The following is a 113,074-nucleotide window of genomic DNA, read 5'->3' as shown; positions in this document are numbered from 1 at the left end:
CGGCCCCCGCGCCAGTGCCGGTCGGCGCTTCCGCCAGCACCGCAGTCGACACGATGGCCGTCGCGTCGCTCGCCGCGCCGGTGGTCCCCGAGGTCTCGGGCACCGCGTACCGCACCGGCGAACACCGGTTCTTCCTTGACCCCGCGGACGCGCTCGGCGACGGCTTCGTGCTGCGCTAAGGTCTCAAATCGGCGAAACCCCTGGACAGGCGCCGTTCCGAGTGCAACAGTTGACCCCCAAAGAGGGGTGATGGCATGCACACTTACACGTTTGTTCGTATTCGCGCGCTGCGCAGCCGCGAGGGCCTCACGCTCGAGCGCGACCACCGCGAGGTGATCCGCGAGCACGCCACACGAGGATGGGTATTCACGCAGGCAATTCCCTTCACTTCGGATCCCGAGCCCCACTGGGAGCTCGTGTTCGTCAAGGGAGAGTGAGCATGAAACATCCACTTCGCATTCTGCAGGCATTCACGCTGTTCTCGGCCGGCCTGTTCGGGCTCTTCGTGTTCATGGGCAACCTCATGGACTACGACTCGAACTACCAGTTCGTGAAGCACGTCCTCTCAATGGACGACACATTCGAGGGCAACGCACTCATGTGGCGGGCCATCGATATGCCCTGGGCGTGGACGGTCGGTTACATCGGAATCATCCTCGCGGAGGGCGTCTTCGCGTTCCTGGCGTTGGTCGGCGCGGTCAAACTCTTTCTGCGACGCAACGACGACATCCAGAGCTACAACGCGGCCCGCAGCTGGGGCTACGCGGCGTATGGTCTCGGCTTTGCAATCTGGTTCCTCGGGTTCATTGTCGTGGGCTCGGAGTGGTTCGCGATGTGGCAGTCGAGCACCTGGAACGGCAAGGACACCGCAATGGGCATCGTGACGCTGTGGACCGGCTTCGCCGTGCTCCTGGCCATGAACGAGCCCGAGCGGGCGCCCGCGCACGCCTCGGCAGAGTAGCGGCAAGACACAGCAACGCAGCGGCGTCGGCGGCGGGGTGGGCTTCGGTCCACACCCTCCGCCGACGCCATTGCATTGCTCGCCATCACCCTGCTACAGTGTGCAATGTCACACGTCATACACGCGGCCCGGATCGCCGGCCACTCGAAAGGATTCACACCGATGACCGAAAAGAAGCCATGGCACGGCGTCATCGTCGCCTCCGCGCTCCCCTTCACCGAGGACCTGGCGGTCGACTACGACCGCTTCGCGGATCACGTCCGTTTCCTCGGTGAAAACGGCTGCGACGGCATCGCCCCGAACGGCTCGCTCGGCGAGTACCAGAACCTCACCGCCGAGGAGCGCGCGAAGGTCATCGAGGTTGCCGTCGACGCGGCACCAGAGGGCTTCTCGGTGATGGCAGGCTGCGGCGCGTACGGTGCGCTCGAATCGCTGCGCTGGGCCGAACAAGCCGCGGAGGCCGGAGCGGACTGCGTCATGCTGCTCCCGCCGAACACCTACCGCGCAAACCGCGAGCAGGTGAAGCACCACTACGCAACGGTCGCGCAGGCTGGTCTCCCCATCGTGGGCTACAACAACCCGATCGACACCAAGGTCGACCTCGTGCCCGACCTCATCGCGGAGATCCACGACGCCGGCCACATGGTGGGCGTCAAGGAGTTCACTGGCGATCCGCGCCGGATCTACCAGATCCAGGAACTTGCACCGAACATCGACATCCTCATCGGCACGGACGACAGTGTGCTTGAGGTCGGCATCGCGGGAGCGGTCGGCTGGGTGGCCGGCTACCCGAACGCGATCCCGCAGTCGACGGTTGAGCTCTACCGTCTGTCCACCTCGGGCAATGTGCAGGATCTCGAGCGCGCCAAGGTCATCTACCGCGACCTGCACAAGCTGCTGCGCTGGGACACGAAGACCGAGTTCGTTGAGTCGATCAAGCTCTCGATGGACGTGCTCGGCCTCTACGGCGGCCCGAGCCGCCCGCCCCGCCTCCCGCTGCCGCAGCAGGTGGCGGATCAGATCATCGCAGACACCCGCGAGGCCGCAGCGAAGGGCTACGACAAGTAGCCTGAGCCCAGCGGGTGTGGCCGGTCGCCTCACACGGGCGACCGGCCACACCCGACGTTCCTCACCCCGATCCAGCCGCAAGCCAAGGAGCCACATGCGTACCTCCCGCGTGTACCACGCCGTCGATTCGCACACCGAGGGCATGCCCACCCGCGTCATCACGGGCGGCGTCGGAGTGTTCCCCGGGGCCACCATGGCGGAGCGCCGCACCTGGTTCATGGAGCACAACGACGAGCTTCGCCAGCTGCTCATGTTCGAACCGCGCGGCCACGCGGCGATGAGCGGCGTGATCCTGCAACCGCCCACGCGGCCCGACGCCGATTGGGGCGTGCTCTACATCGAGGTGTCCGGCTGCCTGCCGATGTGCGGTCACGGCACGATCGGCGTGGCCACCGTACTCGTCGAAACAGGCATGGTGGAGGTGCAGGAGCCGATCACCACGATTCGACTCGACACCCCCGCGGGGCTTGTCATCGCGGAGGTGGCCGTCTCCGACGGGCACGCCGAGCGCGTCACCATCACGAACGTCCCCTCCTTCGTCGAACGGCTCGACGCGAGCGTCGAGGTGCCGGGGCTCGGCACGGTGCGCTACGATCTCGCCTTCGGCGGGAACTTCTACGCAATCGTGAAACTCGCAGAGCTTGGGATCGAGTTCCGCGCCGACCGCGCAAACAAAGATGAGCTGCTCACCGCGGGGCTTGCCATCATGGACGCCGTCAATGCCGCGGACGAGCCCGTCCACCCGGAGCGCGGCGACATCCGCGGCTGCCACCACGTGTACCTCGAAGCGCCGGGCTCAACTGCGGCCCACTCGCGGCACGCCATGGCGATCCACCCCGGCTGGTTCGATCGCTCCCCCTGCGGCACGGGAACGAGCGCGCGCATGGCCCAGCTGCACGCGCGGGGCGAGCTCCCGCTGCACCAGGACTTCATCAACGAGTCGTACATCGGCTCGCAGTTCACCGGCCGCCTGGTCGCCGACGCGGAGGTCGTCGGCCGCACCGCGGTCGTGCCGACCATCACCGGTCGCGCCTGGGTCACCGGCACCGCCCAATACTTCCTCGATCCGAGCGATCCGTTCCCGAAGGGGTTCCTGCTGTGACCACTCTTCCGTACTTCGACGCCGCAACGGTGCGGCGGGCCCTGCCCTTCGAACGCGCGATGACCGCGATCGCCGACGGCCTGCGTGACGGCATCGATCCCGAGCTGGATGGGCCGCGGTTGTTCAGCCCCGCCCCCGACGGCGAGTTTCTGCTCATGCCCGCGCAGGGCGCCGAGTTCAGCGGACTCAAGGCGCTCACGGTCGCGCCGCAGAACCCCGACCGCGGGCTCGAAAAGATCCAGGGGCTCTACATCCTCTACTCCTCGGACACGCTGTCGCCCGTTGCGGTGCTGGAGGGCGCGAGTCTCACCGCGATCCGTACCCCGGCAGTCACGCTGATGGCGGTGCGGCACCTCGCCGAGATCGCCCCCGCCCCCTTCCCCGCCGAGCCCCACGTGCTCGTCTTTGGCGCCGGCATCCAGGCCATCGGGCACATCCAGGCCACGCTCGCCGCGTTCCCCGGGGCGAGCGTCGACGTGATCGGCCGGCGCCCCGAGCGCATCGCAGCCGTGCAGAGCGAGTTCCCGCAGCTCGGGATCCGGGATCGCGGCGATGACGCCGACGCCGCCGTCCGCGAGGCCGACATCATTCTGTGCGTCACGAGCGCCAGCACCCCGCTCTTCGACGGCGCGCTCGTGCGCGACTCCGCGATCGTCGCCGCAGTGGGCACGCACGGCCGGGAGCTCCGCGAGGTGGACGACGCGCTCGTGACCCGCGCGGACATCGTGGTGGAGGGTCGCGCCTCGGCAGAGCGCGAGAACGGCAACCTCGCCACCGCGCTCGACGCGGCTGCGTGGGCTGCCGAGACCGCGCCGCGCAATCTGCAGGAGCTCGTGCGCGGTGAGGTGACACGCACCCCCGGTCGGCCAGCCTTCTACAGCGGAGTCGGCATGTCGTGGGAGGATCTGATCTGCGCCTCCACTGTCTTCTCTGACGCCCGGTAGCGCACGATTCGCTGAGGAGTTCACATGTCACCGCTTCCCACCGCCCCCGAGCAGCCGTCGCCGTGGACGCCGCTCGAGCGGCCCATGAACCTGCGCGAGACCGTGCTCGAGCAGCTGCGCACCGCCATCATCACCGGGCGGCTCGCGGAGGGCGAGGTCGTTTCCGCGCCGTCGCTCGGCCAGGCACTCGGGGTCTCGGCCACCCCGGTGCGCGAGGCGATGATGGATCTCGCGCGTGAGGGCCTTGTCGAGACGATCAAGAACAAGGGTTTCCGAATCACCAAGATGAGCCCGGAGGATCTGCGAGATCTCACCCAGATCCGGCTGCTGCTCGAGCCACCGGCCATGCACTTCGTGGTGGGCAACATCCCCGCGGAGGTGCGGAGCGAGCTCGACCGGCTCGCCGCCGAGTGCCTGAGCGCGGCGGAGAGCGAGGACCTTGAGGGGTATCTGCGTAGCGACCGCGAGTTCCACGCGCTGCTCCTCACACGCACCGGGAACCCGCAGCTCGTTGATCTGGCCACATCGCTGCGCACCCGCACACGTCTCTACGGCATCGCGACGCTGGCCCGCGAGGGGCGTCTTGCGGACTCCGCACGCGAGCACCAGGAGCTGCTCGAAATCCTCGGGCGCGACGACGCTGCGGGCGCCGAGCGGCTCATGTGCCAGCACATTGGTCACGCCCGCTCCATCTGGGCCACCGGCGGCACCGACGACAGCGCCACGGCGCACCCCGCGGACGCGGCGACCAAGCCACCCCGATCAGAAGCCGAGCCCGAATGAATCGCACCTCAGACGTCCTGATCATCGGCGCCGGCATCATCGGCGCCGCCACCGCCTACTTCGCCACACGGGCGGGCCTCTCGGTCACGGTGCTCGAGCGGGATCTGCCCGCGGGCGGCACCACCTCGCGCTGCGAGGGCAACATCCTCGTCTCCGACAAGGAGCTGGGCCCCGAGCTCGCGCTGACGCAATACTCCCTCGGCATCTGGAAGGGCGAGCTCGCCGAACACCGCGACCTCTGGGAGTTCGAGTCGAAGGGCGGCATCATCGTCGCCTCCCGCGAGTCGAGCCTCGCCTCGCTCGAACGATTCTCCGCAGCGCAGCGGGGATTCGGGATCGCCTCCGAGCGCCTCGACGCCGCGGGACTCCGAGAGCTCGAGCCGCACGTCACGGACCGCGCGCTGGGCGCCGCGTTCTACCCCGAGGACAGCCAGGTACAGCCGATCCTCGCTGCCTCGCATCTCCTCCGCCTCGCACGCGAGGCCGGCGCGACTCTCGTCACACGTGCCCCGGTCACCGCGCTGCTGCGTTCGGGCGAGCGCGTCACGGGAGCCCGCACGCCGCGCGGCGATTTCTCCGCGTCCCACACGGTGAACGCTACGGGCACCTGGGCGGGTGAGATCGGAGCGCTCGCTGGCGTGAACGTGCCGGTGCTGCCGCGCCGCGGTTTCGTGCTCGTCTCCGAACCACTCCCCAAAATGGTGCACCACAAGGTGTACGCCGCCGAGTACGTCGACAATGTCGGCAGCTCCGACGGGGGGCTCCAAGCCTCCCCCGTGGTCGAGGGCACGCCGGCAGGCACGATCCTCATCGGCTCGAGCCGCGAGCGAGTCGGCTTCGACCCCACAGTCAGCCCCGCGGCCCTCCGCACCATCGCGCGGAACGCCATCGAGCTCTTCCCGTTCCTCGAGCGCACCCGGATCCTGCGCCACTACCACGGCTTCCGCCCGTACTGCCCGGACCACCTCCCCGTGATCGGGCACGACCCGCGCGCGCCCGGCCTGTGGCATGCAGCGGGTCACGAGGGCGCCGGCATCGGGCTCTCCGCCGGCACGGGAAAGCTCCTCGCTCAGGCCCTGTCTGGGGCCACCCCCGATCTTGATCTCACACCATTTCGCCCCGAGCGCTTCACCGAGGAGGCCGCAGCATGACCGACAGCTCAGCCACACGGCCTCGCGTGCTGCGCGCCACCTTCGACGGTGAGCCGCTCGAGGCGCCTGCGGGAGCGAGCGTCGCCGCCGCGCTCCTCGCGTCCGGGCGCACCGCCTGGCGCACCACGCGCACGGGGGCCCCGCGGGGCCTGTTCTGCGGCATTGGCGTGTGCTTTGACTGCATCGTCGACATCAACGGGGAGTCCGGCCAGCGCGCGTGCATGATCCCGCTCGAGGAGGGGATGGACGTGGCACCCGCCGGAAGCTGTGCCGCACACGCGAATGCGTCCGCCGAGCAGGCCGCGGGCCTGCGAGACGCTGACCTGCGAGATACAGACCTGCGAGACGCAGACCTCCGAGGTGCGCAGGCGGACCGCGCATGAGCGGGCAGCTGCGCCCCACCGGCGCCGCACCGCGCTTCGACGTGGTCATCGTGGGTGCGGGGCCTGCCGGCCTCGCCGCTGCGGCGAGCGCGCTTGAGGGCGGTGCGCGCGTGTGCCTCATCGACTCGAGTACGCAGGCGGGCGGCCAGTACTGGCGGCACGCGTCGGAGGCCGCGGGCGTGGTCGACGACGGGGCGCTGCACCATGATTGGCGCAGCTACCTCGAACTGCGCGCCGACTGCGATGCGGGTATCGCGGCGGGGCAGCTCACCGCGCACTTCGCGACGAGTGTGTGGTCGGCACGCCGCGACGCCGAAGGCTTCGCGCTGGCGCTTACTCCCGCGTCCGGCGCACACTCCAGCGGGGACTCCGAGGGCGGGGATGCAGAGGGTGCCGCACCCGCGCTCGTGCGCGGGGCACGCCTCGTGCTCGCAACCGGCGGCTACGATCGCCAGCTCCCGGTTCCCGGCTGGGAACTGCCCGGGGTGATGGCCGCGGGCGGCATTCAGGCGTTCTTGAAGCAGAACCGAATGCTGCCCGGCGCCCGCTTCGTCATCGCGGGCACCGGTCCCTTCCTCCTTCCCGTGGCGGCGGGCATCGCGCAGTGGGGCGGCGAGGTCGCTGCCGTATGCGAGTCCACCAACCTCACCGGGTGGCTGCCGCGCGCACACCGGGCGCTCGGAGTTCCGGCGAAGGGAATCGAAGGCGCGGAGTACATCGCCGCCTTCGTGAAGCACCGCATTCCCTACCGGGTACGCACGGTCGTCACCGAGATTCTCGGGGAGGATCGGGTCGAGGCCGTGCGCACCGCACGTGTCGACCGCGCCGGGCGCGAAATCGCCGGCAGCGCGCACGTGATCGACGACGTCGACGCGGTGGGCCTCGGCTGGGGCTTCACCCCGCAACTTGAGCTGCCCGTGCAGCTGGGCGTCGCCACTCGCGTCGATGTGGACGGTTCGCTCATCGCCGAGGTTGACGCGGCACAGCGCTCGTCTGTCCCCGGGCTGCTCCTTGCGGGCGAGCTCACGGGCGTGGGCGGCGCGGCGCTCGCCGTGCTGGAGGGGCGGATCGCCGGCCGCGTGGCCGCAGCCGAGGCCCGAAATGAGCGCAGGCTCGCAGCGAGCAGCGCAGAGCTTCGCGCGGTGCGCCGTCAGCGCGCGTTCGCCGAGGCTATGCACCTCGCGCACCCGGTTCCCGCTGGCTGGGCGGAGCGCGTCACCGACGACACGCTCGTCTGCCGCTGCGAGGAGGTGCCCGCGGGCGAGCTCCGGCATGCGCGCGGCACGCTCGCGAGCGACGATTCGCGCAGCCAGAAGGGCGTCACGCGCGCGGGGATGGGCTGGTGCCAGGGACGCGTGTGCGGCTTCGCGGTGTCCTGCCTGGCCGCGGACGGCGCGGCATCGGCCGATTCGCTTGCCCAAAACGCGAAGCGCCCCGTTGCGCAGCCGCTCTCGCTCGGTGAGATCGCTGATCTTGCCGACGCAGATCTCGCCGACAGCTGAGCCCAGCCGTCGGCGAGATCACTCGCGGTGCCCTACGCGCCGAGATACGCCTCGATGACGCGCGGATCGCTGGCGAGCTCGGCCGCAGCGCCCGACATCGTCACCCGCCCCGACTCCAGCACATACGCACGGTGCGCGATCTTGAGCGCAGCGCGCGCGTTCTGCTCGACGAGCAGCACGGTCGTGCCCTCGGCGTTCACCGCGCGAATGATGTCCATCACCTGCTGCACGATGAGTGGGGCGAGCCCCATCGAGGGTTCGTCGAGCAACAACAGCTTCGGGCCGCCCACGAGCGCGCGCCCGAGCGCGAGCATCTGCTGCTCGCCGCCCGAGAGCGTTCCGCCTTGCTGATCTCGACGCTCGGCAAGGCGAGGCATGAGCTCGTAGGCGTGTGCCGCACGCTCGGCGATGAGCTTCTGATCCTTCACGAGATACCCACCGAGCAGCAGGTTCTCGTGCACGGTCATCGTTGAGAAGATGCGTCGCCCCTCCGGAATATGGAGCAGCCCCGCTCCCACGATGTTCCAGGGGTGTAACTTGGTGAGGTCGTGCCCGCCCCAGGCCACGGCACCGCTCTTCGCCCGGACCAAGCCTGAGATGAGGGAGAGCGTCGAGGTCTTCCCCGCACCGTTGTTGCCGAGCAGCGAGACGATCTCGCCCTCGCGCACCTCGATGCTGAGATCCCGCAGCGCATGCACCCGGTTGTAGTACAGCTCGACGTGTTCCAGCGTCAGCGTGCTCATGCGTCTTCCTCCCCGAGATAGGCGGCGATGACGAGCGGGTCTTGCTTGACCTGCTCGGGCGTACCGTCCGCGATTTCCTTGCCGTAGTTCAACACCACGATCCGCTCCGACACCTGCATCACGAGCCCCATGTCATGTTCGATGAGCACGATGCTCACCCCGAGATCCCGAATACGGCGGATGAGCGCCATGAGCTCGTTCTTCTCGGAGTGGTTGAGCCCCGCGCCCGGCTCGTCGAGCAACAACAGCTTCGGCTGCGTCGCGAGCGCGCGTGCGATCTCGACGCGGCGCTGCTCCCCGTACGGCAACTGGGTGACGAGCAGCTCATCGTCCGCCCGGAATCCCACGTAATCGAGCCAGCCCCGCGCATCCTCTGCGCACTGCGCCTCACTGCGGCGGAAGCGCGGCGTGTGCAGCATCGCGTCGAACACGTTCTGCCCAAGGTGGGCGTGCATGCCGGTCTTCACGTTCTCGAGCACCGTCATGTCCGTGAAGAGCCGCACGTTCTGGAACGTGCGGGCCATGCCGCGCGCGGTGATCGCCGACGGCTTCTTGCGTGTCACGTCCTCACCGTCGAACTCGACCATTCCGCGGTTCGGTCGGTAGAAGCCCGAGATGCAGTTGAACGCGCTCGTCTTCCCCGCGCCGTTCGGCCCGATCACGGAGACAATCTCGCCCTCGTGGACGTCGAAACTCAGCCCGTCAACGGCTTTGATCCCACCGAACGCCACCGCAAGATCGCGCACGCTCAGGATCACCGGTTGCTCGGGTGCCGACCGTGCCGTGCCGGCCGGGTCGGCGGAGACAGCGTTCGCGCTCATCGGGGATCCCCCTCTTCAGTCAGTTCGCCGATCACCGGCGCGGCCGCGGTGGGCGGCACCTGTGGAATCTCGCGCTTCTTCAGGAACGGCAACACCGCGTTCGCGGGCCAAATCCCCTTCGGGCGGAAGATCATCGCGATCACGAGCAGCACACCGAAGAGCAGGAAGCGCCACTCGGAGAACTCGCGCAGCAGCTCGGGCGCGAGGGACACGAAGAGCGCGCCAATGATCACGCCCGGCGTCGATCCCATGCCGCCGAGCACCACGGCCATGAGCACGAGTGCCGAGTAGAGAAATTCAAAACTGTTCGGTGAGATGGCGCTCAGGTGGCTCGCCATGAGCGTGCCGGCGAAGCCGCCCCACACCGCACCGATGATGTACGCCGCGAGCTTGGTCTTGTAGCCGTTGATGCCCATCGCCTCGCTGACGTCCTCGTCGTCACGCACGGATTTCCAGGCTCGGCCGAGCTTGCCGCGTCCGAGCCGGGCAACCGCCACAACCGCGATCCCAATCCCCACAAACAGTACGAAGTAGTAGAAGAGAATCTTTGGCCCGAAATGGATGCCGGCGATGTCGAGCCCATCGGCGAACGACCAGCCGAAGAACGACCAGGTGGGGATCCCGTGGATGCCCGACGGGCCACCCGTGATCTGGAGGTTGTTCGCAGTGATCCGAATAATCTCGCCGAAGCCGAGCGTCACGATCGCGAGGTAGTCGCTGCGCAGTCGCAGCGTCGGCCCGCCGATGATCACGCCGGCGATGATGCACGCGACGATCACGAGCGGGATCGTCTCGAGCATCGAGAAGCCGAACTGCGTGGTGAGAATGCCGCTCGTGTAGGCACCCACGGCCATGAACGCGATGTACCCGAGATCGAGGAGGCCGGCGTAGCCGACCACGACGTTCAGGCCCATCGCAAGGATGATGTAGATCATCGCCGAGGTGAGAATCGAGATCAAGTACGGCGTCGCGGTGATGAACGGAAGCACCGCTGCCGCGACGAAGAGCACAAGGCCCACGAGTTTCATGAAGCGCTCGGGCGCCAGCACCCCGCTCACCGCGGGCGGCCGCTCAATGAAGGGCTTGGGCACCTGGAGTCGGTGCTGTTTGGACTGTGCCATGATCAGACCCTTTCCACTACGCGCTCGCCGAGAATCCCGGTGGGTTTGAACACCAAGAAGAGGATCAAGAAGCCGAACGCAAAGACGTCACGCCACTGGCCGCCGAGCCACTGTGTGCCAAACGATTCGAGGAGGCCCAGCACGAGGCCGCCGAGCATGGCGCCGTAGAGGTTGCCGATGCCGCCGATCACTGCCGCGGTGAATGCCTTGAGCCCGATGACGAAGCCCATCAGGAAGTCGATCGTGCCGTAGTACGCGGCGGCCATCACTCCCGCGGCGCCAGCGAGCGCGGAGCCGATGAAAAAGGTGCGCGAGATCACGCGGTTGACGTTCACTCCCATGAGCAGCGACGCCTTCTGGTCGAGGGCGATCGCGCGCATGGCCCGGCCCTCTCGGGAGTGCATCACATAGCGCTGCAGGAAGAACATGAGGAGCGCGGCAACCAGCATGAGCACCAGCTGCGGCATGGTGATGCGGGCGCCGAACACATCGATCGGGGTACCCGCGAGTCGTATCGGGAACACGAGCGGGCTGGCCCCGAAGACCTGGCGCACCGAGTACTCCAGGGTGAAGGAGACGCCCACCGCGGTGATGAGCGCCGCAAGCCGCGGGCTCGTGCGAAGCGGACGATAGGCGACGCGCTCGATCATCACGCCGATGCCGCCGGTGAGCAACATCGTGATGAGCAACACCAGCAGCAAGATTGGGATCGAGCCCAGGCCAAACAGCCCGGTAACGCCGCCAAGGATGACGAATGCCAGGAACGATCCGAGCATATAGAGGTCGCCGTGCGCGAAGTTCAGCAGTTTGATGATGCCGTAGACCATGCTGTAGCCGAGCGCGACGAGGGCGTAGAAGGAACCGACGAAGAGGCCGTTCCAGATCAGTTGAAACACGTTTCCGCCTTTGCAGTTTCGTGGGAGCGGGGTGGGCGGCGGCGCTGCGGAGAAATCGCGCGCCGCCGCTCAGCGGGTTCGCCCAGTGAGCGCTGGGCGATCCCGGTCCGCATTAGTCCTGCAGGCTGTCCTTCATCACGAACGCACCGCCATCGCCCGTGGGCTCGACGATCACGAAGCCGCCGCTGCCCTCAAGCGTTCCCTCCTTCGTGAAGGTGGCGGGGCCCGAGAAGAGCGGGAAGCCGTCGAGGCCAGCGATCGCCTTCGAGACCGCGTCGCCGTCCGTCGAGCCGGCCTGGGTCAGCGCCGCCGCAGCGACGCGCACCGCGTCATAGCTCTGGGTCGAGTACGGGCCCGGTGCCGCGTTGAAGCTTGACTGGTAGTTCGCGAGCCACTTGTCCGCGCCCTCGAGCATGTCGGGAGTCTGCGTGAAGGATCCCACCACGCCGTCGGTGTACTCCGCGCCGGCAATCGCAGCGAGCTGCGCGTCGACGGACCCGTCGCCCACCATGATGGTGCCCTCGTAGCCCGCTTCGCGGAGCTGACGGATCAGCAGACCGCCGGCCTGGTAGTAGCCGGTCCACACGATGAAGTCGGGCTTCGCGCTGAGCACGTTGTTCACGTTGGCCGCGAAGTCCTTCTCATCGGGGTTCACAGAGTCGGTCTTCACGACCTCGAAGTCGCCGTCGCTCTTCGCCTGCTTGATCACCGAGTTTGCGAGATCCTTCGAGTAGTCAGTGTTGTCGTCAATCACCGCGGCCTGTTTCGCGCCGACCTTGTTCGCGTACTTCACGATGGCTGCCGCCTGCTGAGACCCCGTTCCGTTGATGAGGAACGCGCCCTGCCCCACGAGGGCGTTCGAATTTGCGGCGGGGATGATCATCGGAACGCCTGCCTCGGCAAAGATCGGCAGCGTGGGCAGCGTGGCGCCCGAGCAGTAGCCTCCGACCGACACGGAGATGCCCGCGGTCACGAGCTTTTGCGCAGCAGCAACCGAGGCGGTCGCGTCGCAAGCGTCGTCTTCCACAACCAGTTCGAGGTCACGGCCGTCGACGCCGCCGTCGGCGTTGATCTCGTCGATCGCCATCTGGGCGCCGTTCTTCATGTAATCGCCGAAGGCCGCTTCCGAGCCGGAGAAGGGCGCGAGCATGCCGAGCTTGATGGGGCCGTCCGAGGAGCTCGCGTCTCCGCCGCCCGCGAGGCCGCCGGAGCACCCGCTCAGCGCGAGGGCTGCGGTGACAGCGAGAGCGCCGGTGGCGGCGATACGACGGGACCACGATGTGTGGGGTGCAGACATGGGGTCTTCCTTTCCTGATGCTTCGTTGAATCACACGGAAGAGTGATGCGTGCGGCGCGGTCATTGCGCCATGTGCAATATTACACAGCACGCTCACAGATGGAACCCCTCTTGTCAACAACCTCCACCATCTGGGATTTCACCGAAGCAGCTTTCCTTATTGGTCGACCGCCCAGTAATATGAGGTATCCCCTCCCCGATTCAAAGGAGTTTCGAATGACCACCTGGCGCATGCCGATCGAAGGACACGAGCAGGAGCGCCTGTGGCTCGCCTGGCCCACCAGCGGGTACACGCTCGGCGAGACCGAGGCAGAGGTCGAGGAGGCCCGCAGCACGTGGGCAGCCGTGGCAAACGCAGCGAGCGAGCACGAGGCCGTCACTGTCGTGGTGAACCCCGGCGATGAGGCCGTCGCCTCCCGCTACCTGTCCGGCCAGATCGACCAGCTGATCGCCCCACTCGACGATGCCTGGATGCGCGATATCGGCCCGAGCTTCGTCATCGGGGATGACGGGCAGCTCGGCGCCGTGAACTTTGTGTTCAACGGCTGGGGTGCGCAGGACTGGGCCAGCTGGCAGAACGATCAGCACATCGGCAAGATTGTCGCCGAGGCCGCCGGGGCCCAGCGGATCGACTCGAAGATGGTCAACGAGGGCGGCGGCATCCAGGTTGATGGCGCCGGCCGAGTCATCATCACGAAGACGGTTCAGCTCGATCCGGGCCGCAACCCGGGATGGTCGGCCGAGCAGGTCGAGGCCGAGCTGCTCCGCACCATTGGCGCCGAGAGCGTGCTCTGGCTCCCCCGCGGGCTCACGCGCGATCACGACACCTTTGGTACGCGCGGGCACTCCGACATCCTCGCGGCGTTCACGACCCCCGACGTGTTGCTGATGCACCGTCAGGACGCAGCATCACACCCCGATCACCCCATCGCGCAGGCCAACCGGGCGGCTGCGGACGAGTACCGGAGCGCCACCTCGGCAGGGTTCGAGATCCTGGATCTCCCCGCACCCGAGACGCTGCGCGACGCTGAGGGATACGTTGACTACAGCTACATCAATCACGTCGTCATCAACGGGGCGGTCCTGGCCTGCTCGTTCGATGACCCGGCCGACGACCGCGCGCTTGCAACGCTGCGCGAGGTCTACCCGGGCCGCGAGGTGATCGGCATCGACGCACGGCCGCTCTTCGCCCGCGGCGGCGGCATCCACTGCATCACCCAGCAGCAGCCGAAGGTCGCGTAGCTCCTCACACCTGTGCGCTGCGGGTTCCTACGCGGAACCCGCAGCGCATTCTTGTGCCACGCCCCACTTTCACCCTCTTCTTGAGGATGAGGTGACTTTCCAGAGTGGGATCAGGGCTTCCTCGGATTCCCTTGTTTTGCCGCGTGTTTCCGCGGTTTTCTGGGGTCTGAATGTCAGTGGTCACTGCTTGAATGAGCACATGACCACCACCCGAGGTTCTCCCCCTGCTGGCTCACCGATCGCGCCCCGCCGGGCTTCCCGGGTGCGCTTCACGAAGGCCCCCAGCCCGTCCGCTCCAAACCCCGCCGCCGCCCCGGAGTTCGACCCCACCGAGCTCATCACCAAAGCGTTCGCGTCCGCCGCCCCGGGTGTCATCCCACCCGTGTTCTCTGTGCGGGTGGTGGATGACGTGGTCGGCATGCTGGAACAGTTCGATCGTTTCCAGAACATCCTCACCGCCGCACGCCTGAACGTTCTTTCCTTCGCGATGGAGACCGCGGTGCACCGTGCCCCTTCCGGCAGTGGCGACATCCCGTACCGTTCCCTGCGTGCCGAGATCGCGACCGCCCTTCATCAGAGCGAACACATCGTGGAGCGCGATCTGAACCTTGCGAGCGCGCTCACGATGCGTTTCCCTGCGACTCTGCCGCGCATGCTCACCGGGCAGGTTTCTCCCGAGCATGTGCGGGCACTTGTGGAATCCGCGGACGCGCTGGGGCTTGGGCAGGACCCGGATTCGGTGCGTGTGCGGGGCAGGTACGAGGCGGAGGTATTGCGGCGTGCTGAGTCCCAGACTCCGCAGCGTTTGCGGCCGATCGCGCGGAAGCTTGCCCGTGAACTCGCGAGAACCCTCCCGAAGCCGGCCCCGTTCCCGGGCGTTGACTCCACGATCGATGACCCATCCACTACTGACCCATCCAGCCCCGGCCCAACGAGCACCGATCCCGACGGCACCGACCCGAACGGCCTCGACCCCAACAGCCCCGGCCAGACCGGCGGCGCCCCTGTTCCTTCGCCGGAGTGTGAGCGAAAAGTGTGGGTGCGTGATCACGAGAACGGGATGGCGGAGCTGGTGGCGTTCATGCCGTCACCTGTGGCGTATGCGATTCATGATCGTTTGACGCGGCTCGCGAAGTCCGCGGAAGTCACCGAGCACCAACTCGCCCGCACCCTCACGGACAGCGGCACCGGTCCCGCAGACACGAGCACGGGTGAAGCGTCACCCACGCACCCCACGCGCAAGCCACGGGGTGTGAGAGCACAGAGTGTCGCAGAACGCCGGCGCATGCTCCGGGAACTCCGTCCGGGCATGAAAGGCGGGCGTCCCGGGGTGCGAGAGATCCGGGCCGGGATCCCCAAGCGCAGTCGCGCTCAGACTCGCACGGATGTGTTCCGGGACTTGCTCCTTGCTGGGGATCCGATGCGGCTGGTTGCGGGGTCTTCGGAGGAGGCGGTGCGGGCGCACATCCAGGTCGTGGTGACCACCACAGCACCCCCACCAAACGACAGCGCTGCTCCCGTGCCTGGTGCCCAGGCCGCGAAGCCCACAGCCACCGACCAGACCGCGACTGGCACAGCACCGTCCTCGCCGCCGGAGTTCACGGACGCCGAACTCATCGGGTCCGGACCCATCGACCCCGAACAGATTCGCGGCTACGCAGGCCACGCCGACTTCTGGGAGAAGGTCACCGTGTCCGGTGAGACCGGGGATGTGCTGAGTGTGGATCGGTATCGGCCCAGTGCACAGATGCGCGGTTTCCTCGGGGCCCGCGACCTGCACTGCAGGTTCCCCGGTTGCCGGGTGCCGGTGAACCGCTGCGATATCGACCACACGATCCCCGCAGCAGATGGCGGCACCACATCCACAGACAACCTTGCACACCTGTGCCGGGGCCACCACACCATGAAGCACAACTCTGACTGGGACCACCGGTTGTTGCCGGACGGGACGATGCGCTGGCGATCCCCAACCGGACGCGTGTACGACGATGAGCCGCCGAGCCGGGTGAGGTTCCTGAAACACGACAACACCGGAACACCACCACCATCACCGCAACCACCGGCGCGTTCATCGGCACCGCAGGCTGCAGCACCGACATCACCGATGTCACCGCCGGCCGCAGCACGGGTCCGGCCGCCCGCGCGAACAGCCCGGCCCCTCGTGCCGCCGGGGCCAGTCGCCAAAGACGACGACCCCGACGACCACCCGTTCTGAGTCAGACGGAATGGCAGAGTTCACGCCAGCCCAATACGGCTCAGCCCACGTTCTCGCTGCGTCGAGCGGTGCGTGCACGAGCGATCAGCACGGCTCCGCCACCCGCAACCCCCAGCACACCAAGCGCAGCCACAGCCCAGAACGCTGCGCCGTCACCACCGGTATGCGCAAGCGGCTCCGCGGAATTCGCACCGGCCCGAGGGTTGGGCGCCACCTCCGGGGTGACCTCGGGGGTCACGCCGGGCTCCGGCTTGGGCTCGGGCTTCGGCTCAGGCTTGGGTTCCGGCTTCGGCTCAGGCTTGGGTTCCGGCTTGGGTTCCGGCTTCGGCTCCGGAGTGACGGTCGGTGCCGGCGAGGTCACCTCGAGAATGCGTACGGCCGGGTCGGCATCGCTGAAGAGCGCCGGGGCGCCTGCAGCGAATACCACGCGATCCCCGGCACGATTCGCCGTGAGGTCCGCAAACGAACGTCCCAGACGAGTATCAGCGTGGCTCCCGACGATGAGCGCTGCCCCCGTCTGCTCCGAGTCCTTCGAAAGCAGCGAGGACGCATCGAAGACTCCGGCCTGCGAGACACCAGCGCGTCCGTCGACAAGGGCACGCGAGTCAAGCGCCACCACGTAGCCCGAGCCCTCGCGATCCGGGTCCGGAGATCCGTCCATTCCGCCCATGAGCAGCATGGCCCAGCCCTCCATCGGCACCGCTCCGACCGCGTGCCCGAAGTGGTCGCCCGACGCGATGCCGTTCACCCACCAGCCACGCTGCTCATCGGTGCCCGCGGCGCGCACTGCCGGTCGATCAGCGTCGAGCGGATCGGTGTGCACGTTCACGCCGTCGGGCCCGCCCGTCACGACGACAGCGCTCCCGGTCTTCGGATCGTCCGATTCCCCACCAATGAGCAGATCGTCGAAGCCGTCCCCCGTGATATCACCAAGCCCCACGGTGGAGGTACCGAGCAAGTCATAACCTCGCGGCGGACCATCGATGCGGAAGCCGGGCACCGGATCCGCACCAACCGTCACATCCGCACTGAGATCAGTCAGCACCCAGATCGCTCCGGTCGCGAAGCTTCCCGCGCCGGGCGCACGCCAGGAAGCCGCCCCGACCGCGAGATCGTCCCGACCGTCACCGTTCATGTCCCCGGCACGGCTCACGGAAACGAGGTCGATCCCCGCCCCAGAGACTCGAGGGCCCGCGGTCTCGGCAAGCGCCACCTCGGCGCCGAGCGTCTCCGCGTTCAAGATTGTAACCACCCCGCTCGTGTCGGTCACTGCGACCTCGTCGCGGCCATCTCCGTCAATATCGCCCACTCCGTTTGCGCGGGTGATGCTTCCGAGCACCACATGGCCACGATCTCCGAGTTCATCGAGGCGCACCTCCCCGAAGTCGCGGGCCCCGTACACGATGAATGCACCCGCCGCCTGGGCCACGGCGACCAGGTCGTCGATCCCGTCACCATTCACGTCACCGGCGCAGCGCACGTCAAGGCCGCCCATCATGTTGCGCGACGTGTCGATCACATGAATCGGCTCGACATCCTCGACCCCCGCCGAGCCGCCAGTGTGATCGGCTCCCAACATCACGTAGGCCCCGGTTGCGCCGGGGGTCATGTCAAAGGTCGCGTAGGTGCCAACCGCAAGGTCTGGCACTCCGTCCCCGTTCACGTCGCATCGGGCCTGCGACGCCGTCGAACCAAACGCAGATCCATTGGGCCCGGTGATCGTCCGGTCCCCAGTGACCGAAATCACGGAGCCTTGCGTCTCGGCGGGCAGCGATGCGGTCGACGGTGCGGCCAACGCGGGAGTCGCCGTGAACGCAATACCGGGCACCGCGAGAGCAAGCGCAAGCGCCGTGAGTGGGCGAGCGCGGCGGCTCGTCCGCAGTTGATGATTCACAAGGGTCCTTTCGGGCAGAAGTAGAAACACCGCGCGAGCGGCGATTCAGCATACCCTTACCTTGATCTGATGATTCAACTCACGTCAAGACCGGCGAGTCGCGGGCGGCACACAGTCGCACTTCCGCACACTCGCCCGCACTTGCACTGTTCGGAACTGGCAGCCCCACCATTGCCAGCGCGTGAGACACTGGGCGCGGCCGCGTCTCGCCTGGAGTGGGAACCCTGGCCACTGCCGCTTCGCGCGCTATACAATTGCACATGGCATTATTCTCAGGTGGCGCGATGCCGCACCACCGCACCACTTGCGAAAAGGAAGCTCATGACCGAGACCCTCTCCCCTGAACTCGAGGCTGTTGTCGCGCGCGCAGCCGCAGCCGCGCCCGCTTTTGCCGCAACGCGCCCCGAGGAGCGCGCACGCGCGATCGTCGCAGTCGCTGATTCGCTCGAGGCACACCGTGACGAGCTCGTGGCCATCGCAATGCGCGAGACCGGCCTCACCGAGGTCCGTCTCGCCGGCGAGGTCACCCGCACCGCGGTCCAGCTGCGCCTCTTCGCTGACACCCTGGTCGACGGCGGATACCTCGGTGCTCGCATCGACCACGCCGACACCGATTTCGCGTTGGGAGTGCGTCCCGACATTCGCCGGACGCACCTGCCCGTTGGCCCGGTCATCAACTTCTCCGCGTCAAACTTCCCATTCGCGTTCTCCGTGATGGGCGGCGACTCGGCCGCCGTGCTTGCCGCGGGTTGCCCGCTGATTGTGAAGGCGCACTCAGGTCACCCTGAGCTGTCCGACGCCACTGCAGCCGTTGCCACCGAGGCTCTCGCCGCCGCGGGGATGCCCGAGGGCACGTTCCAGCTCATCCACGGCCGCGAGGCGGGTGTGAGCGTTCTGAAGGATCCGCGCATCAAGGCGGGCGCGTTCACGGGCTCGATCGCGGTTGGCCGTCTGCTCGCAGACATCGCCGCTAGTCGACCGGCCCCCATTCCGTTCTTTGGCGAGCTCGGCTCAGTGAACCCCGTGTTCGTCACCGCTGACGCAATCGCGGAGCGTGCCGCAGAGATCGCCGAGGGCTTCCTCACAAGCGTCTCAGGCTCCGCAGGGCAGCTCTGCACGAAGCCTGGTTTTGTGTTCGCCCCTGCCGGTTCCGCGCTGCCCGCAGCAATCCAGACCGCCGCAAGCGATTTCCCCGAGCACCGCCTGCTCGACCCCCGCATCGCCCGCAGCTTCGACGAGCGGCGCAACGCGATCCTGGGCTCCGAGGGTGTCACCGCGGTGCTGCCCGGAGGAATCCGTTTCGACGAGGCCGGGCACGGCTGGGCCACCCCGACCATTGTCTCGGTGCCGCTCGACGGTTTCCGCGCGAGCGCGGAGGCTCTCGCCGAGGAGGCCTTCGGACCGCTCTCGATCGTGGTCGAGGTGCCCGAGGGAACCGACCTTGCGGCGATCATGCCCGAGTTTTTTGAGGGGAATCTCACCGGCACCCTCCACCTCAGCAGCGCAGAGGCGAGCGGCGAGACCGCGAACGCGGGCGAGCTGCGCGCACTCGTCGCAGCGCTCAGCCTCCAGGTCGGACGCGTGCTCTTCAATGGCTGGTCGACCGGCGTCGCGGTGACCCCCGCCCAGCAGCACGGCGGTCCCTGGCCCGCTACGACAAACGACGCAAGCACCTCGGTCGGCACCGCCGCGATCACGCGCTTCATGCGCCCCGTGGCCTACCAGAACGCGCCCGCCGCGTTCCTGCCCGAGGCCCTCCGCGATGAGAACCCCGCGGGAGTTCCGCAGGCAATCGCCCCCGCGGGTGAGTCGAAGAGCTGGGGTGCTCGCTGGCGATAGTCACGCGTTTCAGCGCGGCCCGCTGAAGGCCGCCAAGCGCACCCGCGGAGGGGCGTGGGAATCCTACGGGTTCCCCGCCCCTTCGCGTATTTCTGCGGCGACGAGACAACCTGAACGCAGCATTCACGGTACACATCTGAGCTGTCTGCGAAGCGTCACTGAAACCCGCGTGAATTCTCCAGGTGGTGCCTTACACTGGCGGCATGAAGACTCAGTTCGTGCGCACGGGCGCACTTCTCGCGGCAACCACCGCCGCACTGCTCCTCGCCGCATGTTCGTCGCCCGCTGCGTCAGTGTCGGGCGCCTGGGGTGAGCCTGACACCCAAGGGAAGCCGTCGATTGAGTTCACCCCGGCGGACGGCAAGACCGGCGGCGAGTATGTCGGGAACGATGGCTGCAACATTATCGGCGGAAGCTACACCGAGAAGGACGGCACCATCGAGCTCGGCGTGATGCGTGCAACGATGATGTTCTGCGAGGGCGTCGATACCTGGCTGTCGCAGGGCCACACGGCAAAGCTCGACGGCGATACGCTCGCGGTGTTCGACGAGTCGGGCGACCAGGTAGGTTCGCTCCCCCGCGCGGGTAAGTAGTCCGCCCGGGGCCGACCGCTCTTCACCCCCGAACATGCACGAAGGGGGCGTGGAATCCTGATGATCCCACGCCCCCTTCGTGCGTTGCTGCGTGGTGCCTAGTGCCAGAGCACCGCCAGCGCCACGTTCAGCAGCGACATCCCGGCGATCGCGCCGAGCACGCCAGCCGGAACGTTCTCCTTCTTACGGTTCATCAGGATGACCACGATGAGCCCGATCAGCACCAGCGTCTTCACGCCGATCTTCATGTTGTTCGGCGTGCCGCCCATCATGTACACGGATGCAACGAGCAGCAGACCCGTAGCAAACAGCAGCGTCGCGCCGTGCAGGATGCCGGGCGTGATGCGCGCACGTGCTTCCTTCACCATGGACAGCTGCGCAAGCGTGCTGCCGAAGACCGCGCCGAAGCCAACGAGGTGCAGCACCACGAGGATTCCCTTTACGATTTCCATCTTCTGTTCCGTTCTCCCCACGCAGGGGTCGGGGTTTTCGAGTGTGCGCGGTCGCGGGTGCGGTCGCGCGAACGATTAGTGGAAGAAGTGACGCTCGCCCGTGAAGTACATCGTCACACCGGCGGCCTCAGCCGCGGCGATCACCTCAGCGTCGCGCACCGAACCGCCAGGCTGCACCACAGCCGTGACGCCGGCGTCGAGGAGCACCTGCAGTCCGTCGGCGAACGGGAAGAACGCATCGGACGCCGCGACCGCACCGCGTGCGCGATCCCCCGCCCGCTCGACCGCGAGTCGGCAGGAGTCGACACGGTTGACCTGCCCCATGCCGACGCCAACAGAGGCACCACCGGCCGTGAGGATGATGCCGTTCGACTTGACCGCGCGGCACGCACGCCACGCGAACTCGAGCTCGGCGAGCGCGGCAGCATCGACAGGCTCGCCCGTTGCGAGGGTCCACTCGGCAGCGGGCGCGAAGCTCCGGTCGGCGTCCTGCAGCAGGAAGCCGCCGGATACCTGGCGCAGCTCGACCGGGTTGGGGGTGAAGTCCTCCGGCAGCACCAGCAGTCGAATGTTCTTCTTCTGGCTCAGGATCGCGAGCGCCTCGGGCTCAAAGCCGGGTGCAACAACCACCTCGGTGAAGATCTCAGCGACCGTCTCCGCCATCGCCTTCGTCACGATGCGGTTCGCCGCAATGACACCGCCAAACGCCGAGACCGGGTCGCATGCGTGCGCAAGCTCGTGCGCGGCCGCGATCGGATCAGCCGCGCCCTCGGGCGCAACCGCGATGCCACAGGGGTTTGCGTGCTTGATGATCGCAACCGCGGGGCGCTCGTGATCGAACGCAGCGCGCAGGGCGGCATCGGCATCAACGTAGTTGTTGTACGACATTTCCTTGCCGTGCAGCTGCGAGGCCTGTGCAATACCCGCGCCCTCGTTCTCCGTGAAGAGCGCGGCACGCTGGTGGCTGTTCTCGCCGTAGCGCAACACAGCCTCGCGCAGCCCGAACACCTCGTAGCCGACGTAGCCGTCGGTCGCCTCGAAGATGCTGTCGATATCGTCGCCTGCTCCGGGGAGCTCCGGCGCGGGTGCATCTCCCCATTCCAGGTCCTCCTGATCGAGGAACCAGTTCGCGACCGCGGCGTCGTACTGCGCGGTGTGCACGAACGCCTCGGTGGCGAGCGAACGACGCAGAGCGAGCGTGGTGCCCCCCTCAGCAATCGCGGCGATCACCTCGTCATAGCGACCCGGCGATACGACAATCGCGGCATTTGCGTGGTTCTTCGCGGTTGCGCGCACCATCGCGGGGCCACCGATGTCGACGTTCTCGATCACGTCGGCTGCGGGCTTGCCCGACGCGACGGTCTCTTCGAAGGGGTACAGGTTCACCACGACGAGCTCGAACGGCGCAAAACCAAGCTGCTCGAGCTGCGCACGGTGGTCCGCAAGTCGCAGGTCGGCAAGTAGACCGGAGTGCACTGCGGGGTGCAGCGTCTTCACGCGGCCGTCGAGGGCCTCAGCGAAGCCGGTGACCTCTGCCACATCGGTCACCGCGTGACCCGCCTCGCGGATCGTCGCGGCCGTGGAGCCGGTCGAAACGATCTCTACCCCAGCCCCCGCGAGCGCGGCGGCGAGGTCAAGCAGCCGGGTCTTGTCACTCACAGAGATGAGCGCCCGGCGTACCGGAATCAGGTCGCGGTGCTCGTACAGGCTGGGATCGTGGCTCTGGACTGCCATCAGGCTCCTTGGTTGGGTTGCGAAACTAGGGTCGTTCGGTTGCGGCGGCAAGCGAGAGCGTGCCCTCCGCGATCTCGCGCACGGTCGCAACGAGGAGCGGGCGCTCCTCCTGCTTGATGCGCTCGTGGAGCTCGTCCTCCGTGTCGCCGGGGCGAACGGGAACGGCGGACTGACGCAGCACCGGCCCCGTATCGACACCCTCGTCGATCACGTGCACGGTCACTCCGGTTTCGGTAGCGCCTGCGGCGAGCGCATCGCGCACCGCGTGTGCGCCGGGGTACAGGGGCAGCAGCGCGGGGTGCGTGTTAATGAGGTTCGGGGAGAACCAGCGAACAAACCCGGCCGGCAGAATGCGCATGAGGCCGGCCGAGACGACGAGCCCCGGGGCCGGCCCGGTGCCCACGCCGTGCTCCTGGATCGCCGCGGCGAGCACCTGGCCCCACTCCTCGCGATCGTCGTAGTCCTGCGGGCGCACCACGAATGTGGGGATCCCGGCGGCCGTCGCATGCGCGAGACCGGGGGCGTCGGTGTCCGAGCCCACGCACGCGATCTGCGCGGGAAACGCGGGGTCGGCCGCGGCGTCGATCAGCGCTTTGAGGTTACTCCCGCTGCCGGAGATCAGAACTGCGAGTTTCAGCACCCGCTCAGTCTACCCGTCGCGGGAATGTCTGGGCGGTGCGGTAGCGCTGATCAGCCGCGCAGCACCTCGTTGACCAGGTCCCAGGGCGCGTGCGCCGCATAGTGGCGGTCCTCCTGGTCTGCCCAGCGCTGCCAGTGCGGAGCGAAGGTCTCCCCGTCGCGCGCGAGCGCCCGCGTTCGCCGTTCTTCTCCCGGAAGCTCAAGCCACACCGACCAAATGCGAGGCTCGGCAGGCGCCGCGTCGGCCCGACGAGTCCAGTCGTTCACGGCGCGCAGGTTCTCGCTCGTCACGGCTCCGCACCCCTCGACGATTAACGGCAGCTTGGGATCGATGCGCACCGGTTCGCCAAAACGCTCCGCAGTCCAGTCGAAGCGGCGGTAGGCGCCGGTGTCGAGTGCCGCGGCGACCGCCGCAGAACCCTGGGCGAGCCCGTCCCAGCCCGGGTACAGATCTTCCACACGCAACACCTGGGCGTCGCGCCCGACTCCCGCGAAGCGTCGAATCAGGAGGTCCGCGAGTGACGTCTTGCCCGATCCCGAGCGTCCGTCGATCACTATCGCGTCCAGTGCGTCCATGCCCAAGCGCATACTCCCCTATACCGCTGCCCAACCGGCGGCGGCGCCGCCGGATGTCCGGGCGAAGCGGTCTATGCGAAGCCGCTCGGCGATTAGCATAGCGGTGGCAGTGAGCACTCCGAGTGTAACCGCGCCCGCGAGTCCTGCTCCGTATGCTCCGGGAGCCTGGTGCCCAATGAGTTCTGCGACGATGACGGGTAGCGTCGGTTCGCCCGGCCGCACGAGGAATGAAGTCGCGCCAAACTCGCCAAGCGACGCCGCAAACGCGAAGCCGAGCGCGAGCCCGGCAGAGCGACCGAGCAGCGGCAGGTCGATCGTTCCGAGCACCACGGGCGGGCGGGCGCCCAGCACCTGCGCGGCGAAGCGGAGACTCGGATCGATGCCGCGCAGCACAGGCAGCAGCACGCGCACGACAAGTGGCAGCGCGACGAGCGCCTGCGCGATTGGAATGAGCGCCGCCGAGGTGCGCAGGTCGAGGCCGATCCCGAGCGGCTTGTGCATGGTGAGCAGGAGGCCGAAACCGAGTGTCACCGCGGATACGCCGAGGGGCAGCATTACCAGGCCGTCGAACAGGCTCTGGCCGCGCCGAAGTGCCGTGCTGTGGGGGCGGCGCGACAGAACGAGGGCGATGAGCACGCCGAGCACCATCGCGATCAACGCGGCGATGAGTGCGGTGCGGCTCGAGCGCCCGATCGCGGCGAGCACCGAACCGGAGATGGGAAAGTCCGCGGGCGGGCGGGCGAGTGCCGCATAGTTGGCAAGGCTCCACTCGCCCGTTCCGGTGTGCAAGGAACGCAGCACGAGCGTCACGAGCGGTGCGGCGTGGAGCAGCGCAAGTGTTGCAACGAACACCGCGATGACGGGTGCATCGCTCAGCTGAGGCCGCCGCTCCCCCGTGCCCTCCGCGGCGAGCTCAACCGCGCGCTCCCCCGAGCGGCGCAGACGCGTCGATACGATGAGCACGAGGCCGACGAGCACGAACTGGGCGAGCGACAGCACCGCCGCACTGCGCAGATCGAGGAACTGCACGGTGAGCCGGTAGATCTCGGTCTCGACGTTCGCGAACTCACGCCCGCCGAGGATGAGCACGATGCCAAACGACGTGGAGCAAAACAGGAACACCAGGGCTGCCGCCGAGGCGAGCGCCGGTGCAAGCGCCGGCACGGTGACCGTGCAGAAGGCCCGCGCACGCGTGGCGCCGAGCACACGCGCGGCCTGCACCCCACGTTCATCGAGTCGCGCCCAGAACGAACCAACGGTGCGCGCCACCACTGTGACGTTGAAGAACGCGAGCGCCGCGACGATCGACACGAGGCTGCGCTCAAGGCCGAGATGTTCGAGCGGACCGCCCGGGCCAAGCAGCGCGGAGAATGCGCCGCCCACCACGACTGTGGGCAGCACGAATGGAACGGTCATGAGTCCCTGGAGCAGGGTGCGGCCGGGGAACTTCAATTTGTAAAGCACGAAGGCCGCGGGGACCCCCAGCGCGACCGATACCGCGGTCGCGAGCCCCGCCTGCGCGAGCGTTTGCCCAATGACGCGCCAGGTGCGCGAGGCACCAAACACCTCGGCGATGCCCCCGAGGTCGATGCGCCCATCGCTCGTGAGGCCGGTCGCAACGAGCGCGATGACCGGCCACAGGAAGAAGAGCGCGAGGAACGCGAGCGGCACCGCCACGGCAAGCACCCAGGCAGTGATGCCCCAGGGTGTTGCGCCCGCGGAGTTGCCGCGGGGTGCCGCTTCGCCCACGCTAGAGGCCGATCTGCTCGCTCAGCGTCTTCAGCCAGCCCTCGCGGCCAAGCTCAATCTCGGCGCTCGGCAGGTCATTCAGCTGTGCCTCGCTCGGGATCGGAGCAAACTCCGCCCACGACTCGGGCAAGCTCACCTCGGTGTCGACCGGGTACATGTACATGCTGTCGGGGATCGTCGCCTGGAACTCACCGGAGGCGAGGTAGTCGAGCACCGCACGCGCACCGGCGGGGTTCGCCGCGCCGGCGAGCACACCCGCGTACTCCACCTGGTTCGAGCAGGTGTCGAGGAGCGCCTTCGTCGTGGTGGCGGAACCATCCTCCGTCACGGTGAAGGCGGGTGACGAACCGTACGACACCACGATCGGCTTGGTACCTTCGCCGCCGCCCTGCGTGAACTGGCCGTTGTACGCGTCGCTCCAGCCCTGCTCCACGCGCGCACCATTGTCGATGAGGCTCTGCCAGTACTTGGCGAAGCCGTCTTCGCCAAACTTCGCGACGGTGCCAACGAGGAAGGATGCGCCCGTCGATGAGGCGGTCGGGTCGAGCAGCACGGTGAGGTCGCGGTACTCGGGCTTCGCGAGGTCCTCGTAGTTCTTCGGCTCGGCAATGCTGTGCTCAGCAAACCAGGCCGGGTCGATGTTGATGCAGGTTGCACCCTGGTCGATCGGGGTGAGCGCGTAGTCCGCGTCGCCCGAGACCGCACCCCCGTCCGCTCCAATTGCGAGGTACGTGAACGCGTCAGACAGGCCCTGCGGGCGGTAGGGCTCCACCACGTCGTTCGTCACGAGTCGTGACGCAAAGATCGTGTCGACGCCGAAGAACGCGTCGGCGATCGGCGCACCCTTCGTGAGCACGAGCTTGTTGGTCAGTTCACCGCCATCGCCGGCCGAGACGACGGACACCTCGTAGCCGGTGGCCTCGCTCGCTGCGGCGGCAAACTCCTCATTGGGGAACGAGGAGTGCACCACCAGGGTTACCTCGCGTGAATCGGCTGCCTCGGGCGTCGCCGGGGCGCAGCCCGCGAGACCGAGACCGAGCAGTGCGGTGAGGCCGAGCAGACCAGCGCGCGCGCCGATCCGAATCGTGAGCCGGGAGTGTGCAGGCGTCATCGAAGAGTTCCTTCCTCCGCTGGTATGAACCAGATCAGGTTGAACGGTCGGAGCTCGCGTGCTCCCTCTCAGCCCCGCGCGTCGGGACTCCCGTGGATTGCGCCTCTACCCTAGCGCCCCGGGCCCCGCAGACGCCAACCGGGCCGGCGCCCCGTCTCCGGCGGCGTCACCTCGCCCGTCGCGTTCTCGTCCCAGGCATACGCGGCGAGTGCGGCCTCCTCGACGTTCGCATCGTCTTCCGGGCCCCCCGAAACGGAGTGGTCTTCCTCCTCGGGCTCTCCAGCGGCTTCCTGGTCGTAGGGATCCCCCAGCTCCACAGGCTCCACAGGCTCCACAGGCTCCACAGGCACGGTCTCGTGTTCGTACGTGAGTTCGTGCTCAGGAGTGGAATCCTCGGCGGAGTCAGCCGGCACTCCAGCGGCGGGATCGAGATGAGCAAGCGCGAGATCCGGATCCGCGGGGGCGAGCTCCAAGCCGCCCTCGTCCGCGGGCCACACGCCCACTCGCGGCAGCTCCGACACCTCGGCGTGCACCTCGTCGGGTTCAGGCGCCGCATCAGCCAGATCCGTTGCCGTGCTCACCGGCGCAAGCCCCTCCAGCGGCACCGTCTCCTGCGCATCGGCGGTGTGCCCCTCGCGCTCGCCACCCCAGGCTGCGGGCAGTCCCTCTGGCAGGAGCTCACGCACCCGCGCAGCGTCGACGCGAGACGCCGCCGTGCCGAGCAGCAGCCCAGCGCCGAGCTCCGCCGCGGCAAGGCCGCCGACCAACCAGGGCGCAGGGCCCGCCTCCGCAAGTCGATCGGGGCCGATGGAGCCCGTCGCGAGCGCAGCAAGCCCGGTCACAACAAGTCCCGCGAGCACTGCGGCACCCGCTGCGCTGCCGAGCGCGACGGCCCACGACGAGCGACGCGTCTCGGCGCGCTGGCCCAGCAGCACCGCAACCGCAATCCCGACAAGCACCACGAGCGTTGGCGCGAGCGCACCGAACGCTCCCCAACCCTGCGGGATCGCGCCGAACAATGGCAACGCAGGAAGGGGGCCGAGCAGGGTCTCGAACGGGGTCACCGAGGTGCCCGCCCCCACCGCGAAGCCCGCGCCGGTGAGCCAGGCGAGCCCCCACAAGAGCGCCACCGGCAGGAGTACCAGCTGTGCGCCGAACAGCAGGAGCGAGCCGAGCGGATCGAGCTGCAGATGCTGCGTGAGCGCGGTGATCTCGCCGTACCCGCCGAAGAGTGCGATGGCGAGTGCAAGGCCACTCAATCCGAGGAGCCCCGCCAGTGCTCCTGCCGCGAGCCGCAGCACCTCGGCGGCGCGACCCGGGAGTGCAGCAACGCCGGGCGCGCCCACCTGCTCGAGTGCCCGCTGCAACGCGCGCACGGTGCTCCGCCACCAGGGGTGCTCATCGCGAGCCGCGCGCACCAGGTAGCTGAGACCAGCAGGCACGCCGTACACGAGGCCGGCCACCACGCCGGCGAGCACGGGGGGCCACACCAGCAGCTGCGCGATCACCGCGGCGACAACTCCCGCCGCCGCACCAAAGCCCAACGCGCCGCCCAGCACGCCCGCGGCCCCCACGCCGCCGCGCGTGCCCAGGCGCCACCCGGCGCGCACCGCGAGCAAGGCGGTGAGGAGCGTCAGCCCGAGCGGGGCGAGGCTGAGCACCACCGTGAACGCCTCGGCGGGGAGCCCGAAGCTGAGCGCGAGCTCGGGGGTCAGCGTGAACGTGAGCGGCGCGAAGTGGCCCAGGGACCACACCGCGGCGCCGCCCGCAAAGACCGCGCTCGGCTCGGCTGCGAGCCCAAAGGTGACCGCCCACAGTACGAGCGCAGGCACGACCGCGATCGCCAGGCCGAGGGCTGCGGCAGCCGCCGCCTCGATCGCCGCGATCACCGCTGTCACCAAGGATCTCATTGGCGAAAGCTTACTCTGCTCGGCCCTGAGCGCGGTGGGCGGCGCGCTCAGTCGAAACCCGCAGGGCCACCGCACACCGCGGACCGCGGGCTACGCGGACTCGCCGCCGTGGATGAGCGCGAGGATCTCGTCGCTCAGCTCACGGAACGCTGGGGTGCGCTCAGAAGCTAGCGTGCGCGGGCGCGGGATCGGCACATCGACGATACGCTGCACGCGGCCGGGCCGCGGACTCATCACGACCACGCGATCACTCGTGACAACCGCTTCGTCGATGTCGTGCGTGACAAGCAGCACGGTCAGCTTGTGCTGCTCCCATACCTCAAGCAACAGCTCCTGCATCGTGCGCCGCGTCAGCGCGTCGAGCGCACCGAACGGCTCATCCATCAGCAGGATGTCGGGCCCGTAGCTGAGGGAGCGCGCGAGCGCCGCGCGCTGCTGCATACCGCCGGAGAGCTGCGCGGGGTGCGCATCTTCAAACCCAGCGAGGCCAACCAAGCCGAGGAACTCGCGTGCGCGGTCTGCGCGGACGGCGCGCGAGAGCTCACGCTCTCCCCGCAGAGCGAACTCCACGTTCTGCTGCACCGTGAGCCAGGGCATCAGTGTGGCCTGCTGGAACACCACGCCGCGGTCTCGCCCCGGGCCCGTGATGGGCATCCCGGCGGTCTCAAGCGTGCCGGCGCTCGGCTCCTCAAGCCCCGCGATGAGTGAGAGCAGCGTCGACTTGCCGCAACCTGAGGCGCCGACGATCGAGACGAACTCGTTCTCACCGACCTCGAGGTCAACGCCATCGAGCGCGGTGACCGCACCAAAGTGCTTCGTGAGGCCGGACACGCGAATGCGGGGCTGCGTCGCTGCGGGGCTCATGCGCGTCCCTCCTGGTAGGCGAACATGCGGCGCCCGGCGGCGCGCATCAACTGGTCAAGGATGAGGCCGAGCACACCGAGTACGAAGACGTAGCCGATGATGAGGTCGGTTTCGAAGAAACGCTGCGCCACCGTAATGCGGAAGCCCATACCGCTGGACGCTGCGACAAGCTCAGCGACCACCAGCCAGGTCCAAGCCCATCCGAGGGTCACGCGCAAAGCATCCCAGATGCGCGGCATCGCGGAGGGCACCACGATGCGGGTGAGCAGCTGTGTCCAGCTGAGCCCGAGCGTTTCACCGAGGCTCACCAGGGTCTTCGGGGTGCGGCGCACCGCATCCGCCACCATAAGCACCTGCTGGAAGAAGGTGCCCATCCAGATGATGAGGAACTTCTGCCCCTCGTCAATCCCCGCCCACACGATCGTGAGCGGCACGAATGCCACGACCGGCATATACCGAATGAAGTCCATGAGCGGCTCGAGGGCGGCCTCGACGCGGGCGTTGACGCCCATCAGCGTGCCGATCGGCACGGCCATCACCGTGGCGAGCGAGAATCCGATGAGAATCCGGAGGGAGCTCACTCCAATGTCAGCCCACAGCTCACCGCTCGCTGCCTGCTGCGCGAGCGCGCCCAGTACAGCATCCGGCCCGGGCAGGAACATCGGGTCCGCGAAGCCCAGCGCGCTGACCAGCCACCACACGGCGATGAGCACGACAAACGTGGCCACCGCCGTCGCAAGGTACGCGGGCCGCGACAGGCGCGCCCCGATGCGCAGCCGTCGCCGCGGGCGGCGCTGCATCGATCCGGATCCGGTACTCACGCTGTGTGCTACTTGCCGAGGAACTCGGCGCGGACCGCGGTCTTCGCGTCAACCGTCTCGCTGAGCAGGCCGATGCGCTCGGCGACGCTCACGAGCGCCGGCAGCGTCTCCGTGGCGTAGCTGCCCGTCAGGAGGTCGCGGTTCTCGGCGAGCGAGTAGTAGTGCACGCCGTCGAACGCGGTCTCGAGATCGCTCACGTCAGAGCCAACGCCGGCGGCGATGATTGCACGCGCCTCGTCGGTGTTCGCCTCCGTGTAGCTCACCGCGTCGTCCCACGATGCGAGCACCTCGCGCACCTCGTCGGGGCGCTCATCAAGGACCTCGTTGCGCACAACGAGCACGTCGGTGATGAGCCCGGGGAATTCACCGGCCGTCGCGACCGCAGAGATCCCCTTGCCCGCGCCGAGCGCCTCACTCACGTAGGGCTCGTAGGTGACGCCAGCATCTACCCGGCCGGCGAGCAACATGGGTGCGACCTTGTCCGCGGAGGCCTCGACGACGCTCACATCGTCAAAGCTGAGGCCCGCCTCGTCGAGCGCCTCGGCGAGCAGAATCTCGCTCGTGGCGCCGCGCTCGAAGGCCACCTTCTTCCCCGCGAGATCAGTGACGTCGCTGATCCCGTCGCCCGCGAGGATGGCGTCGGCCTCGGTTGCCGAGTCGAGCATCAGCACGATCGACACGTCGAGGCCCTGCTCGATGAACTGGAGGGCGGCCTGCGCCCCCACGTTCGCCATGTCCAGTCGGTTTGCGGCGAGCGCCGCGTTCACGTCGGCGTCCGCGTTGAAGCTCGAGAGCGCAACGTCCACGCCGCGGTCCGCGAAGAAGCCCTGATCCTCCGCGACATACCACTGGCCGTAGCCGAGCCACGGCTGCGTGCCCATACGAATAGTCTCACCTGCGGCGTCTCCCGTCGCGGCGTCGGAGCCTGCGGGCTGCGCGGAGCACCCGGCGAGGCCGAGCGCAAGCGCGGCGGTGGCGGTCGCGGAGAGCGCGATTGAGCGGAGGAGGCGACTGGTCACGGCGGTCCTTTCACGGCGGTGCCGACGCGGTTCTCCGTCGGCGCAACCCTCCTATCCTACGTGAGGCCGTGTACCGCCCCCGACCGAGCGCAGCAGCGCGACCGCGTGCGTGCGGCTCTCTGCGCCGAGCTTCACCAGGATGCTCGAGACATGCGTCTTCACGGTGGGCACGGAGATCCCGAGCGCCGCCCCGATCCGCGCGTTTGCCCACCCCTCGGCGATCCCGTCGAGCACCTGGCGCTCGCGGTCGGTGAGCGCGTCGAGCCCGGGCAGTGTGGCTGCGCCAGACTGTCCCCGCTGCGCACCGTCGCCCGTGAGGCCAGCGGCGGGCCCCGCGAGCGCGGCGAGAGCGCGGCGCGTGACGCGCGGATCGAGGATTCCCTCCCCCGCGGCAATGCGACGCACCGCGTCTGCAAGCGGCGCCGCCTCAACTGTTTTCAGAAGGAATCCAACAGCGCCGGCCCGGATTGCGTCGAACACCAGCTCGTCCTCATCGAAACTCGTGAGTGCCAGCACGGCGGCGGTCTCCTCCGTCACGATCTGCGCGGTTGCGGCGATCCCGTCGGTGCCGGGCATGCGCAGATCCATGAGCACCACATCCGGTCGCAGGGCACGCGCATTGCCAATCGCTGCGGCGCCGTCTGCGGCCTCGCCCACCACGTCGATGCCCTGCCGCTCGAGGATCATACGCAGGCCCTCGCGGATCATGGCGTGATCGTCAGCAATGAGCACCCGCGGTGCGCCCGCCTGCGGAAGCGTCATCTGGTTCTCCTCCGTCTCGGTCATGCGGGTCCGGTCTTCGTGGGGAGCCAGGCGGAGACGAGCCACCCCGAGGGGTTGGGTCCTGCCCTGAACTCTCCGCCGCTCGCGCGCACCCGTTCGTCCAGCAGGCGAAGGCCCAACTGGCTCCCGCGCAGCTCCGGGTGGGCGAGCGGGGATCCGCCCCGGGTGATGATCTCCACGCGAACCCCCGGCTGCTGCGTCGGCCCGTCTGCGGCGTCGACATTCACCTGCACGCTGCCGCCCGCGTCGTGTCGTGCGGCATTCGCGAGCGCCTCGCGCACCACCTGTCCCAGGGTCAGGTCGGCCGTGGGAGTGAGTGCTCCCGCGCCCGTATCGTCGACCGCGACGCGCAGTCCCGAGCGCTCGGCCTCTGCCGCAAGCTGCGGCAGCGACGCACGCCCGGGCTCTGCGGTGTGTCGCTGCGCTGCGGTATCGGTGCGCAGCACCCCGATCAGGTCACGCAGCGCCTCGTGCGCGGCAAGGCTCGAATCACGCACCGCGCGAAGCGTCGCCCGATCGGCGCCCGTCCCGGCCGCTGCCGAGTTCGCCCCATCGCCTGCGCTCAGGGCAGCCTCGCTGCGAATCGCTACGGCGGCCACGTGGCCAGCCACCACATCGTGCAGCTCGCGTGCCACGCGGTCACGCTCCGTGCGCACCGCGTGATCCCGATCGAGCTCGGCCAGCCGCTCGAGCCCGGCCGCACGCTGCCGGTAGAGCGCAACGAGCTCGCTCGACTGCGCCACCGAGTTTGCGTACCAATACGTCATGCCAAGCAGCGCACCGAGCTGCAGCCCGACGAGCACTGTGGCACCGGGGTCGCCGGTCACGAGGAGCGTGGCAGCAGCACCGGCGATCGTCACGGCCACGATGCCCCTCAGCACCAGTCGACGGCGGGGCGCGCTCAAGGCAATGATCCCAGAGTGGAGCATTTCTAGCACCGCGAACAGGGGAACGAGGCCGCCGACCGTCAGCACGTCCACAGCGGCGATCCCGATCGCGAGGAGCAGCCCCCACCAGGGTGCGCGGCGCTTCATCAGCACGGTGGCCGCAGCCGGAACGGCCGTCGCGAGCGTCCACCACCGCGCTGGGCGCTCCGGCAGCAGCGAGAGGTCATTCCAAATGCCGCCAAGGCCGATCGCCGCGAGCGCCACGGCGATGCCCACGTACACGAGCGCCACGCGCCACGGCGCAAGCGGCGGGCGCGTAGCGCCCATGCCGACGTTGCTTGGTTCCGCAGTGGTCATGCGCTCTATCCAAGCACCCCTCGACGCGCGGCACCTCCGACCAAGGGATGAGGGCCGCTCATTCCTCTCGCCGATGCGCGGGGCCGGGCTCTCCGGGAGGCTCGGGGCATGGATTTTATTGACTCGGCGCCCCTCCCCGCGGCGCTCGCCGTGCTCGCGCTGATTGACGGCCTCAGCGTAGGCACGCTGCTCATTCCCCTATTCTTCTTGATCGCGCCAGGCCGGGTGCGCACCGGGCGCATTCTCGCCTACTTGGTGACGATCACCGGGTTCTATCTCGCGATCGGCGTACTCTTCATGCTCGGGCTTGTGAACGTGATCGACGCGGCGAGCGACCTTCTTGCGAGTGAGCTCGGCCAGTGGCTCCTCCTCACCGTGGGCGCCGGGCTCTTCGTCGCGGGGCTCCTGGTGTGGGCCGCGGACTCTCGCAGGAAGCGGCTCGCGGCGGCGGGGACCCCGCTCCCCGAGAGCGGCCGTATCCTCCGGTGGCGCGCACGGGTACTCGATGAACGCGCGAGCGGCGGCGCCGTGATGGGCGTCGCGATCGCCGCCGGGCTCGTCGAGATCGCCGGAATGCTCCCCTACCTGATCGGCATGACCATGCTCGCGGGGGCGCCCCTCAGTGCATCCGCGCGATTCGCGTACCTCGCCGGCTACTGCGTGGTGATGGTGCTCCCCGCGCTTGTGCTCCTTGTCACGCGAATCGTCGCGGCACCCCTCGTGGCGGCGCCGCTCGAGCGCCTGACGGCGTGGTTTCAGCGCACCGGCGCCGAAAACACCTCGTGGATCCTCTGCATCATCGGGTTTCTCGTCGCGCGCACGGCAACGAAGTCATTGGGGATCCCGTTGCCCATCATCGGCTAGCGGGGTCTCCGGCGGCCGAGGGCCACGGCCGCCGGGGCTCGGCTACGCCCAGGCGGTCGCAACCGCGCGGTGCGCCTCGAATAGCGGCACGGTCGTCCCCTCGGGCGAGCGCCCGAAGCCGCACTCCGTCGCCACGCCGAACGGCCGCGTCACGTGCTCGCGCGCCGCAGCAATACGCCGCTCGGCGCCCGCCGCGCCGTCTTCCCGGTGCACGAGGCCAAGATAGAGCTCGGTCTCCGCGGGCAGCGCAAGCGAGGCGAGCGGCGCGAAGTAGGCCGCGTCCTCTCGCTCGATCGGCACGGGGAGGTGCAGCCAGCTGAGTTCTCGCTCGGTCTGCTCACTCACGAGGTTCGCGAAGCGCACGAGGTTCGCGGCGTCACCGGGCTCAACGAAGTGCTGTTCCGCGACGTCGCCGTAGCAGAGGTGCACGCCAACCTCGACGTCCGCCGGTACGCGGTCGATCTGCCGCGCGAGCCGCTTGGTGGTTTCCTGCCACACGTCGGAGAACCACTCGTGCGGCACCCCGCGCGTGCTCACGCCCTCGAGGATCGCGAACTCGAGCGCAGCATCCCACTGGACGGCGAGCTGCTCGTGCGGAATCGCTGCGAGAATCTCGTCGAGCTCCGCGGCGAGCGCGGCCTCATAGACGGGCTCGAACTCGGCACGGTTCGCGGGGTGCACGAAGCTGCCCACCACGCCGAGTGGCGTCGGAAGGGACACCTGGAAGCGGGTCGTCGCTGGGATGACCCCTTCTTCCTGCAGCCGGGCGAACACGGCGTACGATTCGAGCGCGGCCTCCGCGTAGCCGAGCGGGGCAAGGGTGAGGTCCGCGGCGCGCACGCCGGGTGCGAGCTGCACGGGGCGCGCATCGAGCGTGCGGATCGGGATCGGGGTGTCCCCTACCCGCTCGATCCCAGGTGTCTGGCCCAAGCGGTCGGCCTGGAACACGATCCAGTGGAAGCGCTCGCCCACCTCGCCGTCAGGGATGCGCTTCAGGTGCGCGCCCAGCTCGGCGGCCGCCGTGCGCATTGTCGTCTCGGCGTCATCGAAGTTGATGCTGCCCACAAGATGGGCGCCCTGCGGCGTGTTCTGCGACTGCTGGGACTGGGTCATGGTGCGCTCCCTGAACGTCCGGTTGCCCGGTGGCCGCCGCGTCTCGGCGCCTCCCTCAGTATCGCGCACCACGCCCGCCCGCCGCGGCTGCATTGCGCCGCGTGACACCCACCAAACACACGATCGGGGTCACTCTGGCAGGGTGTTGCGTGCCGCGGCTGCGCGACACCCTGCCAGAGTGACCCCGATTCGGGAGTGAGGCTTAGAGCGCGGCGAACGCCTCGCGCAGCAGCTCGGCGGTCTCAGTGGGGGTCTTCCCCACCTTGACGCCTGCAGCCTCGAGGGCTTCCTTCTTCGCCTGCGCGGTGCCCGCGGAGCCAGAAACGATCGCGCCAGCGTGGCCCATCGTCTTGCCCTCGGGCGCCGTGAAGCCGGCGACGTAGCCCACGACGGGCTTCGTGACGTTTGCCTTGATGAACTCGGCTGCGCGCTCCTCAGCGTCGCCACCGATCTCACCGATCATCACGATGGCCTTCGTCTCGGGATCCGCCTCGAACGCCGCGAGTGCGTCGATGTGCGTGGTGCCGATGATGGGGTCGCCACCGATACCGATCGCGGTGGAGAACCCGAGATCGCGCAGCTCGTACATCATCTGGTACGTCAGCGTGCCCGACTTCGAGACGAGACCGATCGGGCCCTTGCCCGTGATCGTTGCGGGGGTGATGCCCGCGAGCGCCTCGCCCGGCGTGATGATGCCGGGGCAGTTCGGGCCGATGATGCGGGTCGCACCACCGGTTGCCTTCGCGTGTGCCCAGAGTTCAGCCGAGTCCTTGACCGGCACGCCCTCGGTGATGATCACGAGCAGGCCGATGCCGGCGTCGATAGCCTCGATCGCCGCGTCCTTCGTGAAGGCCGGGGGCACGAACGCCACCGAAACGTCGGCGCCGGTTGCGGCCATCGCCTCAGCGACGGTCGCAAAGACGGGCAGCTCGACCGTCGCGCCCGAGGCATCGACGTGCGACACCGTGGTGCCGGCCTTGCGCGCGTTCACGCCGCCGACGATCTGGGTGCCCGCGGCAAGCATGCGTGCGGTGTGCTTCGTGCCCTCGCCGCCGGTGATGCCCTGGACGATGACCTTGGAATCCTTGTTCAGGAAGATCGACATTCTGTTGCTTCTTTCCGTGAGTCTCGGCGTCGGGTTATCGGGCGTTGGCGAGCTCGGCGGCCTTGTCAGCGCCCTCGTCCATCGTCGCGGCCTGGGTCACGAGCGGGTGCGCCGCCTCGTTCAGGATCCGGCGGCCCTCTTCAACGTTGTTGCCGTCGAGGCGCACCACGAGCGGCTTGTTTGCCGCGTCGCCGAGCTTCGCGAGCGCGCCCACGATGCCGTTGGCAACCGCGTCGCAGGCGGTGATTCCGCCGAACACGTTCACGAAGACGGACTTGACCTGCGGATCCCCGAGGATCACGTCGAGGCCGGCGGCCATCACCTCGGCCGATGCACCACCACCGATGTCGAGGAAGTTCGCGGGCTTCACGCCCCCGTGGTTCTCGCCCGCGTAGGCGACGACATCGAGCGTCGACATGACGAGGCCCGCGCCGTTGCCGATCACGCCGACCTCACCGTCAAGCTTCACGTAGTTGAGATCCTGCGCCTTAGCCTTCGCCTCGAGCGGGTCCTCGGCGCCCTTGTCAGCGAGCGCGTCGTGCTTCGGCTGACGGAACTCAGCGTTCTCATCAAGCGATACCTTGCCGTCGAGCGCGATGATGTCGCCCTCACCCGTGAGCACGAGCGGGTTAACCTCAACGAGCGTGGCGTCCTCGCCCACGTACACCTGGTACAGCTTCTCGAAGACCGCTGCGACCTTGGCGACGAGCTCCTCCGGGAACTTCGCTGCACGAGCGATCTCTTCGGCCTTCGCCGCGTCGATGCCGGTCAGCGGGTTCACCTCGATGCGCGCGAGCGCCTCAGGCTTCTCCACCGCCAGCACCTCAATCTCCATGCCGCCCTCAACGGAGCAGAGGGAGAGGTAGGAGCGGTTTGCGCGGTCGAGCAGCACGGAGAAGTAGAACTCCTGCTTGATGTCGGCGCCTGCGGCGACCATCACTCGCTTGACCTCATGGCCCTTAATGTCCAGCCCGAGAATTGCCTCGGCTGCTGCGTATGCCTCATCGGCGTTCTTGGCGACCTTCACGCCGCCGGCCTTACCACGGCCGCCCACCTTCACCTGAGCCTTGACAACGACAACGCCGCCAATCTTCTCAGCTGCGGCGCGCGCCTCGTCCGGGGTATCGGCGACGATGCCGGCAAGCACCGGCACTCCGTATTCTTCGAAGATGTCTCGTGCCTGGTACTCGTACAGATCCACGTACTGTCCTTTGTTTTTTCGTCAGAGGAAGCGAGGCAGAAAATGTCTCGATGTCGAGATAACTCGACCAGGCCCGAGTCTAGCACTGCAGAACGCGCCGACCCTCCGCGCCCACCCAGCTAGCGGCCGCCCTTTGCCCGGTAGAGCTCAGCGTCCGCGCGCTGAATCGCTGCGTCGAGATCCTCCGCTGCACCCACCGCTACGAGGCCGAAGGACCAGGCGTGTCCGGCGCGCTTTCGCATCTCACACAGCTGTGTCGCGGCATCGGCGCGGCTCGCGCGCAGCACCACGACGAACTCGTCACCGCCGAGGCGCGCCACGAGGCCCCCCGAACGCCCCGTGATCCCGCGCATGCCGACCGCGCGCATCCAGTGCTCGGCGTTTTCGCGCAGAGCCTCGTCGCCCGCCACGTGGCCGCCCTCCTCATTCAAGAGACGGAAGTCGTCGAAGTCGATGAGCGCGACGGCCACCGGTTCTCCTGCTTGCCGGGCGCGTTGCCGGAACTCTTCGGCCGCAATCAGCAGGCCGCGGCGGTTCAGCGCACCGGTCAGCGAATCAGTGCGCGCTTGCACCTGGCCCTGCCGTCGCACGGCCCGCGCACCCTCAAAGCAGAACAGCGCAATGAAGACGGAGTACGCAATCATGATGGTCGGCGAGCCGAGGCCGTGACCGAGGTCAGGGTTCCAAATCAGTGACAAACCGACTCGCAGGACACTCAGCCCCATGAACATCCTGGCGACGACACCCGAGTAGAACCACCCGACATAGAGTGCGATCACGGGCAGCTCGAGCAGCGCGTTGATCTCGGCGTGCGGGTGCTGCACGAACACGAGGAAAAACGACGACCACACCTCGATCAGCGCAACCATGAGAATGCCTGCCCAGCGCGGGTAGCGGTGCCCAAACACGAGGGGAATGACTCCCGCAACGAGGTAGACGAGCAACCACAAAGTTACGGCGGATGCGTCGAGCCGAGGGTGCGGGAACAGCAGGTCCGAGAGGAAGACGAGCGCAAGCAAGAGCGGGATCAGCGCGCTCACGATTGAGAACGGCGTCTGCCACCGAGCAAAGCGTTCCCACTGCGCCTGCGCGAGGAGTCGCGCACGCTCGAGCGCGGAGACGTCTCCGCCAATCGGGAGCGTGATCCGGCCTGACTCGCTCATCGGGGTCCGCCGATCTCACGCTGTCGGTCCTCGCGAGCACGACGCACACGCTTCCAAGCAAACAGCTTCGCGTCCGCGCGGGCGAGGAGTTCGTCGGCAGTCTCGCCGGGCAGCGCCTGCGCGATGCCCCAGGACCACGGGTGCTCTGACACCTCCCGGAGGCGGTCGACGATGGTCTGCGCCTCACGCTCAGTCGCGCGGGGCAAGATCAACGCGAATTCGTCGCCGCCGAGCCGCGTCACCGAGTCGCCCGAGCGAATCGCGTCTTTCCAGGCGGTCACCGTTCGACTCAGCACCAGATCCCCCGCGGCGTGGCCCCGAGTGTCGTTCAATTCCTTGAACCGGTCGAAGTCCACCGCGACCACGCTGAGCGGTGCGCGGGAGAACGCGCGGCGGCGTAACTGGTACTCCAAGCGATCGCTCAGGCCGGTGCGGTTTCGTGCACCGGTGAGTGAGTCTGTCGACGCGATGCGCACCTGTCGCCGCCAGAGGTAGGTTCCGGACGCGTAGCAAAACTGCATCACGAGGAGCGCGTGCACGGCGACGGGAACGCCGATGGCGCCGTCTTGCGCGAAGAGGGGGTTGCGGGACATCACGACCCCGAACACGACGAGACTCACCGCCATGAGCAACATTGCGAACCGCGGCCGCACAAACCAGCCCAGGTAGAACGCCACCACGGGAAGCTGCTGCACGGAAGCGATCACCGAGGCCGAATCGTCCGCAAGCCCGAGAAAATATGTCTGCGCCACGAGGAAGAGCAGCACCGCGGCCGTACCCACCCAGCGCGGCACGCGGCGACCGAGTACCAACGTGACGAGCGAGCCGCTCCCGCACAGGAGCAGCAGCAGCCAGACGAACCAGCGATTGTCCATCGTTCGATGAAAGGCGAGGTCGGCAACGAGCGTCAGGCTCAGGAGCAGCGCTGCGAACATCAGGTAGGCCGAGTGAGCGTCTTGCCGACGCAGAAATGGACGTATCCCGGCCACTCCTTACCCCCCTCGCGCACGCCAAATTGCGCCCCACGCGCAATTGCCCACAGGTAGCGTACACACTTTGCCTTGCTTTCCACAGGGTTTTCCCTGTGTTCGCTGTTCCTGAGTTTCCCAGTCCTCCTCGCTAGACTCGAACGCAGCCGAACCCGCCCGCTCAGGGATGAGCGCTCCGCAACCCCGGGCTCGGCCGGAGATGAAGCCGAGTTGATGAGTTCCGCAGCACCCAAGCCCGAAGGCCTCCGCGCACGGAAGCGGCGAGCCACGGAGAACGCGATCGAGACGTCCGCGGTGATGCTCGCCCTCGAACTCGGGGTCGAGAATGTCACAGTCGAGGCAATCTGCGAGCGGGCCGACATCTCCCGCAGCACGTTCTTCAACTACTTCCCGTCACGCGACTACGCGATCGTCGGCCGCGCGGTGAGCCTCCCGGAAGGGACCGAGGCGTTCAGCATTCTGGACAGCTGCCCAGAGGACCTGACCCTTGGGGTATTCCGTCTGCTGTTTGCCGCGATCGGCCACAACTATGTGAACTCCGATGTGGCGCGGCTGCGCACGCAGCTCATCATGGAGCAGCCACTCGCCGGTCGTATGACGGCGTCATCGCTCCTTGAATCTGCCTACTCGCTCACGGTCACCGCGGCAGCCTGGCTCGAGGCGAATCCCAAGTACGCGAAGCTCGATTCCCCCACCCGGGAGGCGTCGCTCGCGGTCACGCTCATGCACGGAGTCATCACCACACAAATGACCGAGTGGATGCTGTCCTCCGGCGACACCACCGCAGAAGAAGGCGACTTCGATCGAGTGATGGCGGAGTATCGCAAGCTCCTCGGCACCGACTAGCCCGGGCGGGGCGCAGCTGTACCCGGGCGCTGCGCTCCTCCGCACCTCAGCGCTGCGCCTCTCCACGCCCGGGCGCTGGGCGCTACTCCACCTTCGAGATGGGCGCGAGCTTCACGAGCAGCTTCCGCTCCCCGACCGAATCGAACACCACGTGCGCGATTCGCTTCGTGCCCGCCCCGGTGACCCCGGTAACCCGACCCTCGCCATAGTCGTCGTGCCGAATCCGGTCGCCAGTCGCAAGTTCAAGATCGCCGTTGTCGCGCACGCCAGCGCCGATGGTGTTCGGGAACCCGCCGCCGGCCGCCTGGGCCGCCTTCGCTGCGCGCTTCCGCTCACGCCACTGATCCAGAGCTGATTGCATGTTTCCGCTCGCGGGCTCCGAGACCGCCGCCGCACCGGATCCGCCGCGCGAGCCACTCCCCGAGCCGAAAGACACCGAGGAGTCCGCGTTCCGGCTGGACCACGAACGTGAGCCACTCGCGCCCGGCCGCGACGGCGCATTGAGGGCGCGCGACGCCGTGCCACCGCGGCTCGTCACCTCGCCGGGCGACTGCCGCCAGTCGATGAGCCCCTCGGGAATCTCCTGCAGGAAGCGCGAGGGCATTGCCACCGACACGTCTCCAAAGGTCGCGCGCGTGGACGCGAGCGTGAGGTAGAGCCGCTCCCGGGCGCGCGTGATCCCCACGTACATGAGACGACGCTCCTCGTTCACGCCGCCGACCTCGTCCACCGACATCTGATGTGGGATCAGCCCCTCCTCGACGCCGGTGAGGAAGACCGCGCGGTACTCAAGCCCCTTCGCTGTGTGCATCGTCATGAGTGACACGGTGCCGCTCGTATCGTCGAGGTCGTCTGCCGCGGCGACGAGGCTCACCTCCGTGAGGAAGGCGAGCAGGCCGGCCCCCGGCTGCTTCGCGTCGAACTCGCGCGCCACCGCAACGAGTTCCTCAAGGTTTTCCGCGCGCGCATCGTCCTGCGGGTCCCTGCGAGCCCGGAGTTTCTCGACCATCTCGGTCTCGTCAAGGATCAGCTTCATCAGGTCGCCGACGGGCGCCGGCTGCTTCTCCTCAGCTTCCTCGCCGGGTGCCGCCGTGACGTCTGTTGCGCCGCCGCCCACCGCCATCCGCGATGCGCGGGTGAGGAGCTCAGCCAGCTGCCGCACGGTGCCACGCAGCTTCGGGCCGATCTGCGGCACCTCGTCGACTCGCAGCATGGCCTCGTGGAGCGAGATACCCTGGGCTTCCTGGAAGTTCGCGAGGTGGGCCTCCGCCATCGGACCAATGCCGCGCTTGGGCGCACCCAACAGGCGCGACCATGCGATCGGATCGTACGGGTTCGCAATGCTGGTGAGGTACGCCATCGCGTCCTTCACCTCGGCGCGCTCGTAGAACTTCGTTCCGCCGAGCACCCGGTACGGGATCGCCGAGCGAATGAGCAGCTCTTCCAGCGCTCGCGTCTGCGAGTTGGTGCGGTAGAACACCGCCATGTCGTTGTAGTCGAAGCCCTCGCGGTGCAGGTCTTCAATCTCCTCAGCGACGAAGCGCGCCTCGTCGTGCTGCGAATAGCCGGTGAAGCCGACGATCTTCGCACCATCGCCCTCCGAGGTCCAGAGGTTCTTCTCTTGACGGTCGAAGTTGTTGCCGATCACGGCATTCGCGGCCGACAGAATGTTCTGCGTCGAGCGGTAGTTCTGCTCGAGCTTCACGACCTCTGCGCCGGCGAAGTCGCGCTCAAACTCCACGATGTTGCGGATGTCTGCGCCACGGAAGGCGTAGATCGACTGATCCGAGTCACCGACCACCGTGAGGCTCGCCCCGGGGATGCGCCCGTTCGCGTCGAGTTCGCGCGCACGCACGGGTGGCACGAGCCGATCCACCTGCTCCGTGGGGATCGGTCGCGTGAGCTCGCGAATCAGCGAGTACTGCGCGTGGTTGGTGTCCTGGTACTCGTCGACCAGAATGTGACGGAAGCGGCGCTGATACACGGCAGCCACGTCGGGATGCGCGCGGAACAGGTGCACGGTCTGACCGATGAGATCGTCGAAGTCGAACGCGTTCGCGCGACGCAGCTCCTGCTCGTACATCCGGAAGATCTCGACAAAGAGTCGATCCCGCGGATCGCTCTCGTTCATCGTCGCCGCATAGCCGCTCGCGTCGGTGAGCTCGTTCTTCAGCCGCGAAATCTTCGAACCCGAGTTCGCGGGAGTGAAGCCGTAGCTATCCGCGTCGAGTTCCTTGATGATGCGTTTCAGCAGCGCACGCGAGTCCGCCGAATCGTAGATCGTAAAGCCGGAAACGTAGCCGAAGCGCTCCGCCTCGCGCCGCAGAATGCGCACGCACGCCGAGTGGAAGGTGGAGATCCACATGCCCTCGGCCGCATCCCCGAGGAGGCCACCGATCCGCTCGCGCATCTCGGCCGCCGCCTTGTTCGTGAACGTAATGGCGAGGATCTGGCTGGGCCAGGCCTCCTTCTCGCGGATCAGGTGCGCGATGCGGTGCGTCAGCACACGGGTCTTCCCCGAACCTGCACCGGCGACGATGAGCAGCGCCGGGCCGCGCGCGATCACCGCGCGCTCCTGTGCGGGGTTCAAGCCGTCGAGCAGCGGGTCGACGCCGCCCGTTTCAGCGGTGAACGGGCCGCCTGCGGGGGCGCCGGGATCCAGAAGTTCGAAGTCGCTCATTGTGAGGTCCAGTCTAGGCTGCACCACCGACACCCGCGCCCCCGCGTCCCGCTTTCCCGGTCGCCATCAGGATCGGCCACAATGGAGGGATGTCAGCTCTCCCCTCCGGCACCCCTTCCGTGCTCGTCTTCGCGACGGGCGGCACGATTGGCATGCGCGAGACCGACCACGGCCTCGCCCCCGATCCCGATTTCCCGGAGGTCCTCGAGCGACTCGTCGCGAGCATCTGCGGCCCGCTCGGGATCAGCGCGCGGATCAACCACTTGTTGCCGCCCATCGACAGCGCGAACGCCGACGCGGAGACGGCGCCAAAGATCGCCCGCGCCATTCGCGCCCGCGTGCGCACGCACCGCCCGCGCGGCGTCGTCATCACGCACGGCACCGACACGCTCGCCTACACCGCAGCGCGCCTCGCCTTCGAACTTGGCGATCTGGGCGTGCCCGTGGTCGTGACCGGGAGTCAGCTCGCCCACGGCGCCCCAGACACCGACGCTCGCGCGAACCTCTCACTCGCGATCCGCGCATCAGTCAAGGCGGCCCCGGGCTCGCCCGTGACGGTCGCGTTCGGCGGCGCGCTCCTCCCCGCCGTGCGCACCACGAAGCACGACAGCCGCGCGCTCACAGCGTTCCGCGCGGAGTCGAAGCTCGCCCCGCGCCCGCTCGGGCTCCCGCGCCTCTCCGCGCAGGAGCACGCCGGCCTCGCGCGGGTGCTCACACTTCGTTTCGTGCCCGGCATGACGGTCGCGGATGTGCGCGCGGCAGTGGGCGGCCGCCCCGACGCGCTCGTGCTCGAGTGCTACGGCAGCGGCAACGGCCCCATGGCGCGACCCGGAATGACGGCCGTGCTCCGGGAAATCAGCGCGGAGATCCCAGTCGTGGCGATTTCGCAGTGCGCCATGGGTGGCGTGGACTTCTCTCGCTACGCCGTCGGCCAGGAGCTCGCGGGGTCCGGCGTCATCGACGGCACTGATCTCACGCTCGAGGCCGCCATCGCAAAGCTCGGGTACCTGCTCGACTGCGGTGTGCAGGGTTCGGATCTGCGCGCGCTCATGGAGCGCAACCTCGTTGGCGAGTGCGCGGGAGTCGCGCACTAGTCTCGATCGGGATCGGGGCTCGGCCTACTCCCACGCTTCGCGGAGCGCGACCGCGAGGTCGGGGTGGTCGAGGAACACGCCGTCCACTCCGGAGGCGATGATGAGTTCGAACTCGCTCTGCCAGTCGCCCCACTCCGCGCCACGCAGAGATGACTGGTGCTTGACGTTGAGGAAACGGTTCTCGGGGCGGAGCGTCCAGGTGAACACGAGCAGGCCGCGCGCGTGCGCGCGGTGCACGAGGTCGGTGGGTCCGGTGGCCCGACCGAGCGCGTTCACTCGGATGAGGTTGCCTTTCGCGACGCTGATCCCGTCCACGCGTTGCGCGAGGAAATCGAGCCCGGCGTCGCTCCGGTACCAGCCGTAGCTCCGCGCGGCGCGGCCGGGTCGGGGCTCGTCTGGCGGCGTGCCAAATCGTTCGGTCAGGAACACGAGCGTGCCGCGGACCCGGGCCCGGCTCAGCTGCTCGAGGACCCCCAGCTCGAACGACTCGACGACGAGCTGCTCGGGCTTCGCGTCCCAGCCGGTATCCGCGAGCTCCTGGAGCAGCAATACCCCGATGTCGTGACCCTGCTCGGCGAGGAAGTGCGCGTGCTTGACCTCCACCACCGTGCCAAGCTTTCGGCCGCGGGCAGCGCTCTCCTCGTCGACGATGGCGAGTACGTCGCGGAGGCGCAGAATCGGCTCGGTGCCGTCGTAGTCACGGTTGTCTGGCCGCACCTTCGCGAGCCGTTCGCGGCAGCGCAACGTTGAGAGTTCCGCCCAGGTGAAGTCTTCTGCGAACCACCCCGTGTGCTTCTTGCCGTCGACGATTTTCGTGGTGCGGCGGGAGGCGAACTCGGGGTGACGTGCGACATCCGTGGTGCCCGAGATTTCGTTCTCGTGCCGCACCACGAGCACACCATCGCGAGACACCACGATGTCGGGCTCAACCGCGTCAGCGCCGAGTTCAAACGCGAGGCGGTACGCCGAGGCGCTGTGCTCCGGGCGGTAGCCAGGAGCTCCCCGGTGGCCGATGATGAGCGGCCCGCCGGCCGCACGTGATGACATGCCTTAAGCGTAGGGCACGCGCCGCGCGCAATCACTCGCGTACGCCGTGCACGAACAGCGAAAAAATCCCAGCGGTTCCAAAGCCGCCCTCACTAGGCTAGAACCACTCGCATACGCCTGGAAAGGAATCCCGACGCATGAGCAACCCGGCTCTCAGCAACAACCCGGCTCTGAATGGCAAGACCCTCAGCGCTGATGAGCTGCGCCGTATCTACGATCAGCCCGCTGCACAGACGCAGCGCCCCGGCATCGACACTCCGACGGAAGCTGGTTTCGGCGGCGAGCAGCCGCCCGTCATCGCCCCGTCCGACAAGCCGATGACCTACGAGAACACCATCTCGAAGACGGTGCTTCTCTTCCTTACCGTGCTCGCCTTCGGCGCCGTGGGCTGGTTCATGCCCGTCCTCGCGATCCCCGGCGCAATCGCCGGCCTCGTGCTGGGCCTCGTGAACTCCTTCAAGAAGGAGCCGAGCGTTCCGCTCATCGTGCTGTACGCGGTGGCGCAGGGACTCTTCCTCGGCGGCATTTCTGGCTTCTACGAGGCGCAGTGGCCGGGCATCGTCTCGCAGGCCGTGATCGGCACGCTGTCGGTCTTCGGTGTCACGCTGCTCCTCTTCCGCAGCGGAAAGGTCCGCACGAGCCCGCGCATGACCAAGATCGTGCTCATCGCGATGGTCGGCTACCTGGTCTTCTCGCTCGTCAACTTCGTGCTGATGCTCACTGGCGTCACCCCCGGCATGTTCGGCGCGCGCAGCATCGAGATCTTCGGTATGCCGCTCGGGGTCGTCATCGGTCTCCTCGCGGTGTTCCTCGCGGCGTACTCCCTCGTGATGGACTTTGAGCTCATTCAGAACGGCGTGCGCAACCGCGTCCCCGAGAAGTGGGCGTGGTCGGCGGCCTTCGGCCTCATGGTCACGCTGATCTGGCTCTACGTCGAGATCCTGCGTCTGCTCGCGATCTTCCGCGGCAACGACTAGTCGCTCGACGCGCTGCGGCAGCGGGGGTTCGGCTTTGGCCGGACCCCCGCTGCCGTTTGTATGTGCGCCATCTCTTCGCGCATGAGAACTCCCGCGGCGCGGAACATACAGCGCACCCAGCCCCCGCGTCCCACACTTCTCCAAGGACTCGGGGGCGAAGTTTTGGCGACTCAGTGGCAGACTGCATGCATGAGCACCGAGGTCACCGACTACATTGCCGAGCTCCCCGAGCCCGAGCGCGCCCGGATCGCCGGGCTCTACGCACGCGTGCGCGAGCTCGTTCCTGACGCCGACGAGGGCCGCTCCTACAACATGCCAGCGCTCCTGTACCGGGGAAAAGGTCTCTTCTCCGCGATGCTCACCAAGCACCACATTGGCGTGTACCCGTATGGCAGCCTCGGGGAACTCGCCGAGGAGGTGACCGCCGCGGGCCTCGGCAGTACCAAGGGTTCGATCCACCTCCGCGCGGGCGAGACGCTTCCGGACGAGCTCCTCGCCCGCTTCGTTGCGCGACGGGTGGCGCAGATCGAAGCGGCCGCCGCGCGCTAGCCGTACACCCTTCGAGCGAGCTAGCGAAGCTCCGCGAGCGCCGCCACCAGTCGATCCACGTCCTGCTCATTTGAATAGGCGTGGAAGGAAAGGCGCAGGCGGCTTCCTCGCGGTGAAGTGCCGATTCGGTGCTCTGCAAGTCGCGCCGCGAGTGCGTCAGGCTCATCTGTGACGAGTGCGACCTGAGGCCCACGATGCACAGCGTCTTCAGGAAAATCAATCGCATACCCCTGAGAACTCAGCTCCTCTGCGAGGCGATCGCGCAATGAAACGACATGCGACCACGCCTGCTGGGCATCGATCTGCTCAAGCATCTCAAACCCAGCGACACCGGCGTACGCTGAGGGGATCGGGTGCGTCCCCATCTCGAAGCGGCGAGCATTCTCTGGGTAGTCAACCCCCGCTGCATCAAACGCGAACGGGTTGACACGCCCAAACCATCCTGTGAGGCCGGCCGATCGTTCGACGTTCTTGCAATCACGCACATACAGCATGGCGATGCCAGGAAGACCCAGCATGTATTTCAAGTTGCCTGAGACGAGGAAGTCACAGTCGAGTTGCGTTGCCGAGAATGGCAAGATCCCAGCGGCTTGGTACGCATCGACGAAGACGAGTGCCCCCACCGAGCGGGCGTGCGCGATAATGCGTTCGGTCTCTGGGCGGGTGCCGTTGATGTAGCTCACCAGCGGAATCGAGACGAGCTTGGTCCGCTCATCGATCAGCGGGATCCAGGAGTCAGCGTGCAAAGCCGCTTCAATGCCCGCAACGTTCACCACATCGATGCCCTGGCTCTGTGCACGCCAGACATTCCCCACAGATGGGAACTCAAGGTCAGACGTGACGAGCCGATTCCGCGAGGTTGACCAGTCAAGAGACGACACAACTTGGAAAGCCGCTTCTGAAGCACAGGAGAGCACCGCAATGTTTTCACTATCCACATCGAAGAAACGACCGGCGTGGCTCCGGTACTCCTCGACCTTGCCAACCCAGGCCCCCCAAGGAGCCTGCGCATCAATGAGTGAGGCGGTCATTCGTTGCATGGTGTGAGCAAGATGGTCAGAGAGTGCTCCCTGACTGCAGCTCGCGAAGTGCGGGGCCTCGTCGAGTACTGGGAAGGCTCGGCGAAACTGAGCGGGGGTGAGTGGAGCGAGAGATGTATGCATGAGAAATCCTTCGTGGGTAGTGAGAGGAAGTTATGAGGTGAAGGCTTCAGCGGCAGAGTCGACCGGGACGGCGTGGTCCTCCGGTTGCGCGTTCAGAACCATCGCTGCTTTCGCTGGGTCCTTCTCGACAGCGCCATTCTGACCTTCATAGCGCCGCCCCCAACCAGTGATGACCGCGACAAGGATGACGCAGGTGAGCACGAGCGGATAGAACGCCCCGGTGAAGATGGACATTGGGTCGAGAGCCGGAGCGTCGCCTTGATCCACGGTGAGGAGGCTTGCGATGAACAGGAAGGAGCTCACAACGGGCACCACGCTCCCGAGGCCAAGGGCAAAGCAGTCCATGACATTGGCCCGCCGGTAGGGGTGCAGTCCCACTTGAGCCCCGAGCCGGTCGGCGATGGGACCAAATACCAGCATCGAAGGCCCGTTCACCCCCGCAAAGAGTGTCGTGGTTGTGAGAATTCCGGCACCAATAGCGAGTTCAGCCCGCCGCGGGGTTGTGACCCACCCGCTCGACACGACCGCGGCGACCAGACGATCGAGAACGCCAGCGCTTTCCAGTACGCCAAGCATCGCGAAGATACCTACGTTGAGTCCGATGATGGGCAGAATGTTTGCGACGCCGCCAACAAGGAAGCCAGTAATGGCTTCATCTTCGACGCCGATAATCCCAGACGGTTCAAGCACCCCGCTGAGCAGCCCGACGACAATGCCGGCCGCAAGGCCCGCGGTGACTGCCTTGAAGATATTTCGGGTCACAATCGCGGTGCCCAACAGCACCACCACTGCGATCAGCATCCACAAGCCCTGGGCCGAGAAATCATCCGCAGAAACGTTCGATACCGCAGCACTGCCCGGTGAGACAAGCGTTCCAATGCCCAGAAACAGGGCAAACGCGATCACAGCTGCCGTCAGCGAGTACCGGAGCCGGCTACCCACGACGCCTGGGATCTCTGCGGTTCCCTCTTTGGTTCGGTAGCGCTGTGTGGTCGAGGAGATCACAGTCGAGTCTGAGATCGGCGCAAGGTTGTCCCCGAAAAGCGCGCCAGAGAGAATTGCTCCGGCAAGGAGAACCGGGTCGGCTCCGAGCACAACTCCGGCGGGATAGAAGATAGGGAAGGCCGTGAACATCGTCCCGAGCGAGGAGGCTGTGGCCATCGCAATCGCGCACACTGCGGCAAAAGCGATCGCGATAAACAGCCCGCCATGAACGCCCAGCGAGAGCGATAACCAGATGAACCCTTGAGAGATTCCAGTCGACTTGATGAGCGAAGATGTGAGCCCAATAGCGAAAAGCAGCAGGATGAGCGTTACTGAGGTCTTCGAAGAAACTCCCCGCACAACAGCTTCCCAGAAGGACTCGTAGCCTTTTGCGAACGGCGCCGCAATGAAGAGTCCTGCAAGGGCGGCAGCGGTGAGCGCGTTCATGTCGAATGCGCGGAACACGACAAAGAACATGATGGTGGAGACAACAAACACGATTGGCGCGATAAACGCACCGAACAGGCCGATTCTGAATACAAGGGGCGTCTGCGCCCGGTCCTGGCTCATAGGTCACCTTTGATCTAAGTGGACTCCCCGCTCTCCGGCAGAGGATGTGCAACAACGCACACGAGCAAGTTTACTCAAAGTGAAGAAAACTTCAATCAAATTGAATTAAGTAGTTATGGTAATTCCACACATACCCGGGCGAGAGGAGTTCGTGGACCCGCTGAAGGCAGATCAACACGTCTTGTCAGTAGCTCGGAGGCGTCACTGAAATCGTAAAGAACACCGAACTGTTCGTGTGGTTCAAAAAACGATGAGGGTGCACTGAAGCGAAGGTCGCACTGTCGCCCGCAGCAAGCTCAAACAGTTCGCCGTCCACCTCAAGGGTGAGAATGCCCGCGGAAACGAGAACGCACTCCTCGCTCGGTGGGTGCGACCAGGGCTCATCACTCGAAGCAGCACCGGGCTCAAGGTGCCCGGCGAGGACCTCCAGCTGACCGCTCCCCGGCGAAACTCTCGAGTAGGACAGCCCCCCATGCGGCGACCGGACAATCATCCGGTCACTTTCTCGGACCACGCGCACGGCAGCATCACCACGCTCAGCAAACAGATCGAATAGCGGTGTACTCAGTGCCCGAGCGATCCGTCGCAGCGTCTTCAAGCTGGGATCGGTCTTTCCATGCTCGATTTGACTGACCTGCGCGGGCGAAAGCTCGGCGGCCCTGGCGAGTTGCTGCGCACTGAGGCCAAGCTCTTGCCGCCGACGCCGAATTCTCTCCCCAAGCACGCAGCTATTCTGGCACATTCAGTGCAGAGTAACGTTCGCCCCGGAGTAGACACGTTGCACCGAGCAGCACCGAGCGGCCTCACAACGAACGCAGAAACGCCGGGGCGCACCCGCATGGTGCACCCCGGCGTTTCCGGTTTAGCCGAGCGACGCGAACGCCGGAAGGCTTACTCCCACTCGATGGTCCCCGGCGGCTTCGACGTCACGTCGAGCACCACACGGTTGACCTCGGGCACCTGGTTGGTGATCTTGTTCGAGATGCGGGCGAGCACGTCGTACGGCACGCGCGTCCAGTCAGCCGTCATCGCGTCCTCGGAGGACACGGGGCGCAGCACGATGGGGTGGCCATAGGTACGGCCATCTCCCTGCACGCCCACAGAGCGCACATCGGCGAGCAGCACGACGGGGCACTGCCAGATCTCCTGGTCCAGACCTGCCGCGGTCAGCTCGGCGCGAGCGATCGCGTCGGCCTCGCGCAGCGTCTCCAGACGATCACGGGTGACCTCGCCCACGATGCGGATCCCCAGGCCGGGGCCGGGGAACGGCTGACGCCCAACGATCTCTTCGGGAATGCCGAGCTCGCGGCCGATGGCGCGCACCTCATCCTTGAAGAGGGCACGCAGCGGCTCGATGAGCTCGAAGTCGAGATCTTCGGGGAGCCCACCGACGTTGTGGTGGCTCTTGATGTTCGCGGTGCCGGCGCCCCCGCCCGACTCAACAACGTCGGGGTAGAGCGTGCCCTGCACGAGGAACTTGATCGGCTCACCCTCAGCCTTGGCCTCGGCGACCAGGTCGAGCTGCACCTTCTCAAACGCGCGAATGAACTCGCGCCCAATGATCTTGCGCTTCTCTTCGGGGTCGGTGACTCCGGCGAGGTGGCCCAGGAAGATGTCCTCGGCCTCAACCGTGATGAGACGCACACCGGTCGATGCGACGTAGTCGCGCTCCACCTGCTCGCGCTCCCCCTTGCGGAGCAGCCCGTGGTCCACGAACACTGCGGTCAGCTGATCGCCGATCGCCTTGTGCACGAGGGCGGTCGAGACAGCCGAGTCCACGCCGCCCGAGAGTGCGGAGATGACGCGGGCGTTGCCCACCTGCTCGCGGATGCGCGCCACCTGCTCGGCGATCACGTTGCCCGCGTTCCAGTCGGCCGGGATCCCCGCGACGTGGTGGAGGAAGTTCTCGAGGATGCGCTGCCCGTGGTCCGAGTGCTTCACCTCGGGGTGCCACTGCACGCCGTACATCTTGCGCTCGGCGGAGCCGAAGGCTGCGACGGGCGTCACCGCGGTCTTTGCGAGCACGTCGAAGCCCGCGGGTGCGGCCTGCACGGCGTCGCCGTGGCTCATCCATACGTTCTGCGTGTCGGGCTGGCCGCCCAGGATCGCGCCGCCATCGCCGACCACGGTCGCCTCGGTGGCGCCGTACTCGCGGTCACCGGTGTTGCCGACCTCGCCGCCGAGCGCGCGAGCCATCACCTGGAAGCCGTAGCAGATCCCCAGCACGGGGATCCCCAGATCGAAGATCGCGTCGTCAAACGAGGGCGCGCCCTCTTCGTAGACGGACGAGGGGCCGCCGGACAGCACGATGCCGAGGGGCTGCTTGGCCGCGACCTCAGCCGCGGTCACGGTGTGCGGAACGAGCTCGGAGTACACCCCGGCCTCGCGCACGCGGCGGGCGATCAGCTGCGCGTACTGCGCGCCAAAATCGACCACGAGGACGGGGCGGTGCCCGGTGTCCGTCTGTTGTTCCTGATTCGCCATGTTCGAGTGCTTCGGCCTTTCAGCTGTGGGGAGGGAGATAAGGGAAGATTCTACCGCCTGAGCGGGGGCTGCGCGCCCAGCTTGGGATCGAGGCTCGGCGCACTCCGCTGCGGACGGTGAGCGCGGCTAGGCCGAGGCCGATCCCGCGCTGCTGTCGACTGCGGCGCTCGCCGGCGCGGAGCAGCCGTCGACGCTCGCGAGGAAGCCGTTGACCTGGCGCACAATACGGGCCTCCAGGAAGAACGACATGAACGGAATGACGCCGCCGAGCGCGATGAGCAGGAACTTTCCGAAGTGCCAGCGCATGGGGCTCCACAGCATGAAGTCGGAGATCAGGTAGATCACGTAGAACCAGCCGTGGGCGATGAGGATCGCCTTGAACAGATCGAAGCCCTGCGGCACGAAGTCGCTGTCAACGCCCTCGGGGGCGAGCGGCACGAACTCGGCGAACGCGTCGGGAGTGAACAGGAACAGCTGCACCTGGAACGCGTACTTCATGACCATGACGGCGACGAGCAGCAGCAGCATCACGCCCGTGATCACCGAGGTGACCTTGTAGAAGCTCAGCGCCTTCCGAATCCGCGGGTAGTCGGAGGGCTTCGGCTGGAGTTTCATGGTGTCCATTCTATTCGGGGCGGGAATCTGCGAGGTCTCGCTCGGGATCGGGGCCGGCCGCGGCCTCCTGCTCGGCGGCCTCCCGGAGGGCCTTCAGCTCGTGCTCCTTCTCCCAGGCGTCGCGGGTGAGGCGGAACCAGAAGAAGACGGCAAAGCCAGCGAACACGACCCACTCGATCGCGTAGAAGACGTTGAGCCAGTTCACCTTCTCGGCGGGGAGCGGCGGCACGGAGTCGACCACATCGAGGTCTGCTGCGGCGAGGAGCTCGGGGACGTCTGCCGTTTCGTGCAGCACGAGGTAGCCCGAGTAGACCGGGGCGTCGACGTCGGCCCACACGTTTGCGAAGTGCGCGGGGATCATCGTCGGCATCGCCTGCGGGTCATCGCTAGGCTTCGGCACCTGCGGCCCCTCGGGCGGCATGTAGCGGCCCTCCAGCTCGCGCGGCGCGGCGAAGCCCGCGGCAGCTTCGAGCTGCGGGATGGCGGCCTCGGCGGCCTCCGGGCTGGGCGCCCAGCCGATCGCGACGGCGAGGTGCGCGCGCTCCGGATCCTCGGTGACGAGGTGCCCCACGACCCACGCGCCGTTGGTGCCGTCGTTCTGACGTGGCGCCACCACGCGCGAGTCGCCCGGCACGAACTCTCCGCTCAGGTCAACGACCACGCCGGCGGCGTCCTCCGTCACTCCCTTCGCGAGATCGCTCACCTCGGAGAGGGTGCGGGGCGTCTCCGTGTCGACGAGCTCGGGGTCGTCGCTGCGCACCGCGATGCTCATCTGCCACTGGCCGAGCCACGCGAATCCGCCAGCGACCGCGAGCGCGAGCAGCAGTGCAAGGATCCACAACGGCCGGCGCATCACCTGCCCGAGGGTGGGCTCCCCCAGGTACTCGGGCTTCGACGGTGTCGACACGGGAGGTCTTCTCGTTTCTCGGTTCGTGGTGGCGGGGTGCGCGCCGGGGTGCCGGCGCGCACTCGGGTTTAGCGCTCGGCGTAGACGAGCCCAACCCGCTGGAACTCCTTGAGCTCCGAGTAGCCGGTCGTGGCCATCGCGCGGCGAAGCGCGCCGACGAGGTTCGAGCTGCCATCTGCGACGTTTGCGGGGCCGTTCAGGATCTCCGTGAGCGGAGCGACCTGCTCCACTGCCACGCGGCGACCGCGGGGCAGATCCTCGTGGTGTGCCTCCTGTCCCCAGTGCCAGCCGCGACCGGGGGCGTCGGTCGCCTTCGCGAGCGCACCGCCGAGCATCACAGCATCGGCACCGCAGGCGACGGCCTTGATCATGTCGCCCGAGCTGCCAAGGCCGCCGTCGGCGATGACGTGCACGTAGCGGCCACCCGACTCGTCGAGGTAGTCCATGCGCGCGCCAGCAACGTCAGCGATTGCCGAGGCCATGGGCGCGCGAATGCCGAGCGTTACGCGCGTCGTCGAGGAGGCGCCCCCGCCGAAGCCGACGAGCACGCCCGCCGCGCCTGTGCGCATGAGGTGCAGGGCAGTCTGGTATGTCGCAGCGCCGCCCACGATCACGGGGACGTCGAGCTCGTAGATGAACTGCTTGAGGTTCAAGGGCTCGCGGCCCTCGCGCGCAACGTGCTCTGCCGAGACCGTGTTGCCACGAATAACGAAGAGATCGACGCCGGCCTTCACGACCGTATCGGTGAACTCAGCAGTGTGGTGCGGAGAGAGGGCGCCCGCCACCGTCACACCGGCCTCGCGGATCTGTCCGAGGCGATCGCGGATCAGCTCGGGCAGGATCGGCGCTGCGTAGAGCTCGCGCATGCGGTGCACCGCCTCGACACCGTCGGTGATCTGCGCCAGCTCTGCGAGCAGCGGCTCGGGGTTTTCGTGCCGGGTCCAGAGACCTTCGAGGTTCAGCACGCCGAGGCCGCCGAGCTTGCCGAGTGCGATCGCGGACTCTGGCGACATCACCGAGTCCATCGGCGCACCGAGCACCGGAATTTCGAACTGGAAGGCGTCGATCGACCAGGCGGTCGAGACGAGCTCGGGGTCGCGGGTGCGTCGCGTCGGCACCACCCCAATCTCATCGAAGGTGTACACGCGACGTGCGCGCTTGCCGCGGCCGATCTCGATCTCGTTGCTCACCCGCCCAGTCTATCGAACCCTGCCTGGGGGTGTCCCCGCCGCGGAAACGCCGCGGGGCGCCGCCGACCGAAGTCTGCGGCGCCCCGGGGACCCAGTGCGGCGGGCTTAGCGCTTGTAGTTCGGCGCTTCAACAACCATCTGCACGTCGTGCGGGTGCGATTCCTTGAGCCCAGCCGAGGTGATGCGGACGAAGTTGCCGCGCTCCTTCAGCTCGGGCACCGAGCGTGCGCCCACGTAGAACATCGACTGGCGCAGGCCGCCGATCATCTGGTGCGCGACCGCGCCGACCGGGCCACGGTAGGGCACCTGGCCCTCGATGCCCTCGGGGATCAGCTTCTCGTCGCTCGGCACGTCCGCCTGGAAGTAGCGGTCCTTCGAGTACGAGGTGCGCTCACCGCGAGTCTGGAGCGCGCCGAGCGAGCCCATGCCGCGGTAGTTCTTGAACTGCTTGCCGCCCACGAACACGAGGTCGCCGGGGCTCTCGTCGGTACCGGCGAGGAGCGAGCCCATCATCACGGACGAAGCTCCGGCGACGAGCGCCTTCGCGATGTCGCCCGAGTACTGCAGCCCACCATCAGCGATCACCGGCACGCCGGCGGGTGTGGCCGCCTTTGCTGCCTCGTAGACCGCGGTGACCTGGGGCACGCCCACACCGGCGATGACGCGCGTGGTGCAGATCGAGCCGGGGCCAACGCCCACCTTCACGGCGTCTGCGCCGGCGTCGACGATCGCCTTCGCGCCGGCGTACGTCGCGACGTTGCCGCCGATCACGTCGACACCGGCGAACGCCGGGTCGCCCTTGATCTTCGCGATGATGTCGAGCACGCCGCGGCTGTCGCCGTTCGCGGTGTCGACCACGAGCACGTCCACGCCCGCGTCAACGAGCTGGCCGGCACGCTTCCAGGCGTCGCCGAAGAAGCCGACCGCAGCGCCGACGCGGAGACGACCCGCGTCGTCCTTCGTGGCGAAGGGGTACTGCTCTTCCTTGTCGAAGTCCTTGACGGTGATGAGACCCGTGAGGCGCCCCTCACCATCAACGAGGGGAAGCTTCTCGATCTTGTGCTTGCGGAAGATGTCGGCGGCGTCCTCGCGGGAGATGCCGACGGGGCCCGTGATGAGCGGCATCTTCGTCATCGCGTCGGCGACGCGCACGTTGGCACGGTCCTTCGGATCGATGAAGCGCATATCGCGGTTTGTGATGATTCCGAGCAGCACACCGCTCGAGTCCACGACGGGCAGGCCCGACACGCGGTACTCGCCGCACAGCGCGTCTACCTCGGCCACGGTCGCCTCGACCGTGGTGGTGACGGGGTTGGTGATCATGCCGGCTTCGCTCCGCTTGACGCGGTCGACCATCTCGGCCTGATCCTGAATCGACAGGTTGCGGTGGAGGATCCCGAGCCCGCCGTTGCGCGCCATCGCGACCGCCATGCGGGTCTCGGTGACGGTGTCCATTGCAGCAGAGATCAGCGGGATCTGCAGCTTGATACGGCGCGTGAGCTGGGTCGAGGTGTCCGCCTCGCTGGGGATGACATCGGTGTGCGCAGGCAGCAGCAGCACGTCATCGTAGGTCAGGCCGGTGAAAGCGAAGGGATCGCGCTGTTCCATGGAACCTCTTTACTGGTATTGATGCGGACGTCCTCAGCAGGCCCGTGGGTGGTGGGTCGCTTGTTCCATCGTAAACGACCGAAGCCCGGGTGATATTCCCGGGCCTCGGTGCGTGCGGCGCCTCGGCGCCCCACGCGGGGTGGTGCGGCGTGCGAAGCAGGCGGTTACACGTCCGCCGGGTCGAGCACGAAGGAGTCTGCGACGCGCCAGCTGAGGCGTGCGGGCCCGGCGGGCATCACCGCGCCGCGCTTGTCCGCGATCAGACGCAGTCGCTGCTCACCGTAGTCCACGACGTACTGCACCTCCGAGCCGCGGAACACCGGAGCGACGACCTCGACGGGCAGTACTGCATCATCATCGGCGCCAGCCTCGAGGCGGAGGTCTTCCTGGCGGAGACCCACCACAGCGTCTGCGCCGATCGCCAGCGTGTGCGGCGGGACCGGTACCTCGTGGCCGCCCGCGAGCTGCACGGTGCCCTGCGCGGTCACGGTGCCGGGCAGCAGGTTCGCGGCTCCCAGGAAGTCCGCGGCGAACACCGTGCTCGGCGCGCCGTAGATCTCTTCGGGGCGACCCTGCTGCTGCACGCGACCGACGTTCATCAGCACGACGAGGTCGGAGAGGCTCATCGCCTCATCCTGGTCGTGCGTCACGAAGACCGTGGTGAGCCCGAGCTCGCGGTGCAGCTCGAGCAGCTCGATCTGCATGTCTTCGCGCAGCCGCGCGTCGAGGTTGGAGAGCGGCTCGTCGAGCAGCAGCACGCGCGGCTGCGACACGATCGCACGCGCCAGGGCAACTCGCTGCTGCTGACCGCCGGAGAGCTGACGCGGCTTCCGCCCGGCAAGGTGCCCCATCTGCACGCGCTCGAGCGCATGGGCCGCACGCTCCAGCTGCTCTGCCTTCGATCCCTCCCCCGCCATGCGGAGCGGGAAGCGTACGTTCTCGAGTACCGACATGTGCGGGAAGAGCGCGTACGACTGGAACATCATGCCGAGGCGTCGCTTCTCGGGCGGCAGCGCGGTGACGTTCTCGGCGCCAATGTGGATCGAGCCGCGCGTCACAGTCTCGAGCCCCGCGATGCAGCGCAGCAGTGTGGACTTGCCGCAGCCCGACGGGCCGAGCAGCGACATGAACGTGCCGGAGGCGACGTCCAGTGAGATTTCTGACAGGGCAACGGAGGAGCCGAACTCTTTCCGCAGCCCGGAGATGACGAGATCAGCCATTAGGCCATTACCTTTCCAAGTCCGAGGGTGCGCTCGAAACCGATGAGCACGAGAACGGTGACGAGCACCATCAGGGTGGAGACCGCGGCGACCGACGGGTCCGGGCTGAACTCCAGTCGGCCATAGATCGCGAGCGGGAGGGTTTCAACGGAGGGGCTGCGCAGGAAGAGTGCGACCACCGCGTCGTCGAAGGAGATGTTGAATGCGAAGAACGCGCCGGCGAAAATGCCGGACTTGCACATCGGAAGGAGCACCAGCAGGTAGCGCTGCCACCAGTTCGCACCCATGGTGCGCGCGGCTTCCTCGGTGAAGCGATCCTGCTGGAGCAGCACACCGGATACGGTGCGCACGACGTACGGGATCGCCAGCACGATGTGGCCGATGATGATGCCCCCGAGCGAGGCGCCTCCCGCGTAGACGGAGAGGAACGCAAGCAGCGCGATGCCGAGAATGATGCTCGGCACGATGATGGGCGCCATGAGGAAGCTCAGGATCGCTTGCGAGCCAGGAATCTGGAAGCGGGTCAGCGCGATCGACGCGGCCGTGCCCACAACCACAGCAACCGCGGTAACGAGGAGGCCGATCCACAGGCTCGTCAGGAAGGGCTGCAGGTAGGTGTCCGTCGTGAGCACCATCTCGTACCACTGCAGGCTGAAGCCCTTGGGTGGGAAGCTCAGGAAGCGCTCCGAGTTCACGGAGGAGATGGCCACCACGATGATGGGCAGCAGCATGTACGCGCCGATCGCGACGGCGAGCAGGACCGCGACCGCGCGGATCCAGCCGGGTACGGCTTTGACCATGATTATTTCCTCGATCCGATGCGGGAGGTCGCGAAGATCAGCATCACGACCGCAAGGAAGAGCAGGGTCGACTGCGCCGCAGCAAAGGGCCAGTCGAGGTTCACCGTCGCGTCGTTGTAGATCGTGCCGGCAAGTACCGGGAGGCGCGAGCCACCCACGAGGCGCGGGGTGATGAATGAGCTGACCGAGAGCGCGAACACCAGGGTGGCGCCCGCAACCAGGCCGGGAAGCGACAGGGGGAAGACGACCGTGCGGAGGGTGCGGAGGAATCCAGCTCCCATCGTGCGCGCGGCTTCTTCGAGCTTGGGATCAATCGATTGCATCACGCCGTACAGCGTGAGCACGGCGAACGGCAGCAGCACCTGCACCATCGAGATGACGATGCCGGCCTCGGTTCCGAGCAGCCCCTGCCCGTACGCAACAGGATCAAGGCTCTTTGCGAACTGGCCGAGCCAGCTGTTGGGCGCGAGTAGCACGACCCAGCCGAAGGTGCGCACCACGACGCTCGTCATGAGCGGGAGGATGATCACGGCCATCAGGATGCTCGAGACGCGGCCGGAGACGCGCGTCATGAGGTAGGACAGCGGCAGCGCGAGCACCAGGGTGATCGCGGTCTGGATGAGCGACAGGCGAAGAGAGCGTCCCATCGCCGACAGGTAGTAGTCGCTCTGGAAGACCTCGGCGTAGTTGCCGAGGGAGAATCCCGCGACGCCCTGCACGCTCGTCACGGAGGAGAGCAGCATTTGCAGCACCGGCAAGAAGAAGCCGATGAGCATGAGCACGATCGCGGGAGCGAGCAGGAGCAGCGGCTCCAGCCACGGACGCTGACGTCCGCGGCTGGAGCGCGATGCGAGATGAAGCGGCTGGGTCATGAGGCGACGAGTGCGTTCCAGGCCTTGACCCACTCGGCGCGCTTCGCGTCGATCTCGGTCGGGTCGAAGCGGACGAGCCCGGTGAGGCCCTCACCCGCGATGACCTCTTCCGCGAACTCGGCGGGGATCTCCACCGTCATGTTCGTGGGCGAGTAGCGGAGCGCGTCTGCCCAGGCAAGCTGCACCTCGGGGCGCAGCTGGTAGTTCACGAACGCGGTCGCGAGGTCTTCCTTGCCGGTTCCTGCAACGACGTTCGCCGTGATGTACGAGGCGGGGCTGTTCTCGGGCACCGTGAAGCCGACGTTCAGGCCGGCCTTCGTGAGCGTGTAGGCGTAGTCCTGCGCGTAGGGCGCCAGCCAGATGTCGCGCTGGGTGAATGCCTGCTGGATCTCGGGGCTCGTCGCGGTCACGACGGCGTCGTTCTTCGCGAGGAGGCCACCGACTGCGTCGAGGCCGGGCTGCACGTCATCCGTGCTGCCGCCAAGCTTCGCGTTCATCGCGAGGAAGGTGAGCAGGCCGTAGGAGTTCGAGAAGTCGGTGAGGGCAACGTGGCCGGCAAACTTCGGGTCAAGCACCGCGTCCCACGAGGTGGGAGCGTCCTTCACCTGATCCTTCAGGTAGATGAGCCCCATCGGAGCAATCTGGATCACGGGGCCCTCGCCCTCACCGCGCTTCACGCCGTCAAGCGCGGTGGGAACGAGGTCCGCGGCACCCTCAATGTCCGCCTCCGCGATCGGAGCGAGCAGCCCATCGGCCGCCGCAACGACCTCCTGGCCACCCGAGAACGTCACGACGTCCAGCTGCGGCTTGCCCTTCTGCGCCGTGAGCTGCGCGAGCGCGTCAGCGCTGTACGCAGTCACCACCTCGACCTTGGCTCCGGTCTCTGCCTCGAACGGCTTGATTACCGCTTCCTGAAGCGTGGCCTCGTAGTCGCCCCCGAAGGAATTGACGACGATGGTCTGGCCAGCGAAGGGCTGGTCCTTCGAACCGCTCTCCGGGGCGGACCCGGAGGAGCAACCCGTGAGGGCCAGAGCGACGGCACCGGCCATCGCGATAAGCGACACTGCTTTTTTCATGACTGACTTCTTTCGAACTGAGGGTGGGGTGGTGCGTGGTTAGTTCACGCGGGCAATGGTGATCGTCTTGGCGCCGTCGATGCGGGTGTTCGCGCACGCGGCTGCGAACTCATCGAGGCCCTCGGTGATCGAGGCGAAGATGTTGCAGGGCGTCCAGCCGAGCGGGCCGAAGATGCGGCCGCCGTCGCCGTAGAACACGCCGATCTCCCAGAGATCCTCGGACATGTTCTTCATCTGGTTGGGAGCCTGATAGTACCAGAGCAGGTCACCCGCGGCGGGGAAACAGGTCTGGTTCTCGACCGGGATCGACTCAGGGTCAAAGTTCTGTGCCGACTCGGGCAGACCGGTCATGATCTCGGGGCCCGCAAAGGCGGCGTGCACCGCGAGCACCTCGACGGGCTGCTCGAGCGCGTCCCAGATCGTCTGCGCGGTGACGGGCGCGTTGTCCAGGTTGAGCTCTGCGATGGCCTTCGCGCCGTTGGGGAAGGTGAGGGAGATCTGCTTCGTCATTCTGTTCTTTCTCGTGTTGTGGGAGGGGAAGTGTGCGGGGCTAGGCGGCGGGGTGCGTCCGCCCAGCGAATGCGGTGGCGGTTGCCACGAAGCCGGTGAAGAGCTGCGCCTCTGCGGCGACCTCGTCCGGCGCGGTCAATTTCTCGGGGTGCCACTGCACCCCGAGAAACGGCCAGGCGTCAGACGTCGACTCGGCGGCCTCGGCAATGCCGTCTGCGGCATGGGCGCTGACCACCAGGCCATCCGCAACCGCGTCGATTGCCTGGTGGTGGATCGTGTTCACCTCGCGCGACGCCGTGCCGTACACGGCGGCGAGGGCGCTCCCCGCGGCGAAGGTAACCTCGTGACGGTCCCCGAGGAACGCCTCGGGAGTGTCCTGCGCGGGGTGCACCGCTGTGCGCGGAATGTCTTCGATGAGTGTGCCGCCGAGCACCACGTTCGTCAGCTGCAGGCCGCGACAGATGCCAAGGACTGGCAGCTCTCGCTCCTGAGCACCGAGCAGCAGGGCCCGCTCGAACGCGTCTCGCTCGGGATCGGTGTCGGCGGCCTCCACCGCGCTCGGCTTGAGGCCGCGCAGCTCGCGGGTGAGGTCCTGACCGCCGGACAGCAGGAGGCCGTCGATGCGCGACAGGAGTGCGGGCACGTGCTCATCCGCCACGGGAGCGAGCAGCAGCGGGACGCCGCCGGCCGCGGCGACGCGCGCCGCGTACTCGGTTCCGAGAGTGAAGAGATCCGTGCGCTCGCCGAGGTAGGTCGGAAGGGTACGGCGCCACACCGTGATGCCGATGATCGGGGCGCGCTCAGCTGCGAGTGCTGCCTGATCCCGGCTGGAGAGGGAGTGCGAAGAAGTGGGCATTGTTGACCAATCGTTGACTGAGAGCATCTCATCACGATTGGCCGAGAATTGCAAATTATGAATTTACAATGTCGAAGTTTTCACTCTGTTGGAAATTGATTGGCAGACTATTCAAGTGGTGAGGCTGAGCGGCCCGCGCCGCACGGGGGCAAGAACCAGCGAGAGATCACCGATCTGGGCACCCTCGAACTCTCGGAGAACACCAGCAAGGAACTCGAGCAGCGCTTCTTCGCCCCGCGCCAGCACGTCCACCATCAGCTGGTACTCACCGGACACCGCCGAGCAGAAGCGCACCTCCCCCGAGGCGGCGAGCCGCCGGCCCACATCGTCCACCCGCCCGGGCGGCACGCGCAGCCAGACCATTGCCTCCACGCGCAGCCCGAACACCCCGGGAAGCACTTCGGCGCGCACGCGCAGCGTGCCGGTGGCAATGAGCTGTTCCACCCGGCGGCGCACGACTCCGGTTTTCGCGTCCAGCCGCTCCGCGAGGCGCGTGGCCGGCATCCGGCCATCCTCGGCGAGCAGCGCGATCAGCCGCTCGTCCTGCTCCGTGAGGTCGGCCACGGGTTCGGCGTCCTCCTGCAGCGCGGCGAGCGTCTCCGCCTCCGCCTGCGCACGCACCTCGGGCGAGATCGTATTCGTCATCATCCAGTCATAGCCGGAGCGGTAGGGGCGGAGTACGGTCATCGCCTCAGAATCCAGCACACCGGGTATCGCGGGGAGTTCGTCGAGGAGCACATCGGCCACCCGTTCCGGTTCGGAGAGGATGAGCAGCGCGACCACCTGCCGTGCCCCCTCAAGCACCGAGACGGAGGAGGCATCAGCGCGCCCCGCGATCGCCGCCGCGACCGTTCGCGCGGCGCCCGCCGCGGTGCGCACACGCACCACCACCGAGCGCGCCTGGTACACGGTGGTCGCATCGAGATAGGTGGAGACCTTAATCACCCCGAGGTCGATGAGTCGCTGGCCCCGGCGCGCCACCGTGCGCTCGGGCAGCTCCAGGAGTCGCGCGACCGCGCCCCAAGATGCGCGACCAGAGATTTGCAGCACCGCCGCGATCTGGCGATCAGTCTCGTCCCAGGAATCTGGCAGCGGCGTCATTGGGCTCCTTGGCGCTTGGCGGGGCCATCGCCGCCCCGTTCGCCCACCACATTAGCGGGCGGGCGGCGGGCCCGGCGGGCGCCGTGCCCGTCGCTACGGTCTCCGCCTGCCCGCGCGAAGCGTCTCGACCGACAGCACAATCAGCGCGCCCCACACCACCGCGAAGCCGATCCAGCGCGCGACCGGAATGTGCTCGCCGAGGATCAACCAGCCCACCAGGAACATGATGCTGGGCGCAAGATACTGCGCGAAGCCGAGCGCCGTGAGCGAGATCCTGCGCGCGCTCGCGGCGAACAGGAGCAGCGGCACCGCGGTCGCGATCCCCGCTCCGGAGAGAATCCACACTTCCGCGGGCGGAGCGCTCAGCGCGTCGAGTCCGCGCGTGGCGCCGAGCACTGCGAGCACGATCAGCGCGATCGGCGTGAGCACGAGAGTTTCGACGAAGAGCCCCGGCAGCGCGGCAACACGGCCGCCCACATCTTTCTTCACAAATCCGTAGTAGCCGAAGGACAGCGCGAGCACGAGCGCCACCCACGGGAAGGTGCCGTACCCCACCGCGATGATGACAAACGCGACCACCGTGGCGCCAAGCGCGATCCACTGCACGCGGCCCAGCCGCTCGCCAAGCAGCAGCACGGCCAACAGGATCGTGACCACCGGGTTGATGAAGTACCCGAGCGACGCATCAAGCACGTGTCCTGACGTTGACGCCAGCACATACGTCTGCCAGTTCACGTAGATCACCGCTCCGGCGAGGGCGAGCCGCCCGAGGAGTCGGCCGTCGCGCAGCACGCGTCCCACCTCTCCCCACTGGCGAAGCACGGTGATGAGGATCGCGCAGAACACGAGCGTGAGCAAGATCCGCCACGCGACGATCTCGAACGCGTTGATGCCCACCAGCAGCACGAAGTAGAGCGGCAGGAAACCCCAGAGGGTGTAGGCGGCGAGGGCAGCGAGGAGTCCGCGCTGGGACTCTCCGCGAGGAGCAACTACGGGCACGGGGTTCCTGTCGAGTGAAGCGCAAACAATAAAACCGGGGCCGACGCGAAACGCGTCGGCCCCGGAGTGCAGAACGAAAAGCGCTTAGCGCGTAACGACTGCGAGGATATCGCGTGCCGAGAGCACGAGGTAATCGTCGCCCGACACCTTGACCTCGGTGCCGCCGAACTTCGAGTAGATCACCACGTCGCCCACGGCGACGTCGAGGGGGATGCGGGTGCCGCTGTCAGACACGCGGCCGGGGCCGACTGCAACGACCTCGCCCTCCTGGGGCTTCTCCTTGGCGCTGTCAGGGATCACGAGACCGGAGGCGGTGGTCTGCTCAGCCTCGACCTGCTTGATAACGATGCGATCCTCGAGCGGCTTGATGGCAACCGACACAGTTGACCTCTTTCCAGTGTGCGAAAGTTCTCGCGCCCGCCCGATGCGAGCGCGTCTGCCATCGAGTCTAGGACGCGCATTGGCACTCCTGCAAGGGGAGTGCCAACTGTGCGGATCGCTCCAAGCGAACGCACACAGCACGGGGTGGGGTGATTCACGGCTCGACCCCATGCGCCGTGCAGAAACGCGGCGGTAGAATGGTGGGAAGAACAGGGCGAGGGGACCACGGCACGGATCCCAAGCCTCGACACGCGTCCCGAGGAGAACCGATGTCTACCCCCAACACCCCTGAGCCCCACGCCGCACAGCCGACGGCAGCGCAGCCGACCGCGGCTCAGCCGACCGTCCCGCTGCAGCCCGGCGTTCCCGCGTACGCCGCGCAGGCCCAGGTTGGCCAGCCCGCATACCCGGCGGCGGGCCAGCCGGTCTACCGCGCGGCCGCTCCCGCTCCCGCCCAGGCTCCGCGCGGCACCACGCTCGCGCAGACCAACACGTATGCCGTACTCGCGATCCTGCTCGCGTTCATGGCGCCGATTGCGGGTGTGGTGTTTGGCCACATGAGCCTCAGCCAGATCAAGCGCACGGGCGACGCGGGCCGCGGGCTCGCCATCACCGGCCTCGTGATCGGGTACGCCGCGATCGTGTTCCTCGTCCTGTTCTTCGTGCTCTACATCGGTTTCATTGCGTTCGCGATCGCCGCGGTGGGCGGCGACTACGCCGGCTACTCCGGGTACAGCTACTAGGGATTCACCGTGAGCCAGAACCTTCCCGCAGGGGATCCCGAGCAGGTGCCGCAGCAGCCGCAGGCGCCGCAGTACGCTCCGCCGCAGTACGCCGCTCCGCAGTACGTGGCGCCGCAGCAGTACACGGCCGCGCAGGCCGACCACACGCAGCAGCCCGCGTACCAGGCCGCTGAACAGCCGTACGCGGTGCCCTACTACGTTCCCGTCGCCGCCGCTGCGCCGCCCACGAACACGCTCGCGATCCTCGCGCTGATCTCTGCCTTCGTGGCGCCATTCGTTGTCCCGGTGGTGCTCGGCCATCTGAGCATGAACCAGATTCGTCGTACCGGCGAGGGCGGCCGCGGGCTCGCCGTCACCGCGCTCGTGCTGGGGTACATCCAGGTTGCGTTCTGGGCGATTCTCATCGCGTTCATCGTCTGGGTCGGGGTCATCGCTGCCGCCGGCTCGAGTATGTAGTCAGTGCCTGGCCCGCTCTCCCCCGCCGCAGCATCAACGGTGCCTCCCGGCTGGGACTTCCTGTTCACTACCGCAGGTGTCGACGCCCTGGGACGCGCTGTGGGTGCCCTCGCCGCGGGAGTGGATGCCGCTCGGCTCAACACGCAGCTCCGCAAAGACGGGCTCGCCGCCGAGCACACGGCCGCGGTACTCACGCAGGCACAACTGCGATTGAAGGCGCAGGCGAAGCTCGGCGAGCTGGCGCTGTCGCTGCTCTTTACCCCCGCGGGCCTCGAACAAGCGACGCGTCGTGCCGTTGCGGCCCGGCATGCCGCGCGCTTCCGGGACGCCGGGTGCACGCGGGTGGCTGATCTCGGCTGCGGCATCGGCACCGAGTCAATGGCGCTCATCAGCGCGGGCATTTCGCCGCTCGCCGTCGAGCTCGATCCGTTCACTGCGCGTATCGCGGAGCACAATCTTGGGATCGCGGCAGCGCATTTCCGGCTCCCCGCGCCGCAGGTTCGCGTCGGTGATGCGGAACAGCTCGGGGCAGCAGACGCCGACGGCGTCTTCCTCGACCCGGCGCGGCGCACGGCCGGGCATTCGGATACCCGCCGCGTCGCTTCTCCCGACGATTACTCCCCCAGTCTGAGCTTCGCGTTCGGTCTTGCCGAGCGGCTCCCCACTGGCATCAAGCTCGGACCAGGCCTCGACCGCGAACTCATCCCGGATACCGCGGAGGCGCAGTGGGTCTCGGTCGATGGGCAACTCGTTGAAACGGGGCTCTGGTTCGGCCCACTCGCGCGTCCGAACGCGCTCCGCTCCGCGCTGGTCATCCGCGGAGAACGCGCCCACGAGCTTGCCGCACCCGCGGACACGCTCGACGCGGAGGTTCGCCCGCTCGGCACGTACCTCTACGAGCCCGATGGCGCGGTGATCCGTGCCCGGTTGATCGGCATGCTGGCACGCCAACTCGGCGCCGGGATGCTGAGCCCCGGGATCGCATACCTGACGGCGGACCGGCTCGCCCCCACCCCGTTTGCCCAGGCGTTCCGCGTGGTCGCGGAGCTGCCCGTCCGCGAGAAGGAATTGCGGAAGGCTCTGGCCGAGCGCGGTATCGGCACGCTGGAGATCAAAAAGCGCGGGGCAGATGTGGATCCAGCGGCGCTGCGCACCCGGCTCAAGCTTCGCGGGCCGAATCGTGGCACGCTCATCCTCACCCGTGCAGACGGGGCCCATGTCGCGATCCTTGCGGAGCGCTGCGAGCCGTAACCGCCAATGGCCGCGCAGCGAAACTCAGCGAGACTGGGCTTACACCTGATACCAGGTGCGCCGAGCAACTCGCGGAGCTCTTCCTCGCGCGTGGTTTCACGCCGGTTGCCGAGGACGCTTTGGCCTATCTCGTCGTGCAGTTTCCCGCCCGCACAAGCGCGGCGGATCGACGGCACATCGAACACGCAAGCGAGTGGCTCGATGCAGTGCTCGACGAGCGAGGCCTCGGCAGCGTCGACGGGCACGAGCGCGGCAAGCGCGTGAGCGATGGACAGATGGTAGTGAACATCTTCGCGCGCGACTATCGCGACACGACTCGCGCCGAGTGACGAGTGGGTGGTGCGCGTCGAGCGCCGTTCAGGCAAGCTCCCCGGAGCGTTCAGCCTCTGACCCCGCGGGAGAAAAACGCAAAACGGGCCCGGGGAATCGCCCCGGGCCCGTTGCGTGCGCGGGAGACTACTCCTGCGTCTGGCTCTGCTCTTCGAGCTCCTGCAACTGCTGCTCGAGCTGCTGCTGGAAGTCGGGATCGTTAGCGATCTGCGAGAAGCCCGCAAGAAGGATGATCCAGACGATGATGCCGACGATGATCGCCAGCGCGCCGGTGATGAGGCCGGTGATGGCCATCGCCTTCGACTGCTTCTTCACGAGCGCGACGATGCTGAGCACGATGCCCACGACGCCGAGCAGCGGGCCGAAACCGGGCAGGAAGAACAGCACGACCGAAAGCACGAGGCCCACGATGCCGAGCACCATGCCCGCGATTGCGAGACCCTTCGACTGGGGCTGCGCGTAGCCGCCCTGCGGGTAGCCCTGCGATGCGGCCTGCGGGTAGCCCTGGGGCGCGCTCGCCTGACCGTACGCCGGTGCTCCCTGCGGGGGCACGGGCGGCGCCTGTGGCGGGACCGGTGCGCCCTGCTCGGGCGCCGCGGGTGCCTGCGGCGGGGTGGTGGGTGCCTGGGGCGGGGTGGTGGGTGCCTGGGGCGGCACGGGCGGCTGGGTGGGGTCGTTGCCGGGCAGGTTCTCAGACATGGTGCTCCTTCAGTCGGTGATCGCGGCGGCATGCCGCCGGTTTCCGTACTCTCAGCCTAGACTCAGGGAACGCAAAAACAACGTTTTCGAACGAAAAAGCGAAATTTCCTGCGCAAATTGCGCCTACGCCACCTGAATCTGCTGCACTGGGAGCGTGGAGTCGGCGCCAAAATCGAGCCCCGAGGGGGCGTGACCTGCGGCGACGAGCTGCGCGCCCAGCGAGGCGATCATCGCCCCGTTGTCGGTGCAGAGCGAGAGCGGCGGCACGCGCAGCTCGATCCCAGCCGCTGCCGTGCGTTCGGCAGCAAGCTCACGAATGCGCGCGTTTGCGACCACTCCGCCACCGAGCAGCAGCCGCGGCACCCCGAGATCCTGGCATGCCGCAACGGCCTTGGTCAACAGCACGTCCGCGACCGCCTCACGGAAGCTCGCTGCGACGTCGCCCACGGGAACGGGCTCGCCCGTCGCCTCGTGCTTCTCTACCCAGCGCGCCACCGAGGTTTTGAGCCCGGAGAAGGAAAAGTCGTAGCGGTGCTTCGCCATGTCTTTCGGCAGCGACAGCCCTCGGGGGAAGCGGATCGCCTCTGGGTTGCCTTCCGCGGCGACCCGGTCGATGTGGGGGCCACCTGGGTAGGGCAGCCCGAGGAGACGCGCGACTTTGTCAAATGCCTCACCTGCGGCGTCGTCGATGGTCTCACCGAGCAACTCGACATCGCCCACGAGGTCACGCACAAGGAGCAACGAGGTGTGTCCGCCGGACACGAGCAGGGCAATCGTAGGGAGCTCGAACTCCCCCACCGTGCCGACTACCGGGCGCAGTCCCTCGCCCTGCAGCAGGTCAGCCCCGACGTGGCCGACCAGGTGGTTCACGGCGTAGAGGGGCTTGCCGAGCGATACGGCAAGCGCCTTCGCGGCCGCGACGCCCACCATCAGTGCGCCCGCGAGCCCGGGCCCGCTCGTCACCGCGATCGCGTCGAGCTCCTCGAGCCGCACCCCAGCAGTCTCGAGCGCGCGCTCGATCGTGGGGCTCATCGCCTCGAGGTGGGCGCGGGCCGCAACCTCGGGTACCACACCGCCGAAGCGCGCGTGCTCGTCCATCGACGATGCAATCTCGTTGGCAAGCAGCGTCCGACCGCGAACGATCCCGACGCCGGTCTCATCGCAGCTCGTCTCGATGCCGAGGACGAGGGGTTCGCGGGCGCTCATCGTGTTTCCTTCAGTTCGTGCCGCATGACGATCGCATCGACGCCATCCGGCTGGTAATAACGGGGCCGTACACCGATCTCGGCGAAGCCCAGGGAAGCATACAAACCGCGCGCCACGGGGTTGTCGGCGCGCACCTCGAGGAACACCTCGCGGGCGCCGGCTTCGGCAGCGACCCGGAGCAGGGTGTCCATAAGCCGTCGCCCCTGCCCCGTGCCACGCACCTCGGGCGACACCGCGATCGTCTGCACGTCCGCTTCGGTGCCGACGACCAGCAGCCCGGCGTAGCCGAGAATCGTCGAGCTGTCGGCGGCGGTGAGCACGAAATAGTGGCGCAGCTCCCCCGTGAGCTCGTCGTGCAGCATCGAGCGGCTCCACGCGTCGTTCGCGAACAAGCTCGACTCAAGCGCGAAGATCGCATCGACGTCGGCCGCAGTCGCGGGGCGCAGCGCCGGTGCCGCGGCCGCCTCGGTGTCGGGCTCGCTCACGTGCTCACTCGCTTCGGCGCTCCCGGCTGGGCCACATCGGGAGCGCGGAGGTAGCGCGCCTGCGTATCCGTGAACTCCTGCCCGGCGGCGAGGCGACGCGCAGCGATCCCGATCAGCGGGGCACCAGGGATTCGTTCGGGCCACACTTCGTTGGCGACGGGAACGTAGTCAGCGCGCGCGTACAGCCCGGGGCCGGCGGTGCGGACGGGAACGCCCGCCCAGTCGAGCCCGGAATACTCGGTGACGAAGAGCTCGCGTCGCCGCGCATCCTGCACGACGCGCACGCCCGCGGTCGCCCCGCGCTCGAGCTCGGCGAGCGCCACGGCCTCGTGCCCCTCAACCGGCAGCAGGGGCACGCCGCGGCCAAGCGCAAATGCCTGCGCCGCCGCGATGCCCACGCGCAGCCCGGTGAACGGCCCGGGCCCCACGCCCGCGACGACCCCGGTGACGCGCGCAGGTGCAACACCGCTCTCCTCGAAGACGTCGAGCAGCAGAGTGCCAATCGCTTCCGCGTGGCCCCGCGCGTTCTCGCTCTCGGCGCTCCACACGCGTCCGCCAGCGCCGAGCGCAACGGTCGTGCCGATGGCGGTATCGATCGCGAGCAATACGTGCGAGCCGAGCTCCGGCACGTCAGTGAGAATCACAGTGTCTCCTCGGCCCAGCGCGGGCCAGTCCAGGTGATGGTGACGGTGCGCGCCTCCACGGGCGCCTCCGACCAGTCCGTTTCTATCTCGTCGTCCGCCCCGCGCGGACGCTCAATCACCGCTTCCACCCACGACTCGCGGGTGTCCACAAGACCGGCGCCCCACTCCGCCACCACGACGGAACCCTCGAAATCGAGGTCGAGGTCGTCGAGCTCGTCCGCGTCGGCCAGGCGGTAAGCGTCGACGTGTACAAGCCGCGCGCCGCCGACAAGCGAGGGGTGCGTTCGTGCGAGCACAAAGGTCGGGCTCTGCACGGGTCCTCGCACCTCGAGCCCCTCGCCGATGCCGCGAGTGAGAGTCGTCTTCCCCGCGCCGAGCGGGCCGGTGAGGATGAGTAGGTCGCCCGCGCGCAGCACGCGTCCGAGCCGCAGCCCGAGCTCGTGCATTGCATCGGGGTCGGCCACGTGATGGATCGTCGTGCGGGATGCGCCCAGCGTCATGCGCGCGCCTCTGCGTCCGCCGCCGGGTTACGGTCTGGTCCGTCAATGGGCACGCGGATCACGCGCGGCCCGATGCTCGCGATGATCTCGTAGTTGATCGTGCGCATGAGGCCCGACCAGATCTCCACCGGCGGATACCCCTGCTCGGGATCGCCAAAGAGCACCACCGGATCGCCGAGGCTCAGACGCCCGGCGAGTGGGCCAACGTCGATAATGAACTGGTCCATGCCGATGCGGCCAACGATGGGGCGTGGCTCGCCCGCAACCGTAACCCAGGCACCCGAGCCGTTGAGCGCGCGCGGCATCCCGTCGGCGTAGCCCATGGGCACGAGCGCCAGCGTGGTCGCCGCCTCGCACACATGGTTGAAGCCATACGAGACCCCGGTGCCCGCGGGCACGCCGCGCAGCGCAATGATCTCGGAGCGCAGCGTCATTGCGGGGATGAGGCCCAACTGCGCCGAGGTCTTGTCGGCAAAGGGGCTGAGCCCGTAGGCGGTGACCCCCACGCGCACGGCGTTGTAATGGAGGTGCGGAGACGAGAACGTCGCAGCGCTCGCGGCGAGGTGCCGCAGCTCGGGATCAATTCCGGCCTGCCGCAACAGCTCGATTGCCTCGTCGAAGCGTGTGGCCTGCGCGCGGTCGGCTTCGTCCCCGGCGTTCGCGAGGTGGCTGAAGATACCGCGCACACGCACGAGGCCTTCGGCTTCGAGCTCGGCCGCGCGGGCGAAGATCACGGGCCAGTCGTCGGGGCACGAGCCATTGCGGCTAAGCCCCGTATCGACCTTCAGCTGCGCGACAGCTTGGGATCCGCGCTCGGCCGCTGCTGCGCCGAGCCGTTCGAGCTGCTCAAGGGTGCTGACACCGATCTCGATCCCAGCGTCGACGGCTTCCCCGAAGTCGGCGCGCACGCCATGCAGCCAGCACAAGAGTGGGCCGGTCACGCCGGCGTCACGCAGCGCGAGCGCTTCCTCGAGGTCCGCGGTCGCGACGATGGTCGCACCCGCCGCAAAGGCAGCGTTGGCGGTGATCGCGGCCCCGTGACCGTAGCCTCCGGCCTTCACCACCACGATGACGGCCCCGCCGGTCAGCTCGCGCACCCGTCGTACGTTGTGCCGAATGGCGGGAAGCGAGATTTCAGCGACTCGCATGGATCCGGATCTCATGTCTCCTGCTTCCCCTCGGTGCGTTCAACGACCACGAACGCGGTGGCCACTCCCCCATCGTGGGTGAGCGAGACGTGGCTGCGGTCCGCGCCGCGACGGCTTAGCGCTGCCGCGAGCCCGGGCGTCGCGGCGAAGACCGGCGCACGCTCGGGGCCGCGACGAATCTCGAGATCCTGCCAGCTCACACCGTCAGACCCCCCGAGCGCCTTGATGAGCGCCTCCTTCGCGGCGAATCGCGCCGCAAGCGACGGGGTCGACAGCTCACGCTCGGCCTCGGTAAAGAGGCGTGCGCGCAGCGCCGGCGTGCGCTCAAGCTGTCGCTCGAAGCGCGCGATGTCGACGGTGTCGACCCCGATGCCAATAATCACTCGACCGTGACCGACTTCGCGAGGTTGCGGGGCTGATCAACATCGAGCCCCTTCGCGGTGGAGAGCTCGAGCGCGAACCACTGCAGCGGAACCACCTGCAGGATCGGGTCGAACAGCGCGTCCGAGAGCGGGATCCGTACGACGTCGTCCGCGAAGGGCAGCACCGCGGTATCGCCGGTCTCCACGATCGCGATCACGCGGGCGCCGCGGGCGCGGATTTCCTGGATGTTCGACACCACCTTCGCGTGCATGAGCGGCGAGGTGCGGGGGCTCGGCACGAGCACGAACACGGGCTGGCCGTGGTCGATCAGCGCGATCGGGCCGTGCTTCAGCTCGCCCGCCGCGAAGCCCTCGGCGTGGATGTAGGCGATCTCCTTCAGCTTCAGCGCGCCCTCGAGCGCGGCGGGGTAGCCCACGTGGCGGCCGAGGAAGAGCACCGAGCGGGTGTCCGCCATCCAGTGCGCGAGCTGCGCGATCTGCTCGTGGGTCGCGACGGCCTCTGCCATCTTCTCGGGCAGTGCCTCGAACTGGCGCACGGCTTCCGCTTCGTCCTCAGCCGACAGCGTGCCACGCACCTTTCCCAGGTGCAGGCCGATCAGGTACAGCGCCGTGATCTGCGCAACAAACGCCTTCGTCGAGGCCACCGCGACCTCGGGGCCGGCGTGCGTGTAGACCGCAGCATCAGACTCGCGCGGGATCGTGGCCGACTGCGTGTTGCACACCGACACGGTGGTGACGCCGCGCTCGATTGCGTACTTCACAGCCATGAGCGTGTCCATGGTCTCGCCCGACTGGCTCACGGAGATGACCATCGTGCGCTCACTGAGCACGGGATCCCGGTAGCGGAACTCGTGGCTGAGCTGCACCTCAACGGGGATGCGGGCCCACTGCTCAATCGCGTAGGCGCCGATCATGCCGGCGTACGATGCGGTACCGCAGGCGATGATGACAATCCGGTCGACGTTCTGCAGGCGCTCAGCGCCGAGCTCGGTGAGCTCCGGCACCTCGACATGCCCGTCGACGATGCGGCCGCGAATGGTGTTGGCGATCGCCTCGGGCTGCTCGTTGATCTCCTTCGCCATGAAGGACGACCAGCCACCCTTGTCGGCCGCCTCAGCGTCCCACTGCACCTCGTACTCTTCGAACTCCACCTCGGTGCCGTCGAAGTCGGTGATGCGCACACCCTCGGGCGTGATCACGGCGATGTTGTCCTCGTCGACCGCCACGGCGCGACGGGTCGAGGAGACGAATGCCGCGACGTCCGAGCCGAGGAAGTTCTCACCGTCGCCGAGCCCAACGACGAGGGGCGAGTGGTGGCGGGCCGCCACAATCTTGCCTGGCTCGTCGCGATGGGTTGCGAGCAGGGTGAAGGTGCCGTGCAGGCGCTTCACGACCGCACGGAAGGCGGCTTCAAGGTCGCCCGTCGCGGCAACCTCGCGGCCGAGCAGGCCAGCGACCACCTCGGTGTCGGTCTCGCTGAGCAGCTCGATGCCGTCGGCGAGGAGCTCCTCGCGCAGCTCAGCGAAGTTCTCGACGATGCCGTTGTGAATGACCGCGAGCTTGCCCTCGTCACCGAGGTGGGGGTGAGCGTTCTCATCCGTCGGGCCGCCGTGGGTGGCCCAGCGGGTGTGCCCGATGCCCGTGTTGGACGCAGAGACCGGGCTGTCCGCGAGGAGCTCCTCGAGTCGCGCGAGCTTTCCCGAGCGCTTTCGGACGGTCAGACCCCCGTCGTCATCAACCACGGCGATCCCCGCCGAGTCGTAGCCGCGGTACTCCAAACGCCGCAGTCCGTTGATAAGAACGTCGACCGTATCATTTGGGCCGACATATCCGACGATTCCACACATGGCATCAGTTTAATGGCACGATGGGTGGATAATGGCCGAGATCCACTCACCCCAGCAGCCGCTTACACGTCCAATCCCCGTCATCGCCGACGTGGGTGGCGGGGGCACACACCCACAGGAGCCGAGTACGGACACTCAGGCGCTGGTTCGCCCGGAGTTCACTTCGCCCTTCATCGAGATTGGTCGCGACGAGTGGGCCCGCCTTGCGGGCGAGACCCCAATGCCGCTCACCGAGGCGGAGATCGCGGCGTTTCGGGGTCTTGGGGAGCCGCTCGACATGGCCGAGGTCTCCGAGGTGTACCGACCGCTCAGCCGGCTCATCAATCAGTACGCGATCGCTGCGCGCGAAATGCATCAGCGCACGCGCGGTTTTCTGCAGCGCAATGGCGAGCGTCCGAGCCCCTTCGTGATCGGCATCGCGGGCTCGGTCGCCGTGGGCAAGTCGACGGTGGCGCGAATTCTGCGCGACCTCCTCGCGCGCTGGCCGGAGACGCCGAACGTAGAGCTCGTCACGACCGATGGCTTCCTCTATCCGAACGCCGAGCTTGAGCGCCGCGGCATCGGCCACCGCAAGGGCTTCCCGGAGTCGTACGATCGTCGGGCGCTGCTGCGTTTCGTGTCGCAGGTGAAGGCCGGCGTTGCCGAGGTGCGGGTGCCGCACTACAGCCACCTGCTGTACGACATCGTGCCGGACGAGTACACGATGGTGCGTCAGCCCGACATCCTCATTGTCGAGGGCCTCAACGTGCTCCAGCCCGCGTCGATGGAACACCCCCTCGCGGTGAGCGATCTGTTCGACTTCTCGGTGTACGTCGACGCACGCACCTCTGACATCCATCAGTGGTATCGCAACCGTTTCCTCCGGCTCCGCGAGGCCGCGTTCTCGAACCCGAACTCGCATTTCCGCCGCTTTGCGGGCATCGATGACGAGGTCGCGTCGGCGCTCGCCGATGAGTACTGGAACAACATCAACGAGCCGAATCTCATTGAGAACATTCGGCCAACCCGCGCGCGAGCCACCCTCATGCTCCGCAAGGAAGCCAACCACCGGGTGCAGAAGGTGCTGCTCCGCAAGCTATAGGCGCGACGAGTCGGTTCCTTCGGGGGGCGCGTTGCGCGTGCGGCGTGCCCCCGCGAGTACGGCAACGCCGAGCACCGCACACAGCGGGCGGTACCAGCGGTCATCGAGCGCGAGGAAGCGCTTCCCCGCTGGCGGCATTCCGAGCAGCGCGAGTGCGACGTCGCCGCCGAGGGCTGCGCGGCCAAGCAGCGCGACACCGACCAGGCGTCGCCCGCGCACAAGGGCGGTGCTCTCGCCGAACGCGCCGGCGGTCGTCACCGCTGCGACGCCCGCAATGCCTGCAACGGCCGCAGTGGCGCGCCGATCAGGCAGCGCGTTGCGGTTCCCCACGACGGCTTCGGCGAGCTCCTGACGGTTGCGTGCCGGCCAGGTCGAGCCGCTCGCCCATGCCGCGTGCAGCGCGGCGACCGCGCCGAGACCCACACCGCTGACCAGTCGCGAAACACTCCGAAAAGCACTCATGCCCCCACCGTACTCCTCGCGGAGACGATGGGGGCATGAGCTGCGGGGATCCCGATCAGATTGAGTGCTTGGGCCCGTGCGTACTAAACAGCGAGGCGCTCCTTGACGATGGCCGCGAGGTCATCGGCGAGCTTCTGCGCCTGGTCCTCGTGCTGAGCTTCGACCATCACGCGAACGACGGGCTCGGTTCCCGAGGGGCGCAGGAGCACCCGACCCTGGCCTCCCAGCGCGAGCTCGGCCTGGTGCACCGCCTGCTGCAGAACGGCATCGCCGGCAACGCCGGCGCGATCGACACCGCGCACGTTCACGAGTACCTGCGGGTACACGCGCATGCACGTCGCGAGCTCGGCGAGCGTCTTGCCGGTGCGCTTCAGCTCCGCGGCGATGTGGAGCCCCGTGAGGATGCCGTCGCCGGTGGTTGCGTAGTCGCTCATAATGACGTGACCCGACTGCTCGCCGCCAAGCGAGTAGCCGTGCGCATTGATCGCCTCGAGCACGTAGCGGTCGCCCACTCCCGTCTCGACCACGTCGATGCCGTTGTCGGCCATCGCGAGCTTGAGGCCGAGGTTCGACATGACGGTCGCGACGAGCGTGTTCTGCTCAAGCTTGCCGCGTGCCGACATCGAGAGCGCAAGAATCGCCATGATCCGATCGCCGTCAACGACGTTTCCGTCTGCGTCCACCGCGAGGCAGCGGTCCGCATCGCCGTCGTGCGCGATGCCGAGATCGGCGCCGTGCTCGGTGACTGCCGCAATCAGCGGTTCAAGGTGTGTGGAGCCCACACCGTCATTGATGTTGAAGCCATCGGGATCGTTGCCGATCACCGTGACCTTTGCGCCCGCGTCGGTGAACACGTCGGGCGAAATTCCCGCCGCGGCGCCGTGTGCGCAATCGAGCACAACGTGCAGGCCCTCAAGGCTCAGCCCCTCGAGGGTGCCCAGCAGGTGCACGAGGTAGCGGTCCTCCGCGTCGGCAAAGCGCTGAATGCGCCCCACCTCACGGCCGGTCACCGCGATGCTTGGGCGCTCGAGCGCCGCTTCGATCTCGTCCTCGATGTCGTCGGCGAGCTTACGCCCGCCCTCGGCGAAGAACTTGATTCCGTTGTCTGCAGCCGGGTTGTGCGAAGCCGACACCATCACACCGAAGTCGGCGCCCGTGTCTGCGACGAGGTACGCGGCGGCCGGGGTCGGAATCACGCCGGCGTCGAGCACGTCGACACCGGCCGAGGCCAGCCCGGCCGCAACCGCGGCCGAGATGAACTCTCCCGAAACCCGGGGATCGCGGGCAATGACCGCGATAGCACGACGGCTCTCGCTTCGGGCAGAACGCCCGAGAACGAGAGCCGCAGCGTCCGCGAGGTTCAGGGCCAGCTCGGCGGTCACATCGACCCCGGCCAGACCCCGAACCCCGTCGGTGCCAAAAAGGCGTCCCATCGGAAAAGGATTCCGACTTAGCGCTTCGAGTACTGAGGCGCCTTGCGGGCCTTCTTGAGACCAGCCTTCTTGCGCTCCTTGATACGAGCGTCGCGGCTCAGGAAGCCAGCCTTCTTGAGGGTGGGACGGTTGTGCTCAGCGTCGATCTCGTTGAGCGCACGAGCGATCGCGAGGCGCAGCGCACCGGCCTGGCCCGAGGGGCCGCCGCCGACGATGCGAGCGATCACGTCGTACGAGCCACCGAGCTCGAGCACGGTGAAGGGATCCGTGATGAGCTGCTGGTGCAGCTTGTTCGGGAAGTACTCGGCAAGCTCGCGACCGTTGACGGTCATCGTGCCCGAGCCGGGGATGAGGCGCACGCGAGCGATGGCCTGCTTGCGACGGCCAACAGCTGCACCGGGGACGGTGAGTGCCGGGCGGGGCGCCGTGGTGGTGGCCTGCGAGGCCGGGGTCTCGGTGGTGTAGCTCTCGGTGGCCACGGTCTGCTCTTCAGTCACTGTGAAGTCTCTCTCTGAATGTCTCGTTGGGGCGCAGTTACTGCGCGACCTGGCCGAAGGTGTACGGGGTGGGCTGCTGAGCAGCGTGCGGGTGCTCTGCACCCTTGTAGACCTTGAGCTTGCGGAACAGGTCTGCACCGAGGGAGTTCTTCGGCAGCATGCCGCGGATCGCCTTCTCAACGGCGCGCTCGGGGTTCTTCTCGAGCAGCTCGGTGTAGCTCATCGAGCGGAGGCCGCCCGGGTAACCCGAGTGGCGGTAGGCCTTCTTGTTCGCTGCCTTGTTGCCCGTGAGGACCACCTTGTCAGCGTTCACAACGATGACGTAGTCGCCCATGTCCATGTGGGGAGCGAACGTCGTCTTGTGCTTGCCGCGAAGCAGGGCTGCGGCGTGCGATGCCAGACGGCCGAGCACCACGTCTGTTGCGTCGATGACGATCCAGTCGTGCTTCTGCTCAGCGGCCTTCGGCGAATAAGTGCGAGTCACTATCGTGCTGCTTTCTGTCGAATTGGAGGTGTTTCGTGAATCCCACTCCGCTGCCCGGTCCCCGGAGGGTGCCAGAGCGATGGAGGGCTCAACAAATCGGATGCTTACGCACCAAGGATCAACTTTAGCACACGCGGGGTTCATCCACTGCCGGGCCGGGAGCCGCTCCCCGCCAAGCAGAGAGCTACTCGCCGCCGAGGGGGTCGCGCCGGGCGCGGGTTTGCTCGGCGCGCGCTGCAAGGTCGGCGTCCGCCGGGTACGCGATCTCTTCAAGGGACAGCCCGTGCGCCGGCATCACCGTGAAGCGGCTGCTGCGTGCCCGGGCATCGCGAAGTGCCACGAATTCTTCCTCGGAGATGCGTCCGCTCCCCACCGCCACCACGGCACCAACAGTTGCGCGCACCATCGAGTGGCAGAAGGCATCTGCCTCGATGCGGGCGGCGTACGCGCCGTCATCGGTGCGTCGCCACTCGAAGGAGAGCAGATCCCGCACCGCGGTGGCGCCCTCCCGCGCCTTGCAGAACGTGGTGAAATCATTGAGGCCGAGCAGCTCATCCGCGGCGCGCTGCATCACCTCGAGATCGAGCGTGTGGGCAAGCTCTGCGGTGAAGCGCGCTGTGAGCGGGTCTCGGCGGGCGGCATCGTCGCGCAGGCGGTACTCGTAGCGGCGGCGCAGCGCCCCGAAGCGCGCATCGAAGGCGCCGGGCACGACGCGCACCGAGTGCACCGCGATATCGCTCGCCCCGCGCTTCAGCACACCATTCAGCTTCCGAGCACGCAGGCGCGCAAGCTCCGCCTCGCTGCGCTCTGACGCGGCCCGGCCACCCCATTTCTCGAGCTGTTCTGCGGTCACATCGAGGTGCGCCACCTGGCCGCGCGCGTGCACGCCAGCATCGGTGCGCCCGCCAACCGTCAAGCGCGGCTCAGACACCCGAAGCAGCACTCCGAGCGCGCGCTCGAGTTCCCCCTGCACCGTGCGCAGGCCCGGCTGCGCCGCCCAGCCTGCAAAATCCGTCCCGTCGTACGCCAGGTCGAGGCGCACGCGCACGGTGGGGGTTTCTGGTTCGGTGCTCACCCCTCGATCCTGCCAGACCTACGACGGGCCCGCGCCGCCCAGGCACGCGGCGTACACTGGACGGCATTGCCCGCGACGCCCAGCGCGCGGCCGAAAGCCTTCTTCTATGACCTCAGCACTGCCACGCACCCCAGCTCAGCCCGGCCGTTTCGGCGGGCTCGATGGCCTGCGCGCAATCGCCGTGGGGCTCGTGCTGATCTACCATTTCTTCCCGCACGCGCTGCCGGGGGGCTTCCTCGGCGTCGACATCTTCTTCGCGATCAGCGGCTTCCTCATCACCTCGCTGCTGCTGCGCGAGGTAGAGCTGCGCGGCGGTATTCGCCTCGGCGCGTTCTGGCGTCGCCGCGCACGCCGCCTCCTTCCCGCGCTCGGGCTCGTACTGCTTGTCTGTTCCTCGCTTGCACTCCTCATCGGCGGGGACATTCTGGTGGGTCTCGGCCGGCAGATCACGGGGACCGCATTCTTTGTGAGCAACTGGGTGTTCATCGCGAATGGCGCCGATTACTTCGCGCGCGATACCCCCGAGCTCTTCCGCAACACCTGGTCGCTTTCCATCGAGGAGCAGTTCTACATCCTGCTCCCCCTGCTCGTCATCGCGCTGCTGCGCCTCCGCGGCCGCAGCAGCCGCGCGGTGCTGCTCACCCTGCTCGGGATCGCCTCCGCCGCGCTCATGGTGATGCTGTCCCAGCAGGGGGCCGATCCCACTCGGATTTACTTCGGTTCAGACACCCACACCTTCGGGCTGTTCTGGGGCGCTGCGCTCGCCACACTTGTGCACCCGCGCCGAGGTGCGGAGTCGCCCGCGCCGCTCCGTCGCAGCCAACAGGTGCTGCTCGGCGCACTCGCACTCTCTGCGCTCGGAGTGATCGCGTGGCTCGCCTGCACGCTTCCCGAGGGCAGTCCGCAGAGCTTCGAGGGCGGCTTCCAGCTCGCGATCATCGCGGCTCTGGCACTCGTGTGGGCGGTGACGCGCAACGGCGCCGCGATTGGACGCGCCCTCGATGTGGCCCCGCTCCGCTGGGTCGGTGAGCGCTCGTACGGCATCTATCTATGGCACTGGCCCCTGCTCATCATCGTGACGGCGGCGCTGGGCGCTGCGGGTAATCCCTGGAGTATCGCGCTCATTGCGGGTGGCGCGACGATCGTCGCAGCCACCCTCTCCTACCGCTTTGTTGAACAGCCGGTGCGCCGTTTCGGGCTGCGCCGTTCACTGCGTCTCGCGTTCCGCCCGTCTGCGTACACACCCAAACAGCGCGGTGTCACGATCGCGCTGGGCGCGGTCCTCCTGTTGACGCTGCCCGCCACCGCACTCGCCATCGCGCGTGCGCCCGAGCAGACCTCCGCTGCCGCGGCGATTGCCCGCGGGCAGGAGGCGGCGGATGCCTCTGCGCAGAACTCCGCCGACGAAGCAGATCGCAAGGACTCGCCGAGCGACGGCGCGAAGGATTCAGAGGCGCCGACGGACAGCACGGACCAGAAGGACCAGAAGGACCCCAAGGGCCAGAAGGGCCCCAAGCTCCCTCCGGGCCCGCTCGTGCCGCGTGGGGACAGCATCAGCGCGCTGGGTGACTCGGTGATGCTCGCAAGCCTTCCAGAGCTCGAGACCGCGCTCCCCGGCATCGAGATTGACGCCGCAGTGTCGCGCGGCATGGGCGTGGGCGTCGAGCTGGCAGACGAGTGGGCGGCGAGCGGCCGCCTGCGCCCGTTCCTCGTGGTCGGCCTCGGTACGAACGGTCCCGTTGCTCCCGAGGATCTCGACGCCATCTACCGCACGGCCGGTGACAGGCCGATCGTGCTCGTCAACGCGCACGCCGACCGCGACTGGATCCCCGGAGTGAACGAAGAGCTGACACGCTTCGCTCGGGATCACCGGGGCGTCGTGGTGGCCGACTGGACCGGCGCAGTGACCGGAGTGCCTGACGCGCTCGCCGGCGACGACATCCACCCGAACCCGAGCGGCGGCGAGATCTACGCAGACTCGGTCAAGCGGGCCCTCGAGGAATTGCAGTCCCCCGGTGAGGCGCGCGGCTTCGCGCTCCCCCGCCGCTAGGCGCTCCCGCTCTCTCCCCGCCCCGCGAATCGGGGTCACTTGGGCAGGGTGTCGCGAAGCCCGGCACAGCGACACCCTGCCCAAGTGACCCCGATTCGCCGAGAGCGCGGGGAGCCCAGGCCGGGAAACAGCAGAACGCCCCGCCGATCCGAAGATCGACGGGGCGTTCAGTGCGTGAGGCGAGAGTTACTCGGCCTTCTCCTCGGCGGGAGCCTCGGTTGCCTCGGCAGCCTCAGCGGCCTCCTCGACGACCTCGGTGGTCTCCTCGGCCGGAGCCTCGACGACCTTCTCAGCCTTGGGCTCAGCCTTGGCGGCCTTCACCTTGGGCTGCACCGGCTCGAGCACGAGCTCGATGACTGCCATGGGAGCGTTGTCGCCCTTGCGGTAGCCGGTCTTGATGATGCGGGTGTAGCCACCCTCGCGGTTCTCGACGAGCGGCGCGATCTCCGTGAAGAGCTCGTGAACAACCGACTTGTCGAGGATCTGACGCATCACGCGACGGCGTGCGTGCAGGTCACCACGCTTCGCGAACGTGACGAGGCGCTCGGCCACGGGCTGCAGGCGCTTTGCCTTGGTCTCCGTGGTCTGGATGCGCTTGTGCTCGAAGAGCTGCGCAGCCATCTGGTTGAGCATCAGGCGCTCGTGAGCGGGGCCGCCTCCGAGGCGGGGGCCCTTGTTAGGCTTCGGCATTGTTTACTCCAGTAAGTTTACGATCGGGTCGAGGTCGACGGATCGTGAATTAGTTGTTGTCGTCTTCGTAGCTGTAGAACTGCGCACCGTCGAAGCCGGGCACGGCGTCCTTCAGCGACAGTCCCATCTCGGTGAGCTTGTCGCGCACCTCGAAGACGGACTTCTGGCCGAAGTTCCGGATGTTCATCAGCTGAGCCTCGGAGAGCGCAACGAGCTCGCTCACCGTGTTGATGCCCTCACGCTTGAGGCAGTTGTAGCTGCGCACCGACAGGTCGAGGTCCTCGATCGGGATCGAGAGCTCGCCCTCCGTGACCACCTCAACCGGCGCGGGGCCGATCTCGACGCCCTCGGCAGCGGTGTTGAGCTCGCGCGCAAGCCCGAAGAGCTCGACCAGGGTCGAACCAGCCGACGCGATCGCGTCGCGGGGGCTGATGGCGGGCTTCGTCTCAACGTCAACGACGAGACGATCGAAGTCGGTGCGCTCACCGGCACGCGTGGCTTCCACGCGGTAGGTGACCTTGAGCACCGGCGAGTAGATCGAATCAACGGGGATCCGGCCAACCTCGGCGTCTTCGTTGCGGTTCTGAGCGGCCGAAACGTAGCCACGGCCACGCTCGATCGTCAGCTCGAGCTCAAACTGCGCCGAGTCGCTGAGCGTCGCGATGACGAGCTCAGGGTTGTGCACCTCAACACCAGCGGGTGCGGAGATGTCGGCAGCGGTGACCTCGCCTGCGCCGGTCTTGCGCAGGTAGGCGGTGATGGGCTCATCGTGCTCGCTCGAGACGACAAGGTCCTTGATGTTGAGGATGATCTCAGTAACGTCCTCGGTCACGCCCGCAATGGTCGTGAACTCGTGGGCAACGCCCTCGAAGCGGACGCTCGTAACTGCGGCGCCGGGGATCGACGACAGCAGCGTGCGACGCAGCGAGTTGCCGAGCGTGTAGCCGAAGCCAGGCTCAAGCGGTTCGATTGCGAAGCGCGAACGGTACTCGGAGATCGACTCCTCGGTCAGAGTGGGTCGCTGTGCAATGAGCAAGGTGTGTGGTCCTTTCGCTGGAGTCCGCTATATGACTCATGCGGTATCGGGAATGAGGTGTGTCCTCTGTGCACCCGAGACCCGGAAAACCAGGTCTCGGCGCCTTCCCGGCGAGGCGGGGAACCCACCGCGCCGGGAAGTAGCGCAAGCTCCTTAAACGCGACGGCGCTTCGGGGGGCGGCAGCCGTTGTGCGTCTGCGGGGTGACGTCGTTGATCGACCCCACCTCGAGGCCGGCAGCCTGCAGCGAGCGGATTGCGGTCTCGCGGCCCGAGCCGGGACCCTTCACGAAGACGTCAACCTTCTTCATGCCGTGCTCCTGCGCCTTGCGGGCAGCAGACTCAGCAGCGAGCTGAGCGGCGAAGGGCGTCGACTTGCGCGAGCCCTTGAAGCCCACGCCGCCGGAGGAAGCCCAGCTGATCACGGCACCGGTGGTGTCGGTGATCGAAACGATCGTGTTGTTGAACGTCGACTTGATGTGGGCCTGGCCCACGACCACGTTCTTCTTGTCCTTGCGACGCGGCTTGCGAGCCGCCGTCTTTGGTGCAGCCATTGAGTATTCTCCTGAAAAGCTTTATGTGATGGTCGAGAGGACCGGCTATTACTTCTTCTTGCCGGCGACGGTGCGCTTCGGGCCCTTGCGGGTACGAGCGTTCGTCTTGGTGCGCTGACCATGCACGGGCAGGCCCTTGCGGTGACGGAGGCCCTGGTAGCTTCCGATCTCAACCTTGCGGCGGATATCGGCGGCGACCTCACGGCGGAGGTCACCCTCAACCTTGAAGTTGCCCTCAATGTAGTCACGGAGCGCGACGAGCTGATCGTCGGTGAGGTCCTTGACGCGGATGTTGCCATCGATGCCGGTGTCGGCGAGCGTCTTCAGCGCGGAAGTGCGCCCAACGCCGTAGATGTAGGTGAGTGCAATCTCAACGCGCTTGTCGCGTGGGATATCGACTCCTGCGAGACGTGCCATGTGTGGCTCTCCTTGCGGTAGTGGAGGTATTTCGCGCATCGGGGGTTCGGGCCTCCACCCCGAGGTGTCCCCCGGCCACTCAGTAGCCGGGTTCTTCGATGCGCTGGATCAGATATTCAGTTGTGTGCTCTGCGAGACCGCCGAGCGACAGGGACTTAGCCCTGGCGCTGCTTGTGACGGGGGTTGCTCTTGCAGATCACCATGACGCGGCCGTGGCGGCGGATGACCTTGCAGTGATCGCAGATCGGCTTGACGCTGGGATTAACCTTCATGATGTTTCCTTCGCGGAGTTCGCTGTCCTCGTACAGCCGGGATGCCGGCTGCCGTTACTTTCCAGCAGCCCCTACTTGTAGCGGTAGACGATGCGGCCGCGGGTCAGATCGTAGGGCGTCAGCTCCACAATCACGCGGTCCCCGGGGAGAATGCGGATGTAGTGCTGGCGCATCTTGCCCGAGATGTGGGCGAGAACCTTGTGTCCGTTGGTCAGCTCGACGCGGAACATCGCGTTCGGCAGAGCCTCGACAACCTGTCCCTCGATCTCGATGACGCCGTCTTTTTTCGCCATAGCCTCACTATCGCTTGCGTAGGATGTACTGGTCTTGCGAATGCCAAGCGCCCGCTTTCGCGAACACGAAAACAGGCGCAAAGCACCAAATGTCAAGAGTACTCGCCGATCGGGCGTTTGTAAAGTTGCGGAAACAGTTCCGCCCCGCGGCGCGCAAACTGCGCGGACACGGGGCGGAGCGAGCGGGCGAAGCCCAGAGCCAGCGGCTCGGACGGCCCGATCCTTTTCTATGGAATCGGTACGGGCGTGATGCCGAGCGGCACAAGGCCGCTCGCCCCACCGTCGGCGGCGGTGAGCACCCAGATTCCGTCGGCGTGCACCGCAACCGAGTGCTCCCACTGGGCACTCATCGAGCCGTCGGCGATCGTGACGGTCCAGTCGTCGTCCTCAATATCGGTGTCAATGCCACCTGCGGAGATGATCGGTTCGATTGCCACGACGAGGCCAGGCTTCACCTCCGGCCCGCGCGGGCGGACCGGGACATTGAAGACCGGCGGATCCTCGTGCATGCTGCGTCCGATGCCGTGCCCGATGTAATCCTCGAGCACCCCAAAGTCGCTGTTCGCACGCACGTAGCTGGAGACGGCCTCTCCCACCTCGTTCAGGTGCTTCGCCGTCGCGAGCCGGGCGATACCGCGCCACATGGCCTGCTCCGTCACGTCACTGAGCTTCTGGTTCGCTGCCGTCAGCTCCGGACGAGCATGATCTGGCAGGGTCACCGTGATCGCGGTATCTGAGTGCCAACCATCAATCACTGCGCCAACATCGAGCGATGCGATGTCACCGGGCGCGAGTGGACGGTCACCAGGGATCGCGTGGACCACCTGATCATTCACGTTCGCGCAGATCGTGTGACGGTAGCCGGGCTCCAACATGAAGTTGGGCGCACCGCCTCGCGAACGAATCGCGTCTTCCGCGATCGCGTCAAGCTCCAGGGTGGTGATGCCCGGGCGCACGGCCTCCCGCATCGCCGCAATCGCGGCGGCGGCAGCGAGGCCAGGCTCAACCATCAACCGCAGTTGGGCCGGCGACTTGTAGATCGAGCGGCGCAACAATCCCCGACGAGCCACGACCTAGCGACCCGCCTTCGCTGCGAGCTGGGCATCGAGGCCCGATGCGATGCGCTCGGCGACCTCTTCGACGCTGCCGAGGCCATCAACCGAGACCAGGATCCCGCGCTCCGAGAACAGCTCGACGAGCGGTGCGGTCTGCTCCGCGTACACGTCCTGGCGATGACGAATGACCTCTTCGGTGTCGTCCGCACGACCCTCGAGCTCCGCGCGCTTCAGTAGACGAGCAACGACCGCGTCGGTGTCGACCTCGAGCAGCACCACGGCGTCGAGGGCATCGCCCTCGATCATGCCGTCGAGCGCGTGCACCTGCTCAACATTGCGGGGGTAACCATCGAGCAGGAAGCCGCCGGCGGCGTCAGCCTGGGCGAGGCGATCTGCAACGATCTCGTTGGTCAGCGAGTCGGGAACGAGCTCGCCGCGCTCAATGATTGCCTGGACCTGCTGGCCAAGCTCCGTACCGCCCTTGATGTTGGCGCGGAAGATGTCGCCCGTCGAGATGGCGGGAACGCCGAAGCGCTCAGCGATCTGAGCGGCCTGGGTGCCCTTGCCGGCCCCGGGAGGGCCGATGATGAGGAGGCGTGTGGTGGTTTCCGTCACTTGAGGAGCCCTTCGTAGTGGCGCTGCTGCAGCTGTGCGTCAATCTGCTTCACCGTCTCGAGGCCAACGCCCACGATGATGAGGATCGACGAGCCGCCGAACGGGAAGTTCTGGTTGGCGCCGAAGAACGACAGCGCAATCAGCGGGATGAGCGCGATGAGACCGAGGTAGAGCGAACCAGCGCTCGTAATCCGGGTCAGCACGTAGTTGAGGTACTCGGCCGTCGGGCGGCCGGCGCGGATCCCCGGGACGAAGCCGCCGTACTGCTTCATGTTGTCTGCGACCTCCTCCGGGTTGAAGGTGATCTGCACGTAGAAGAAGGTGAAGCCGATCGTCAGCAGGAAGAAGACCAGCATGTAAAGCGGCTGATCGCCCATCACGAGGTTGTTCTGCACCCAGACGACCCAGGGCTTCGGATCCTCGCCAATCTGCGGCTGGTTGAACTGCGTAATGAGGGCGGGGAGGTAGAGAATCGCCGATGCGAAGATCACGGGGATCACGCCCGCCATGTTCACCTTGATCGGGATGTAGGTGCTCGAGCCACCATAGGTGCGGCGGCCGACCACGCGCTTGGCGTACTGCACCGGGATGCGGCGCTGCGACTGCTCGACGAACACCACGGCAGCGACGACCAGGAGCCCAACGAGTAGCACCAGGAAGAAGACCTCCCAGCCCTTCGACTCCTTGATGACCCACATGCCAGCGGGGAAGGTCGCCGAGATCGACGTGAAGATAAGGAGCGACATGCCGTTGCCGATGCCGCGCTCGGTGATGAGCTCACCGAACCACATGATGAGGCCGGTACCGGCGGTCATCGTCATGATCATGATGAGGATCGCCCACCACTCCTGCGACACGAGGTTCTGGCAGGCCTGGTTCGCCGAGGCGCCGAACAGCTGACCCGAGCGTGCCACCGTGATGAGCGTGGTCGACTGCAGGATCGCGAGCGCGATGGTGAGGTAACGCGTGTACTGCGTCAGCTTCGCCTGGCCAGCCTGGCCCTCCTTGTGCAGTGCCTCGAAGTGAGGGATCACCACGCGGAGCAGCTGGGTAATGATGGACGCCGTAATGTACGGCATGATTCCGAGCGCGAAGATCGAGAGCTGCAGCAGCGCACCGCCGCTGAACAGGTTGATCATGTCGTACAGCCCGGAGGTGCCCTGTGCCTGGTTCGCGATCAGACAGGCCTGCACGTTGTTGAAGTCAACGAACGGGGCGGGGATGAACGATCCGAGCCGGAAGAGCGAAACAATCGCGAGCGTAAAGACGATCTTTCGCCGCAGATCGGGTGTCCGAAAGATCCGTCCGATAGCGCTGAACAAAAGCTGCCTCCTGGGGGCGTCGTACGGGGCCGTCGCCTGACGACGAGAACCAATTGCTCCAGCCTACACGCTGTGCGGGCTGCCTCACCAATATCCGGGCCATTCTTGAACGCCCGGAGACAAAAAAACGGGGGCGGTGGCCCGGCATTTCTGCCGTTCCACCGCCCCCGCGGTTCGAGCTCAGCTCGAGGAAGTCAGGATCCGAGAGGGATCCTTACTTGACCTCTCCGCCAGCTGCGACGATCTTCTGCTCAGCCGAGCTGGAGACCTTGTCCACCGAAACGGTGAGCTTGACCTGGATGTCGCCGTTGCCCAGCACCTTGACGGGCTGGTTCTTGCGGACGGCACCCTTGGCCACGAGATCCTCGATCGTGACGTCGCCACCCTGGGGGTAGAGCTCAGCGAGCTTGGCAACGTTGACGACCTGGTACTCGGTGCGGAACGGGTTCTTGAACCCGCGCAGCTTCGGGGTGCGCATGTGCAGCGGCATCTGCCCACCCTCGAAGCCAGCCTTGACCTGGTAACGGGCCTTGGTGCCCTTGGTGCCGCGACCAGCGGTCTTACCCTTGGACGCCTCGCCACGACCCACGCGGGTCTTGGCCTTCTTCGAGCCGGGTGCGGGGCGAAGGTGGTGAGCCTTCAGCACCTGCTCGCGCTCCTCGTTCTTCTCGCTCATGCGTCGATCTCCTCAACCTCTACCAGGTGAGCAACGGCGCGAACGTAGCCGCGGTTGGCCTTGGTGTCCTCGCGAACGACCGACTGGCCGATCTTCTTGAGGCCGAGGCTCCGCAGCGTGTCACGCTGGTTCTGCTTCTCGCTGATAACGGACTTCGTCTGCGTAATCTTCAGGCTCTTCGCCATTACGCACCTGCCTTTGCCTTCGCGGCAGCGTCGGCCGCAGCCTTCGCCTCAGCGCGCACAATGCGAGCCGGGGCGACGCGGTCGAAGTCAAGGCCACGGCGAGCTGCAACGGAGCGGGGCTCCTCAAGCAGCTGCAGCGCCTCAACGGTCGCGTGCACGATGTTCAGGGTGTTCGACGAACCGAGCGACTTGCTCAGCACGTCGTGGATGCCGGCGCACTCAAGCACGGCGCGGACGGGGCCACCGGCGATAACACCGGTACCTGCCGCTGCGGGGCGGAGGAGCACCACACCGGCTGCTGCCTCACCCTGCACCGGGTGCGGGATGGTGCTGCCAACGCGGGGCACGCGGAAGAAGTTCTTCTTGGCCTCCTCGACACCCTTAGCGATGGCGAGAGGCACCTCCTTCGCCTTGCCGTAGCCGACGCCAACGGTGCCGTTGCCATCGCCCACCACGACGAGCGCGGTGAAGCTGAAGCGACGGCCGCCCTTGACGACCTTGGAGACGCGGTTGATGGTGACGACGCGCTCGAGGAACTGGCTCTCGTTGCGATCACGGCCGCCGCGCTCGCCACGGGTGCCGCGGTCGCGGCTCCCCCGACGCTGCTCGCGGGGCTCGTTGCGGTGATCCGCGCCCTGGGCCTCGGTGGCCGAGGACTCAGCGGTCTGGGTCTCTGCGGACACTTCCTGCTCCTTCGTTTCCTTGCTCACAGGGTCAGCCCCCCTTCGCGAGCGCCATCGGCGATCGCTGCAACACGGCCGGCGTACTTGCTGCCGCCACGGTCGAAGACGACTGCCTCAACGCCAGCGCTCTTCGCACGCTCGGCGACGAGCTCGCCAACCTTGCGGGCCTTTGCCGTCTTGTCGCCCTCGTGAGCGCGGAGATCGGCTTCCATGGTCGACGCCGACGCGAGGGTGATGCCCTTCGAGTCGTCAACAACCTGAACGAAGACGTGACGCGACGAGCGGGTCACCACGAGACGGGGACGGAGCTCCGTGCCGACAATCTTCTTGCGCAGGCGGGCGTGACGGCGCACACGCGCAGCCGAACGACCCTTTGCACGGGTGATGTTAGCGGCCATGGTTACTTACCAGCCTTTCCAGCCTTGCGGCGAACGTTCTCGCCCGCGTAGCGGATGCCCTTGCCCTTGTAGGGCTCCGGCTTCTTCAGCTTGCGGATGTTCGCAGCGGCCTCGCCGACCGCCTGCTTGGAGATCCCGCTCACGGTGATCTTGGTGTTGCCCTCAACAGCGAGCGTGATGCCCTCAGGAGCGTCAACGAGCACCGGGTGCGAGAAGCCGAGCGCCAGCTCGAGGCCCGCGCCCTTCTGCTGCACGCGGTAGCCGGTGCCGACGACCTCGAGCTGCTTGGAGTAGCCCTCGGTGACACCAATGATGTTGTTGTTGATGAGCGTGCGGGTCAGGCCGTGCAGCGCTCGGGAGTCGCGCTCGTCGTCGGGACGAGAGACCACAACCTGGCCCTCCTCGACAGCAACGCGGATGGGCTCAGCAACGACGAGCGAGAGCTCGCCCTTCGAACCCTTGACCGTGACCTTCTGGCCCTCGATCTTGACGTCTACACCACCGGGAACGGTGATGGGAAGCTTACCAATACGTGACATGACGGCTTACCACACGTAAGCGAGGACTTCCCCGCCAACGCCCTTCTGGTCAGCCTCGCGGTCGGTCAGGAGACCGGAGGACGTGGACAGGATCGCGATGCCGAGGCCACCGAGCACGCTCGGGATCTCGGTCGAGCGTGCGTACACCCGGAGACCGGGCTTGGACACGCGCTTGATGCCCTCGATGGAGCGCTCGCGGTTCGGGCCGTACTTCAGGGACATGGTGAGGGTCGTGCCGACGCGTGCGTCCTCGACCTTCCAGTCCTTGATGTAGCCCTCGCGCTTGAGGATCTCCGCGATCCGCACCTTCAGCTTGGAGCCGGGGAGCGAAACGTCGTCATGATGCGCAGAGTTGGCGTTGCGCAGCCGGGTCAGCATATCTGCGACCGGATCAGTCATCGTCATGAGTGACTCTTCTTTCTCGCCTGGTATCACGCACCGTTACACGGAGCGCGACCTGGGTGACATGCGGATGGGGTGCCCGGGGAATCCCCCGGGCACCCGCACCGCTTGGACTATTTAGTTGTCAGTCTTGAACGGGAAGCCAAGTGCGCGAAGCAGCGCACGGCCCTCGTCGTCCGACTTAGCGGTGGTCACGACAGTGATGTCGAAGCCACGCACGCGGTCAATCTTATCCTGATCGATCTCGTGGAACACACTCTGCTCGGTCAGACCGAAGGTGTAGTTGCCGTTGCCATCGAACTGCTTGGGCGAAAGTCCGCGGAAATCGCGGATACGCGGCAGTGCGAGGTTGATGAGACGATCAAGGAATTCCCACGCGCGGTCACCACGGAGGGTGACGTGCGCGCCGATGGCCTGGCCCTCACGCAGCTTGAACTGCGCGATGGACTTGCGGGCCTTCGTGACCATGGGCTTCTGGCCGGTGATCTTCACGAGGTCGGCAATTGCGCCCTCGATCACCTTGCTGTCGCGAGCTGCCTCACCAACACCAGTGTTCACGACGACCTTGACGACGCCGGGAACCTGCATGATGTTCGAGTAGCTGAACTCCTCGCGGAGCTGCTCGACGATCTCGCCGCGGTACTTCTCCTTGAGGCGGGGCTGGATCTTGGTCTCAGACATTAGAGGTCCTTCCCAGACGACTTGGCGTAGCGCACGCGGACGGTCTTCTTGACGCCATCCTTCTCGACCTCTTCGACGCGGAAACCAACGCGAGTCGGCTTCTTCGTCTCGGGGTCGACAACTGCGACGTTCGAGATGTGGATCGGGGCCTCGACGGTCTCGATCCCACCCTCGCGGGTGCCACGCTCGGACTGGCCGACGCGGACGTGCTTCGTCACGAAGTTGACGCCCTCGACGATCACACGGTCGGTCTCGGTGAAGACCTCGATGACCTTGCCCTGCTTGCCCTTGTAGCCGCCGCGATCCTGCGACGGACCCGTGATGACCTCGACGAGGTCACCCTTCTTGATCTTCTGGCCCATAGGACTAGATCACCTCCGGTGCGAGCGAGACGATCTTCATGAAGCGCTTGTCGCGCAGCTCACGACCGACCGGCCCGAAGATACGGGTGCCGCGGGGCTCCCCGTCTGCCTTGAGAATGACGGCAGCGTTCTCGTCGAAGCTGATGTACGAGCCATCAACGCGACGGGTCGACTTGCGCGTGCGAACGATGACGGCCTTGACGACCTCACCCTTCTTCACGTTGCCGCCGGGGATTGCGTCCTTCACGGTTGCAACGATCGTGTCGCCGAGACCGGCGTAACGACGTCGCGAGCCACCGAGGACGCGAATCGTGAGCAACTCCTTGGCGCCGGTGTTATCGGCAACCTTGAGTCGGGATTCCTGCTGAATCACTTGTTACTCCTTCAATCAGTAAGCCGCGAGGGCTTACTTCGCCTTCTCGAGGATCTCGACCAGACGCCAGCGCTTCGAAGCGCTCAGCGGGCGGGTCTCGTGGATGAGCACGAGATCGCCGATGCCGGCGGTGTTCTGCTCGTCGTGGGCCTTCACCTTCGACGAACGGCGCATGACCTTGCCGTAGAGCGGGTGCTTCACGCGGTCCTCGACCTCGACGACGATGGTCTTATCCATCTTGTCGCTGACGACGTAGCCACGGCGAGCCTTACGGTAGCCGCGCTGTTCCTTCTCGACCTCAGCCATTCTTAGGCCTCCTTCGTCTCAGCGGCGGCGTCCGCCTGCTCGGTCTTCTTGGTGCTCTTCTTCGCCTTGGCGGGAGCAGTCTCGGCAGCGGGGGTGACCCGAATGCCGAGCTCACGCTCGCGGAGCACCGTGTAGATGCGCGCGATATCGCGCTTCACCTGGCGCACACGACCGTGGCTTTCCAGCTGGCCGGTGGCCGACTGGAATCGCAGGTTGAAGAGCTCACCCTTTGCCTTCTTGAGCTCTTCGGCCAGACGCTCGTTCTCGAACGAGTCGAGCTCCGTGATGGCCAGTTCCTTGGTACCGATCGCCATTACGCGTCGCCCTCCTCGCGCTTGATAATACGGGCCTTGAGCGGCAGCTTGTGGATGGCGCGGGTCAGCGCCTCACGTGCGAGCTGCTCATCGACGCCGGCGACCTCAAAGAGGACGCGGCCCGGCTTGACGTTGGCCACCCACCACTCGGGCGAACCCTTACCGGAACCCATGCGGGTTTCCGCAGGCTTCTTGGTGAGGGGACGGTCGGGGTAGATGTTGATCCACACCTTGCCACCACGCTTGATGTGACGGGTCATCGCGATACGAGCGGACTCGATCTGACGGTTGGTCACGTAGGCGGGGGTCAGTGCCTGGATACCGAACTCACCGAAGGCGACGGTGTTGCCGCCCTTGGACTGGCCGCTGCGGCTGGGGTGGTGCTGCTTGCGGTACTTGACTCGACGAGGAATCAGCATGCTTACTTCTCCGCTCCTGCTGCAGCGGGTGCAGCCTCGGCCTGAGCGCCACGGGGCGCACGGCGGCGGTCGCCACGGTCGCGAGACGGCTTCTGGGCCGCCTGCTCGCGAGCGAGTTCCTTGTTGGTGAGGTCACCCTTGTAGATCCAGACCTTCACGCCAATGCGGCCGAAGGTGGTCTTCGCCTCGTAGAAGCCGTAGTCGATGTTCGCGCGGAGCGTGTGCAGCGGCACGCGACCCTCACGGTAGAACTCCGAACGGCTCATCTCGGCGCCGCCAAGACGGCCGGAGACCTGGATACGGATGCCCTTGGCACCGGCGCGCTGAGCACCCTGCAGGCCCTTACGCATTGCGCGGCGGAAAGCCACGCGCGCAGCGAGCTGCTCGGCGATGCCCTGTGCGACGAGCTGAGCGTCAGCCTCGGGGTTCTTGACCTCAAGGATGTTCAGCTGGATCTGCTTGCCCGTGAGCTTCTCGAGGTCAGCGCGGATGCGCTCAGCCTCGGCGCCACGGCGGCCGATCACGATGCCGGGACGCGCCGAGTGGATGTCCACGCGGACGCGATCGCGGGTGCGCTCGATCTCCACGCGGGACACGCCCGCACGATCGAGCTGCTTCGTCAGGTGCTGGCGGATCTTGATGTCCTCGGCCAGGTAGTCAGCATAACGCTGACCCTTCTTGGTCGAGTCCGAGAACCAACGCGAGACGTGGTCAGTGGTGATCCCGAGGCGGAAGCCGTAGGGATGAATCTTCTGGCCCATTTACTTGGCTCCCTTCTTCGCGGACTGGAGCTCATCGGCCGTCTGCAGAACGACGGTGATGTGGCTGGTCCGCTTGTTGATCCGGAACGCACGGCCCTGCGCGCGGGGGCGGAAACGCTTGAGCGTCGTGCCCTCGTCGACGTAGGCGCGAGCGATGACCAGCTCGTCCTCGTTGAGACGCAGGTTCTCCGCGTCGGCCTTCACCCGGGCGTTCGCGATCGCCGAAGCGACCAGCTTGAACACGGGCTCAGCGGCAGCCTGGGGGGCGAACTTCAGGATGGCAAGTGCCTCCTGAGCGTTCTTCCCGCGAACCAGGTCAACAACGCGACGGGCCTTCTGGGGGGTGATGCGGATCTGACGCACGCGTGCGGTCGATTCCACCATTTCTCTCTCCTCCTTCACGTCGCCGCTTAGCGGCGACGGCCCTTCTTGTCGTCCTTCACGTGACCGCGGAAGGTACGAGTGGGCGCAAACTCGCCCAGCTTGTGACCGACCATGGTCTCCGTTACGAACACGGGAATGTGCTTGCGACCGTCGTGCACTGCGATGGTGTGACCCAGCATTGCGGGGATGATCATCGAGCGGCGCGACCAGGTCTTGATCACGTTCTTGGTGCCAGCTTCGTTCTGGACAACCACCTTGTTCAGCAGGTGGTTATCGACGAAGGGGCCCTTCTTGAGACTACGAGGCATCTTCTATTCTCCTACCCGCCGACTAACGCTTCTTGCCAACATTGCGGCGACGCACAATGAGCTTGTCGCTTTCCTTGTTCGGACGGCGCGTACGGCCTTCCTTCTGGCCCCAGGGGCTGACCGGGTGACGGCCACCCGAGGTGCGGCCTTCGCCACCACCGTGCGGGTGATCAACCGGGTTCATGACAACACCGCGGACGGTCGGGCGGACGCCCTTCCAGCGCATACGGCCAGCCTTGCCCCAGTTGATGTTCGACTGCTCGGCGTTGCCGACCTCGCCGATGGTCGCGCGGCAGCGCGCATCGACGTTGCGGATCTCGCCCGAGGGGAGACGCAGCTGAGCGTAGGGGCCGTCCTTCGCAACGAGGCGAACGGATGCACCTGCGGAGCGCGCCATCTTGGCACCCCCGCCGGGCTTCAGCTCGATCGCGTGAATCACGGTACCGGTCGGGATGTTCTTCAGCGGCAAGTTGTTGCCGGGCTTGATATCGGCGGCCGGACCCGACTCGACGACATCGCCCTGCTTCAGCTTGTTGGGCGCGATGATGTAACGCTTCGTGCCGTCCTCAAAGTGCAGGAGCGCGATGCGCGCCGTGCGGTTGGGGTCGTACTCGATGTGCGCAACCTTGGCGTTGACGCCGTCCTTGTCATTGCGACGGAAGTCGATGACGCGGTACTGGCGCTTGTGGCCACCGCCGATGTGGCGGGTGGTGATACGGCCCTGGTTGTTGCGGCCGCCCGTCTTGGGGAGCGGGCGAAGCAGCGACTTCTCGGGCGTGGAGCGGGTGATCTCAGCGAAATCAGCAACGCTCGAACCGCGACGACCCGGGGTCGTCGGCTTGTACTTGCGAATAGCCATAGTGTGTTCCTTTTCGCCCCTTCTACAGCGCAGCCGTGAAGATGTCGATGGAGCCGGACTTCAGCGTGACGATGGCACGCTTCGTGTCCTTGCGCTTACCCGCACCGAACTTGGTGCGGCGGGTCTTGCCCTTGCGGTTCAGCGTGCGGACCTTCTCGACCTTGACGCTAAAGACCTGCTCGATAGCGAGCTTGATCTCGGTCTTGTTCGCCGTCGGCGCCACCTCGAAGGTGTACTGGCCGTTGGTGTCGATCAGACCGTAGCTCTTCTCAGAAACGATCGGGCGGATGATGACGTCGTGTGCAGACTTGTTCAGGCTCACTTCGTGTCCTCCTGAGCGGCACGGCCGGCGACGAACTGGTCGAAGGCAGCCTTGGTGAAGACGAGATCATCGCTGACGACAACGTCGTAAGCGTTGAGCTGGTCCTGGAACAGCACGTGAACGAACGGCAGGTTGCGCACGCTCAGCGTGGTCAGCTCGTCCGCGCGGTCAACGACCACGAGCACGCGCTTGCCCGGCGCGACCTGAGCGAGGAACTCGCGTGCGGTCTTGGTGCTGGGCTTGTCACCGATGCCGAAACCGTCAACAACGTGCAGGCGGTTCGCGCGAGCGCGGTCCGAGAGCACGCCGCGGAGAGCCGCAGCAATCATCTTCTTGGGGGTGCGCTGCGAGTAATCGCGGGGCACGGGTCCGTGGACGATGCCGCCGCCGCGGTGCTGAGGCATGCGGACGGAACCCTGACGGGCGCGGCCGGTGCCCTTCTGCTTGAACGGCTTGACACCCGAACCGGAGCGCTCGCCACGGTTCTTGGTCTTGTGCGTACCCTGACGCGCAGCTGCGAGCTGAGCGGTGACCACCTGGTGGATCAGCGGGACGTTGGTCTCGGCGCCGAAGAGAGCCTCGGGCAGGTCAACCGACCCGGCCTTCTTGCCCTTCGCGTCGAGCACCTCGAGCTTGGTAGCGGTAGCCATGAACTACGCCCCCTTCACTGCGTTGCGAACGAATACGAGACGACCGCGCGCACCGGGAACTGCACCCTTAACCAGGATGAGACCCTTCTCGGCGTCGATTGCCTGCACGGTGAGGTTCTGCACGGTCACACGATCGCCACCCATACGGCCGGCCATCTTCTGACCACGGAACACGCGACCGGGGGTCGCTGCGCCGCCGATGGAGCCGGGCTTACGGTGGTTACGGTGAGCGCCGTGCGATGCGGAGACACCCTTGAAGTTGTGACGCTTCATGGTGCCCGCGAAGCCCTTGCCCTTCGAGGTGCCAACGACGTCGATCTTCTGACCGGCTTCGAAGGTGCCGTCGACGGTGAGCTCCTGGCCCAGCGTGTACTCAGCGGCGTCGGCCGTGCGGACCTCGGTCACGTGACGGCGCGGCGTGACGCCGGCCTTCTCGAAGTGACCAGCGGTCGGCTTGTTGACCTTGCGGGGATCGATTGCGCCCGCGGCGATCTGAACGGCGTTGTAGCCGTCGACCTCGGGGGTGCGGATCTGCGTGATGACGTTGGGAGCAACCTCGATCACGGTAACGGGAACGACCTTGCCACTCTCGTCCCACACCTGCGTCATCCCGAGCTTGGTGCCCAGGAGACCCTTCACATTGCGTTCTACTGCCATGATTCGATCCCCCCTTAGAGCTTGATCTCGATGTTGACGTCGGCCGGGAGATCGAGACGCATGAGCGAATCGACGGCCTTGGGGGTGGGATCGACAATGTCGATCAGGCGCTTGTGCGTGCGCTTCTCGAAGTGCTCGCGGCTGTCCTTGTACTTGTGGGGCGAACGGATCACTGCGATCACGTTCTTCTCCGTCGGGAGCGGCACGGGGCCGATCACGGTTGCACCCGCGCGGGTTACCGTGTCGACAATCTTGCGCGCGGAGTTGTCGATGACCTCGTGGTCATACGACTTCAGTCGAATGCGGATCTTCTGTCCCGCCATGACATCTCTACTTTCTACTTGCGTCGTACTGCGCACCCCGAGGGGCGAGCGGCATTGGACGTCTTGCGTACCAGCGCCCTGGCAGCGGCACCCCACAAGGAGGCGCATGTGCTGGGTCTCTGTTCACCTGTCAAAACCACCTGCTTGCGCAAGCGGCCCCGCACACACAAAAACGGCCGGACGAAGTCTGGCCGCCGACTGGCGTGCGGGTTGTGTTCGCTACCCGCGGCCTAACCCCGGCGGACCGGGAGATTATGCACTGCCTGGCAGTGATCCGCACCGAAGCGCGGAGTACTGAACCTGTCTATTCTGACACACGGAATATGCATCATGCAACCCGGGCGTGTCGCGCTGCGTGTCGCACGTATTCGGGCGGGAATCCTGCGCCGAAACGCGCCTCTCAGCTCCCCCGGACGAGGCAGCGGGCACCCGAAAAATCAGTGCTGGATCGCGGCGGAGCGATCCGGCAACAGGCGTGGGAGCGCCAAGTAGACAAGCAGCACCGCGAAGCCGCCCGCAAGGAGCACGAGCGTGCCCCAGAGTGGCGTGCAGCAGGACGCGACCCCGAGCACCGACGCCGCGAGCGTGCACGCTGCGGTGAGCCCCGATGCCTGGACGTGCGTGTAGCCGCGCTGCTGAATCCGCTGGTACGTGTGCTCCTTGTGCGGCTCGTCCCAGCGCTTGCCCGCGCGCACGCGCTTTACCAGGGTGACGCCCACATCCCCAAAGTAGATGACCATCGGCCCGATCGTTGCGAGGAGCGGGGCTCCCGAGACGAGCGCAGCAAAGCTGGTGAGCGCGGTCGCGCCTCCAAGAAGGTAGCTGCCAACGTCTCCCATGAACGCGCCGGGCTTCGTGAGGTTCCAGGGCAAGAAGCCCGCGAAGCCGGCGGCCAGCACGAGGCCCGCAGCAACGAGCCAGGGCATGTCCTGTACCCAGCCGACCACACCGAACGTCAGCCCCGCGATCACGCCGTGGAAGCCACTGATCCCGTTGAGCCCATCCATGAAGTTGGCCACGTTGATGTAGCTCGAGATGAAGAGCACCGCGTACACGACGAGCACCGCGGCGCCCCAGAATGGCAGAGGCTCGGTCGACACGGTCACCGAGCTCAAGGGATCGACACCGGCGAGCGGGCCCACAAGCGGCCGGACGTCGCCTCCGGCGAGCCCGGGTCCGTGCCCCAGGCCGGCGCCGCCGAACTGTCCTGCGGCGAACAGCACCCCCACGGCCGAGCCAGCGGCGATCAGCAGGAGCGCGGCGCTGCGCACGGGAACACTGATCCCCCGGAGATCTTCGGCGAGCCCAAGCATGCCGGCAAGTAGCGAGCCGATGACCACTACAAGGAGCGCGTCCCACACCGCGTGCCCGCCCCAACCGGGTACGGCGAACAGCACAACGGCGAAGACCCCGCCGACGAGCATGGCAATCAACACTGCGAGCCCAAGGCCTCGCAGCACCGGCCGCTCGTGCGATGACCGCTCATTGGGCACGTCCATGATGCCCAGACGCACAAGCCATGGCTTCACCGCGATGGGGAGAGACAGGCTGAGCGCGAGCGTCAGTGCGCCCGCGAGGAGCGCAACGGCGAGCGGGGTCACTGCACACGCTCCTCTGCTGCCTCAGTGAGGTCAAGGCGCGCGATCCAGCCGTCGTGGTTCAGCACCTCGGGTGAAATCGTATCCACGTGGGCGTGCGAAATCTTCGGGTGGAAGGGACGCTCATTCCCCTCGCCCTCCCCCACGAGTTCCTCGTGCAGTTTTTCGCCGTGCCGGAGACCGGTATAGACGATGTCGATATCCTTCCCGGACTGCGCGATCATGCGCCGGGCAACATCAATGATCTTCACGGGTTCGCCCATGTCGAGGATGAGAACCTCGCCGGGCCGCCCGAGACCGCCGGCCTGCACCACGAGTTGGCACGCCTCGGGAATGGTCATGAAGAAGCGGGTCACATCGGGATGGGTGATCGTCAGCGGGCCGCCTGCCTCAATGAGCGAGCGGAACGTGGGCAGCATCGATCCCCGGCTGCCCAGCACGTTGCCAAAACGCACGGAGAGATACCGCTGACCGGTCTGTTCCGCCATCCACGCGGTCAGTTTCTCGGCGACTCGCTTCGAGTGCCCCAGCACGCTCGTGGGGTTTGCCGCCTTGTCCGTCGAGATATTGACAAAGGTGCCGACGTTCGCGGCCTGCGCCGCGCGCAGCACGTTCAAGGTGCCGAGCACGTTCGTCTTCCACGCCTCGTCGGGGTACTGCTCGAGCATCGGAAGATGCTTGAGCGCCGCCGCGTGGAACACGACCTCGGGACGGCGCTCGACGAAGAGTTGCTCAAGCGTGGCTGCGTCGCGGATGTCAGCGAGGACCACATCATTCGTGTCAAGTAGCCCGTGCCCGCTAATCGACAACTGCGTCTCCTGCAGCGCCGTCTCGTCGCGATCAAGCATGATCAACTCGTCAGGCGCGAAGCGGGCGAGCTGACGGCACAACTCCGAACCGATCGACCCGCCGGCCCCCGTGACGAGCACGCGCTTGTCCTGCAGGTACGAAGCGATCGACTCGGTCTCGAGGCGCACGGGGTGACGTCCGATGATGTCCTCAATGCTGAGCGCGCGCACATCGGAGATCGCGGAGGCGTTGCGCAGAATCTGGTCCAGCGGTGGCAGGACCATCGCCGTCATGCCAATCCGGTCTGCGGCCTCATCGACGCGTCGCATGAGCGCGGCGTCCGCGTCACCGATACACACAATGATGCGTGTGGCCCGAGTCTTCCGCGCGACACGTGCAAGATCCTCGAAGTCGCCGAGCACACGAACGCCTCGCACCTCATGGTTGCGCTTCATGGGGTCGTCGTCGATGAACCCCACGGGAAGCGCTGCGCCCGCTGCGTCCGTGAGTAGGCGCTTCGCGGTCTGCACGCCGAGGTAGCCGGAACCGTAGAGGAGTGTGCGCTCGGCCTCGGCGCCGGGCTTCATCTGACGCTCCGCATAGAGCCGCAGCACGTAGCGCGCCACTCCCATCAGGCTGAACGCGATGGGCGCAGCGATGATGAGCGTGCTGCGTGGGATCCCATTGCCGTAACCAACGAAGTAGGCGACCAGCCAGGTACACACCATTACGCCCGTGACGTTCAGCACGAGGGCGCGCACCTCGTCGAAGCTGCCCACTTCGTAGCGATTGCGATAGATCCAGAACATCCAGCCGCCCACCAGCTGGAACGCGACCGCGGCGGCAATCACCACGGCGGTCCAGCCCCAGTGGATGTGGCTGAGGTTGAAGTCGAAGCGCAGCACGAGCGCCGCGAGCACCGCTCCTGCCCAAGAGAGCGCATCGAGCGCAAACAGGAGACCGTATTGTCTCGCGAAGTGCGCGATCCGTTCGCTGAGGGTTTCCGGCACCCGGGCTCCATTCCGTCGACAAGCAGCGACCCAACGAGAGGGTCACCCTCGAGGATACCGCGCGGCCGCGGCTGGGCCGGGCGCCCCACCCGGAAACGCCCAGCTTGGAATGGAAAGAGCCCCCCGGGGAAGAATCCCGGGGGGCTCAACGGCCGAAGCCGCTTCTCTCAGTTCGTCAGAACTTAGGAGACGACCTTGGTCACCGTGCCGGCGCCGACGGTGCGGCCACCCTCACGGATCGCGAAGCCGAGGCCCTCTTCCATAGCGATCGGCTGGATCAGCTCGACCGTCATGTCCGTGGTGTCGCCGGGCATAACCATCGGCTTGTCCTCGGGGAGGGTGATGACACCGGTCACGTCAGTCGTACGGAAGTAGAACTGCGGACGGTAGTTCGTCTCGAACGGGTTGTGGCGGCCACCCTCTTCCTTCTTCAGGATGTAGGCAGTGCCCTCGAAGTTGGTGTGCGGGGTGATCGAGCCGGGCTCGACAATAACCTGACCGCGCTCAACATCCTCGCGCTTGGTGCCGCGGAGGAGAAGGCCACAGTTCTCGCCAGCCCACGCCTCGTCGAGCTGCTTGTGGAACATCTCGATGCCGGTGACGGTGGTCTTCTGCGTCGGGCGCAGACCCACGATCTCGACCTCGGAGTTGATCTTCAGCGTGCCACGCTCGGCGCGGCCCGTGACGACCGTGCCACGGCCGGTGATCGTGAAGACGTCCTCGACGGGCATGAGGAATGCCTTGTCCTTGTCGCGCACGGGATCGGGGATGTTCGCATCCACGGCCTCCATGAGCTCGAGAACCGAGTTCACCCACTTCTCTTCACCCTGCAGCGCCTGGTAGCCCGAAACGCGGACGACGGGGACGTCGTCTCCGGGGTAACCCTGCTTGGAGAGCTCCTCACGGACCTCCATCTCGACGAGCTCGAGGATCTCCTCGTCGTCGACCTGGTCGCACTTGTTGAGCGCGACGAGCAGGTAGGGAACGCCAACCTGCTTCGCGAGCAGGATGTGCTCCTTGGTCTGTGCCATCATGCCGTCGGTCGCCGCAACCACGAGGATTGCGCCGTCCATCTGAGCGGCACCGGTGATCATGTTCTTGATGTAGTCAGCGTGACCGGGGGCATCAACGTGAGCGTAGTGGCGCTTGTCGGTCTCGTACTCAACGTGCGAGATGTTGATGGTGATGCCGCGCTGGCGCTCCTCAGGAGCCGAATCGATCGTGTCGAAGTCGCGCTGCACGTTCACGTCAGACGGGAACTTGTCGGCGAGCGTCTTCGAGATCGCCGCGGTAAGGGTGGTCTTACCGTGGTCGACGTGACCGATCGTTCCGATGTTTACGTGCGGCTTGGTCCGCTCGAACTTGGCCTTCGCCACTATGGTCCTCCTCAGGACATCGAGTACCGCCACCCTCCGACGGTTTCGGAGAGCACGAGTACGGGGTGTGTACCTATGTTACAAGCTCAGGACGGTGATCGCGACCCGAGCGGGGTGGTCGGCGGCAACAGGGTGCGTTGCCGCCGACCGGTGGACGGAATTACTCGCCCTTAGCCTTCTGAACGATCTCATCGGCCACTGCCTTCGGAACCTCCGCGTAGGAGTCGAAGGTCATCGAGAACACCGCACGACCGCTGGTCTTCGACCGCAGGTCGCCGATGTACCCGAACATCTCGGAAAGCGGTACGAGTGCACGCACAACCTTCACGCCCGAGGCATCCTCCATCGACTGGATCTGACCGCGACGCGAGTTCAGATCGCCGATGACGTCGCCCATGTACTCCTCAGGAGTACGGACCTCGACGGCCATCATGGGCTCAAGGATGACGGGCTGCGCGAGGCGAGCCGCTTCCTTGAACGCCATCGAGCCGGCGATCTTGAACGCCATCTCCGAGGAGTCGACGTCGTGGTACTGACCATCGAGCAGGCTCGCCTTGACACCCACGACGGGGAAGCCGGCGAGGATGCCGTACTCCATCGCGTCCTGGATACCAGCGTTGACGGACGGGATGTACTCGCGCGGAACGCGGCCACCCGTGACCTTGTCCTCGAACTCGTAGATCTTGTCGCCCTCAACCTCGAGCGGAGCAAGCGCGATCTGCACCTTTGCGAACTGACCGGAACCACCGGTCTGCTTCTTGTGGGTGTAGTCGTACTTCTCGACCGCGCGACGGATCGTCTCGCGGTACGCAACCTGGGGCTTGCCCACGTTGGCCTCAACCTTGAACTCGCGCTTCATGCGGTCGACAAGGATGTCAAGGTGCAGCTCGCCCATGCCGGCGATAACCGTCTGGCCGGTCTCGGCGTTGAGGCTCACGCGGAACGTGGGATCCTCTTCGGCGAGCTTCTGAATGGCCACACCGAGCTTCTCCTGGTCGCCCTTGGTCTTGGGCTCAATGGCGACCTCGATGACGGGCTCAGGGAAGGTCATCGACTCGAGAACAACCTGGTTGTCCGGATCCGACAGCGTGTCACCGGTCGTGGTGTCCTTGAGGCCGATCACAGCGTAGATGTTGCCGGCGGTCAGCTCGTCGACAGGGTTCTCCTTGTTGGCGTGCATCTGGAAGATCTTGCCGATGCGCTCCTTCTTGCCCTTGGTCGAGTTGACGACCTGGACGCCCGACGGTGCGTGACCGGAGTACACGCGCACGTAAGTGAGGCGACCGAAGAAGGGATGAACGGCGATCTTGAACGCGAGCGCCGAGAACGGCTGATCAGCCTTCGGGAGACGCTCGATGACCACGGACTCGTCGCGGGGATCGTGCGCCTCGATGGCGCCCACGTCGAGCGGGTTCGGCAGGAAGTCAACAACCGCGTCGAGCATCGGCTGGATGCCGCGGTTCTTGAACGCCGAGCCGCAGTACACGGGGTAGATCTCGTTGTTCACGACGAGCTTGCGGATGCCGCCCTTGATCTCCTCGATCGACAGCTCCTCACCGCCGAAGAACTTCTCGAGCAGCGCGTCGTCGGTCTCAGCAACGGTCTCGACGAGCTTCGCGCGGTACTCCTCGGCCTTAGCCTGGAGGTCAGCGGGAATCTCGCGGGTCTCGTAGTTCGCACCGAGGGTCACGTCGCCCTTGGAGTCACCCTCCCAGACGAAGGCCTGCATCGAGAGCAGATCGACAACGCCAACGAAGTCCGACTCCGAGCCGATGGGAAGCTGCATCACGAGCGGCTTCGCACCGAGGCGGTTGACGATGGTGTCCACCGTGAAGTAGAAGTCCGCGCCCATCTTGTCCATCTTGTTGACGAAGCAGATGCGGGGAACGCCGTACTTGTCGGCCTGACGCCACACGGTCTCGGACTGGGGCTCAACGCCCTCCTTGCCGTCGAACACTGCGACTGCGCCGTCGAGCACGCGGAGCGAGCGCTCCACCTCAACGGTGAAGTCGACGTGGCCCGGGGTGTCGATGATGTTGATCTGGTTCTTGTTCCAGAAGCAGGTCACGGCGGCCGACGTGATCGTGATGCCGCGCTCCTTCTCCTGCTCCATCCAGTCAGTCGTCGCGCCACCGTCGTGGGTCTCGCCCAGCTTGTGGTTCACACCCGTGTAGAACAGGATGCGCTCGGTGGTGGTGGTCTTGCCGGCATCAATGTGAGCCATGATGCCGATGTTGCGGACCTTGCTCAGGTCGGTGAGCACGTCTTGTGCCACGGGGTCTCCTCCGGGTGGGGGTGAAAGTTTGGATTGCGGGGCTCGGCCCCGCAGTGGGTGGGGATCAACGCACGAGGCGCTGCTCCCCACCCGCTGGGTTCTACCGGGTGGTGTTTACCAGCGGTAGTGAGCGAAGGCGCGGTTCGACTCGGCCATCTTGTGAGTGTCCTCGCGGCGCTTCACAGCGGCACCGAGGCCGTTGGATGCATCGAGGATCTCGTTGGTGAGACGGTCGGTCATCGTGTTCTCGCGACGAGCCTTTGCGTAGCTGGTCAGCCAGCGCAGCGCGAGCGTGTTCGCGCGGTGCGGCTTCACCTCGACGGGCACCTGGTAGGTGCTGCCGCCGACGCGACGCGAACGAACCTCAAGGGTGGGGCGCACGTTGTCGAGCGCCTTCTTGAGAACCGTCACAGCGTCCTGACCGGACTTCTCTGCAACTGCTTCGAGTGCACCGTACACGATGCGCTCGGCGAGACCCTTCTTGCCATCAAGAAGAATCTTGTTGACGAGCTGGCTCACGATGGGGGCGCCGTATACGGGATCGGCGACGACAGGGCGCTTGGGAGCAGGACCTTTACGGGGCATTACTTCACCTTCTTTGCACCGTAGCGGCTACGAGCCTGCTGACGGTCCTTGACCGCCTGCGTGTCGAGCGCGCCGCGCACGATCTTGTAGCGGACACCGGGGAGGTCCTTGACACGACCACCGCGCACGAGCACCAGCGAGTGCTCCTGCAGGTTGTGGCCCTCGCCGGGAATGTAGGCGGTGACCTCGGTCCCGTTACGGAGCTTCACACGAGCGACCTTACGCATCGCCGAGTTCGGCTTCTTCGGGGTGGTGGTGTAGACACGGGTGCACACCCCGGCCTGCTGCGGGTTCGCCTTCAGAGCGGGAGCCTTGGTCTTTGAGACCTTCGGCGACCGGCCCTTGCGAACCAACTGCTGAATAGTTGGCACTGATTCTCCTATGTACTCCTGCACGGTGACAGGAATGCTTCAAATGGTTTGAGCATGTGCGACCGCTTGCGCGGACGCGGAGCTGCTGGTCGATTGCCCACGCGAACGCGAGGTCTCCACCCGAGTGCAGCTATGCCGTGGGGGTACCGCCCCGAGAGGCGGTGATCCCATGGTGCGCTCCCCCATCCACTGCCGTGCGGGCACGGCTCAGTACGCTGGAGCACACCAAGAAGCAACTTTACGCGCTCGCGCCGGGTCGCGCAAGGATCCATCCGATCCGGTGCTATGGCCCGCTACTGCGGCGGCTCAAGTCCCAGACTCAACTCGTCGAGCATCGCGCGGATCTGTGGTTCGATGAAACGGGCGACCGCCGAGGTGATGCGTTCGCGGTGCGTCAGCAGCGCAAAGCACACTGCACGCCCGCACTCCTCTGCGTGCGCGTCTGCTCGCCCGATCTCGTCACGGATCTGCCGCTTCTCGTCGGAGCTGAGCGGCGGGCGCGGAAGCGGGGGCTCCGGCTGTGTCTCCTCAGCAAGACCCGTCAGAGTGAAGAGGAAGGGCTGGGCCGCATCACCCGGTTCGGGATCGGGATCGAGCCCCTCGTACTCCGGCGCGAGATTCGCGGCGGGATCGTAGCCGCCCGCGCGCCAGAGCTCGTCCTGCGTGAGTTCCGCGTGCAGCGCCGGGAGCGCTGCCGCGGTGAACTCATCCACCTCCCGGTCAATGATGCGCTGCAGCCGGGAGATGAGCGCGTGCGTGACCTGGTGCGGTACATCGCCGGAGAGCCCCGCCGCGGTGAGGAAGGGGGATCCCGTGCATCGTGCGCACGGCTTTGCGCGGCCGCGGTGCGTGCCGGGGCTCCAGCGGGGCACCCAGCGCAGCCATGCGTCGACCGCCGCGGAGACCCGATCCTCGATCGTGGCCGCCACGCTCACTCCTCGTCTTCCGCACGCTCCCACGGCCAGCGGGGCGGCGGCCGATCGGTGTAGACGCGCCGCGCGAGCACCGCCCAGAACAGCAGCTGCGCGAGGAGCCAAATGATCGGAATGATGCCACCGAACGGGCTGAACCAGGCGTCGCCCTGGTCCATTCCGGCAAGGCTTCCGCCGAGCCCCCAGAGCAGATAGGCGCCCGCCGCCACGGCAATCAGCTGCCCCCACGCTGGCGAGCGACGACCCCGCAGGAGCGTGAGCGCTTGCCCCCACAGGGCTGCCGCGAGCATCCCGAGCGCAAGAAACAGCACAAGCGGCGCAGCCCACACGGGCACGCTCTCCGTGGCGACCGGTGGCCGCGACAGCGCAAGTGTCAGCCCGCCCCACGCTGCGATGAGCAGTGCGACGCAGACGATCACTGCGGCGAGGATCAGGGCCCCCACGTACCCGCGGGTGACCCCACGGCGGGGCCCGTCACTCATGGCTGCGTCGCCTGGACCTCTGCGAGTGCGGCCTCATACTCCGCAAGCGCCTCCGCGTTGCGCAGCTTCATGCGGCGACCACGGGCACCGATCCACGCCCCGAACCACACGGTCACCTCGCGGGCCACCGCTGCCGCGGCAAGGGCCGGCACCGTCAGGCCGAAGCGGTGCACGAGCGTCATGGCGGAATCGATCCCGATCGAGAACCCGGGAAGCAGCTCATCGGGCGTCGCGTAGGGCGTCCCGAACTGACCGAGCGAGAGCGTCGCGGAGCCCCACACGAGCGCGGCCACGAGGAAGCCGCCGAGCACGTATGCCCACCAGCCAGCGCGGCCCACGATCAGGACGAGCAGCACGGACGCGATGAAGAAGGTGGCGACTGGAATGATGAAGCTGAGCGAGGTGAGCCACGGCAACAGACCCTCGTCCACAAAAGTGGACGGCGGGAAGTACTGTGAGATCCATGCCGCAATAACGCCGAGGTAGAGCGCCGCGAACACCACAGTGGAGAGTAGCGAGATGAGTACGCCCGCACCGCGGTTGCCGCGCAGCTCCGGCGGCATCGGCGTCTGCGTGTACAGCGCCGCCATCGGGTGGTCTGCGCTCACACGGATCTCGCCGTCGCGCTCAGGCGGAAGCGCGGCACCGAACGGCACCGCAGCGGGCGCCGCGCTCGGCAGCTCATCGTACTGCGGTGCGACCGCGGGAGCGGCCGGCGCCGCGGTCGGCGCGGGGCTCATATCGAGCTGCGTGTCGACCTCGCTGACTACCTCGCGGCGGGCGCGCTCTGCGTCGTCGAGCTCGCTCGCGGGAGCGGCGATGCCCTCCCCCGAGTTCTCAGACGAGTCAGCCTCGGCAGCGGCCTCGTTCGCGGGCGTCGCGGTCTCGTCAGCAACGGTGTCGCGCGAGCGCTGCACAGCGCGCAGCACCTCGGTCTCGCTCGCCTGAACTTCCTCGACGGGCGCCCCGGGCACACCTGCGGCCTCGGGGGTCTCCGCTGCCCTCGCGCCGGGCGTCTCGCGGTCCTCGCTCATGGGTTCACCTCTCGTTGCTGCGCCGAATCTGGGATCACCAAATGCGGTGTCTGTGCCGCCACAGTACAAGCTTGCGCGGGCTTTCGCCCGCGTACGCGCCCGGATGCCACGAAATTCGGCGTGTCCCGATCGGGATCGCGAGCGCCCGCGAAAAACGCAGCGCGGGCGCCCGCACCGAAGTGCGAGCGCCCGCGCGCGTGCGTCCCGACTCAGCCGGCGGGTGCCCTAGCTGTAGTTGCCGGGGTTGAACTCGTCAGCCGTGAAGCTGTCGAAGTCCACAAACGAGAGGTCGTTCTCGTCGAAGGTGCCCTCGGTGGCGAAGAGGCGGTTCGGGTAGCGCTCCGCCTTCGCCTCCTCGGTCGCCTCAACGGTCACGTCGCGGTAGGTGCTCAGGCCGGTACCGGCCGGGATGAGCTTACCGATGATGACGTTCTCCTTGAGACCGATCAGCGGATCCTTCGAGCCCTCCATCGCAGCCTGCGTGAGCACGCGAGTGGTCTCCTGGAAGGAAGCCGCCGACAGCCACGACTCGGTCGCGAGCGAGGCCTTGGTGATACCCATGACCTCGGGACGGGCCGTTGCCACGCGCTTCGTCTCGAGCAGCGCCTCGCGGTTGATCCGCTGGTAGCGCGAGCGATCAACGAGCTCACCCGGAAGCAGCTCGGTCTCGCCGTGGTCGACGACGGTGACCTTGCGCAGCATCTGGCGCACGATGACCTCGATGTGCTTATCGTGGATCGGCACGCCCTGCGAACGGTAAACGCCCTGGACGCCCTCAACGAGGTACTTCTGCACCGCGCGCTCACCGGGAATGTGCTTGCCATTCTCGGTGGAGCCGACCTGCAGGATGTCCTTCGGATCCAGCGTGCCCGCGAGGAACGGCTGGCCGAGCTCGACGTGATCGCCGTCCGCGACGAGCAGCGTCGAACGCTTCAGCACGGGGTACGCCTTCTCCTCGGTGCCGTCATCCGGCGTGAGGAGGATGCGACGGCTCTTCTCGGTGTCCTCGATCGTCACGCGGCCTGCGGCCTCGGCGATCGGGGAGGCGCCCTTCGGGGTACGCGCCTCGAAGAGCTCCTGCACGCGGGGCAGACCCTGCGTGATGTCGTCAGCCGATGCCGAACCACCCGTGTGGAAGGTACGCATCGTCAGCTGGGTACCGGGCTCACCAATCGACTGTGCCGCGATGATACCGACAGCCTCGCCGATGTCCACGCGCTGACCGGTCGCAAGCGAACGGCCGTAGCAGGTGGCGCACACGCCGACCGCAGACTCACAGGTGAGCACGGAGCGCACCTTGATCTCGGTAACGCCTGCGGCGATGAGCTGATCGATGAGCACGTCGCCCACGTCAGAGCCGGCCGCAGCAACGGTGGCACCCGAGGGATCCACAGCGTCAGCTGCGAGCGTACGGGCGTAGACCGAGTTCTCAACGTTCTCGTCGCCGACCAGCACGCCGTTGGCGTCTGCTTCAGCGATCGGGAGGTCGAGACCACGGCGGGTGCGGCAGTCCTCTTCGCGGATGATGACATCCTGCGAAACGTCCACCAGACGACGGGTCAGGTACCCCGAGTCAGCGGTACGCAGAGCGGTATCGGCCAGACCCTTTCGCGCACCGTGGGTCGCGATGAAGTACTCCGCCACCGACAGGCCCTCGCGGTACGAGTTGATGATCGGGCGGGGGATGATCTCGCCCTTCGGGTTCGACACCAGGCCACGCATACCGGCGATGTTGCGGATCTGCAGCCAGTTACCACGAGCACCCGACGACACCATACGGAAGATGGTGTTGTCCGCGGGGAACGCGTCGCGCATCGCGGCGGCGACCTCGTCGGTTGCCTCCGTCCAGATCTCGGTGAGTGCCTTGTGGCGCTCGCTGTCCTGGATCATGCCGCGATCGTAGTCGCGCTGAACCTTCGCGGCGCGCTTCTCGTGCTCCGCGATGATCTCTGCCTTGTTCGACGGCGTCACGATGTCCGACAGGGCAACCGTCACACCCGAGCGCGAAGCCCAGTAGAAGCCGGCGTCCTTGATGCGGTCGAGGGTCGCAGCGACCTCCACCTTCGGGTAGCGCTCGGCCAGGTCGTTGACCAGAGTCGAGAGCGAGCCCTTGTCGGCCACAGCCTCGAAGTAGACGTAGTCCGCGGGCAGCGCCTCGTTGAAGATCGCGCGACCGAGTGAGGTCTCGACGAGCACGGGCTTGTCGTGGGTCACACCCTGGGCATCGGTGTAGCCGATAAGACGGATCTTCGCCTTGGCGCCGAGGTCGAGGGTACCCTCGTCCATCGCGAGGATTGCCTCCGCGATCGAGCCAAACGCACGGCCGGTGCCGACCGCACCATCCTTGATGGTCGTCAGGTGGTGCAGACCGATGATCATATCCTGCGAGGGCAGGGTCACCGGGCGGCCGTCCGACGGCTTCAGGATGTTGTTCGACGCGAGCATGAGCACGCGGGCCTCAGCCTGCGCCTCAACCGAGAGCGGCAGGTGCACTGCCATCTGGTCACCATCGAAGTCGGCGTTGAACGCGGCACACACGAGCGGGTGCAGCTGGATCGCCTTGCCCTCAACGAGCTGCGGCTCGAACGCCTGGATGCCGAGGCGGTGCAGGGTCGGTGCGCGGTTGAGCAGCACGGGGCGCTCGCGGATGATCTCCTCGAGCACGTCCCAGACCTCGGAACGCGCGCGCTCCACCATACGCTTTGCGGCCTTCACGTTCTGCGCGTGCGACAGATCCATGAGGCGCTTGATCACGAACGGCTTGAAGAGCTCAAGCGCCATCTGCTTGGGCAGACCACACTGGTGCAGCTTCAGCTGCGGGCCGACAACGATGACCGAACGGCCCGAGTAGTCGACGCGCTTGCCGAGCAGGTTCTGACGGAACCGGCCCTGCTTGCCCTTCAGCATGTCGGAGAGCGACTTGAGCGCACGGTTGCCGGTGCCCGTGACGGGGCGGCCGCGGCGGCCGTTGTCGAAAAGTGCGTCGACAGCTTCCTGCAGCATGCGCTTCTCGTTGTTCACGATGATCTCGGGAGCCCCGAGGTCAAGCAGGCGGCGCAGACGGTTGTTGCGGTTGATCACGCGGCGGTACAGATCGTTGAGATCCGAGGTCGCGAAGCGGCCACCGTCGAGCTGCACCATCGGGCGCAGCTCCGGCGGGATCACCGGAACAACGTCGAGCACCATTGCGGCCGGGCTTGCACCCGTCTGCAGGAAGGCGCTGACGACCTTCAGGCGCTTGATCGCGCGGATCTTCTTCTGGCCCTTGCCCTCAGCAATCTGCAGGTGCAGCGTCTCCGCCTCAGCCTCCAGATCGAATGCCTCAAGGCGCTTCTTGATCGCCTCGGCGCCCATGTAGGCCTCGAAGTAATCGCCGTAGCGGTCCATGAGGTCCGCGAAGACCGCGTCCTCGGGCTTGAGGTCGCCGACCTTCAGGTTGCGGAAGTCCTCCCACACGCGCTGCAGACGAGCGATGTCATCGTCGAAGCCCTTGCGGATGGCGGTCATTTCCTTCTCAGCGGACGCCTCTGCGCGGCGACGCTGATCAGCCTTCGCCCCCTCTGCCTCAAGCGCGGCGAGGTCAGACTCGGCCTGCTGCTGACGCTGAGCGATCTGGATGTCGCGCTGGTCCTCGAGCGCCTTCAGCTCGAGCCGCAGCTCGGCCTCAAGCTCAGCGAGATCCTCGTGGCGGCCCTCTTCATCGATGTCGATGATCATGTACGCAGCGAAGTAGATGACCTTCTCGAGGTCCTTCGGCGCCATATCGAGCAGGTAGCCGAGACGCGACGGCACACCCTTGAAGTACCAGATGTGCGTAACCGGCGCGGCGAGCTCGATGTGGCCCATACGCTCACGGCGCACCGACGACTTCGTGACCTCGACGCCACAGCGCTCACACACGATGCCCTTGTAGCGGACACGCTTGTACTTGCCACAAGCGCACTCCCAGTCCCGGCTGGGACCGAAGATCTGCTCGCCGAACAGGCCGTCCTTCTCCGGCTTCAGCGTGCGGTAGTTGATGGTCTCCGGCTTCTTAACCTCACCGAACGACCAGCTGCGGATATCCTCGGCGGTCGCCAGGCGGATCTGCAGCTCGTTAAAACTCGTACCCTCGAGCAAAATGTTCTCCTTGGTAGCTAAAAGTCTGGTCCGGCTTAGATCTCGTCCACAGACGAGGTCTCGAAGCGGCTGGACAGGTTAATGCCGAGCTCTTCTGCCGTACGGTGAGCCTCATCGTCGTTGTCGCGCAGGTTGACGGCGTTGCCGTCAGCCCCGAGCACCTCGACGTTCAGGCAGAGCGACTGCATCTCCTTCATGAGCACTCGGAACGACTCGGGCACGCCCGGCTCCGGAATGTTCTCGCCGCGCACGATGGCCTCGTAGACCTTCACGCGACCCAGGATGTCGTCGGACTTGACCGTCAGGAGCTCCTGCAGCGCGTATGCGGCGCCGTAGGCCTCGAGTGCCCACACTTCCATCTCACCGAAGCGCTGGCCACCGAACTGGGCCTTACCGCCGAGCGGCTGCTGGGTGATCATCGAGTAGGGGCCCGTCGAACGCGCGTGGATCTTGTCGTCGACCAGGTGGTGCAGCTTCAGGATGTACATGTAGCCGACCGAGATCGGGTACGGGTACGGCTCGCCGGAGCGACCATCGAACAGGCGGGTCTTGCCGCTCGAACCGATGAGACGCTCGCCATCGCGGGTCTCGAGGGTCGAATCGAGGAGACCTGCGATCTCCGCCTCCGACGCACCGTCGAACACGGGGGTCGCGACCTTCGTGTTCGGCGCAGCCTCGAGCGCTGCCTCGGAGAGCTTCGCAGCCCACTCGGGAGACCCGTCGACCTTCCAGCCCTGCTTCGCGATCCAGCCGAGGTGGATCTCGAGGACCTGACCGAAGTTCATTCGGCCGGGGATACCGAGCGGGTTCAGGATGACATCAACCGGCGTACCGTCCGCGAGGAACGGCATGTCCTCAACGGGGAGGATCTTCGAGATGACGCCCTTGTTGCCGTGACGGCCTGCGAGCTTGTCGCCCTCGGTGATCTTACGCTTCTGCGCAATGTAGACCACCACGCGCTGGTTGACACCCGAGCCGAGCTCGTCGTCGTTGTCGTTCTCCGCGTCGAAGACCTTGACGGACGTGACCGTGCCGGAGACGCCGTGCGGCACCTTCAGCGACGTGTCGCGCACCTCGCGGCTCTTCTCGTTGAAGATCGCACGGAGCAGGCGCTCCTCAGCTGAGAGCTCAGTCTCGCCCTTCGGCGTGACCTTGCCGACGAGGATGTCGCCGGGCGCAACCTCGGCGCCGATGCGGATGATGCCGCGCTCGTCGAGGTCCTTGAGCGCCTCCATGCTGGCGTTCGGGAGGTCACGGGTGATCTCCTCCTTGCCGAGCTTGGTGTCGCGGGCATCAACGTCATACTCCTCGATGTGGATCGACGAGAGCGTGTCGTCCTTCACCAGGTTCTGGCTCAGGATGATCGCGTCCTCGAAGTTGTGACCCTCCCAGGACATGAACGCGACGAGGAGGTTCTTGCCGAGCGCGAGCTCGCCGTTCTCCGTTGCGGGGCC

At 66.8% G+C, this 113,074-nt stretch carries 120 protein-coding genes, 1 pseudogene and 1 riboswitch (2 of these 122 cut by a window edge); of the genes and pseudogenes, 25 read left to right on the top strand and 96 right to left on the bottom strand.

The annotated features are described in order from the left end of the window. The 10 genes from D3226_RS04030 to D3226_RS03985 form a co-directional block, all read left to right on the top strand. Positions 1-179: the 3' end of a proline racemase family protein gene (locus tag D3226_RS04030; protein ID WP_237462220.1), read on the top strand. It extends 910 nt beyond the left edge of the window; only the last 179 of its 1,089 coding nucleotides appear in the window; the start codon falls outside the window, past its left edge; its stop codon occupies positions 177-179. A gap of 75 nt (positions 180-254) precedes the next feature. Beyond that, positions 255-437, top strand: coding sequence for a DUF4177 domain-containing protein (locus tag D3226_RS04025; RefSeq protein ID WP_202381083.1), 183 nt, complete (start codon positions 255-257; stop codon positions 435-437). 2 nt (positions 438-439) lie between these two features. Then, positions 440-961, top strand: a complete 522-nt coding sequence (locus D3226_RS04020; protein WP_202381082.1) for a DUF2165 family protein — start codon at positions 440-442, stop codon at positions 959-961. A 162-nt stretch (positions 962-1,123) separates the two neighbouring features. Next, positions 1,124-2,029 (top strand): dihydrodipicolinate synthase family protein, encoded by a 906-nt coding sequence (locus D3226_RS04015; RefSeq protein WP_202381081.1) that lies wholly within the window; start codon positions 1,124-1,126, stop codon positions 2,027-2,029. A gap of 94 nt (positions 2,030-2,123) precedes the next feature. Next, entirely contained in the window at positions 2,124-3,131 is a 1,008-nt protein-coding gene (locus D3226_RS04010; RefSeq protein WP_202381080.1) for a proline racemase family protein, read from the top strand. Beyond that, positions 3,128-4,075, top strand: coding sequence for an ornithine cyclodeaminase family protein (locus D3226_RS04005; protein ID WP_202381079.1), 948 nt, complete (start codon positions 3,128-3,130; stop codon positions 4,073-4,075). Before D3226_RS04010 ends, D3226_RS04005 begins: the two co-directional genes overlap by 4 nt. A gap of 24 nt (positions 4,076-4,099) precedes the next feature. After that, positions 4,100-4,858: a GntR family transcriptional regulator gene (locus tag D3226_RS04000; protein ID WP_202381078.1), complete on the top strand. Its 759-nt coding sequence runs from the start codon at positions 4,100-4,102 to the stop codon at positions 4,856-4,858. Continuing rightward, positions 4,855-6,009 carry an NAD(P)/FAD-dependent oxidoreductase gene (locus D3226_RS03995; protein ID WP_202381077.1) on the top strand — a complete coding sequence of 385 codons (1,155 nt, stop codon included), beginning with the start codon at positions 4,855-4,857 and terminating at the stop codon, positions 6,007-6,009. Before D3226_RS04000 ends, D3226_RS03995 begins: the two co-directional genes overlap by 4 nt. Then, on the top strand, positions 6,006-6,392 hold the full coding sequence (locus tag D3226_RS03990; RefSeq protein WP_202381076.1) for a (2Fe-2S)-binding protein: 387 nt from the start codon (positions 6,006-6,008) through the stop codon (positions 6,390-6,392). The genes D3226_RS03995 and D3226_RS03990 overlap by 4 nt, the downstream gene beginning before the upstream one ends. Further along, complete coding sequence (locus D3226_RS03985; protein ID WP_202381075.1) at positions 6,389-7,894, top strand: FAD-dependent oxidoreductase; 1,506 nt, start codon at positions 6,389-6,391, stop codon at positions 7,892-7,894. The genes D3226_RS03990 and D3226_RS03985 overlap by 4 nt, the downstream gene beginning before the upstream one ends. Before the next feature lie 32 nt (positions 7,895-7,926). On the opposite strand, the gene D3226_RS03980 is transcribed toward D3226_RS03985, so the two are convergent. From D3226_RS03980 to D3226_RS03960, 5 genes are all read right to left on the bottom strand, one after another. Beyond that, positions 7,927-8,637, bottom strand: a complete 711-nt coding sequence (locus D3226_RS03980; protein ID WP_202381074.1) for an ABC transporter ATP-binding protein — start codon at positions 8,635-8,637, stop codon at positions 7,927-7,929. Continuing rightward, a complete protein-coding gene (locus D3226_RS03975; protein WP_202381073.1) occupies positions 8,634-9,458 on the bottom strand; it encodes an ABC transporter ATP-binding protein in 825 nt (274 codons plus the stop codon). The genes D3226_RS03980 and D3226_RS03975 overlap by 4 nt, the downstream gene beginning before the upstream one ends. Continuing rightward, positions 9,455-10,579, bottom strand: a complete 1,125-nt coding sequence (locus D3226_RS03970) for a branched-chain amino acid ABC transporter permease (RefSeq protein ID WP_202381072.1) — start codon at positions 10,577-10,579, stop codon at positions 9,455-9,457. Before D3226_RS03970 ends, D3226_RS03975 begins: the two co-directional genes overlap by 4 nt. Before the next feature lie 2 nt (positions 10,580-10,581). After that, on the bottom strand, positions 10,582-11,475 hold the full coding sequence (locus D3226_RS03965) for an ABC transporter permease subunit (RefSeq protein ID WP_202381071.1): 894 nt from the start codon (positions 11,473-11,475) through the stop codon (positions 10,582-10,584). A gap of 112 nt (positions 11,476-11,587) precedes the next feature. Then, positions 11,588-12,772, bottom strand: coding sequence for a branched-chain amino acid ABC transporter substrate-binding protein (locus D3226_RS03960; RefSeq protein WP_202381070.1), 1,185 nt, complete (start codon positions 12,770-12,772; stop codon positions 11,588-11,590). 216 nt (positions 12,773-12,988) lie between these two features. Here D3226_RS03960 and D3226_RS03955 point away from each other — a divergent pair, with 216 nt between their 5' ends. After that, positions 12,989-14,014 (top strand): agmatine deiminase family protein, encoded by a 1,026-nt coding sequence (locus tag D3226_RS03955; protein ID WP_202381069.1) that lies wholly within the window; start codon positions 12,989-12,991, stop codon positions 14,012-14,014. A 199-nt stretch (positions 14,015-14,213) separates the two neighbouring features. Continuing rightward, the gene (locus tag D3226_RS03950; protein WP_202381068.1) at positions 14,214-16,229 is read left to right on the top strand and encodes an HNH endonuclease signature motif containing protein; all 2,016 of its coding nucleotides are present in this window, start codon (positions 14,214-14,216) and stop codon (positions 16,227-16,229) included. Positions 16,230-16,269: 40 nt separating this feature from the next. On the opposite strand, the gene D3226_RS15010 is transcribed toward D3226_RS03950, so the two are convergent. Next, a complete protein-coding gene (locus D3226_RS15010; RefSeq protein ID WP_202381067.1) occupies positions 16,270-18,123 on the bottom strand; it encodes an FG-GAP repeat protein in 1,854 nt (617 codons plus the stop codon). A 321-nt stretch (positions 18,124-18,444) separates the two neighbouring features. Between D3226_RS15010 and D3226_RS03940 the strand changes: the two genes are divergently transcribed. Both D3226_RS03940 and D3226_RS03935 read left to right on the top strand, forming a co-directional pair. Beyond that, the gene (locus tag D3226_RS03940; protein ID WP_202381066.1) at positions 18,445-19,962 is read left to right on the top strand and encodes an aldehyde dehydrogenase family protein; all 1,518 of its coding nucleotides are present in this window, start codon (positions 18,445-18,447) and stop codon (positions 19,960-19,962) included. Between the two features lie 203 nt (positions 19,963-20,165). Continuing rightward, positions 20,166-20,555, top strand: a complete 390-nt coding sequence (locus D3226_RS03935) for an META domain-containing protein (protein WP_202381065.1) — start codon at positions 20,166-20,168, stop codon at positions 20,553-20,555. 98 nt (positions 20,556-20,653) lie between these two features. Here the strand turns inward: D3226_RS03935 and D3226_RS03930 are convergent, their stop codons facing one another. From D3226_RS03930 to D3226_RS03875, 12 genes are all read right to left on the bottom strand, one after another. Further along, positions 20,654-21,007 (bottom strand): hypothetical protein, encoded by a 354-nt coding sequence (locus tag D3226_RS03930; protein WP_202381064.1) that lies wholly within the window; start codon positions 21,005-21,007, stop codon positions 20,654-20,656. A gap of 75 nt (positions 21,008-21,082) precedes the next feature. After that, positions 21,083-22,741 (bottom strand): bifunctional phosphoribosylaminoimidazolecarboxamide formyltransferase/IMP cyclohydrolase, encoded by a 1,659-nt coding sequence (gene purH, locus D3226_RS03925; protein WP_202381063.1) that lies wholly within the window; start codon positions 22,739-22,741, stop codon positions 21,083-21,085. Between the two features lie 25 nt (positions 22,742-22,766). Continuing rightward, a complete protein-coding gene (gene purN / locus D3226_RS03920) occupies positions 22,767-23,381 on the bottom strand; it encodes a phosphoribosylglycinamide formyltransferase (protein WP_202381062.1) in 615 nt (204 codons plus the stop codon). Between the two features lie 50 nt (positions 23,382-23,431). Continuing rightward, positions 23,432-23,956 carry a nucleoside/nucleotide kinase family protein gene (locus tag D3226_RS03915; RefSeq protein WP_237462219.1) on the bottom strand — a complete coding sequence of 175 codons (525 nt, stop codon included), beginning with the start codon at positions 23,954-23,956 and terminating at the stop codon, positions 23,432-23,434. 18 nt (positions 23,957-23,974) lie between these two features. Next, positions 23,975-25,705, bottom strand: a complete 1,731-nt coding sequence (locus D3226_RS03910) for an ABC transporter permease (protein WP_337248889.1) — start codon at positions 25,703-25,705, stop codon at positions 23,975-23,977. A gap of 1 nt (position 25,706) precedes the next feature. Further along, positions 25,707-26,816 carry a thiamine ABC transporter substrate-binding protein gene (locus tag D3226_RS03905; protein WP_202381060.1) on the bottom strand — a complete coding sequence of 370 codons (1,110 nt, stop codon included), beginning with the start codon at positions 26,814-26,816 and terminating at the stop codon, positions 25,707-25,709. Continuing rightward, positions 26,811-26,920, bottom strand: a riboswitch (TPP riboswitch). Its footprint overlaps the gene before it by 6 nt. Before the next feature lie 6 nt (positions 26,921-26,926). Then, a complete protein-coding gene (locus D3226_RS03900) occupies positions 26,927-28,726 on the bottom strand; it encodes a cell division protein PerM (RefSeq protein ID WP_202381059.1) in 1,800 nt (599 codons plus the stop codon). 90 nt (positions 28,727-28,816) lie between these two features. Further along, positions 28,817-29,590: an ABC transporter ATP-binding protein gene (locus D3226_RS03895; protein WP_202381058.1), complete on the bottom strand. Its 774-nt coding sequence runs from the start codon at positions 29,588-29,590 to the stop codon at positions 28,817-28,819. Then, positions 29,587-30,411, bottom strand: a complete 825-nt coding sequence (locus tag D3226_RS03890) for an ABC transporter permease (RefSeq protein ID WP_337248888.1) — start codon at positions 30,409-30,411, stop codon at positions 29,587-29,589. Before D3226_RS03890 ends, D3226_RS03895 begins: the two co-directional genes overlap by 4 nt. Before the next feature lie 8 nt (positions 30,412-30,419). Further along, entirely contained in the window at positions 30,420-31,430 is a 1,011-nt protein-coding gene (locus D3226_RS03885) for an aliphatic sulfonate ABC transporter substrate-binding protein (protein WP_202381057.1), read from the bottom strand. Between the two features lie 51 nt (positions 31,431-31,481). After that, a complete protein-coding gene (locus D3226_RS03880) occupies positions 31,482-32,216 on the bottom strand; it encodes a response regulator transcription factor (RefSeq protein WP_237462218.1) in 735 nt (244 codons plus the stop codon). Then, complete coding sequence (locus tag D3226_RS03875) at positions 32,213-33,457, bottom strand: sensor histidine kinase (protein WP_202381056.1); 1,245 nt, start codon at positions 33,455-33,457, stop codon at positions 32,213-32,215. The genes D3226_RS03880 and D3226_RS03875 overlap by 4 nt, the downstream gene beginning before the upstream one ends. A 108-nt stretch (positions 33,458-33,565) precedes the next feature. Here D3226_RS03875 and D3226_RS03870 point away from each other — a divergent pair, with 108 nt between their 5' ends. Then, a complete protein-coding gene (locus D3226_RS03870) occupies positions 33,566-34,321 on the top strand; it encodes a GAP family protein (protein WP_202381055.1) in 756 nt (251 codons plus the stop codon). A 42-nt stretch (positions 34,322-34,363) separates the two neighbouring features. Here D3226_RS03870 and D3226_RS03865 read toward each other — a convergent pair whose 3' ends face one another. The 5 genes from D3226_RS03865 to D3226_RS03845 all read right to left on the bottom strand — a co-directional run bounded on the left by D3226_RS03865 (position 34,364) and on the right by D3226_RS03845 (position 39,838). Beyond that, complete coding sequence (locus D3226_RS03865; protein WP_202381054.1) at positions 34,364-35,434, bottom strand: hypothetical protein; 1,071 nt, start codon at positions 35,432-35,434, stop codon at positions 34,364-34,366. Positions 35,435-35,636: 202 nt separating this feature from the next. After that, the gene (sucD, locus tag D3226_RS03860) at positions 35,637-36,539 is read right to left on the bottom strand and encodes a succinate--CoA ligase subunit alpha (protein ID WP_202381053.1); all 903 of its coding nucleotides are present in this window, start codon (positions 36,537-36,539) and stop codon (positions 35,637-35,639) included. Positions 36,540-36,573: 34 nt separating this feature from the next. Beyond that, positions 36,574-37,740 carry an ADP-forming succinate--CoA ligase subunit beta gene (gene sucC / locus D3226_RS03855; RefSeq protein WP_202381052.1) on the bottom strand — a complete coding sequence of 389 codons (1,167 nt, stop codon included), beginning with the start codon at positions 37,738-37,740 and terminating at the stop codon, positions 36,574-36,576. Positions 37,741-37,859: 119 nt separating this feature from the next. After that, the gene (locus tag D3226_RS03850; RefSeq protein ID WP_202381051.1) at positions 37,860-38,903 is read right to left on the bottom strand and encodes a GGDEF domain-containing protein; all 1,044 of its coding nucleotides are present in this window, start codon (positions 38,901-38,903) and stop codon (positions 37,860-37,862) included. Then, entirely contained in the window at positions 38,900-39,838 is a 939-nt protein-coding gene (locus D3226_RS03845; protein ID WP_202381050.1) for a GGDEF domain-containing protein, read from the bottom strand. Before D3226_RS03845 ends, D3226_RS03850 begins: the two co-directional genes overlap by 4 nt. Before the next feature lie 267 nt (positions 39,839-40,105). On the opposite strand from D3226_RS03845, the gene D3226_RS03840 reads away from it, so the two are divergent. Beyond that, complete coding sequence (locus D3226_RS03840; RefSeq protein ID WP_202381049.1) at positions 40,106-40,738, top strand: TetR/AcrR family transcriptional regulator; 633 nt, start codon at positions 40,106-40,108, stop codon at positions 40,736-40,738. Between the two features lie 82 nt (positions 40,739-40,820). On the opposite strand, the gene D3226_RS03835 is transcribed toward D3226_RS03840, so the two are convergent. Then, positions 40,821-43,418 carry an ATP-dependent helicase gene (locus tag D3226_RS03835; RefSeq protein ID WP_202381048.1) on the bottom strand — a complete coding sequence of 866 codons (2,598 nt, stop codon included), beginning with the start codon at positions 43,416-43,418 and terminating at the stop codon, positions 40,821-40,823. An 89-nt stretch (positions 43,419-43,507) separates the two neighbouring features. Between D3226_RS03835 and D3226_RS03830 the strand changes: the two genes are divergently transcribed. After that, positions 43,508-44,512 carry an asparaginase gene (locus D3226_RS03830; RefSeq protein WP_237462217.1) on the top strand — a complete coding sequence of 335 codons (1,005 nt, stop codon included), beginning with the start codon at positions 43,508-43,510 and terminating at the stop codon, positions 44,510-44,512. 24 nt (positions 44,513-44,536) lie between these two features. On the opposite strand, the gene D3226_RS03825 is transcribed toward D3226_RS03830, so the two are convergent. After that, the gene (locus D3226_RS03825) at positions 44,537-45,559 is read right to left on the bottom strand and encodes a glycerophosphodiester phosphodiesterase family protein (protein WP_202381047.1); all 1,023 of its coding nucleotides are present in this window, start codon (positions 45,557-45,559) and stop codon (positions 44,537-44,539) included. Positions 45,560-45,696: 137 nt separating this feature from the next. Here D3226_RS03825 and D3226_RS03820 point away from each other — a divergent pair, with 137 nt between their 5' ends. Together D3226_RS03820 and D3226_RS03815 are read left to right on the top strand one after the other, a co-directional pair. Further along, a complete protein-coding gene (locus D3226_RS03820; RefSeq protein WP_202381046.1) occupies positions 45,697-46,536 on the top strand; it encodes a Bax inhibitor-1/YccA family protein in 840 nt (279 codons plus the stop codon). Between the two features lie 189 nt (positions 46,537-46,725). Next, positions 46,726-47,085 (top strand): iron chaperone, encoded by a 360-nt coding sequence (locus tag D3226_RS03815; RefSeq protein WP_202381045.1) that lies wholly within the window; start codon positions 46,726-46,728, stop codon positions 47,083-47,085. Positions 47,086-47,105: 20 nt separating this feature from the next. Here the strand turns inward: D3226_RS03815 and D3226_RS03810 are convergent, their stop codons facing one another. From D3226_RS03810 to groES, 18 genes and pseudogenes are all read right to left on the bottom strand, one after another. Then, positions 47,106-48,116, bottom strand: a complete 1,011-nt coding sequence (locus D3226_RS03810) for an aminotransferase class V-fold PLP-dependent enzyme (RefSeq protein WP_202381044.1) — start codon at positions 48,114-48,116, stop codon at positions 47,106-47,108. Between the two features lie 162 nt (positions 48,117-48,278). Continuing rightward, a complete protein-coding gene (locus D3226_RS03805; RefSeq protein ID WP_202381043.1) occupies positions 48,279-49,802 on the bottom strand; it encodes a Na+/H+ antiporter NhaC family protein in 1,524 nt (507 codons plus the stop codon). Between the two features lie 184 nt (positions 49,803-49,986). Further along, positions 49,987-50,295: a cupin domain-containing protein gene (locus D3226_RS14625; RefSeq protein WP_237462216.1), complete on the bottom strand. Its 309-nt coding sequence runs from the start codon at positions 50,293-50,295 to the stop codon at positions 49,987-49,989. Positions 50,296-50,355: 60 nt separating this feature from the next. Further along, positions 50,356-50,544, bottom strand: a pseudogene (locus D3226_RS15005) (helix-turn-helix domain-containing protein); the annotation flags it as partial. Positions 50,545-50,693: 149 nt separating this feature from the next. Next, positions 50,694-52,286, bottom strand: coding sequence for a glutamine-hydrolyzing GMP synthase (gene guaA, locus D3226_RS03795; protein ID WP_202381041.1), 1,593 nt, complete (start codon positions 52,284-52,286; stop codon positions 50,694-50,696). Positions 52,287-52,412: 126 nt separating this feature from the next. Beyond that, positions 52,413-52,901, bottom strand: coding sequence for a DUF3817 domain-containing protein (locus D3226_RS03790; protein WP_202381040.1), 489 nt, complete (start codon positions 52,899-52,901; stop codon positions 52,413-52,415). Positions 52,902-52,911: 10 nt separating this feature from the next. Continuing rightward, positions 52,912-53,808, bottom strand: coding sequence for an SURF1 family cytochrome oxidase biogenesis protein (locus tag D3226_RS03785; protein ID WP_337248887.1), 897 nt, complete (start codon positions 53,806-53,808; stop codon positions 52,912-52,914). 68 nt (positions 53,809-53,876) lie between these two features. Further along, entirely contained in the window at positions 53,877-54,998 is a 1,122-nt protein-coding gene (locus D3226_RS03780) for a GuaB3 family IMP dehydrogenase-related protein (RefSeq protein WP_202381039.1), read from the bottom strand. Between the two features lie 105 nt (positions 54,999-55,103). Continuing rightward, complete coding sequence (gene guaB, locus D3226_RS03775) at positions 55,104-56,606, bottom strand: IMP dehydrogenase (RefSeq protein ID WP_202381038.1); 1,503 nt, start codon at positions 56,604-56,606, stop codon at positions 55,104-55,106. Positions 56,607-56,770: 164 nt separating this feature from the next. Continuing rightward, the gene (locus D3226_RS03770) at positions 56,771-57,826 is read right to left on the bottom strand and encodes an ABC transporter ATP-binding protein (protein ID WP_202381037.1); all 1,056 of its coding nucleotides are present in this window, start codon (positions 57,824-57,826) and stop codon (positions 56,771-56,773) included. Then, positions 57,826-58,626, bottom strand: a complete 801-nt coding sequence (locus D3226_RS03765) for an ABC transporter permease (RefSeq protein WP_237462215.1) — start codon at positions 58,624-58,626, stop codon at positions 57,826-57,828. Before D3226_RS03765 ends, D3226_RS03770 begins: the two co-directional genes overlap by 1 nt. 2 nt (positions 58,627-58,628) lie before the next feature. Next, a complete protein-coding gene (locus D3226_RS03760; protein WP_202381036.1) occupies positions 58,629-59,498 on the bottom strand; it encodes an ABC transporter permease in 870 nt (289 codons plus the stop codon). Then, on the bottom strand, positions 59,495-60,574 hold the full coding sequence (locus D3226_RS03755) for an extracellular solute-binding protein (RefSeq protein WP_202381035.1): 1,080 nt from the start codon (positions 60,572-60,574) through the stop codon (positions 59,495-59,497). The genes D3226_RS03760 and D3226_RS03755 overlap by 4 nt, the downstream gene beginning before the upstream one ends. A gap of 39 nt (positions 60,575-60,613) precedes the next feature. Beyond that, positions 60,614-61,084 carry a DUF3830 family protein gene (locus D3226_RS03750; protein WP_202381034.1) on the bottom strand — a complete coding sequence of 157 codons (471 nt, stop codon included), beginning with the start codon at positions 61,082-61,084 and terminating at the stop codon, positions 60,614-60,616. Positions 61,085-61,124: 40 nt separating this feature from the next. Further along, entirely contained in the window at positions 61,125-61,940 is an 816-nt protein-coding gene (locus D3226_RS03745; RefSeq protein WP_202381033.1) for a gamma-glutamyl-gamma-aminobutyrate hydrolase family protein, read from the bottom strand. Positions 61,941-62,051: 111 nt separating this feature from the next. Beyond that, entirely contained in the window at positions 62,052-63,041 is a 990-nt protein-coding gene (locus D3226_RS03740) for an Lrp/AsnC family transcriptional regulator (protein WP_202381032.1), read from the bottom strand. Positions 63,042-63,134: 93 nt separating this feature from the next. Next, positions 63,135-64,040, bottom strand: coding sequence for an EamA family transporter RarD (gene rarD, locus D3226_RS03735; protein ID WP_202381031.1), 906 nt, complete (start codon positions 64,038-64,040; stop codon positions 63,135-63,137). 84 nt (positions 64,041-64,124) lie between these two features. Continuing rightward, positions 64,125-64,421 (bottom strand): co-chaperone GroES, encoded by a 297-nt coding sequence (groES, locus tag D3226_RS03730; protein WP_202381030.1) that lies wholly within the window; start codon positions 64,419-64,421, stop codon positions 64,125-64,127. Positions 64,422-64,690: 269 nt separating this feature from the next. Between groES and D3226_RS03725 the strand changes: the two genes are divergently transcribed. The 4 genes from D3226_RS03725 (at position 64,691) to D3226_RS03710 (ending at position 67,200) form a co-directional block, all read left to right on the top strand. Then, positions 64,691-65,164, top strand: a complete 474-nt coding sequence (locus tag D3226_RS03725) for a DUF4190 domain-containing protein (protein ID WP_202381029.1) — start codon at positions 64,691-64,693, stop codon at positions 65,162-65,164. A gap of 9 nt (positions 65,165-65,173) precedes the next feature. Continuing rightward, a complete protein-coding gene (locus D3226_RS15000) occupies positions 65,174-65,620 on the top strand; it encodes a DUF4190 domain-containing protein (RefSeq protein WP_202381028.1) in 447 nt (148 codons plus the stop codon). A 3-nt stretch (positions 65,621-65,623) separates the two neighbouring features. Further along, on the top strand, positions 65,624-66,871 hold the full coding sequence (locus D3226_RS03715; protein ID WP_420029080.1) for a THUMP-like domain-containing protein: 1,248 nt from the start codon (positions 65,624-65,626) through the stop codon (positions 66,869-66,871). 134 nt (positions 66,872-67,005) lie between these two features. Next, positions 67,006-67,200 carry a hypothetical protein gene (locus tag D3226_RS03710; RefSeq protein ID WP_202381027.1) on the top strand — a complete coding sequence of 65 codons (195 nt, stop codon included), beginning with the start codon at positions 67,006-67,008 and terminating at the stop codon, positions 67,198-67,200. Positions 67,201-67,327: 127 nt separating this feature from the next. Here D3226_RS03710 and D3226_RS03705 read toward each other — a convergent pair whose 3' ends face one another. From D3226_RS03705 to glmS, 8 genes are all read right to left on the bottom strand, one after another. Then, complete coding sequence (locus D3226_RS03705) at positions 67,328-67,900, bottom strand: DUF4190 domain-containing protein (protein WP_202381026.1); 573 nt, start codon at positions 67,898-67,900, stop codon at positions 67,328-67,330. A gap of 123 nt (positions 67,901-68,023) precedes the next feature. Next, on the bottom strand, positions 68,024-69,106 hold the full coding sequence (tsaD, locus tag D3226_RS03700; RefSeq protein WP_202381025.1) for a tRNA (adenosine(37)-N6)-threonylcarbamoyltransferase complex transferase subunit TsaD: 1,083 nt from the start codon (positions 69,104-69,106) through the stop codon (positions 68,024-68,026). Beyond that, positions 69,103-69,591: a ribosomal protein S18-alanine N-acetyltransferase gene (gene rimI, locus D3226_RS03695; protein WP_202381024.1), complete on the bottom strand. Its 489-nt coding sequence runs from the start codon at positions 69,589-69,591 to the stop codon at positions 69,103-69,105. Before rimI ends, tsaD begins: the two co-directional genes overlap by 4 nt. Next, positions 69,588-70,235, bottom strand: coding sequence for a tRNA (adenosine(37)-N6)-threonylcarbamoyltransferase complex dimerization subunit type 1 TsaB (gene tsaB, locus D3226_RS03690; protein ID WP_337248886.1), 648 nt, complete (start codon positions 70,233-70,235; stop codon positions 69,588-69,590). Before tsaB ends, rimI begins: the two co-directional genes overlap by 4 nt. Then, positions 70,232-70,735 carry a tRNA (adenosine(37)-N6)-threonylcarbamoyltransferase complex ATPase subunit type 1 TsaE gene (tsaE, locus tag D3226_RS03685; RefSeq protein ID WP_202381023.1) on the bottom strand — a complete coding sequence of 168 codons (504 nt, stop codon included), beginning with the start codon at positions 70,733-70,735 and terminating at the stop codon, positions 70,232-70,234. Before tsaE ends, tsaB begins: the two co-directional genes overlap by 4 nt. Beyond that, complete coding sequence (alr, locus tag D3226_RS03680; RefSeq protein ID WP_237462214.1) at positions 70,732-71,898, bottom strand: alanine racemase; 1,167 nt, start codon at positions 71,896-71,898, stop codon at positions 70,732-70,734. The genes tsaE and alr overlap by 4 nt, the downstream gene beginning before the upstream one ends. Continuing rightward, positions 71,895-72,266 (bottom strand): holo-ACP synthase, encoded by a 372-nt coding sequence (locus D3226_RS03675; RefSeq protein WP_202381022.1) that lies wholly within the window; start codon positions 72,264-72,266, stop codon positions 71,895-71,897. Before D3226_RS03675 ends, alr begins: the two co-directional genes overlap by 4 nt. Then, positions 72,263-74,113 carry a glutamine--fructose-6-phosphate transaminase (isomerizing) gene (gene glmS / locus D3226_RS03670; protein ID WP_202381021.1) on the bottom strand — a complete coding sequence of 617 codons (1,851 nt, stop codon included), beginning with the start codon at positions 74,111-74,113 and terminating at the stop codon, positions 72,263-72,265. Before glmS ends, D3226_RS03675 begins: the two co-directional genes overlap by 4 nt. A gap of 31 nt (positions 74,114-74,144) precedes the next feature. On the opposite strand from glmS, the gene coaA reads away from it, so the two are divergent. After that, the gene (coaA, locus tag D3226_RS03665; RefSeq protein WP_202381020.1) at positions 74,145-75,194 is read left to right on the top strand and encodes a type I pantothenate kinase; all 1,050 of its coding nucleotides are present in this window, start codon (positions 74,145-74,147) and stop codon (positions 75,192-75,194) included. On the opposite strand, the gene D3226_RS03660 is transcribed toward coaA, so the two are convergent. The 5 genes from D3226_RS03660 to truA all read right to left on the bottom strand — a co-directional run bounded on the left by D3226_RS03660 (position 75,189) and on the right by truA (position 79,145). Next, positions 75,189-75,656: a DUF3995 domain-containing protein gene (locus D3226_RS03660; RefSeq protein ID WP_202381019.1), complete on the bottom strand. Its 468-nt coding sequence runs from the start codon at positions 75,654-75,656 to the stop codon at positions 75,189-75,191. The two genes, coaA and D3226_RS03660, sit on opposite strands and share 6 nt — an antisense overlap. Before the next feature lie 83 nt (positions 75,657-75,739). Beyond that, a complete protein-coding gene (gene glmM / locus D3226_RS03655; protein ID WP_202381018.1) occupies positions 75,740-77,089 on the bottom strand; it encodes a phosphoglucosamine mutase in 1,350 nt (449 codons plus the stop codon). A 17-nt stretch (positions 77,090-77,106) separates the two neighbouring features. After that, entirely contained in the window at positions 77,107-77,586 is a 480-nt protein-coding gene (gene rpsI, locus D3226_RS03650; RefSeq protein WP_202381017.1) for a 30S ribosomal protein S9, read from the bottom strand. A gap of 37 nt (positions 77,587-77,623) precedes the next feature. Beyond that, the gene (rplM, locus tag D3226_RS03645; RefSeq protein WP_202381016.1) at positions 77,624-78,070 is read right to left on the bottom strand and encodes a 50S ribosomal protein L13; all 447 of its coding nucleotides are present in this window, start codon (positions 78,068-78,070) and stop codon (positions 77,624-77,626) included. Positions 78,071-78,254: 184 nt separating this feature from the next. Beyond that, positions 78,255-79,145, bottom strand: a complete 891-nt coding sequence (gene truA, locus D3226_RS03640) for a tRNA pseudouridine(38-40) synthase TruA (protein ID WP_337248885.1) — start codon at positions 79,143-79,145, stop codon at positions 78,255-78,257. A gap of 106 nt (positions 79,146-79,251) precedes the next feature. Here truA and D3226_RS03635 point away from each other — a divergent pair, with 106 nt between their 5' ends. Further along, positions 79,252-81,195: an acyltransferase family protein gene (locus D3226_RS03635; RefSeq protein WP_202381015.1), complete on the top strand. Its 1,944-nt coding sequence runs from the start codon at positions 79,252-79,254 to the stop codon at positions 81,193-81,195. A gap of 186 nt (positions 81,196-81,381) precedes the next feature. Here the strand turns inward: D3226_RS03635 and rplQ are convergent, their stop codons facing one another. From rplQ to rpoB, 40 genes are all read right to left on the bottom strand, one after another. Next, positions 81,382-81,885 carry a 50S ribosomal protein L17 gene (gene rplQ / locus D3226_RS03630; RefSeq protein WP_202381014.1) on the bottom strand — a complete coding sequence of 168 codons (504 nt, stop codon included), beginning with the start codon at positions 81,883-81,885 and terminating at the stop codon, positions 81,382-81,384. Between the two features lie 49 nt (positions 81,886-81,934). After that, on the bottom strand, positions 81,935-82,921 hold the full coding sequence (locus tag D3226_RS03625) for a DNA-directed RNA polymerase subunit alpha (RefSeq protein ID WP_025133725.1): 987 nt from the start codon (positions 82,919-82,921) through the stop codon (positions 81,935-81,937). Positions 82,922-83,074: 153 nt separating this feature from the next. Beyond that, positions 83,075-83,473, bottom strand: a complete 399-nt coding sequence (gene rpsK, locus D3226_RS03620) for a 30S ribosomal protein S11 (RefSeq protein ID WP_025133724.1) — start codon at positions 83,471-83,473, stop codon at positions 83,075-83,077. 48 nt (positions 83,474-83,521) lie between these two features. Continuing rightward, positions 83,522-83,890 carry a 30S ribosomal protein S13 gene (gene rpsM, locus D3226_RS03615; protein WP_017885302.1) on the bottom strand — a complete coding sequence of 123 codons (369 nt, stop codon included), beginning with the start codon at positions 83,888-83,890 and terminating at the stop codon, positions 83,522-83,524. 155 nt (positions 83,891-84,045) lie between these two features. Continuing rightward, the gene (gene rpmJ, locus D3226_RS03610) at positions 84,046-84,162 is read right to left on the bottom strand and encodes a 50S ribosomal protein L36 (RefSeq protein ID WP_005050492.1); all 117 of its coding nucleotides are present in this window, start codon (positions 84,160-84,162) and stop codon (positions 84,046-84,048) included. 71 nt (positions 84,163-84,233) lie between these two features. After that, positions 84,234-84,455 (bottom strand): translation initiation factor IF-1, encoded by a 222-nt coding sequence (gene infA / locus D3226_RS03605; RefSeq protein ID WP_025133723.1) that lies wholly within the window; start codon positions 84,453-84,455, stop codon positions 84,234-84,236. Positions 84,456-84,682: 227 nt separating this feature from the next. After that, the gene (gene map / locus D3226_RS03600) at positions 84,683-85,525 is read right to left on the bottom strand and encodes a type I methionyl aminopeptidase (RefSeq protein ID WP_202381013.1); all 843 of its coding nucleotides are present in this window, start codon (positions 85,523-85,525) and stop codon (positions 84,683-84,685) included. A 3-nt stretch (positions 85,526-85,528) separates the two neighbouring features. Continuing rightward, the gene (locus D3226_RS03595; RefSeq protein ID WP_202381012.1) at positions 85,529-86,125 is read right to left on the bottom strand and encodes an adenylate kinase; all 597 of its coding nucleotides are present in this window, start codon (positions 86,123-86,125) and stop codon (positions 85,529-85,531) included. Next, on the bottom strand, positions 86,122-87,447 hold the full coding sequence (gene secY, locus D3226_RS03590) for a preprotein translocase subunit SecY (protein WP_202381011.1): 1,326 nt from the start codon (positions 87,445-87,447) through the stop codon (positions 86,122-86,124). Before secY ends, D3226_RS03595 begins: the two co-directional genes overlap by 4 nt. 214 nt (positions 87,448-87,661) lie before the next feature. Continuing rightward, a complete protein-coding gene (gene rplO / locus D3226_RS03585; protein ID WP_237462212.1) occupies positions 87,662-88,123 on the bottom strand; it encodes a 50S ribosomal protein L15 in 462 nt (153 codons plus the stop codon). After that, positions 88,120-88,308: a 50S ribosomal protein L30 gene (gene rpmD / locus D3226_RS03580; RefSeq protein WP_202381010.1), complete on the bottom strand. Its 189-nt coding sequence runs from the start codon at positions 88,306-88,308 to the stop codon at positions 88,120-88,122. Before rpmD ends, rplO begins: the two co-directional genes overlap by 4 nt. Continuing rightward, a complete protein-coding gene (rpsE, locus tag D3226_RS14865; protein WP_202381009.1) occupies positions 88,308-89,018 on the bottom strand; it encodes a 30S ribosomal protein S5 in 711 nt (236 codons plus the stop codon). The genes rpmD and rpsE overlap by 1 nt, the downstream gene beginning before the upstream one ends. Continuing rightward, a complete protein-coding gene (gene rplR / locus D3226_RS03570) occupies positions 89,015-89,389 on the bottom strand; it encodes a 50S ribosomal protein L18 (RefSeq protein ID WP_202381008.1) in 375 nt (124 codons plus the stop codon). The genes rpsE and rplR overlap by 4 nt, the downstream gene beginning before the upstream one ends. Before the next feature lie 2 nt (positions 89,390-89,391). Further along, a complete protein-coding gene (rplF, locus tag D3226_RS03565; RefSeq protein ID WP_202381007.1) occupies positions 89,392-89,928 on the bottom strand; it encodes a 50S ribosomal protein L6 in 537 nt (178 codons plus the stop codon). Between the two features lie 6 nt (positions 89,929-89,934). Next, positions 89,935-90,333: a 30S ribosomal protein S8 gene (gene rpsH / locus D3226_RS03560; protein ID WP_025133714.1), complete on the bottom strand. Its 399-nt coding sequence runs from the start codon at positions 90,331-90,333 to the stop codon at positions 89,935-89,937. 114 nt (positions 90,334-90,447) lie between these two features. Then, on the bottom strand, positions 90,448-91,011 hold the full coding sequence (rplE, locus tag D3226_RS03555; RefSeq protein ID WP_202381006.1) for a 50S ribosomal protein L5: 564 nt from the start codon (positions 91,009-91,011) through the stop codon (positions 90,448-90,450). Then, positions 91,011-91,373 carry a 50S ribosomal protein L24 gene (gene rplX, locus D3226_RS03550; protein WP_202381005.1) on the bottom strand — a complete coding sequence of 121 codons (363 nt, stop codon included), beginning with the start codon at positions 91,371-91,373 and terminating at the stop codon, positions 91,011-91,013. The genes rplE and rplX overlap by 1 nt, the downstream gene beginning before the upstream one ends. A 4-nt stretch (positions 91,374-91,377) precedes the next feature. After that, positions 91,378-91,746, bottom strand: a complete 369-nt coding sequence (gene rplN, locus D3226_RS03545; protein WP_025133711.1) for a 50S ribosomal protein L14 — start codon at positions 91,744-91,746, stop codon at positions 91,378-91,380. A 33-nt stretch (positions 91,747-91,779) separates the two neighbouring features. Further along, on the bottom strand, positions 91,780-92,052 hold the full coding sequence (gene rpsQ, locus D3226_RS03540; RefSeq protein WP_025133710.1) for a 30S ribosomal protein S17: 273 nt from the start codon (positions 92,050-92,052) through the stop codon (positions 91,780-91,782). A 2-nt stretch (positions 92,053-92,054) separates the two neighbouring features. Further along, a complete protein-coding gene (rpmC, locus tag D3226_RS03535; RefSeq protein ID WP_125099084.1) occupies positions 92,055-92,366 on the bottom strand; it encodes a 50S ribosomal protein L29 in 312 nt (103 codons plus the stop codon). After that, on the bottom strand, positions 92,366-92,785 hold the full coding sequence (rplP, locus tag D3226_RS03530; RefSeq protein WP_017885320.1) for a 50S ribosomal protein L16: 420 nt from the start codon (positions 92,783-92,785) through the stop codon (positions 92,366-92,368). The genes rpmC and rplP overlap by 1 nt, the downstream gene beginning before the upstream one ends. A gap of 2 nt (positions 92,786-92,787) precedes the next feature. Beyond that, positions 92,788-93,546, bottom strand: coding sequence for a 30S ribosomal protein S3 (gene rpsC / locus D3226_RS03525; protein WP_024356779.1), 759 nt, complete (start codon positions 93,544-93,546; stop codon positions 92,788-92,790). Next, the gene (gene rplV, locus D3226_RS03520) at positions 93,547-93,930 is read right to left on the bottom strand and encodes a 50S ribosomal protein L22 (protein ID WP_202381004.1); all 384 of its coding nucleotides are present in this window, start codon (positions 93,928-93,930) and stop codon (positions 93,547-93,549) included. A 26-nt stretch (positions 93,931-93,956) separates the two neighbouring features. Continuing rightward, the gene (rpsS, locus tag D3226_RS03515; protein ID WP_025133706.1) at positions 93,957-94,238 is read right to left on the bottom strand and encodes a 30S ribosomal protein S19; all 282 of its coding nucleotides are present in this window, start codon (positions 94,236-94,238) and stop codon (positions 93,957-93,959) included. A gap of 22 nt (positions 94,239-94,260) precedes the next feature. Continuing rightward, positions 94,261-95,097, bottom strand: coding sequence for a 50S ribosomal protein L2 (rplB, locus tag D3226_RS03510; protein ID WP_202381003.1), 837 nt, complete (start codon positions 95,095-95,097; stop codon positions 94,261-94,263). A gap of 22 nt (positions 95,098-95,119) precedes the next feature. Beyond that, on the bottom strand, positions 95,120-95,419 hold the full coding sequence (rplW, locus tag D3226_RS03505; RefSeq protein ID WP_202381002.1) for a 50S ribosomal protein L23: 300 nt from the start codon (positions 95,417-95,419) through the stop codon (positions 95,120-95,122). Then, the gene (rplD, locus tag D3226_RS03500) at positions 95,416-96,069 is read right to left on the bottom strand and encodes a 50S ribosomal protein L4 (protein WP_125099079.1); all 654 of its coding nucleotides are present in this window, start codon (positions 96,067-96,069) and stop codon (positions 95,416-95,418) included. The genes rplW and rplD overlap by 4 nt, the downstream gene beginning before the upstream one ends. Before the next feature lie 3 nt (positions 96,070-96,072). Continuing rightward, entirely contained in the window at positions 96,073-96,726 is a 654-nt protein-coding gene (rplC, locus tag D3226_RS03495; RefSeq protein ID WP_202381001.1) for a 50S ribosomal protein L3, read from the bottom strand. Between the two features lie 14 nt (positions 96,727-96,740). After that, positions 96,741-97,049 carry a 30S ribosomal protein S10 gene (gene rpsJ / locus D3226_RS03490; RefSeq protein WP_025133701.1) on the bottom strand — a complete coding sequence of 103 codons (309 nt, stop codon included), beginning with the start codon at positions 97,047-97,049 and terminating at the stop codon, positions 96,741-96,743. 437 nt (positions 97,050-97,486) lie between these two features. Further along, positions 97,487-98,650, bottom strand: coding sequence for an MraY family glycosyltransferase (locus D3226_RS03485; RefSeq protein ID WP_202381000.1), 1,164 nt, complete (start codon positions 98,648-98,650; stop codon positions 97,487-97,489). After that, entirely contained in the window at positions 98,647-100,446 is a 1,800-nt protein-coding gene (locus D3226_RS03480; RefSeq protein WP_202380999.1) for an SDR family NAD(P)-dependent oxidoreductase, read from the bottom strand. Before D3226_RS03480 ends, D3226_RS03485 begins: the two co-directional genes overlap by 4 nt. 182 nt (positions 100,447-100,628) lie before the next feature. Further along, positions 100,629-101,822, bottom strand: a complete 1,194-nt coding sequence (tuf, locus tag D3226_RS03475; protein ID WP_202380998.1) for an elongation factor Tu — start codon at positions 101,820-101,822, stop codon at positions 100,629-100,631. A 160-nt stretch (positions 101,823-101,982) separates the two neighbouring features. Then, on the bottom strand, positions 101,983-104,097 hold the full coding sequence (fusA, locus tag D3226_RS03470) for an elongation factor G (protein WP_202380997.1): 2,115 nt from the start codon (positions 104,095-104,097) through the stop codon (positions 101,983-101,985). Between the two features lie 114 nt (positions 104,098-104,211). Then, positions 104,212-104,682 carry a 30S ribosomal protein S7 gene (gene rpsG, locus D3226_RS03465; protein ID WP_202380996.1) on the bottom strand — a complete coding sequence of 157 codons (471 nt, stop codon included), beginning with the start codon at positions 104,680-104,682 and terminating at the stop codon, positions 104,212-104,214. Beyond that, positions 104,682-105,053 (bottom strand): 30S ribosomal protein S12, encoded by a 372-nt coding sequence (rpsL, locus tag D3226_RS03460; RefSeq protein WP_025134286.1) that lies wholly within the window; start codon positions 105,051-105,053, stop codon positions 104,682-104,684. Before rpsL ends, rpsG begins: the two co-directional genes overlap by 1 nt. 293 nt (positions 105,054-105,346) lie before the next feature. Then, entirely contained in the window at positions 105,347-105,982 is a 636-nt protein-coding gene (locus D3226_RS03455; protein WP_202380995.1) for a spermidine/putrescine ABC transporter substrate-binding protein, read from the bottom strand. A gap of 2 nt (positions 105,983-105,984) precedes the next feature. Next, positions 105,985-106,467 carry a hypothetical protein gene (locus D3226_RS03450; RefSeq protein ID WP_202380994.1) on the bottom strand — a complete coding sequence of 161 codons (483 nt, stop codon included), beginning with the start codon at positions 106,465-106,467 and terminating at the stop codon, positions 105,985-105,987. Beyond that, positions 106,464-107,501, bottom strand: coding sequence for an MFS transporter (locus tag D3226_RS03445; RefSeq protein WP_202380993.1), 1,038 nt, complete (start codon positions 107,499-107,501; stop codon positions 106,464-106,466). Before D3226_RS03445 ends, D3226_RS03450 begins: the two co-directional genes overlap by 4 nt. Positions 107,502-107,726: 225 nt before the next feature. Further along, positions 107,727-111,620 (bottom strand): DNA-directed RNA polymerase subunit beta', encoded by a 3,894-nt coding sequence (locus tag D3226_RS03440; RefSeq protein ID WP_202380992.1) that lies wholly within the window; start codon positions 111,618-111,620, stop codon positions 107,727-107,729. Between the two features lie 35 nt (positions 111,621-111,655). Next, positions 111,656-113,074: the 3' end of a DNA-directed RNA polymerase subunit beta gene (gene rpoB, locus D3226_RS03435; RefSeq protein WP_202380991.1), read on the bottom strand. The gene runs 2,079 nt beyond the window's last position; 1,419 of the gene's 3,498 nt are visible here — the last part of the coding sequence; its start codon lies off the right edge, out of view; it ends in the stop codon at positions 111,656-111,658.

Source organism: Leucobacter chromiireducens subsp. chromiireducens (genome assembly GCF_016758255.1).
GTDB classification, from domain to species: Bacteria; Actinomycetota; Actinomycetes; order Actinomycetales; family Microbacteriaceae; genus Leucobacter; species Leucobacter chromiireducens.
The sequence above is the reverse complement of the archived record's forward strand: the minus strand, read 5'-3'. Positions and strand labels throughout refer to the sequence as shown.

Coding starts and splice junctions, on each gene's coding strand:
- rpmC (WP_125099084.1), bottom strand. CDS start 92,366: ATGGCGATCGGTACCAAGGAACTGGCCATCACGGAGCTCGACTCGTTC.
- D3226_RS03930 (WP_202381064.1), bottom strand. CDS start 21,007: ATGGAAATCGTAAAGGGAATCCTCGTGGTGCTGCACCTCGTTGGCTTC.
- rpsQ (WP_025133710.1), bottom strand. CDS start 92,052: ATGGCTGAGGTCGAGAAGGAACAGCGCGGCTACCGTAAGGCTCGCCGT.
- D3226_RS03845 (WP_202381050.1), bottom strand. CDS start 39,838: ATGTTCGCAGCGCTGCTCCTGAGCCTGACGCTCGTTGCCGACCTCGCC.
- D3226_RS03725 (WP_202381029.1), top strand. CDS start 64,691: ATGTCTACCCCCAACACCCCTGAGCCCCACGCCGCACAGCCGACGGCA.
- rpsH (WP_025133714.1), bottom strand. CDS start 90,333: ATGACGATGACTGATCCGGTCGCAGATATGCTGACCCGGCTGCGCAAC.
- D3226_RS03660 (WP_202381019.1), bottom strand. CDS start 75,656: ATGAGTGCTTTTCGGAGTGTTTCGCGACTGGTCAGCGGTGTGGGTCTC.
- rplR (WP_202381008.1), bottom strand. CDS start 89,389: ATGGCCGCTAACATCACCCGTGCAAAGGGTCGTTCGGCTGCGCGTGTG.
- D3226_RS03900 (WP_202381059.1), bottom strand. CDS start 28,726: ATGAGATCCTTGGTGACAGCGGTGATCGCGGCGATCGAGGCGGCGGCT.
- D3226_RS03820 (WP_202381046.1), top strand. CDS start 45,697: ATGAGCAACCCGGCTCTCAGCAACAACCCGGCTCTGAATGGCAAGACC.
- rpmD (WP_202381010.1), bottom strand. CDS start 88,308: ATGGCGAAGAGCCTGAAGATTACGCAGACGAAGTCCGTTATCAGCGAG.
- D3226_RS03790 (WP_202381040.1), bottom strand. CDS start 52,901: ATGAAACTCCAGCCGAAGCCCTCCGACTACCCGCGGATTCGGAAGGCG.
- D3226_RS04020 (WP_202381082.1), top strand. CDS start 440: ATGAAACATCCACTTCGCATTCTGCAGGCATTCACGCTGTTCTCGGCC.
- rplO (WP_237462212.1), bottom strand. CDS start 88,123: ATGAGCGAGAAGAACGAGGAGCGCGAGCAGGTGCTGAAGGCTCACCAC.
- coaA (WP_202381020.1), top strand. CDS start 74,145: ATGGCCGAGATCCACTCACCCCAGCAGCCGCTTACACGTCCAATCCCC.
- D3226_RS03970 (WP_202381072.1), bottom strand. CDS start 10,579: ATGGCACAGTCCAAACAGCACCGACTCCAGGTGCCCAAGCCCTTCATT.
- D3226_RS04015 (WP_202381081.1), top strand. CDS start 1,124: ATGACCGAAAAGAAGCCATGGCACGGCGTCATCGTCGCCTCCGCGCTC.
- rplD (WP_125099079.1), bottom strand. CDS start 96,069: ATGGCTACCGCTACCAAGCTCGAGGTGCTCGACGCGAAGGGCAAGAAG.
- rplE (WP_202381006.1), bottom strand. CDS start 91,011: ATGTCTGAGACCAAGATCCAGCCCCGCCTCAAGGAGAAGTACCGCGGC.
- sucD (WP_202381053.1), bottom strand. CDS start 36,539: ATGTCGATCTTCCTGAACAAGGATTCCAAGGTCATCGTCCAGGGCATC.
- rpsM (WP_017885302.1), bottom strand. CDS start 83,890: ATGGCACGTCTCGCAGGAGTCGATATCCCACGCGACAAGCGCGTTGAG.
- rplP (WP_017885320.1), bottom strand. CDS start 92,785: ATGCTGATTCCTCGTCGAGTCAAGTACCGCAAGCAGCACCACCCCAGC.
- rplC (WP_202381001.1), bottom strand. CDS start 96,726: ATGGCAGTAGAACGCAATGTGAAGGGTCTCCTGGGCACCAAGCTCGGG.
- D3226_RS03875 (WP_202381056.1), bottom strand. CDS start 33,457: ATGACCACTGCGGAACCAAGCAACGTCGGCATGGGCGCTACGCGCCCG.
- D3226_RS03835 (WP_202381048.1), bottom strand. CDS start 43,418: ATGAGCGACTTCGAACTTCTGGATCCCGGCGCCCCCGCAGGCGGCCCG.
- D3226_RS03745 (WP_202381033.1), bottom strand. CDS start 61,940: ATGCCCACTTCTTCGCACTCCCTCTCCAGCCGGGATCAGGCAGCACTC.
- D3226_RS04025 (WP_202381083.1), top strand. CDS start 255: ATGCACACTTACACGTTTGTTCGTATTCGCGCGCTGCGCAGCCGCGAG.
- D3226_RS04010 (WP_202381080.1), top strand. CDS start 2,124: ATGCGTACCTCCCGCGTGTACCACGCCGTCGATTCGCACACCGAGGGC.
- D3226_RS03805 (WP_202381043.1), bottom strand. CDS start 49,802: ATGAGCCAGGACCGGGCGCAGACGCCCCTTGTATTCAGAATCGGCCTG.
- guaB (WP_202381038.1), bottom strand. CDS start 56,606: ATGGAACAGCGCGATCCCTTCGCTTTCACCGGCCTGACCTACGATGAC.
- D3226_RS03995 (WP_202381077.1), top strand. CDS start 4,855: ATGAATCGCACCTCAGACGTCCTGATCATCGGCGCCGGCATCATCGGC.
- D3226_RS03980 (WP_202381074.1), bottom strand. CDS start 8,637: ATGAGCACGCTGACGCTGGAACACGTCGAGCTGTACTACAACCGGGTG.
- glmM (WP_202381018.1), bottom strand. CDS start 77,089: ATGGGACGCCTTTTTGGCACCGACGGGGTTCGGGGTCTGGCCGGGGTC.
- rpsJ (WP_025133701.1), bottom strand. CDS start 97,049: ATGGCGGGACAGAAGATCCGCATTCGACTGAAGTCGTATGACCACGAG.
- purH (WP_202381063.1), bottom strand. CDS start 22,741: ATGGCAGTCCAGAGCCACGATCCCAGCCTGTACGAGCACCGCGACCTG.
- glmS (WP_202381021.1), bottom strand. CDS start 74,113: ATGTGTGGAATCGTCGGATATGTCGGCCCAAATGATACGGTCGACGTT.
- D3226_RS03940 (WP_202381066.1), top strand. CDS start 18,445: ATGACCGAGACCCTCTCCCCTGAACTCGAGGCTGTTGTCGCGCGCGCA.
- rpsC (WP_024356779.1), bottom strand. CDS start 93,546: ATGGGCCAGAAGATTCATCCCTACGGCTTCCGCCTCGGGATCACCACT.
- D3226_RS03915 (WP_237462219.1), bottom strand. CDS start 23,956: ATGGACGCACTGGACGCGATAGTGATCGACGGACGCTCGGGATCGGGC.
- rplV (WP_202381004.1), bottom strand. CDS start 93,930: ATGGTGGAATCGACCGCACGCGTGCGTCAGATCCGCATCACCCCCCAG.
- D3226_RS03825 (WP_202381047.1), bottom strand. CDS start 45,559: ATGTCATCACGTGCGGCCGGCGGGCCGCTCATCATCGGCCACCGGGGA.
- D3226_RS03445 (WP_202380993.1), bottom strand. CDS start 107,501: ATGAGCGAGGACCGCGAGACGCCCGGCGCGAGGGCAGCGGAGACCCCC.
- D3226_RS03750 (WP_202381034.1), bottom strand. CDS start 61,084: ATGACGAAGCAGATCTCCCTCACCTTCCCCAACGGCGCGAAGGCCATC.
- D3226_RS03815 (WP_202381045.1), top strand. CDS start 46,726: ATGAGCACCGAGGTCACCGACTACATTGCCGAGCTCCCCGAGCCCGAG.
- D3226_RS03765 (WP_237462215.1), bottom strand. CDS start 58,626: ATGGTCAAAGCCGTACCCGGCTGGATCCGCGCGGTCGCGGTCCTGCTC.
- alr (WP_237462214.1), bottom strand. CDS start 71,898: ATGAGATCCGGATCCATGCGAGTCGCTGAAATCTCGCTTCCCGCCATT.
- D3226_RS03935 (WP_202381065.1), top strand. CDS start 20,166: ATGAAGACTCAGTTCGTGCGCACGGGCGCACTTCTCGCGGCAACCACC.
- D3226_RS03905 (WP_202381060.1), bottom strand. CDS start 26,816: ATGACGCCTGCACACTCCCGGCTCACGATTCGGATCGGCGCGCGCGCT.
- D3226_RS14625 (WP_237462216.1), bottom strand. CDS start 50,295: ATGATTGTCCGGTCGCCGCATGGGGGGCTGTCCTACTCGAGAGTTTCG.
- D3226_RS03955 (WP_202381069.1), top strand. CDS start 12,989: ATGACCACCTGGCGCATGCCGATCGAAGGACACGAGCAGGAGCGCCTG.
- D3226_RS03895 (WP_202381058.1), bottom strand. CDS start 29,590: ATGAGCCCCGCAGCGACGCAGCCCCGCATTCGCGTGTCCGGCCTCACG.
- rplX (WP_202381005.1), bottom strand. CDS start 91,373: ATGGGCCAGAAGATCAAGAAGGGTGACCTCGTCGAGGTCATCACGGGT.
- D3226_RS03450 (WP_202380994.1), bottom strand. CDS start 106,467: ATGAGTGACGGGCCCCGCCGTGGGGTCACCCGCGGGTACGTGGGGGCC.
- rpsG (WP_202380996.1), bottom strand. CDS start 104,682: ATGCCCCGTAAAGGTCCTGCTCCCAAGCGCCCTGTCGTCGCCGATCCC.
- D3226_RS03830 (WP_237462217.1), top strand. CDS start 43,508: ATGTCAGCTCTCCCCTCCGGCACCCCTTCCGTGCTCGTCTTCGCGACG.
- rplQ (WP_202381014.1), bottom strand. CDS start 81,885: ATGCCGAAGCCTAACAAGGGCCCCCGCCTCGGAGGCGGCCCCGCTCAC.
- D3226_RS03740 (WP_202381032.1), bottom strand. CDS start 63,041: ATGACGCCGCTGCCAGATTCCTGGGACGAGACTGATCGCCAGATCGCG.
- rpsS (WP_025133706.1), bottom strand. CDS start 94,238: ATGCCTCGTAGTCTCAAGAAGGGCCCCTTCGTCGATAACCACCTGCTG.
- rpmJ (WP_005050492.1), bottom strand. CDS start 84,162: ATGAAGGTTAATCCCAGCGTCAAGCCGATCTGCGATCACTGCAAGGTC.
- guaA (WP_202381041.1), bottom strand. CDS start 52,286: ATGGCGAATCAGGAACAACAGACGGACACCGGGCACCGCCCCGTCCTC.
- rpsK (WP_025133724.1), bottom strand. CDS start 83,473: ATGGCTGCACCAAAGACGGCGGCTCGCAAGCCGCGTCGCAAGGACAAG.
- D3226_RS03705 (WP_202381026.1), bottom strand. CDS start 67,900: ATGTCTGAGAACCTGCCCGGCAACGACCCCACCCAGCCGCCCGTGCCG.
- D3226_RS03960 (WP_202381070.1), bottom strand. CDS start 12,772: ATGTCTGCACCCCACACATCGTGGTCCCGTCGTATCGCCGCCACCGGC.
- rplB (WP_202381003.1), bottom strand. CDS start 95,097: ATGGCTATTCGCAAGTACAAGCCGACGACCCCGGGTCGTCGCGGTTCG.
- D3226_RS03840 (WP_202381049.1), top strand. CDS start 40,106: ATGAGTTCCGCAGCACCCAAGCCCGAAGGCCTCCGCGCACGGAAGCGG.
- D3226_RS03865 (WP_202381054.1), bottom strand. CDS start 35,434: ATGACCCAGTCCCAGCAGTCGCAGAACACGCCGCAGGGCGCCCATCTT.
- D3226_RS03870 (WP_202381055.1), top strand. CDS start 33,566: ATGGATTTTATTGACTCGGCGCCCCTCCCCGCGGCGCTCGCCGTGCTC.
- D3226_RS03770 (WP_202381037.1), bottom strand. CDS start 57,826: ATGGCTGATCTCGTCATCTCCGGGCTGCGGAAAGAGTTCGGCTCCTCC.
- D3226_RS03880 (WP_237462218.1), bottom strand. CDS start 32,216: ATGACCGAGACGGAGGAGAACCAGATGACGCTTCCGCAGGCGGGCGCA.
- D3226_RS03985 (WP_202381075.1), top strand. CDS start 6,389: ATGAGCGGGCAGCTGCGCCCCACCGGCGCCGCACCGCGCTTCGACGTG.
- D3226_RS03635 (WP_202381015.1), top strand. CDS start 79,252: ATGACCTCAGCACTGCCACGCACCCCAGCTCAGCCCGGCCGTTTCGGC.
- rplF (WP_202381007.1), bottom strand. CDS start 89,928: ATGTCACGTATTGGTAAGCTTCCCATCACCGTTCCCGGTGGTGTAGAC.
- D3226_RS03810 (WP_202381044.1), bottom strand. CDS start 48,116: ATGACCGCCTCACTCATTGATGCGCAGGCTCCTTGGGGGGCCTGGGTT.
- D3226_RS04000 (WP_202381078.1), top strand. CDS start 4,100: ATGTCACCGCTTCCCACCGCCCCCGAGCAGCCGTCGCCGTGGACGCCG.
- D3226_RS03975 (WP_202381073.1), bottom strand. CDS start 9,458: ATGAGCGCGAACGCTGTCTCCGCCGACCCGGCCGGCACGGCACGGTCG.
- tsaE (WP_202381023.1), bottom strand. CDS start 70,735: ATGACGCTGGGCGCATCCCGCACGACGATCCATCACGTGGCCGACCCC.
- tsaD (WP_202381025.1), bottom strand. CDS start 69,106: ATGAGCGCCCGCGAACCCCTCGTCCTCGGCATCGAGACGAGCTGCGAT.
- D3226_RS03755 (WP_202381035.1), bottom strand. CDS start 60,574: ATGAAAAAAGCAGTGTCGCTTATCGCGATGGCCGGTGCCGTCGCTCTG.
- infA (WP_025133723.1), bottom strand. CDS start 84,455: ATGGCGAAAAAAGACGGCGTCATCGAGATCGAGGGACAGGTTGTCGAG.
- D3226_RS03950 (WP_202381068.1), top strand. CDS start 14,214: ATGACCACCACCCGAGGTTCTCCCCCTGCTGGCTCACCGATCGCGCCC.
- D3226_RS03760 (WP_202381036.1), bottom strand. CDS start 59,498: ATGACCCAGCCGCTTCATCTCGCATCGCGCTCCAGCCGCGGACGTCAG.
- D3226_RS03990 (WP_202381076.1), top strand. CDS start 6,006: ATGACCGACAGCTCAGCCACACGGCCTCGCGTGCTGCGCGCCACCTTC.
- D3226_RS03850 (WP_202381051.1), bottom strand. CDS start 38,903: ATGAGCGAGTCAGGCCGGATCACGCTCCCGATTGGCGGAGACGTCTCC.